This is a genomic window from Rhodococcus sp. IEGM 1370 (assembly GCF_033142325.1).
Taxonomy (GTDB): domain Bacteria; phylum Actinomycetota; class Actinomycetes; order Mycobacteriales; family Mycobacteriaceae; genus Rhodococcoides.
Window position 1 is genome coordinate 1 of the sequence record NZ_JAWLRY010000007.1, and the last position, 115343, is coordinate 115343.

The 115343-nt window shown below is 64.5% G+C and carries 97 protein-coding genes and 3 tRNA genes (1 of these 100 running past the window's edge); 40 read left to right on the top strand and 60 right to left on the bottom strand.

From position 1 onward, the window contains the following. The 6 genes from R4P47_RS11720 to R4P47_RS11745 form a co-directional block, all read right to left on the bottom strand. On the bottom strand, positions 1–803 hold an 803-nt coding region (locus R4P47_RS11720; protein WP_317784801.1), incomplete at its 3' end, for a DUF222 domain-containing protein. 139 nt (positions 804–942) lie between these two features. Next, a complete protein-coding gene (locus tag R4P47_RS11725; protein WP_317784802.1) occupies positions 943–1518 on the bottom strand; it encodes a DinB family protein in 576 nt (191 codons plus the stop codon). A gap of 5 nt (positions 1519–1523) precedes the next feature. Beyond that, on the bottom strand, positions 1524–2267 hold the full coding sequence (locus tag R4P47_RS11730; protein ID WP_317532912.1) for a CPBP family intramembrane glutamic endopeptidase: 744 nt from the start codon (positions 2265–2267) through the stop codon (positions 1524–1526). A gap of 19 nt (positions 2268–2286) precedes the next feature. After that, positions 2287–3585 carry a YhgE/Pip domain-containing protein gene (locus R4P47_RS11735; RefSeq protein WP_411567328.1) on the bottom strand — a complete coding sequence of 433 codons (1299 nt, stop codon included), beginning with the start codon at positions 3583–3585 and terminating at the stop codon, positions 2287–2289. 198 nt (positions 3586–3783) lie between these two features. Continuing rightward, positions 3784–4296, bottom strand: a complete 513-nt coding sequence (gene msrA, locus R4P47_RS11740) for a peptide-methionine (S)-S-oxide reductase MsrA (RefSeq protein ID WP_068054290.1) — start codon at positions 4294–4296, stop codon at positions 3784–3786. Between the two features lie 57 nt (positions 4297–4353). Further along, positions 4354–5385: an NADP-dependent oxidoreductase gene (locus R4P47_RS11745; protein WP_269596075.1), complete on the bottom strand. Its 1032-nt coding sequence runs from the start codon at positions 5383–5385 to the stop codon at positions 4354–4356. 75 nt (positions 5386–5460) lie between these two features. On the opposite strand from R4P47_RS11745, the gene R4P47_RS11750 reads away from it, so the two are divergent. Further along, a complete protein-coding gene (locus R4P47_RS11750; protein WP_068054295.1) occupies positions 5461–6297 on the top strand; it encodes a Cof-type HAD-IIB family hydrolase in 837 nt (278 codons plus the stop codon). A gap of 81 nt (positions 6298–6378) precedes the next feature. Here R4P47_RS11750 and R4P47_RS11755 read toward each other — a convergent pair whose 3' ends face one another. Further along, a complete protein-coding gene (locus R4P47_RS11755; protein ID WP_317784803.1) occupies positions 6379–8613 on the bottom strand; it encodes an N-acetylmuramoyl-L-alanine amidase in 2235 nt (744 codons plus the stop codon). Between the two features lie 180 nt (positions 8614–8793). On the opposite strand from R4P47_RS11755, the gene cobM reads away from it, so the two are divergent. The 16 genes from cobM (at position 8794) to R4P47_RS11835 (ending at position 33010) form a co-directional block, all read left to right on the top strand. After that, entirely contained in the window at positions 8794–9537 is a 744-nt protein-coding gene (gene cobM / locus R4P47_RS11760; RefSeq protein ID WP_317784804.1) for a precorrin-4 C(11)-methyltransferase, read from the top strand. After that, positions 9534–10283, top strand: coding sequence for a precorrin-6A synthase (deacetylating) (gene cobF, locus R4P47_RS11765; RefSeq protein WP_317784805.1), 750 nt, complete (start codon positions 9534–9536; stop codon positions 10281–10283). The genes cobM and cobF overlap by 4 nt, the downstream gene beginning before the upstream one ends. Positions 10284–10350: 67 nt before the next feature. Next, positions 10351–11580: a UDP-galactopyranose mutase gene (gene glf, locus R4P47_RS11770; protein ID WP_188078827.1), complete on the top strand. Its 1230-nt coding sequence runs from the start codon at positions 10351–10353 to the stop codon at positions 11578–11580. Next, positions 11577–13484 carry a glycosyltransferase gene (locus R4P47_RS11775; RefSeq protein WP_317784806.1) on the top strand — a complete coding sequence of 636 codons (1908 nt, stop codon included), beginning with the start codon at positions 11577–11579 and terminating at the stop codon, positions 13482–13484. Before glf ends, R4P47_RS11775 begins: the two co-directional genes overlap by 4 nt. Then, complete coding sequence (locus tag R4P47_RS11780) at positions 13462–13998, top strand: phosphatase PAP2 family protein (RefSeq protein ID WP_052047296.1); 537 nt, start codon at positions 13462–13464, stop codon at positions 13996–13998. Before R4P47_RS11775 ends, R4P47_RS11780 begins: the two co-directional genes overlap by 23 nt. Beyond that, positions 13995–14900, top strand: a complete 906-nt coding sequence (locus R4P47_RS11785) for a decaprenyl-phosphate phosphoribosyltransferase (RefSeq protein ID WP_068054311.1) — start codon at positions 13995–13997, stop codon at positions 14898–14900. The genes R4P47_RS11780 and R4P47_RS11785 overlap by 4 nt, the downstream gene beginning before the upstream one ends. After that, positions 14878–16740 carry a flagellar motor control protein ZomB gene (zomB, locus tag R4P47_RS11790; RefSeq protein WP_317784807.1) on the top strand — a complete coding sequence of 621 codons (1863 nt, stop codon included), beginning with the start codon at positions 14878–14880 and terminating at the stop codon, positions 16738–16740. Before R4P47_RS11785 ends, zomB begins: the two co-directional genes overlap by 23 nt. Before the next feature lie 219 nt (positions 16741–16959). Further along, a complete protein-coding gene (locus R4P47_RS11795) occupies positions 16960–17970 on the top strand; it encodes an alpha/beta hydrolase (RefSeq protein WP_176460222.1) in 1011 nt (336 codons plus the stop codon). A 327-nt stretch (positions 17971–18297) separates the two neighbouring features. Next, on the top strand, positions 18298–19311 hold the full coding sequence (locus R4P47_RS11800) for an alpha/beta hydrolase (protein WP_068054320.1): 1014 nt from the start codon (positions 18298–18300) through the stop codon (positions 19309–19311). A gap of 216 nt (positions 19312–19527) precedes the next feature. After that, the gene (locus R4P47_RS11805; RefSeq protein ID WP_149407722.1) at positions 19528–21429 is read left to right on the top strand and encodes an alpha/beta hydrolase-fold protein; all 1902 of its coding nucleotides are present in this window, start codon (positions 19528–19530) and stop codon (positions 21427–21429) included. A gap of 83 nt (positions 21430–21512) precedes the next feature. Continuing rightward, positions 21513–22058, top strand: coding sequence for a DUF732 domain-containing protein (locus R4P47_RS11810; protein WP_317784808.1), 546 nt, complete (start codon positions 21513–21515; stop codon positions 22056–22058). Between the two features lie 12 nt (positions 22059–22070). Next, positions 22071–23024 carry a cutinase family protein gene (locus tag R4P47_RS11815; protein ID WP_094638929.1) on the top strand — a complete coding sequence of 318 codons (954 nt, stop codon included), beginning with the start codon at positions 22071–22073 and terminating at the stop codon, positions 23022–23024. A gap of 207 nt (positions 23025–23231) precedes the next feature. Continuing rightward, on the top strand, positions 23232–24230 hold the full coding sequence (locus R4P47_RS11820; protein ID WP_317784809.1) for an LLM class F420-dependent oxidoreductase: 999 nt from the start codon (positions 23232–23234) through the stop codon (positions 24228–24230). Positions 24231–24411: 181 nt separating this feature from the next. After that, on the top strand, positions 24412–26310 hold the full coding sequence (gene fadD32, locus R4P47_RS11825) for a long-chain-fatty-acid--AMP ligase FadD32 (protein WP_149407724.1): 1899 nt from the start codon (positions 24412–24414) through the stop codon (positions 26308–26310). 43 nt (positions 26311–26353) lie between these two features. Next, entirely contained in the window at positions 26354–31462 is a 5109-nt protein-coding gene (gene pks13, locus R4P47_RS11830; RefSeq protein ID WP_317784810.1) for a polyketide synthase Pks13, read from the top strand. A gap of 3 nt (positions 31463–31465) precedes the next feature. After that, on the top strand, positions 31466–33010 hold the full coding sequence (locus R4P47_RS11835) for an acyl-CoA carboxylase subunit beta (protein ID WP_149407726.1): 1545 nt from the start codon (positions 31466–31468) through the stop codon (positions 33008–33010). Between the two features lie 96 nt (positions 33011–33106). Here the strand turns inward: R4P47_RS11835 and R4P47_RS11840 are convergent, their stop codons facing one another. The 7 genes from R4P47_RS11840 to R4P47_RS11870 all read right to left on the bottom strand — a co-directional run bounded on the left by R4P47_RS11840 (position 33107) and on the right by R4P47_RS11870 (position 45765). Then, positions 33107–34078 (bottom strand): hypothetical protein, encoded by a 972-nt coding sequence (locus R4P47_RS11840; protein ID WP_317784811.1) that lies wholly within the window; start codon positions 34076–34078, stop codon positions 33107–33109. Positions 34079–34403: 325 nt separating this feature from the next. Beyond that, a complete protein-coding gene (locus R4P47_RS11845) occupies positions 34404–37721 on the bottom strand; it encodes an arabinosyltransferase domain-containing protein (protein ID WP_411567329.1) in 3318 nt (1105 codons plus the stop codon). Between the two features lie 76 nt (positions 37722–37797). After that, a complete protein-coding gene (locus tag R4P47_RS11850) occupies positions 37798–40968 on the bottom strand; it encodes an arabinosyltransferase domain-containing protein (protein WP_317784812.1) in 3171 nt (1056 codons plus the stop codon). 10 nt (positions 40969–40978) lie between these two features. Continuing rightward, positions 40979–42748, bottom strand: a complete 1770-nt coding sequence (locus tag R4P47_RS11855; protein WP_317784813.1) for a glycosyl transferase — start codon at positions 42746–42748, stop codon at positions 40979–40981. Between the two features lie 93 nt (positions 42749–42841). Beyond that, positions 42842–44032, bottom strand: a complete 1191-nt coding sequence (locus tag R4P47_RS11860; RefSeq protein ID WP_317784814.1) for an NAD(P)/FAD-dependent oxidoreductase — start codon at positions 44030–44032, stop codon at positions 42842–42844. Further along, entirely contained in the window at positions 44033–45421 is a 1389-nt protein-coding gene (locus tag R4P47_RS11865) for a cytochrome P450 (RefSeq protein ID WP_317784816.1), read from the bottom strand. 23 nt (positions 45422–45444) lie between these two features. Then, the gene (locus R4P47_RS11870; protein ID WP_149407732.1) at positions 45445–45765 is read right to left on the bottom strand and encodes a 2Fe-2S iron-sulfur cluster-binding protein; all 321 of its coding nucleotides are present in this window, start codon (positions 45763–45765) and stop codon (positions 45445–45447) included. Between the two features lie 118 nt (positions 45766–45883). On the opposite strand from R4P47_RS11870, the gene R4P47_RS11875 reads away from it, so the two are divergent. Next, positions 45884–46873: a helix-turn-helix domain-containing protein gene (locus tag R4P47_RS11875; RefSeq protein ID WP_411567332.1), complete on the top strand. Its 990-nt coding sequence runs from the start codon at positions 45884–45886 to the stop codon at positions 46871–46873. A gap of 22 nt (positions 46874–46895) precedes the next feature. Here R4P47_RS11875 and R4P47_RS11880 read toward each other — a convergent pair whose 3' ends face one another. Genes R4P47_RS11880 through R4P47_RS11890 form a run of 3 tightly spaced genes read right to left on the bottom strand, consistent with a single transcriptional unit; the run spans position 46896 to position 51003 of the window. Continuing rightward, complete coding sequence (locus R4P47_RS11880) at positions 46896–48785, bottom strand: galactan 5-O-arabinofuranosyltransferase (protein WP_317784818.1); 1890 nt, start codon at positions 48783–48785, stop codon at positions 46896–46898. Positions 48786–48790: 5 nt separating this feature from the next. Beyond that, complete coding sequence (locus R4P47_RS11885) at positions 48791–49555, bottom strand: decaprenylphospho-beta-D-erythro-pentofuranosid-2-ulose 2-reductase (RefSeq protein WP_317784819.1); 765 nt, start codon at positions 49553–49555, stop codon at positions 48791–48793. Then, entirely contained in the window at positions 49552–51003 is a 1452-nt protein-coding gene (locus R4P47_RS11890) for an FAD-binding oxidoreductase (RefSeq protein WP_037187223.1), read from the bottom strand. Before R4P47_RS11890 ends, R4P47_RS11885 begins: the two co-directional genes overlap by 4 nt. 47 nt (positions 51004–51050) lie before the next feature. Here R4P47_RS11890 and R4P47_RS11895 point away from each other — a divergent pair, with 47 nt between their 5' ends. Further along, positions 51051–51569 (top strand): GtrA family protein, encoded by a 519-nt coding sequence (locus R4P47_RS11895; RefSeq protein WP_082899055.1) that lies wholly within the window; start codon positions 51051–51053, stop codon positions 51567–51569. A gap of 406 nt (positions 51570–51975) precedes the next feature. On the opposite strand, the gene R4P47_RS11900 is transcribed toward R4P47_RS11895, so the two are convergent. Both R4P47_RS11900 and rfbA read right to left on the bottom strand, forming a co-directional pair. Next, positions 51976–52560 (bottom strand): dTDP-4-dehydrorhamnose 3,5-epimerase family protein, encoded by a 585-nt coding sequence (locus R4P47_RS11900; RefSeq protein WP_149407112.1) that lies wholly within the window; start codon positions 52558–52560, stop codon positions 51976–51978. After that, a complete protein-coding gene (gene rfbA / locus R4P47_RS11905) occupies positions 52557–53429 on the bottom strand; it encodes a glucose-1-phosphate thymidylyltransferase RfbA (protein WP_317548914.1) in 873 nt (290 codons plus the stop codon). Before rfbA ends, R4P47_RS11900 begins: the two co-directional genes overlap by 4 nt. Before the next feature lie 129 nt (positions 53430–53558). Here rfbA and R4P47_RS11910 point away from each other — a divergent pair, with 129 nt between their 5' ends. Next, positions 53559–54077, top strand: coding sequence for a maleylpyruvate isomerase family mycothiol-dependent enzyme (locus R4P47_RS11910; RefSeq protein ID WP_317784820.1), 519 nt, complete (start codon positions 53559–53561; stop codon positions 54075–54077). Positions 54078–54093: 16 nt separating this feature from the next. Here the strand turns inward: R4P47_RS11910 and R4P47_RS11915 are convergent, their stop codons facing one another. From R4P47_RS11915 to R4P47_RS11925, 3 genes are read right to left on the bottom strand one after another with little or no spacing between them, the layout of a single operon-like run. Then, positions 54094–54462 (bottom strand): hypothetical protein, encoded by a 369-nt coding sequence (locus R4P47_RS11915; RefSeq protein ID WP_317784821.1) that lies wholly within the window; start codon positions 54460–54462, stop codon positions 54094–54096. After that, the gene (locus tag R4P47_RS11920; RefSeq protein WP_317784822.1) at positions 54459–55667 is read right to left on the bottom strand and encodes a WXG100 family type VII secretion target; all 1209 of its coding nucleotides are present in this window, start codon (positions 55665–55667) and stop codon (positions 54459–54461) included. Before R4P47_RS11920 ends, R4P47_RS11915 begins: the two co-directional genes overlap by 4 nt. After that, positions 55664–56440 (bottom strand): hypothetical protein, encoded by a 777-nt coding sequence (locus R4P47_RS11925; RefSeq protein WP_317784823.1) that lies wholly within the window; start codon positions 56438–56440, stop codon positions 55664–55666. The genes R4P47_RS11920 and R4P47_RS11925 overlap by 4 nt, the downstream gene beginning before the upstream one ends. 225 nt (positions 56441–56665) lie before the next feature. Between R4P47_RS11925 and rfbB the strand changes: the two genes are divergently transcribed. Continuing rightward, positions 56666–57670, top strand: a complete 1005-nt coding sequence (gene rfbB, locus R4P47_RS11930) for a dTDP-glucose 4,6-dehydratase (protein WP_094681701.1) — start codon at positions 56666–56668, stop codon at positions 57668–57670. Between the two features lie 8 nt (positions 57671–57678). Here the strand turns inward: rfbB and R4P47_RS11935 are convergent, their stop codons facing one another. The 5 genes from R4P47_RS11935 to R4P47_RS11955 are packed head-to-tail and all read right to left on the bottom strand — an operon-like array spanning position 57679 to position 63209. Beyond that, positions 57679–58515 (bottom strand): glycosyltransferase family 2 protein, encoded by an 837-nt coding sequence (locus tag R4P47_RS11935; protein WP_094638916.1) that lies wholly within the window; start codon positions 58513–58515, stop codon positions 57679–57681. Beyond that, positions 58512–58979 (bottom strand): GtrA family protein, encoded by a 468-nt coding sequence (locus tag R4P47_RS11940; protein ID WP_068054828.1) that lies wholly within the window; start codon positions 58977–58979, stop codon positions 58512–58514. Before R4P47_RS11940 ends, R4P47_RS11935 begins: the two co-directional genes overlap by 4 nt. Then, positions 58976–59917: an NAD(P)-dependent oxidoreductase gene (locus R4P47_RS11945; protein ID WP_317784824.1), complete on the bottom strand. Its 942-nt coding sequence runs from the start codon at positions 59915–59917 to the stop codon at positions 58976–58978. Before R4P47_RS11945 ends, R4P47_RS11940 begins: the two co-directional genes overlap by 4 nt. Further along, on the bottom strand, positions 59914–60942 hold the full coding sequence (locus R4P47_RS11950) for a glycosyltransferase (protein WP_317549078.1): 1029 nt from the start codon (positions 60940–60942) through the stop codon (positions 59914–59916). The genes R4P47_RS11945 and R4P47_RS11950 overlap by 4 nt, the downstream gene beginning before the upstream one ends. 14 nt (positions 60943–60956) lie before the next feature. Next, complete coding sequence (locus R4P47_RS11955) at positions 60957–63209, bottom strand: hypothetical protein (RefSeq protein ID WP_317784825.1); 2253 nt, start codon at positions 63207–63209, stop codon at positions 60957–60959. 174 nt (positions 63210–63383) lie between these two features. Here R4P47_RS11955 and R4P47_RS11960 point away from each other — a divergent pair, with 174 nt between their 5' ends. The 4 genes from R4P47_RS11960 to R4P47_RS11975 all read left to right on the top strand — a co-directional run bounded on the left by R4P47_RS11960 (position 63384) and on the right by R4P47_RS11975 (position 68607). Next, complete coding sequence (locus R4P47_RS11960; protein ID WP_317784826.1) at positions 63384–65171, top strand: N-acyl-D-amino-acid deacylase family protein; 1788 nt, start codon at positions 63384–63386, stop codon at positions 65169–65171. Next, positions 65168–65773: a TetR/AcrR family transcriptional regulator gene (locus tag R4P47_RS11965; protein ID WP_317784827.1), complete on the top strand. Its 606-nt coding sequence runs from the start codon at positions 65168–65170 to the stop codon at positions 65771–65773. Before R4P47_RS11960 ends, R4P47_RS11965 begins: the two co-directional genes overlap by 4 nt. Beyond that, entirely contained in the window at positions 65770–66603 is an 834-nt protein-coding gene (locus R4P47_RS11970) for an alpha/beta fold hydrolase (RefSeq protein WP_317784828.1), read from the top strand. The genes R4P47_RS11965 and R4P47_RS11970 overlap by 4 nt, the downstream gene beginning before the upstream one ends. A gap of 111 nt (positions 66604–66714) precedes the next feature. Further along, complete coding sequence (locus tag R4P47_RS11975) at positions 66715–68607, top strand: glycosyltransferase (RefSeq protein ID WP_317784829.1); 1893 nt, start codon at positions 66715–66717, stop codon at positions 68605–68607. On the opposite strand, the gene R4P47_RS11980 is transcribed toward R4P47_RS11975, so the two are convergent. The 5 genes from R4P47_RS11980 to R4P47_RS12000 form a co-directional block, all read right to left on the bottom strand. Further along, positions 68608–69471 (bottom strand): TylF/MycF/NovP-related O-methyltransferase, encoded by an 864-nt coding sequence (locus tag R4P47_RS11980; protein WP_317784830.1) that lies wholly within the window; start codon positions 69469–69471, stop codon positions 68608–68610. It lies immediately after the preceding gene. A 51-nt stretch (positions 69472–69522) separates the two neighbouring features. Next, entirely contained in the window at positions 69523–70434 is a 912-nt protein-coding gene (locus R4P47_RS11985) for a glycosyltransferase family 2 protein (protein ID WP_317784831.1), read from the bottom strand. Continuing rightward, entirely contained in the window at positions 70418–71230 is an 813-nt protein-coding gene (locus tag R4P47_RS11990) for an ABC transporter ATP-binding protein (protein ID WP_317784832.1), read from the bottom strand. The genes R4P47_RS11985 and R4P47_RS11990 overlap by 17 nt, the downstream gene beginning before the upstream one ends. 11 nt (positions 71231–71241) lie before the next feature. Continuing rightward, on the bottom strand, positions 71242–72078 hold the full coding sequence (locus tag R4P47_RS11995; RefSeq protein WP_187298386.1) for an ABC transporter permease: 837 nt from the start codon (positions 72076–72078) through the stop codon (positions 71242–71244). A gap of 93 nt (positions 72079–72171) precedes the next feature. Continuing rightward, a complete protein-coding gene (locus R4P47_RS12000) occupies positions 72172–72756 on the bottom strand; it encodes a bacterial proteasome activator family protein (protein ID WP_317784833.1) in 585 nt (194 codons plus the stop codon). Between the two features lie 175 nt (positions 72757–72931). On the opposite strand from R4P47_RS12000, the gene R4P47_RS12005 reads away from it, so the two are divergent. Continuing rightward, the gene (locus R4P47_RS12005; protein ID WP_317784834.1) at positions 72932–74137 is read left to right on the top strand and encodes a cysteine desulfurase-like protein; all 1206 of its coding nucleotides are present in this window, start codon (positions 72932–72934) and stop codon (positions 74135–74137) included. A 107-nt stretch (positions 74138–74244) separates the two neighbouring features. Here the strand turns inward: R4P47_RS12005 and R4P47_RS12010 are convergent, their stop codons facing one another. Both R4P47_RS12010 and mgrA read right to left on the bottom strand, forming a co-directional pair. Then, positions 74245–75234 carry an NAD(P)H-quinone oxidoreductase gene (locus R4P47_RS12010; RefSeq protein ID WP_094638907.1) on the bottom strand — a complete coding sequence of 330 codons (990 nt, stop codon included), beginning with the start codon at positions 75232–75234 and terminating at the stop codon, positions 74245–74247. An 81-nt stretch (positions 75235–75315) separates the two neighbouring features. Further along, the gene (mgrA, locus tag R4P47_RS12015; RefSeq protein ID WP_317784835.1) at positions 75316–76350 is read right to left on the bottom strand and encodes an L-glyceraldehyde 3-phosphate reductase; all 1035 of its coding nucleotides are present in this window, start codon (positions 76348–76350) and stop codon (positions 75316–75318) included. A gap of 77 nt (positions 76351–76427) precedes the next feature. On the opposite strand from mgrA, the gene R4P47_RS12020 reads away from it, so the two are divergent. The 3 genes from R4P47_RS12020 to R4P47_RS12030 all read left to right on the top strand — a co-directional run bounded on the left by R4P47_RS12020 (position 76428) and on the right by R4P47_RS12030 (position 78008). After that, positions 76428–76940 (top strand): MarR family winged helix-turn-helix transcriptional regulator, encoded by a 513-nt coding sequence (locus R4P47_RS12020; RefSeq protein ID WP_068054875.1) that lies wholly within the window; start codon positions 76428–76430, stop codon positions 76938–76940. A gap of 45 nt (positions 76941–76985) precedes the next feature. Then, positions 76986–77075 (top strand) — tRNA-Ser (locus tag R4P47_RS12025). Between the two features lie 120 nt (positions 77076–77195). Then, entirely contained in the window at positions 77196–78008 is an 813-nt protein-coding gene (locus R4P47_RS12030; protein WP_068054878.1) for a formate/nitrite transporter family protein, read from the top strand. 17 nt (positions 78009–78025) lie between these two features. Here R4P47_RS12030 and R4P47_RS12035 read toward each other — a convergent pair whose 3' ends face one another. Together R4P47_RS12035 and R4P47_RS12040 are read right to left on the bottom strand one after the other, a co-directional pair. Beyond that, positions 78026–78949, bottom strand: coding sequence for a pseudouridine synthase (locus R4P47_RS12035; protein ID WP_317784836.1), 924 nt, complete (start codon positions 78947–78949; stop codon positions 78026–78028). Between the two features lie 78 nt (positions 78950–79027). Beyond that, the gene (locus R4P47_RS12040) at positions 79028–79351 is read right to left on the bottom strand and encodes an excalibur calcium-binding domain-containing protein (RefSeq protein ID WP_317784837.1); all 324 of its coding nucleotides are present in this window, start codon (positions 79349–79351) and stop codon (positions 79028–79030) included. 141 nt (positions 79352–79492) lie between these two features. Here R4P47_RS12040 and R4P47_RS12045 point away from each other — a divergent pair, with 141 nt between their 5' ends. Both R4P47_RS12045 and R4P47_RS12050 read left to right on the top strand, forming a co-directional pair. Then, a complete protein-coding gene (locus R4P47_RS12045) occupies positions 79493–79696 on the top strand; it encodes a DUF3072 domain-containing protein (protein WP_032395510.1) in 204 nt (67 codons plus the stop codon). Between the two features lie 288 nt (positions 79697–79984). Further along, on the top strand, positions 79985–81031 hold the full coding sequence (locus R4P47_RS12050; RefSeq protein ID WP_128646485.1) for an alpha/beta hydrolase: 1047 nt from the start codon (positions 79985–79987) through the stop codon (positions 81029–81031). Here R4P47_RS12050 and hisC read toward each other — a convergent pair. Beyond that, positions 81020–82072 (bottom strand): histidinol-phosphate transaminase, encoded by a 1053-nt coding sequence (gene hisC / locus R4P47_RS12055; RefSeq protein ID WP_317784838.1) that lies wholly within the window; start codon positions 82070–82072, stop codon positions 81020–81022. The genes R4P47_RS12050 and hisC overlap by 12 nt on opposite strands. Before the next feature lie 93 nt (positions 82073–82165). On the opposite strand from hisC, the gene R4P47_RS12060 reads away from it, so the two are divergent. From R4P47_RS12060 to R4P47_RS12070, 3 genes are all read left to right on the top strand, one after another. Further along, positions 82166–82930, top strand: a complete 765-nt coding sequence (locus R4P47_RS12060) for a dienelactone hydrolase family protein (RefSeq protein ID WP_068054886.1) — start codon at positions 82166–82168, stop codon at positions 82928–82930. A 123-nt stretch (positions 82931–83053) separates the two neighbouring features. Then, positions 83054–83143: transfer RNA gene (locus R4P47_RS12065), tRNA-Ser, on the top strand. A gap of 50 nt (positions 83144–83193) precedes the next feature. Beyond that, positions 83194–83266 (top strand) — tRNA-Arg (locus R4P47_RS12070). Between the two features lie 184 nt (positions 83267–83450). Here R4P47_RS12070 and R4P47_RS12075 read toward each other — a convergent pair. From R4P47_RS12075 to R4P47_RS12105, 7 genes are all read right to left on the bottom strand, one after another. After that, positions 83451–84470 (bottom strand): hypothetical protein, encoded by a 1020-nt coding sequence (locus R4P47_RS12075; protein WP_317784839.1) that lies wholly within the window; start codon positions 84468–84470, stop codon positions 83451–83453. Beyond that, on the bottom strand, positions 84467–85783 hold the full coding sequence (locus R4P47_RS12080) for a hypothetical protein (protein WP_317784840.1): 1317 nt from the start codon (positions 85781–85783) through the stop codon (positions 84467–84469). The genes R4P47_RS12075 and R4P47_RS12080 overlap by 4 nt, the downstream gene beginning before the upstream one ends. A 348-nt stretch (positions 85784–86131) precedes the next feature. Next, positions 86132–88033 (bottom strand): hypothetical protein, encoded by a 1902-nt coding sequence (locus R4P47_RS12085; RefSeq protein WP_317784841.1) that lies wholly within the window; start codon positions 88031–88033, stop codon positions 86132–86134. Further along, on the bottom strand, positions 88030–89187 hold the full coding sequence (locus R4P47_RS12090; RefSeq protein ID WP_317784842.1) for a VWA domain-containing protein: 1158 nt from the start codon (positions 89185–89187) through the stop codon (positions 88030–88032). The genes R4P47_RS12085 and R4P47_RS12090 overlap by 4 nt, the downstream gene beginning before the upstream one ends. After that, positions 89184–91412, bottom strand: coding sequence for a DUF5682 family protein (locus tag R4P47_RS12095; RefSeq protein ID WP_317784843.1), 2229 nt, complete (start codon positions 91410–91412; stop codon positions 89184–89186). The genes R4P47_RS12090 and R4P47_RS12095 overlap by 4 nt, the downstream gene beginning before the upstream one ends. Continuing rightward, positions 91409–92497, bottom strand: a complete 1089-nt coding sequence (locus R4P47_RS12100) for an AAA family ATPase (RefSeq protein WP_317784844.1) — start codon at positions 92495–92497, stop codon at positions 91409–91411. The genes R4P47_RS12095 and R4P47_RS12100 overlap by 4 nt, the downstream gene beginning before the upstream one ends. Further along, on the bottom strand, positions 92494–95838 hold the full coding sequence (locus R4P47_RS12105) for a DUF4132 domain-containing protein (protein WP_317784845.1): 3345 nt from the start codon (positions 95836–95838) through the stop codon (positions 92494–92496). Before R4P47_RS12105 ends, R4P47_RS12100 begins: the two co-directional genes overlap by 4 nt. Positions 95839–96121: 283 nt before the next feature. Between R4P47_RS12105 and R4P47_RS12110 the strand changes: the two genes are divergently transcribed. After that, on the top strand, positions 96122–96766 hold the full coding sequence (locus tag R4P47_RS12110) for a hypothetical protein (protein WP_317784846.1): 645 nt from the start codon (positions 96122–96124) through the stop codon (positions 96764–96766). Between the two features lie 34 nt (positions 96767–96800). Here the strand turns inward: R4P47_RS12110 and R4P47_RS12115 are convergent, their stop codons facing one another. From R4P47_RS12115 to R4P47_RS12135, 5 genes are all read right to left on the bottom strand, one after another. After that, entirely contained in the window at positions 96801–97031 is a 231-nt protein-coding gene (locus R4P47_RS12115; protein ID WP_317784847.1) for a hypothetical protein, read from the bottom strand. 95 nt (positions 97032–97126) lie between these two features. Next, positions 97127–97906 carry an SDR family NAD(P)-dependent oxidoreductase gene (locus tag R4P47_RS12120; RefSeq protein WP_317784848.1) on the bottom strand — a complete coding sequence of 260 codons (780 nt, stop codon included), beginning with the start codon at positions 97904–97906 and terminating at the stop codon, positions 97127–97129. A 13-nt stretch (positions 97907–97919) separates the two neighbouring features. Further along, complete coding sequence (locus R4P47_RS12125; RefSeq protein ID WP_317548967.1) at positions 97920–99251, bottom strand: MFS transporter; 1332 nt, start codon at positions 99249–99251, stop codon at positions 97920–97922. Positions 99252–99275: 24 nt separating this feature from the next. Then, positions 99276–100715 carry an FAD-dependent oxidoreductase gene (locus R4P47_RS12130; RefSeq protein WP_317784849.1) on the bottom strand — a complete coding sequence of 480 codons (1440 nt, stop codon included), beginning with the start codon at positions 100713–100715 and terminating at the stop codon, positions 99276–99278. Further along, a complete protein-coding gene (locus R4P47_RS12135; protein ID WP_317533864.1) occupies positions 100708–101532 on the bottom strand; it encodes an SDR family oxidoreductase in 825 nt (274 codons plus the stop codon). Before R4P47_RS12135 ends, R4P47_RS12130 begins: the two co-directional genes overlap by 8 nt. A 217-nt stretch (positions 101533–101749) precedes the next feature. Between R4P47_RS12135 and R4P47_RS12140 the strand changes: the two genes are divergently transcribed. Next, on the top strand, positions 101750–102412 hold the full coding sequence (locus tag R4P47_RS12140; RefSeq protein WP_179272235.1) for an IclR family transcriptional regulator: 663 nt from the start codon (positions 101750–101752) through the stop codon (positions 102410–102412). A gap of 18 nt (positions 102413–102430) precedes the next feature. Here the strand turns inward: R4P47_RS12140 and R4P47_RS12145 are convergent, their stop codons facing one another. Beyond that, positions 102431–102850 carry a nuclear transport factor 2 family protein gene (locus tag R4P47_RS12145; RefSeq protein ID WP_094671256.1) on the bottom strand — a complete coding sequence of 140 codons (420 nt, stop codon included), beginning with the start codon at positions 102848–102850 and terminating at the stop codon, positions 102431–102433. Positions 102851–102938: 88 nt separating this feature from the next. Here R4P47_RS12145 and R4P47_RS12150 point away from each other — a divergent pair, with 88 nt between their 5' ends. The 3 genes from R4P47_RS12150 (at position 102939) to R4P47_RS12160 (ending at position 106253) form a co-directional block, all read left to right on the top strand. Beyond that, a complete protein-coding gene (locus tag R4P47_RS12150) occupies positions 102939–103784 on the top strand; it encodes an endonuclease/exonuclease/phosphatase family protein (RefSeq protein ID WP_317784851.1) in 846 nt (281 codons plus the stop codon). Positions 103785–103963: 179 nt separating this feature from the next. Beyond that, positions 103964–105616, top strand: a complete 1653-nt coding sequence (locus R4P47_RS12155) for a BCCT family transporter (protein WP_317784852.1) — start codon at positions 103964–103966, stop codon at positions 105614–105616. 43 nt (positions 105617–105659) lie between these two features. Next, positions 105660–106253: a hypothetical protein gene (locus R4P47_RS12160; RefSeq protein ID WP_317784853.1), complete on the top strand. Its 594-nt coding sequence runs from the start codon at positions 105660–105662 to the stop codon at positions 106251–106253. Here the strand turns inward: R4P47_RS12160 and R4P47_RS12165 are convergent. From R4P47_RS12165 to R4P47_RS12180, 4 genes are all read right to left on the bottom strand, one after another. Continuing rightward, positions 106247–106573, bottom strand: coding sequence for a helix-turn-helix domain-containing protein (locus R4P47_RS12165; RefSeq protein WP_317784854.1), 327 nt, complete (start codon positions 106571–106573; stop codon positions 106247–106249). The genes R4P47_RS12160 and R4P47_RS12165 overlap by 7 nt on opposite strands. Before the next feature lie 58 nt (positions 106574–106631). Then, positions 106632–107093, bottom strand: a complete 462-nt coding sequence (locus R4P47_RS12170) for a hypothetical protein (protein WP_317784855.1) — start codon at positions 107091–107093, stop codon at positions 106632–106634. Positions 107094–107225: 132 nt separating this feature from the next. Then, positions 107226–108113: a serine hydrolase gene (locus tag R4P47_RS12175; RefSeq protein WP_317784856.1), complete on the bottom strand. Its 888-nt coding sequence runs from the start codon at positions 108111–108113 to the stop codon at positions 107226–107228. Next, positions 108110–108964, bottom strand: coding sequence for a LysR family transcriptional regulator (locus tag R4P47_RS12180; protein WP_317784857.1), 855 nt, complete (start codon positions 108962–108964; stop codon positions 108110–108112). The genes R4P47_RS12175 and R4P47_RS12180 overlap by 4 nt, the downstream gene beginning before the upstream one ends. A gap of 103 nt (positions 108965–109067) precedes the next feature. On the opposite strand from R4P47_RS12180, the gene bla reads away from it, so the two are divergent. Next, positions 109068–110006 carry a class A beta-lactamase gene (gene bla / locus R4P47_RS12185; RefSeq protein ID WP_317784858.1) on the top strand — a complete coding sequence of 313 codons (939 nt, stop codon included), beginning with the start codon at positions 109068–109070 and terminating at the stop codon, positions 110004–110006. A 3-nt stretch (positions 110007–110009) separates the two neighbouring features. Here the strand turns inward: bla and R4P47_RS12190 are convergent, their stop codons facing one another. From R4P47_RS12190 to R4P47_RS12215, 6 genes are all read right to left on the bottom strand, one after another. Then, positions 110010–110462, bottom strand: a complete 453-nt coding sequence (locus tag R4P47_RS12190; protein WP_149407136.1) for a MarR family winged helix-turn-helix transcriptional regulator — start codon at positions 110460–110462, stop codon at positions 110010–110012. Between the two features lie 78 nt (positions 110463–110540). Next, on the bottom strand, positions 110541–111350 hold the full coding sequence (locus R4P47_RS12195; protein ID WP_317784859.1) for an HpcH/HpaI aldolase/citrate lyase family protein: 810 nt from the start codon (positions 111348–111350) through the stop codon (positions 110541–110543). After that, positions 111347–111832, bottom strand: coding sequence for a MaoC family dehydratase (locus tag R4P47_RS12200; RefSeq protein WP_411567330.1), 486 nt, complete (start codon positions 111830–111832; stop codon positions 111347–111349). The genes R4P47_RS12195 and R4P47_RS12200 overlap by 4 nt, the downstream gene beginning before the upstream one ends. Further along, positions 111829–112995, bottom strand: coding sequence for an acyl-CoA dehydrogenase family protein (locus R4P47_RS12205; RefSeq protein WP_317784860.1), 1167 nt, complete (start codon positions 112993–112995; stop codon positions 111829–111831). The genes R4P47_RS12200 and R4P47_RS12205 overlap by 4 nt, the downstream gene beginning before the upstream one ends. Next, a complete protein-coding gene (locus R4P47_RS12210) occupies positions 112992–114989 on the bottom strand; it encodes an acetyl/propionyl/methylcrotonyl-CoA carboxylase subunit alpha (RefSeq protein ID WP_317784861.1) in 1998 nt (665 codons plus the stop codon). Before R4P47_RS12210 ends, R4P47_RS12205 begins: the two co-directional genes overlap by 4 nt. A gap of 5 nt (positions 114990–114994) precedes the next feature. After that, on the bottom strand, positions 114995–115343 hold the final stretch of the coding sequence (locus tag R4P47_RS12215) for a carboxyl transferase domain-containing protein (protein ID WP_317784862.1). The gene runs 1229 nt beyond the window's last position; only the last 349 of its 1578 coding nucleotides appear in the window; the start codon falls outside the window, past its right edge; it ends in the stop codon at positions 114995–114997.

Sequence of the window (115343 nt, forward strand, 5' to 3'; positions counted from 1 at the left end):
GTGATGTCGTCGTCGCCGCCGCAGTTCTGGAGGTCGGTGAGGTCCTGCAACCGGATGTGCAGGTTCAGGTGCGGGCGCTCTCCGCCTTCGATGGGGCGATCGCTCGAGGCGAGGTACTGGTCGAGGATGTGTCCGAAGGCGTCGGCTCTGCGCTTGGCGGGGCTGCGATCGTCTGTGATTTTGAGTGTCCCGGTGCCGTCGGCGGCGGGGTGGGGTTCGGTCAACGGGGAGAGTGCGGTGAGCAGTTTCTCGCCGGTGACAGCATCGAAGTCTCCTTTCAACACCAACCGCCCGTTGAGGGTTGTGGAGGCGAAGAGTTCGTTGCGGTCGGTGTTCTCGGCGGGTGGTTTCCTGGTGCCGAAGCTGTCTTCGAGTCTGGTGATCGCTGCTCGGATCCGGCCGGTGCGCGCGTCGGGTCCTGTCGCAGATTTGATCAAGGCGGCGCGGGCCATAACGCGACCCTCTTCCGGGAGGTTCTCCGGTGGTGTTTCGGCGAAGGTGAGGATCAGCGCGGCGTGGTCGATGGTCATGACGCCGGTGTTCACGGCGTCGGCGATGTCGGGGAACGCGGCCATGCCGCGGGCGAGGGCGACGATCTTGGTGGCTTTGGACGGTGAGAGCAGGGTGGTGGAGGTCAGCCAGCCGGCGGGTCCGGGGAAGCCGAGTTTCTCTCGGCTCACGCGGGTGTCGATCTCGCCGACGAGAGAGATCCGGCGGGCCTCCAACAACTGGATTCGGTGGGAGACCGCGGCGGCGTCGGCGAGCAGTTCGCTCTCGCTCAGTTGCCAGATCTCCGTGGTCATGGACTAAGTGTATCGAACGCGCGTTCGACTGGCAACCATAGTGCAATCGAAAACTATTGTTCTGCATAAGGATTCGAGAATCGGAACCTGTCGGTGGCGTGTGATAGGCGTTGGTGGAACCTGACGTCAGGTGATGTGCTCAGTCAGCTTCTCTGGCAACGGTTTCCAGCTCGGCTCGATATGCGGCCCACCAGGCTTCGTTGCCGTCGGTCATGTTCTCGTTGCCGAGTCGTAGGCCTACGGAGTTGTCGATGAGTTCGCGCACGATGTCCGCATGCCCAGCGTGCCGGTTGGTTTCGGCCACGAGGTGCACGAGCACGCGGTGCAGGGTTACTTCCTGCTTCTCGACGGGCCAGTGCAGGACGCGTCCGACAGCGTCGAGGTCGTTCGTTTCGATGGTCCTGTCTGCGTGCTTCCAGGCCTCGCGGTACAGGGCGACAATGGATTCGGTCGATTCGTCGGCAGCGGCCCACATGTCGGAGTTCAGGCGGGCCATGGCCGCTGCCTCCAATTCCGCGAACCGAGCTGGAAACTCACGTCCGAAGGTGGGGCCGAAATAGCCGTATTCGACGATCGACAGGTGCTTGATCAAACCCAACAGGTTCGTACCGGTCGGCGTCATCGGCCGCCGTTTCTGGTATTCGGTGAGGCCGTCGAGCTTCCACAGCATGTTCTCGCGGGCGATCCGCAGGTACTGGTGCAGCTCGTCCTTCATGCCGTTCAGCTCACCGACGCGTGCCAGACGAGAGCGGCAGCCAGCGCACCGAGTCCGTTCAACGACCAGTGCAGGGCGATGGGCGCGATCAAACTGCCGCTACGACTACGCAGCCACGTGAACACGACACCCGCCGCCGCAGTGGCCACCACGGCCAGCGCTATGCCGACGATCTGCCCGAACAGCCCGCCGCCGAGAAAACCGCTCAGCCCGACGTTGCCCGCCGTCAGTCCCAGCGAGGACGCGATGTGCCACAGACCGAACAGCAGAGACCCTGCAGCGAACACACCCCGAGCCCCATAGATGCGGCCCAAGGTACCGTGCAGCACCCCGCGGAACGCCAGTTCTTCCGGGATGACGGTCTGCAGGGGGATGACGATCATCGATGCGACGATGGCGGCGGAGACGGTTGCGTATCGGTCGGCCATGAAGAACGGGCGAGTCAGTGGCAGCAACGCGCCGATCGCGACGACGGTGAGGACGACCCCGACGGCTCCGAGTGCGTACAGGGATCCGGTCTTCCACTGCTTCGGAGACAGTCCCAGCTCGGCCCATCCCAGACCGCGTCGGTTCGCCAAGACGACGAGCAGAACAGCGGCGATCGGGACCGTCGCGATACTGGCCCACACCGTGGTGAAGTGCGCGATGAGGTTGGTGCCCACGAGCACGAGGACGACGATGGCGACGTCGAGGTAAGCGTGGAAGGTGCGTCGGGGTGCCACGCTCCCGGCTGGATTCACAGCAAGCATTGGATCGAGTGTACTGGCGTCAGCTGTGAGTGACCGATGAATCGAGGCTTCGGTCGAGGCCTTTGCCGTCGTAGATGCGGGTGAACACCACGCCGAACACGAGTCCGATGAGCAGCCCGAGAGACGTCATGCCCACCGAGTGCTGCAGGCCTGCGTCGAGCGAGGCGTTGAAATACAGGATCGAGCGGGTGCCGAGGAAGATCTGATGCATCGGCTCGAACTGCGCGAGCCAGGTGAAGATCGGCGGACTCGCTTCGAGGGGGATGGTGCCGCCCGATGACGGCAACGCCAGGATGATGAACACGATCAGATTGATCAGCAATCCGGCCGTGCCGAACGCAGACATCACCGCCAACGCCGTGATGCCCACCGCGGTGATCGCGAACGCGCCGTACGTCCACAGGGTCCATGCATGGGTGATCGGCATGCCGAGCAGATGGCTGATCAGCAGATACAGGGCAGACACCAGCATGGCGAGAACCACCATCACGAGCCATTTCACGAGCAGCGTCTGGAAGCGGTTGATCAGGGTCGGTCCGCGGTGGATGTACTTGGGACCGATCTCTGTGGGTGTGAACCCGAGTAGTCCGTCGACGAGTGCGCTGACGATGGTCGCTCCGGTGAAGCCGGCCAGGACGAGCAAGAGCGCGTAGTAGAAGGCGGACAAGCCACCGCCGGTGCCGTCGGGCAGAGGATCGTATTGGGCAACGATCACATCGATCGGTTGTGCGAGGGTGAGGGCACTCGCACCGGAGAGCTGAGTATCGCCGAGCTGCTGGCGCACCTGTTCGGTGATCTGTTGTCCTACAGTTTCATTGACCGACTCGAATGCCGGTGACGCCACTCCGGTCACGAGCGACATCCCGAAACTGCCGGCACGTGGGTTGGTGTAGACCGTGATGATCGGCTTCTCGACGTCCCCGGGAATCACACTCGCCTGAGCGAGGATTCCCATCCTCTTGGTGAAATCGCTCGGGATGACGATGGAGCCGTAGGCCTCTGCCGTCGACAGCAGTGATTGCGCCTGTGCCGGACCGACTTCCCGGAAGTCGACCTTCTCCGAATCGACGTTCTGCAGCAGACCGTCGACGATGTCGTTGCCGATGTTGCGCTGCTCGCCTGCGAGGGTGTCGCCCTCGTCCTGGTTCACGATCGCGATGGGGAGGTCGTGCAGATTGTTCCTGGGGTCGAGCACACCGCCCAGGTACAGCGCGGCGAGGAACGACATCAGTGCCGACACCACCAGGATGGGCGCGAGCCAGAAACGCGGCGAACGAAGGACGTCGGCCATCGACCGAGGAGTTCTGTCGGAGGTCACCGGATCAGTGTCGCAACTTCGGCTCCCATATGCGCGGCAGTTCGACCTATGGAATGTCGACCGGCCGGAAGGGATTCGGCCTCGGCTGGTGGTACGCCAACCAATGTGAGTGGAACCTCGTATCAGGCTACGAGACCGGAGTGGAGCCTGCGGAACGACCGCAGGCTCCACGCTTCACATGCGGCGCAGCCGCTCAGGTCAGGCGTTGGCCCGACGCGGCAGCTTCCATTCCGGACGCACCCAGTGGCAGGTGTATCCCTCGGGGTACTTCTGCAGGTAGTCCTGGTGCTCGGGCTCGGCCTCCCAGAAATCTCCGGCCGGGGTCACCTCGGTGACGACCTTGCCGGGCCACAGTCCCGACGCGTCGACGTCGGCGATGGTGTCCTCGGCGACGCGCTTCTGCTCGTCGTTCAGGTAGAAGATCGCCGAGCGGTAGCTGGCTCCGATGTCGTTACCCTGACGGTTCTTGGTGGTGGGGTCGTGGATCTGGAAGAAGAACTCCAGCAGATCGCGGTATGTCGTCTGGGTGGGGTCGTAGACGACCTCGAGGCCCTCGGCGTGATTGCCGTGGTTGCGGTACGTGGCGTTGGGGACCTCGCCGCCGGTGTAGCCGACGCGGGTCGAGATCACTCCCGGGAGCTTGCGGACGAGCTCTTCGGCTCCCCAGAAGCATCCTCCGGCGAGAATGGCGGTTTCGGTGGCTGCAGACATCGTTGCTCTCCTAGTTCTTTATCGGTCGATACGTGGGGTTCAACGAACGAGGCGGCGTCATAATTCCGAGTCGTGGGTGCGTTCGCCGACCTCGAGAACCAGCTTGCCGGTGTTCGCCCCGTCGAACAGCAGGTTCAGGGTCGATCCGAAAGCGGGGACGCCGCCGATCTCGATCTGCTCGCGTGCGGTCATCTTGCCGCTGGTGAGCAGTTCGGACAGCGCGTCGATGCCCTCCTGGTAGCGATCGAGGTAGTCGAAGATGATGAACCCCGTCATCGATGCCCGATTGATCAGTAGCGATAGGTAATGCGCCGGGCCGGGCTGCGGGTCCGTCGCGTTGTAGCCGGAGATGGCTCCGCACAACACCACTCGCGCTCCCTTGCGCAGTCGGGAGAGTGCCGCGTCGAGAATTTCGCCGCCGACGTTGTCGAAATACACGTCGATGCCCTTGGGCGCAGCCGCCTTCAGGCCCTTGTACACCGACTCGTTCTTGTAATCGATCGCCGCGTCGAAGCCCAGTTCTTCGGTGAGCCACGCGCACTTCTCGGGTCCACCGGCAATGCCGATCACAGTGGCTCCCTTGGCTTTCGCGATCTGCCCCGCGATACTGCCCACGGCACCGGCGGCTCCGGAGATCACCACGGTATCGCCTTCGGTGAGCTTGCCGACGTCCATCAGACCGAAATAGGCCGTGAGACCCGGGAATCCGAGTGCCCCGAGCCAGGTGGGTGCAGGCGCGATGGATTCGTCGACTTTCTGTACCCCCGTGCCGTCCGACAGTGCATGCTCGGTGACGCCGAACGAACCCGAAACGATCTCTCCGACTGCATAATCGGGATGGCGAGATTCCAGCACCCGGCCCACGGCGTGCGCCCGCATCACCTCGCCGATGCCGACGGGCGGCACGTACGAGCGCGCATCGTTGAGCCAGCCGCGCATCGCCGGGTCGAGAGAGACGTAGTCGACGGTGACGACGAATTCGCCGTCACCAGGAGTGGGAATCGGTTCCTCGGTGAGGTTCCACGTCGATTCGTCGGGACGTCCCACCGGGCGCTGGGCCAGCCGGATCTGACGGTTCACAGATGTCATCTACCGTTCCTTCCACATCGAAGACGTGCATGTCGAAAACAGGGCACTTCGACACTAGGGCAGAATGACGTCACGATGACCAACGCGCCGAACACCACCCGCCTCGCCCCCCGACTCGTCGCAAGCGACGTCGACGGCACCCTGCTCGACCAGCACGAACGTGTCACCGAGCGCACCAAGCGCGCCGTCTCGGCCGTCGTGGCCGACGGAGTTCCCTTCGTGCTGTCCACCGGCAGGCCGCCGCGGTGGATCCACCCCGTCGTCGATCAGCTGGGATACGCGCCGATGTCGGTGTGCGCCAACGGTGCGGTGATCTACGACGCCGCCAACGATCGCGTGCTCAGCGCCGAGACGCTGTCGGTCGAGACGCTGCAGTGGTTGGCCGACGTCGCGTATCGCGCGCTCCCCGGCTGCGGACTTGCCGCCGAGCGAGTCGGCCGAACGGCACACGACTCGGCCACACCGCAGTTCGTCAGCTCCCCGGGATACGAGCACGCCTGGCTGAACCCGGACAACGTCGAGATGACCGAGGACGACGTGGTCGACGTTCCGGCCGTCAAGCTGCTGATCCGGTTGTCCGGCTCCACCAGCGGACACATGGCCGACATCCTGTCCCCGCTGATCTCCGGTCGAGCCGACCTGACGTTCTCCACCGACAACGGACTCATCGAGCTGTCGGCACCGGGCATCACCAAGGCGTCGGGCCTGGCCAAGGTCGCCGAGACGCTGTCGGTGGACGTGCAGGACATCGTGGCCTTCGGCGATATGCCCAACGACGTGCCGATGCTGTCGATGGTGGGCCTGGGCGTCGCGATGGGCAACGCGCATCCCGCTGCCGTCGCGGCGGCGAACGAAGTGACCGTCACCAACGCAGAGGACGGAGTGGCACAGGTTCTCGAACGTTGGTGGTGACCCTCAGGTCTCCCGGCATATCCGAACACGAAACAAGGGCCGAGTCACCACGGTGACTCGGCCCTTGTCGACTGTCGGAACTCAGCCCACGGGTGCGGGCTCCGGTGCGGGAGCAGGCTCAGGTGCAGGAGCCGGTTCCACCGGTGCTGCGACGGGGTTCTGCATCTCCGCGTTGTAGGTGTCGTTGTACGTCTTGATCACCGTGGTGACGATTCCGGTGAGCTCGTTGAAGATCAGCGAACCGTTCTCGAAGTCGGTACGGAAGCCCTCCGGCACCCGGAACTCGTCCGTGATCGGCAGGCCGAGGATGCCGTCGACGCCACCCTGCTGCACGTACTGCTGGAAGATCTTGCCGATCACGGCCACGGCCTGACCGGCCATGTTGGTGATGATCTCGCCGTTGGCGAACTGCGCCTTCTCACGGCCGCCGCTCACCTGCACCAGACCGCTCACCGGAACGCCGAGCGAGCCGGTTTCTCCGCCCGACGCCAACCACTTCTGTGCGACGGGACTGGTCGCCGCCAGCCGCTGCAGCTCGGCGACCAGGGCCGGGATGTTTTCGCCCAGAGTGGAACTGGCGTCCGTGCCCGGTCGTGACGGTGCCGGGTCGGTCACTGCGGTGTCGGGTGCGGTATCGGGAGCGTCGGGTGATGCCGGAGTGGCATCTCCGCCGCCGCCGAGATTTGCCGCAGCGATGTCGCGGATCTCTCCGAGCCGTGCGTATCCGGCGTCACCGGGGCATTCGGTGTTGCCGACGTCGCGGTGACCGAAGATCACCGGCAGGTCGACGCTCTGGCCGCGGCCGACGAACGTGAAATCCGTTCCCTCCGAGGTCATCGTGGTGGTGCCCTTCGGGTCGAGACCGGCCTTGCCGAGTCGCCATCCGAGGAACTTGCCGACCGAATCGATGGTCTCCTGCGAGGGATCCTCGTTGGAGTAGTCGCCCATCATGGCGATGCCCATCGTGTTCTCGTTGAACCCGCCCGAGTGTGCGCCCTGGACCGGCTTGTCCAAGCCGCCCGCGCGGCCCTCGAAGATCTGGCCGTACTTGTCGACGAGGACGTTGTAGCCGATGTCGCACCAGCCGAGTGTCTGCGCGTGGTACGCGTAGATGGCGCGGACGATCTCGGCCGATTCGGACTTGGAGTAGTCGTTGCTGCCTGCGGTGTGGTGCACGGTGGCACCGCCGAGGAAGTCGTCGACAGTCGGTGTGGCGCAACGGATCGACTCGTCTGCACCCCACTGAGCGCGGGTGATGACCTTGGGACCTGCGTCACCGGCGACGGGCGTGGCGATGTCGTTCAATGCGGAGTCGACCGGCGACGTGCCGGGGGTGATGAGCACGGCACTGATGTCATTGACCGCAGCAGCCAACTGGTCCGCCGTGCCTTCCGGCGCGGCCTCGGGCTGGGCGGGATCTGCTGCAGGTGCCGGGGCCGCAGGTGCCGGCGCCGCGGGATCGACCGGTGCCGGATCCTGTTGACGCAGAGGCGTGCTCGACGACGCCGGGGTGTAACCCAACGGCTGTTCCGCAGCAGCGGGTGCCTCGGCCGGAGCGTCCGCAGCAGGCAGCTCGACGACCGGAACCTCGGGAACCGGTGCAGTCGCGAAGCTTTCGGGAGCTGCACTGCTCGTCAGCGGCGTCAGCAGCACCTGCACTGCATTGGTCAGTCCGACGAAGATCGGTTCGGTGCCCTGCTTTTCCGCAGCGGGAACGGCGTCGCTCGCAGTGGTATCCACCGGCGCAGTCTCGAGCCACGGGCCCCAGGATCCGTCCTCTAGCTGGCGGCGAACCTGAGCGGTCGCACCGTCGAGCTGCTCGGAGGTCAGGGCCACCATGCTGAAGGGAGTGTCCTGCTTGATCTCCTTGACGGCGGCACCGAGCGGCGGGCCGGTCGGATCGGCAGCTTCCGGATTCACGGGCAGGGGACTGACCGGCGCGGATGCGTCGACCCGGGGAACGGGTGCCTGTGCTGTCGCGTTGCCCGGCGCGGGCGTGGTCAGACCCGGGATGTCGGGGATCTCGATCGGCGGGATCACGATGGAATCCGGCAGCGGTAGGTACTTCAGATCGGAGAGCCGCAGATCCGGCAACGGCAGTCCGGTGAGTTCCTGCAACGGAATGACGATGTCCGGTGCGGAACTCAGCGCGGTCTCGACGATCTTGGTCGGCACGGTGACCGGGGTTGTCTCGTTGGCCGGTCGAACTCCGGTTGTCGTGCTGTCGGTGAGGCCTGCGACCGCAAAGGGGGTTGCGACGGCCAGTAGTGCGACAGCACCGAGAACGATCGACGGCTTCGTTCGACGGTTCGGCAAGGCGGTACTCCCTGGTTGTTGGTAGGTACGCGTCGTAGGATCCAGCTACTGAACAACATGAATCACATCAGCAACATGAGTCCCATCAGACACAAGGCTAAACCTTAGCTTGACAGTTAGCCATCGGCGGGAAGTTCGAGCGGCGCGGCGCGTCGGACGTGTCCTCTACGCTTTCGAGCTGTGACTGTGCACTTCATCGGAGCCGGACCAGGTGCTGCCGACCTGCTCACGCTGCGGGCCGTCGAGTTTCTGCGGTCGAGCCCGGTCTGCGTCTACGCCGGTACCTACATCGACGACGCCATCCTCGAACACTGCTCTGCAGGCACCCGGCTGGTCGACACCGCGAAACTCGACCTCGACGCCATCACCGAAGAGTTGGTCGCTGCCCACGAGCGTGGCGAAGACGTCGCGCGCCTGTGCTCGGGCGACCCGTCCCTCTACTCCGCGTTGGCGGAGATGTCCGCTCGACTCGACGCCGCAGGCGTGCCCTGGGACGTTACCCCTGGCGTTCCGGCCTACGCCGCCGCAGCCGCCGCATTGGGCGTCGAGCTGACGGTTCCGGAAGTGACGCAGTCGGTGGTGCTCACGCGCGCACAGGCCCGCTCGACGGCGATGCCCGATACCGAGGCGCTGAAGAACTTCGCCGCCACCAGGGCGACGCTCGCGCTGCACCTGGCGATCACCCGCACCCGCATCATCGCCGACGAACTGAAGGAGTTCTACGGTCCCGAGTGCCCCGCCACGGTCGTCTTCCATGCCAGCAAGCCGGACGAGCTGATCCTGCGCGGTACTTTGGCCGACATCGCCGACCAGGTCGAGGCCGCCGACCTGCGACAGGCGGCGGTGATTCTGGTGGGGCCAGCCCTGGCTCGACGCGTCGTCACCGAATCCCACCTGTACGACGCGTGCCGGGACCGCTCGTGAGAATCCATCTGATCGGCATCGGCAGTGGCCACCCGGATCAGGTGACCGTCCAGGCTGTCGAGAAACTGCGGGCCGTGGACGTGTTCGTCGTCGCGGACAAGGGTGCATCCGTCGGCGACCTCGCAACAGCCAGGCAGGAGATCCTCGAGCGCCACCACGGCGGCAGCTACCGGGTGATCGAGGTGCCCGACCCGCCACGCGACCGATCGCCCCGGCAGTACGAGACCGCTGTCCTCGATTGGCACGACGCCCGCGCCCGCGCCTACGCCGATGTGCTCGACGGCCTCGCCGACAGCACCGTCGTCGGATTCCTCGTCTGGGGAGACCCCGCGCTCTACGACAGCACGATCCGCGTCGTCGAGCGGCTGGCCGCGTTGCGCGGCGACATCGAGTTCGATGTCACACCCGGCATCTCCAGCGTGTCGATGCTGGCGGCGAGTCACCGCCTCGTGCTCAACCGCATCGGCGGGCCGATCGTCATCACCACCGGCCGCAACCTGGCAGGCGACGTCGCCGCCGGTCTCGACAACCTCGTGGTCATGCTCGACGGCAATTTGGCCTGCAGCGCGCTGACCGGCGCAGGGTGGGGTATCCACTGGGGTGCCAACCTGGGGACGGCGGACGAGAAGCTGGTGGCGGGCCCGCTCGACGACGTGCTGGGCGAGATCCGCCGCGCCCGCGAGGAGGTCAAGTCCCGGCACGGCTGGGTGATGGACACCTACCTGCTTCGACGCCTGCCCGGTTGACCTCCGACCGGCCGACCGACGCCTGGCGGGGCAGAGCGGTCACGATCGTCGGATACCCTGGTTGCCCGTGACTGCTGTAAGCCCCGAGACCACCTCTTCCGACGCCTCCGTGACCGGCCGATACGACCTCATCGTCGTCGGATCCGGGTTCTTCGGACTGACCGTGGCGGAGCGGGCGGCGTCCCAGTTGGGCAAGCGTGTCCTCGTGCTGGATCGGCGGCACCACCTGGGCGGCAACGCGTACTCCGAGGCCGAGCCCGAGACGGGTATCGAGATCCACAAGTACGGCGCGCATCTGTTCCACACCTCGAACAAGCGGGTCTGGGACTACGTCAACCAGTTCACCGACTTCACCAGCTACCAGCACCGTGTCTTCGCCCTGCACAAGGGCCAGTCGTATCAGTTCCCGATGGGCCTGGGCCTGATCTCGCAGTTCTTCGGCAAGTACTTCTCGCCGGCCGAGGCGCGGGCACTCATCGAAGAGCAGTCCGACGAGTTCGACTCGAAGGATGCGCAGAACTTCGAGGAGAAGGCGATCTCGTTGATCGGGCGCCCGCTGTACGAGGCGTTCATCAAGGATTACACCGCCAAGCAGTGGCAGACCGATCCGAAGAATCTGCCCGCGGGCAACATCACCCGGTTGCCGGTGCGGTACACGTTCGACAACCGCTACTTCAACGACACCTACGAGGGACTGCCGGTCGACGGCTACACCGCGTGGCTCGAGAAGATGGCCGCCGACGAGAAGATCGAGGTCCGGTTGAACACGGACTGGTTCGACGTCAAGGCCGAGCTCGTGGACGAGAGCCCCGACGCTCCCATCGTCTACACCGGCCCACTGGACCGTTACTTCGACTACTCCGAGGGCGAACTGGGTTGGCGCACAATCGATTTCGAGACCGAGGTACTCCCGACGGGTGACTTCCAGGGCACCCCGGTGATGAACTACAACGACGGCGACGTGCCGTTCATCCGGATCCACGAGTTCCGTCACTTCCACCCCGAGCGCCAGTACCCGACCGACAAGACGGTCATCATGCGCGAGTTCTCCCGCTTCGCCAAGAGCGGCGACGAGCCGTACTACCCGATCAACACTCCCGACGATCGGCAGAAGCTCGAGGCCTACCGCGACCGCGCCAAGGCCGAAGCGGCCGCGAGCGGAGTGCTGTTCGGTGGCCGACTCGGCACCTACCAGTACCTGGACATGCACATGGCCATCGCGAGCGCGCTGAACATGTACGAGAACACCCTGGCCCCGCACTTCGAGACCGGTGCACCCCTGGCGGGCGACAAGTGACCGCCAAGCACCTCCTCGAGGACGGCATCGCCGACGCCGCGCCGGTTCTCGGCAAGTCACTGTTGCAGCGAGTATTGCTGCCGCGCTCGGGTGAACCGCTCGACGTACGCACGCTGTACCTCGAAGAAGCGCTCACCAACGCCAAACGGGCACACTCGCTCTCGCGGACCTCGGTCACGATCGGCTCCGAGTCCGAGGTGTCGTTCTGTACCTACTTCAACGCATTCCCGGCCAGCTACTGGCGGCGCTACAGCGTCCTGAAGTCCGTGGTGCTGCGCGTCGAGGTCTCCGGACACTGCCGAATCGACGTCTACCGGTCCAAGGCCGATGCGTCGCGCATCCACGTCGAGGGCCGCGAGGCCGTGGACGGCGATGCAGCACAGGAGTTCCTGATCGACCTCGGTCCGTTCGAGGACGGCGGCTGGATCTGGTTCGACATCACCTCCGATTCCGAGGTGGTGCTCGAGAGCGCGGGTTGGTACGCCCCGATCGAGGCTCCCGGTGAGGCCACCGTCGCGGTCGGCATCCCCACGTTCAATCGCCCGACCGACGCCGTCAAAGCCCTTGTGGCTCTTGGCTCGGATCCGTTGGTTCTCGACGTGATCCAGGCCGTCATCATGCCCGATCAGGGCACCCGCAAGGCCAAGGACGAGCCCGGATTCGACGAGGCCGCAGCTGCCCTCGGCGGCCGACTCGCCATCCACGATCAGGCCAACCTCGGCGGGTCCGGCGGATACAGCCGCATCATGTACGAGGCACTGAACAACACCTCTTGCCAACACATCCTGTTCATGGACGACGACATCGAGATCGAGCCCGACTCGATCCTGCGGGCGCTGGCCATGTCGCGATTCGCCAAGGTCCCCACGCTCGTCGGTGGCCAGATGCTCAACCTGCAGGCGCGCAGCCACCTGCACGTCATGGGCGAAGTGATCGATCGCGGCAACTTCATGTGGACCGGCGCACAGAACGTGGAGTACGACCACGACTTCTCCGAGGACCCGCTGCGCACCAGCAAGCTGCTGCACCGCCGCATCGACGTCGACTACAACGGCTGGTGGATGTGCATGATTCCGCGCGTCGTCGCCGAGGAACTGGGGCAGCCACTGCCGCTGTTCATCAAGTGGGACGACGCCGAATACGGCTTGCGCGCACGGGAAGCCGGCTACCCGACGGTGACACTGCCGGGTGCGGCCATCTGGCACATGGCGTGGAGCGACAAGGACGACGCCATCGACTGGCAGGCGTACTTCCATCTGCGCAATCGCCTCGTGGTCGCATCGCTGCACATGCCGGGCGACGGCAAGGGCCTGGTGCTCGACACGATCAAGGCCACGGTCAAGCATCTGCTGTGTCTCGAATACTCGACGGTCGCCATTCAGAACCTCGCGATCCGCGACTTCCTGGCCGGCCCCGAGCACATCCTCGAGATCCTGCCCACCGCGCTGCCGACCGTGCACGCGCTGCGCAAGGAATTTCCCGACGCCGTCGTCGTCGGCAGTTCCACGGAGCTGCCCCTCGCGTCCGGTGAGGAAGTGGGATCCGTCGGGCTGCCGACCAACCCGCTCGCCAAGATCAACCGGTTGGCAAAAGGCTTGCTGCACAACGCAAAGCCTGCGCACACCCAGCATCACGACCGCCCACAGCTCAACGTCCCGACTCTCGACGCGCGCTGGTTCCTGCTCTCTCAGGTCGACGGCGTCACCGTCACCACCGCCGACGGCCGGGGCGTCGTCTACCGCAAGCGAGACCGCGCTCAGGCCGCGGCGTTGCTCAAGGAAGCACTGTCGCTGCGCAAGCAGTTGGCGGCCGAATTCCCCGCCCTCAAGGCTCGGTATCGCGATGCCGTGCCGCACCTGACCAGTAAGGAAACGTGGGAACGTGTCTTTCGTTACCAGGCGTAAGGGCCAGACCGAGGCCCCGACGGAAGTTCGGATCCTCGAGAAGGTGCAGAGCACCGTCGGCAGTGCACCGGGCGCGATCACCGTCGCCCGCGGCATGTCGCACTTCGGCGAACACGCACTCGGCTGGGTCGCGATCGCCGGTATCGGTGCTGCGCTGGACAAGCCGCGTCGGCGTCAGTGGGCCTCGGTGGCAGTCGGGGCAGTGGGCTCCCACGCTGCGTCGATCGTCATCAAGCGAATCGTGCGCCGGCCACGTCCCCACGATCCGGCCGTGCGCATCAACGTCTCGACGCCCAGCAAGCTGAGCTTTCCGTCCTCGCATGCGACATCCACCACAGCCGCCGCGGTTCTCCTCGGCCGGGTGACCGGGCTACCGTTACCGGCGGTCCTCGTGCCACCCATGCTGCTCTCGCGCTTGGTGCTCGGAGTCCACTACCCCACCGATGTGCTGGCAGGATCTGCACTCGGCGCGTTGACGGCTGCGGCCGTCGTGAAGTTCGAAGGAGACAAATGAGCGAGGATGCCGCACCCGTAGGCGCGCCGCCGAAGAACCTGGCGGACGGCATCGTCAAGGCGCTTCGTCCGCGTCAGTGGGTCAAGAACGTCCTGGTGCTCGCTGCACCGCTGGCGGCGGGCTCGGTCACCGACCCCGACGTGCTGCTGTCCGTCGCGCTCGCATTCGTCGTGTTCTGCTTCGCCGCGTCCGGGGTCTACCTCGTCAACGACGCCCTCGATGTCGAGGCCGACCGCGCACACCCCACCAAGCGGTTCCGGCCGATCGCCGCGGGCGTGCTGCCCGTCAACATCGCCTACGCGATGGCCGTGGTGTCCTTCGCCCTCGCCATCGGTCTGTCGTTCCTCGCGAACTGGAAGCTGGCGCTGGTCATCGGCGTCTACATCGTGATCCAGCTGGCCTACTGCTTCGGTCTCAAGCACCAGGCCGTGCTCGACATCTGCATCGTGTCCTCGGGCTTCCTGTTGCGCGCGATCGCCGGTGGCGTCGCCGCGTCGATCCCGCTGTCGCAGTGGTTCCTGCTGATCATGGCGTTCGGATCGCTGTTCATGGCTGCCGGTAAGCGCTACGCCGAGCTGCAGCTCGCCGAACGCACCGGAGCGAAGATCCGCAAATCGCTCGAGAACTACACCACCACGTACCTGCGATTCGTCTGGACGCTGTCGGCAACGGCCGTCGTCATCTGTTATGGCCTGTGGGCGTTCCAGGAAGACGCGGGCACGGACGCCAACTGGTTCGCGATCTCGATGATTCCGTTTACCATCGCAATCCTGCGATACGCAGTGGATGTCGATGGCGGCGAGGCAGGCGAACCCGAAGAGATCGCGTTGGGAGACAGGGTTCTCCAGCTACTCGCCATAGCGTGGATCGGAGTGGTTGGTGTCGCTGTCTACCTCGCCTGACCAGCGAGACGCGCGAGAAGAGAACTCCGCTCGGGCATCGATCACCCGGCCCGTCTTCTGGATCGGGACCGTGGTCACCGGGGCGTTGTTCCTCTGGGGTGCGTGGGAGCGCCGCTGGATCGCCGACGACGGGCTGATCGTGCTGCGCACCGTCCGCAACCTGCTGGCCGGCAACGGACCGGTGTTCAACGCGGGCGAACGAGTCGAGACCAACACCAGCACCATCTGGACGTACCTCGTCTACGCAGGCAGTTGGCTGAGCGAGGGACGCCTCGAGTACGTCGTCCTGACGATCGCGCTCGTGCTGTCCACGGCTGCCGTCGTCATCGCGATGATCGGCACGTTCGCGCTGCGAGGGCGTACTGCATCGAAGACCCTGTTCCTGCCCGCAGGCGTCCTGGTCTACATCGCGGTTCCTCCTGCCCGCGACTTCGCGACGTCCGGCCTCGAGACCTGCCTGGTCATCTTCTGGCTGGCGATGCTGTGGCTGCTGATGGTTCGCTGGGGCCAGCGCCGGAGCGGTGGCGCCGAGCTGCTGCTGGCGTTCTTCGCCGGCCTCGGCCCGCTGGTGCGTCCGGAACTGTCCATCGTGGCGGTGCTGGCCCTGGCGATGATCTTCCTGGCCCCGCAGAGTTGGTTGTCCAGGCTTCGAGTGTTCGTTTTCGCCGGAGCCGTGCCGGTGCTCTACCAGATCTGGCGCATGGGCTACTACGGCCTGCCGTACCCCAACACCGCGGTGTCGAAGGATGCAGGCGGAGCCAAGTGGTCGCAGGGGTTCGAGTACCTGTCCAACCTCGTGGGCCCGTACCTGCTGTGGTTGCCACTCGCACTGCTCGTCGTCGGTGCCGTTCTGTCGGCCTCCCGAGTGCGGTTGTCCCTGCCCCGCACTGTCGGCGGCTGGCTCGCAGCGCTACGGACGCCGACCGCCGTGGTCGTCTTCGTGTTGATCAGTGGCCTTCTGCTGGCTTTGTACGCGATTCGCGTCGGCGGCGATTTCATGCACGGCCGAACATTGTTGCCGGCATTGTTCACACTTTTGTTGCCGATTTCGGTGCTGCCGGTCGCCCTTCCGAAACGATGGTCTGCAGACCGCGCCACCGCGATATTTTTCGCCGATCTTTTCGTCTGGGGCGGCATCGTGGTCTGGGCCGTCGTGGCCGCCAATACGACGGGTATGCCGCAGGGTTCGATCGTCGGCCGCAGTGGCATCGTCGACGAGCGGGCGTTCTATTCACTCAACACCGGGCACGCCCACCCGATCCTGGCCTCGGACTACCTCGACTACCCGCGGATGCGTGGGATGGTCGAGGCGATCGAGGACACTCCGGACGGAGGCCTGCTGTTGCCGTCGGCGCAGTTCACGTACTGGGATGTCGTTCCCCCACCGCTTCCCATCCCGGAAGGTGGCTTCGGTCACACCGTCTTCTTCCTGAACCTCGGAATGACCAGCATGAACGTCGGCCTCGACGTGCGGGTCATCGACCAGATGGGGCTGGCGTACCCGTTGGCGTCGCACACCGAGCGGCTCGAGAACGGCCGGATCGGACACGACAAGAACCTGTATCCGGACTGGGTGGTGGCCGATCTCGGCCTCGTCGCCGTCCATCCGTACCTGCCCTGGTACATGGACGAGGACTGGGTCACCGAGGCTCAGGTTGCGTTGACCTGCCCCGACACCCAGGAACTGCTCACCTCGTATCGAGCTCCGTTGACGAAGGAATTGTTCGTCCGGAATGTCAAGCGTTCGCTCTTCTACGCCGGATATCGGTTCGATCGGGTGCCGAAGTACGAAATACAACGATGTGATCTTCCGGCCCCGATATTGAAGGCGGACAATTAGGTGTCCGAACACGAAAAGGTCACCGGGTTGCGCCGAATTGGTGTCGACGCCAAGATGAGCTATCTCGATCATGTAACGGGGGTCGTCCTTCGCGCGATAAGTGCGGAGGATGTGTATGCGTCCGACCTGTGTGGTCGGGCGGCAGACATGATGGACTTGCGAGATCAAGCGTTGATTGCGTAACCGATGTGACGACGAAGCAGCTGAGAGGTCGAGTGCATGCTGGGTAGAAGGAAGAGCCGGTCCGAGGACAAGCGGGGTGGGTCCTGGGGACGCCGCGCCGCCACGTCCATGCTGATGGCAGTGGTCCTACCACTGGGATTGGCTGTAGCCGGCGGTGGCGCGACTGCAAACGCGGCCTTCGACGGCAATGCCATCGACGTATGGACGGACTCGTCGATGGGTCCGATCAAGAGTCGCGTCTGGCGCGCCGCGGACGGTAACACCGACCGCGTCGTCTACCTCCTCGACGGGCTGCGGGCCACCACCGACATCTCCGGTTGGGAGCACGAGACCGACGCCGGTGCCGTACTGGCCGGGTACAACATCAACGTCGTCCAGCCGGTCGGCGGACAGTCGAGCTTCTACTCCGACTGGTACGCACCGTCGAACTTCAACGGCCAGCAGACCACGTACAAGTGGGAGACCTTCCTGACGCAGAACCTGCGTGAGAACCTGCGCGCCAACTGGGGCTTCAACCCCAACCGCAACGGTGTCATCGGTATCTCCATGGGTGGATCGGCCGCTCTGACGCTCGCCGCCTACCACCCGGACCAGTTCAGCTACGCGGGCTCGCTGTCCGGCTACCTGAACATCTCTGCTCCCGGCATGCGTGAAGCGATGCGTCTGGCGTTGCTCGACTCCGGCCGCTACAACATCGACGCGATGTGGGGACCGCCGTGGGATCCGGCGTGGCTGCGCAACGACCCGTTCGTCTTCGCGCCTCGTCTGCGCGACAACGGAACCCGTGTGTGGGTGTTCGCAGGTAGCGGTCTGCCCGGCGGACTCGATCGCCCGCAGAGCTTCATCGACTACTACAACACCGCCAACGGCATGGGCCTCGAGGCCATCGCGTTGGCGAACAGCCGGGCGTTCCAGATCCGGATGGCGAGCATCGGCGCCAACAACGTCACGTATGCGTTCCCGGCCGTCGGTACCCACCAGTGGGGTTACTGGGGCGAGCAGATCCGCATCATGGCACCGGACCTGAGCGCCAACATCGGTGGCTGACCGGTCACACTTCGTTTCGGTCGTTTCTCCCGCTTTTCGGCCCTTCGTGAAACTTCACGACTTTTCAGGCCTGTTCAGCGGGGGCCGAGCAGGATAGTCTCCTGTTTCAAGGAAACGTCGAGGTGAAACTGGGACGCTGATCACAGTTTTGCCTTGGAACCGCTCGATGGAATAACCTCCATCGAGCGGTTCGCCTGTTTTCACAGCAGAACCTCAGTTTTTCGGGACCACATCGTCCCTGGCCTCGAGGGGCCACCCAGAAAGCCCTGTTCGATTGCCGGGGGCCGCATGTCGCGGAGACCGCGTAGATGAGAGAGAGCACGATTCATGCGATTTGCCGGCCTCAGCAGAACCCCGAAGGCGTCTTCACGCTGGCGTCAGCGCCTGCTCGGCGTCGGTGCTGCCGCGCTCGTCCTTCCCATCGCAGCCGGTGTCGTCGGTGGAGCGGTAGCTGTTGCAGCGCCTGCTCCCGTCGTGCACCAGACGCCTGCCGGTGGCCGTGAGGACCTGATCGTTCCGTCCGAGATGGGCCCCATCAAGGTTCAGGTCCAGTGGGCGGCCCGCGGCGGCAACGCTGCTCTCTACCTGCTGGACGGACTGCGCGCCCGCGACGACCGCAACGCCTGGACGTTCGAGACCAACGCGCAGGATCAGTTCGCCAACGACAACGTGACCCTGGTCATGCCCGTCGGCGGTCAGTCGAGCTTCTACAGCGACTGGTACACCTCGTCGAACTTCAACGGCCAGGAAGTCACCTACAAGTGGGAGACGTTCCTGACCCAGGAGCTGCCCGCGTTCCTCGAGAACTACGGCGTCTCGCGCAGCAACAACGGTGTACTCGGACTGTCCATGGGTGGTTCGGCCGCTCTGACGCTCGCCGCGTACCACCGCGATCAGTTCAAGTTCGCCGGTTCGCTCTCGGGCTACCTCAACATCTCCGCGCCCGGCATGCGTGAGGCCATCCGCGTCGCCATGCTCGATGCCGGACGCTTCAACGTCGACTCCATGTGGGGACCGCCCTGGAACCCGGCGTGGCTGCGTAACGACCCGTTCGTCTTCGCACCGAGGCTCGAGGGCATGTCCCTGTACATCTCGGCCGCCAGTGGTCTGCCCGGCGAGTTCGATCGACCGGCCGCGCCGATCGATTTCTACAACACCGCCAACGGCATGGCGCTCGAGGCCCTCTCGCTCGCCAACACCCGTGCATTCCAGATCCGCATGAACACCCTCGGCATTCCGGCCACCTACAGCTTCCCGTCCAACGGCATTCACGCATGGCCGTACTGGGGAGCCGAGCTGTGGAAGGCTCGCGGCCAGATCCTGGAAGCACTGAACGCCTGACGTTCACCATCTTCATGTTCTCCGGAAGTGCCGCCCGCGTCCCTACGCCGGGCGGCATTTCTGTTCCACCGGATCGTTAGCGGTACCTCTGTTCACAATTGCACCACCAGTCACAGCGCGTCTGCTTCTCGTCGGCAGCGGGCACGTGTAGAAAGACATACGAAGCATGTCTCGATAGGAGACCTTCGAATGTCACGTCGAAAGAGAGTCACCATCATGCGCACTGAGCTTGTTCGGTTCGGTCGGACTACATCGGCCGGTACACGGGCTCGGCGAGCGGCAGCAGCATTGACCGTCGCTTCCGCGCTGATGATCCCCTTCGCGACGACGACCGTTGCCTCCGCTGCCCCCGTCGCCAGGACGGCCCCTGTTGCACTGGCCGGCCCCGCCTACACGCAGACATCCGGTGCCACCGTCACTTCGGTGGACTGGCTCTCCGACCGTCGCGTCGCGCTGTGGATCCAGTCGCCCTCGATGGGAACGCCCATCCAGGTTCAGCTGCTGCTCGCGCGTGACTGGAACATCAACCCTCAGGCGACGTTCCCACAGGTGTACATGCTCGACGGCCTGCGCGCGACCGACCAGGAGAACGGCTGGACGGCCGAGACCGACGCCGAGTCGTACTTCGCCGACAAGAACGTCAACGTGGTCCTGCCCATCGGCGGCCAGTCCAGCTTCTACTCCGACTGGGTCGATCAGGACAACGGCAAGAACTACCAGTGGGAGACGTTCCTGACAGAGGAGCTCCCGCCGATTCTCGAGCGCGACTGGCGCAGCACCGACAACCGCGGCGTCGTCGGACTGTCGATGGGCGGCACGTCCGCGATGTTCCTTGCCGCGCGCAACCCCGGCTTCTTCAAGTTCGCCGGATCGCTCTCGGGCATCCTGAGCACCACCTCGCTCGGCATGCCGCAGGCCATTCAGTACGCGATGACCGACGCCGGTGGGTTCAACTCCAGCGCCATGTGGGGACCGCCGTCGAATTCGCTGTGGGCTCAGCACGATCCGTACGTGCTGGCCGACAAGCTCGAAGGTGTCAGTCTCTACATCTCGAGCGGCAACGGCTCGGCCGGACCCTACGATCAGCCGTCGCCCATTCCTGGTGTGAGCACCAACTACGCAGGTATGGGACTGGAGATTCTGTCGCGACTGACCTCGCAGACGTTCGCCACCAAGCTCAACCAGCTCGGCATTCCCGCTCAGGTCAACTACCGGCCGTCGGGCACGCACTCGTGGCCGTACTGGCAGTTCGAGTTGCATCAGCTGTGGCCGCAGCTCGCCACCGCGCTCGGCGTCGAGGTGGACAAGCCCGCGTGCAGCGCCGCCGGTCTGATCGGAAACGCGAGCGGTGCCAACTCGTGGCTCGGCCCGTGCTTGACCGCCGAATACAACGTGGCAGGCGGACGCGCACAGGACTTCACCTTCGGCCGGGTCTTCTTCACCCCCGACACCGGTGCTCAGGTCGTCGCCGGTGCCATCGGTGGCATCTACCAGGGCAACAGGGGCCCCGAGGGTGCTCTCGGTTTCCCGACGACCGGCGAGATCGGAACTCCCGACGGTCGCGGACGGTTCAACGCTTTCCAGAACGGCATGGTCTACTTCACGCCGCAGACCGGCGCGCACGCGGTCAAGGGCGCTGTGCTCGACGAGTGGGCCGCCCAGGGTTACGAGGGCGGACCGCTCGGCTACCCGGTGCTCGACGAGGTCGAAACCCCGACCAAGCCCGGATCGGTGCAGGGCTTCGAGATCGGTGCCATCTACACCTCGCCCGAGGCCGGTGTGCACTCGGTGCAGGGCATGATTCTGGGCAAGTACGGCGAATTGGGTTGGGAGGGTGGACCTCTCGGGTTCCCCAAGTCCAACGAGCTCGGTCCGATCAGGGACGGCGGACGCTTCAACCAGTTCGAGACGGGCAACATCTACTGGAGCCCTCTGAGCGGTGCCTGGTCCACTCCGTACGGTCCGATCTTCGACGCGTGGGGATCGGTCGGCTACGAGGGCGGCCGGCTCGGCTACCCCACCAGCGATCAGTTCGACATCGACGGTGGCGGCAAGCAGCAGAACTTCCAGTTCGGCATCATCACGCTGAAGGACGGCGTCGCCACGATCGCGCCGTAGAACCTGCCGATAGCAGCTCAGAGTTCTCACAGAGCGCGGCGGTACTCTCGCCTGCGAACCCGACGACCGAAGGATTTCGATCGATGACGCGTAATTCCCTCACCAGGACTCTGTCGCTCGGTGTGTTCGCCGTTGCGGCGAGTTCGATGCTGGTGGCCTGCGGGAGTGACGACTCGACGGCGACCGGAGCTCCGACGAGCACCACCTCGGCCGTCGAGACGACGACCGAGGCGAGTTCGACGACGTCGGCTGCAGAGAGCACCACCGCTGCGCCGACCACGAGTCCGGGGGAGGCGGCCACTGCGCCGCCCGAGCAGCCTCAGCCCGTGCCGGACGATTTCCCGGGGCCGACGGAAAGTCAGATCGACGACCGCGGTCAGAGTTTCCTGGACGAGTTGAGGAAGCAGGGCATCACCCCGGCCGGCAACGGCGACATCGCGGTCTCGACGGCCAACTACATCTGTGCCGCGCAGGCGCAGGGCGTCACGGCCGAGGAGATCTCGACCTTCGTCACGGCGAACGTCGGCGTCGAGGCCAGCGCTTCCGGAACCCAGATGAGCGAGACGCAGGCTCAGCAGGCGGCTCAGACCTACATCGCCGCCGCGCAGGCGACCTACTGCAGGCCGTAGAGATCCACGGTGATGGCCAAGCGTAAGCGCAGAATCCTTCCGGTGATCGCCGTTGCGGCGATCATCGGTTTGATCATCGTCGCCCTCTGGTACCTGCTTGCCGGAAGGCTGCCGAAGGAACCGGGAATTCCGGTGCCTCCGGGCCCCGAGGAGCCGACGTCGCAGCCGGCCGATTGCCCCGACGTTCAGGTCATCGCCATCCCCGGTACCTGGGAGTCGTCTGCCACCGACGACCCGTACAACCCGACGGCCAACCCGGTGTCGTTGATGCTCAACGTCACTCGTCCGTTGCAGGAGCAGTTCCCCGGCTCGCGAGCGGACGTCTACACCGTGCCGTACGTGGCACAGTTCTCGAATCCCATCGCGCTGCCGCCGGACGGCCAGGAGTCCTACAACAACAGCCGCACCCAGGGCAAAGCCGTCGCCGTGCAGAAGATGACCGATGTCAGCGCGCGTTGCCCGTTGACCAATTTCGTCCTCGCAGGCTTCTCTCAGGGCGCGGTCATCTCCGGCGACATCGCAGCGGACATCGGAGCGGGCAACGGTCCCATTTCGGCCGATCGTGTTCTGGGCGTCACCCTCATCGCCGACGGTCGACGCGACGGCGTCTCCGGCACCGATGTTCCGGCCCCGCTCGACGGCGTCGGTGCCGAGGTAGCGCTCGGCGGACTCGACCTGCCCGGTATCACGATGACGGGGCGTCGGGAAGGTGGCTTCGGTGCTCTCGACGACCGGACCAATCAGATCTGTGCTCCCGGCGATCTGATCTGCTCGTCGCCGTCGGATGGATTGTCGCTCCGCAACATTCCGCAGAGCATCCAGATTCTGATCGGTGCTGCAGGCAACCCCGTTCATGCGTCGTACAACAGTTTCGTCGTCGACGAATCCGGTACGACGGCTACTCAGTGGACCGCTTCGTGGGCCGCCGGACTGATCGAGAACGCCCCGACGCCCCCGCATTCGTGAGCGCTGACGCTTTTATAACGGAAACGTCACAACGCGACGTGTGGCGATCTATTGCCGGGCACAAACCTGGGTCGTGAAACCCCCAGCCGGTGTGATCGCGTCGGGCCAGCGGCTAGAGTGGCGCCTTGGACCTGCGCAGATCGGCCCCGGCCGGGCTGCTCTCGCCACCCGAAACAAGACCGCTCCACACTCCGAGGAGAGCAATAGATGAGTTCCGCCGAGGCCGCGACCGCAGGGCCGCGTAAATTCCGATTCGCTGCGGGCGGAGAGGGAAACGCCGAGGAGGGCGGGGCTCGGAAGTTCATCAAGCTGGCGCAGCAGGCCGAGGAACTGGGCTACGACAGCTTCATGATTCCCGATCACCTGGGCAACCAGGTCGGTCCCATCGCAGCACTCGGCGCGCTCGCCGTCGCCACCGACAAGATTCGGCTCGGCACCGCTGTGTTGGCCAACGGCTTCCGGCATCCGGCGGTGCTGGCCAAGGACGCGACCACCATCGATGTGCTGTCGGGCGGGCGGCTCGAACTCGGTCTCGGTGCCGGTTGGATGCGTGAGGAGTACGACAAGGCGGGCATCACGTACGACCGCCCGGGCGTGCGCATCGAGAAGTTGGAAGAGACGCTCGAAATCCTCGACGTGCTGTTGCGCGGTCAGGAATGCAATTTCGAGGGCAAGCACTACACGATCACCGGTCTCAAGGGCAGTCCTCGGCCGCGGCAGGGACCGCGTCCTCCGATCTGCATCGGCGGTGGCGGTCCGAAGATGCTCGCGTTGGCGGCCAAGCACGCCGACATCATCTCCGTGGTGCCGAGCACCTCGAAGGAGGGCAAGCTGTTGCTCTCGGGCATGACCATCGAGAAGACCCTCGAGCGAGTCGAGCTCATTCGCGCGGCCGCGGGCGATCGGTTCGACGACATCGAACTGAACTGGGCCATCACCACGATCGTGGTCACCGACGACCGTGAACAGATGGCCGAGATGGCGCTGGCGGCACTCGACAACGGCTACCCGCCGAACGTGGACGTCGACGTCAAGCTCACCGTCGAGGACATCCTGTCGTCTCCGTACCTCGCATTCGGGACATACGAGGAAATTGCCGATCAGATCCGTAACGTTCGCGCGCGGACGACGATGTCCTATGTCGGGGTTTTCCCTACTCAAATGGAAGCATTCGCGCCGGTTGTCGACTTGCTGAAAGGCGAGTGACGCAGGCGCGTGTCGGTACCATGTAGCTGGCCTTTCAAACCAGGTGCCAAACCGACACCGTAAGAGCTACTAGTCAGTAACATAAAACGCTGTTCGGTGTCTGCATGCACGCAGCCGGTGGTGCGGGCCCAGGTCACGCAGGCTGTGTGGCAGCGGATTCGTGTCGGAGGAGATTGAAGTAATGAGCCACACGTTCGATGATTTCATCGATGAGAACGGCCACATCACCATCGGTGAAGGGCAGACGCTCGTCCGTCACGTCGAGGTGAACGTGCAGGAGAATTCCGACACGCTCGCGTACCGGTTCGTCGACTACTCCCGGGAACGTGACGGCGAGGCTCACGAGCTGACCTGGGCCGAGTTCGGTACTCGTCTCAAAGCGGTCGCGGCTCGCCTGCAGCAGGTCACCCAGCCCGGTGATCGAGTGGCGATCCTGGCACCGCAGGGCCTCGAGTACGTCATCGCCTTCTTCGGTGCGATCTACGCGGGCACCATCGCGGTGCCGCTGTTCGATCCCGACGAGCCCGGTCACACCGACCGCCTGCACGCGGTCCTCGGTGACTGCAAGCCGAGCGCCATCCTCACCGCGAGCAACTCGGCCGCAGGCGTGCGCGCGTTCTTCCGCGCCCTGCCCGCAGCGGAGCGTCCCCGGATCATCGCCGTCGACGCCGTCCCGGACAGCGTCGGCGAGACGTGGGTCGAGCCCAAGGCCGGGCTCGACGACATCGCCTACCTGCAGTACACCTCCGGTTCGACGCGGACGCCGGCCGGCGTCGAGATCACGCACCGCGCAGTGGGCGTCAACGCGCTGCAGATGGTCGACAGCATGGAGATCAACCACGACTCCCGCGGCGTCACCTGGCTGCCGATGTTCCACGACATGGGCCTGCTGACCGTCATCCTCCCGGCGCTCGGCGGCAAGTACATCACCATCATGAGCCCGCGCGCCTTCGTGCAGCGGCCCTGGCGCTGGATCAAGGAACTCGCAGCTGTCTCCGACGGCGCAGGCACCTTCGCGGCAGCACCGAACTTCGCGTTCGAGCACGCCGCGCAGCGTGGATTGCCGAAGAACGGCGAGCCCCTCGACCTGTCCAACGTCATCGGCCTGATCAACGGCAGTGAGCCCGTCACCACGTCATCGATGAAGAAGTTCAACGAGGCGTTCGGCCCCTACGGACTGCCCAAGTCCGCGATCAAGCCGTCCTACGGCATGGCGGAGGCGACCCTGTTCGTCTCGACCAGCAAGCACGCCGACGAGGCCAAGGTCGTCTACGTCGACCGCGTAGAGCTCAACGCAGGCAACTTCGTCGTCGTCGCCCCCGACGCCCCCGGTGCCATCCCGCAGGTGTCCACCGGAACCGTCGCACGCAGCCAGTGGGCTGCCATCGTCGACTCCGAGACCGCCACCGAGGTTGCCGACGAGCACGTCGGCGAGATCTGGTTGCACGGCGAGAACATCGGCAAGGGCTACTGGGGCCGCGAGACCGAGACCACGGAGACCTTCCACAACAAGCTCGTCCACCGCAACTCCGAGGGCTCGCACGCAGAGGGCGCTCCCGAGGGTGGCAACTGGATGCGTACCGGCGACTTCGGCGTCTACCACGACGGCGAGCTCTACATCACCGGTCGCGTCAAGGACCTCGTCATCGTCGACGGTCGCAATCACTACCCGCAGGACCTCGAGTTCTCGGCCCAGGAAGCCAGCAAGGCACTGCGTCCCGGCTTCGTCGCGGCGTTCGCCGTTCCGCTCAACCAGCTACCGGACATCGTGTTCGAGTTCAGCGGCGCAGCCCTGACCAAGGACTCCGACGACAGCTCCGAGCAGCTCGTGATCGTCGCCGAGCGTGCACCCGGCTCGGGCAAGGCAGACCCGGCTCCGATCGCCGACGAGGTGCGTACCGCAGTATCGGCACGGCACGGGGTCACCGTTCGCGATGTCTTGCTCGTCCCGGCCGGTTCCATTCCGCGTACGTCCAGCGGCAAGATCGCTCGACGCGCCTGCAAGGCCGCGTACATCGAGGGCACGCTGCGTGGCGGTTACCAGCAGACGGCCTTCCCGGATGCAGAACTGCCCGACTGACGGACGCATCCTCCGTTCTTCCTCCGATACGACTTGGTGAGTAATGGCTGAACAAGAGACAGACAAAATCGAGCGCGTGGACGGCGGAGACCTCACGGTTGCGCAGCTGCGGGACTGGCTGCGCAACTGGGTTGCGGACGCGACCGGGCAGCCGGCGTCGGCCATCTCCGACGACCGCCCGATGGAGGAATTCGGTCTGTCCTCTCGCGATGCCGTCGCACTGAGCGGCGAGATCGAGGAACTGGTGGGGGTCACGCTGACCGCCACCGTCGTCTATCAGCACCCCACCATCGCCTCGCTGGCCAAGATCATCATCGAAGGCGAGCCGGACGAGCCTGTCGGCACCGTGGACGACGCGTTCTACACCAGCGGCGGGCAGTCGGGCGATGCGCACGACGTCGCGATCGTGGGCCTGTCCTCCCGGTTCCCGGGTACCGGACAGACTCCCGAAGAGATGTGGTCGCTGCTGATCGAGGGCCGCGACGGCATCACCGATCTGCCCGACGGCCGCTGGCAGGAATTCACCTCCGATCCCGTCATCGCTGCCGCGGTGGCCGCGACGGTGACCAAGGGCGGTTACCTCGACGACGTCAAGACCTTCGACGCCGAGTTCTTCGCGATGTCGCCCAACGAGGTCGTCAACGTCGATCCGCAGCAGCGGCTCGCGCTGGAATTGACCTGGGAAGCGTTGGAGCACGCGCACATTCCGGCCAGCTCGATCAAGGGCAGTCAGGTGGGCGTCTTCATCGGCAGCTCCTCCAACGACTACCAGCTCATCGCCGTCAGCGACCCGGCCGTGCACCCGTATGCCCTCACCGGCACGTCCACCGCCATCGTCGCCAACCGAGTGTCGTACTTCTACGACTTTCGCGGGCCGTCGATCGCCGTCGACACCGCGTGCTCGTCGTCGCTCGTCGCCGTGCACCAGGCGGTGCGCAGTCTGCGTACCGGCGAATCCGATCTGGCCGTCGCCGGTGGCGTCAACATGCTGCTCGCACCGCCCATCACCGTCGGATTCGGTCAGACGGGTGTGCTCGCGCCCGACGGCCGAATCAAGGCCTTCTCCTCCGACGCGAACGGCATGATCCGCTCCGAAGGCGGCGGACTCGTCGTCCTCAAGCGACTCGAGGACGCCGAGCGCGACGGTGACCAGGTGCTTGCCGTCATCGCCGGCTCCGCGATCAACCAGGACGGCCGGTCCAACGGTCTGCTGGCACCGAACCCGGACGCACAGGCCGACGCGTTGCGGTTCGCCTACCGCGACGCCGGTATCAACCCGTCGGGCGTGGACTACATCGAAGCGCACGGCACCGGAACCATTCTGGGCGATCCCATCGAGGCCGACGCTCTCGGTCGTGTGGTCGGCCGTGGCCGCGACGCCGACAAGCCTGCCCTGCTGGGATCGGCGAAGACCAACTTCGGACACCTCGAATCTGCCGCAGGCGCAGCAGGTTTGATCAAGGTCGTCCTGGCGATGCAGCAGAACAAGCTCCCCGCCTCGCTCAACTACGTGGGCCCCAACCCGTACATCGACTTCGACAAGGCGCACCTGAAGGTGATCCCGGAGGCCACCGACTGGCCGCGGTACACCGGCAAGGCCGTCGCAGGCGTCTCCGGCTTCGGATTCGGTGGCACCAACGCGCACGTCGTCGTCCGCGAGTACGTCCCGGGTGAGACCGCAGACGCATTCGATTCAGCGGCGGTGGATCCGGAAGCCGTTCTCGTCGAGGGTGTCACCGATGTGGCCGGTGAGGAACTGCCGATCGTCGCCGACCCCGAGCCCGAGCCCGTCTTGTCGGAGGTCGAGACCACCGATCCGGTGGCCGAGGCCGAGACCATACTGTCCGACGCTGAAACAGGTTCGGAGACAGTGATTCTCGCTGTGTCCGCGGCCCTGCCCTCGCGTCGCAAGCGGGCCGCATCGGAACTGGCCGACTGGCTCGAAACCGAAGAGGGCAGCACGACGCCTCTCGTCGACGTGGGCCGCACCTTGGCCCGCCGCAACCACGGGCGTTCGCGTGCAGTGGTTCTGGCATCCACCACAGCAGAGGCCATCGCCGGACTGCGCGCCATCGCGGCAGGCAAGCCGGGCCCCGGTGTGTTCTCGGCAGATTCGCCCGCGTCCAACGGGGCGGTGTGGGTGTTCTCCGGCTTCGGTTCGCAGCACCGCAAGATGGCATCGCGGCTCTACCGCACCAACGCGGTGTTCGCCGCCGAGGTCGACAAGATCGACGACCTGGTCGTCGACGAGGCCGGCTACTCCATCCGCGAGATCATCCTCGACGACTCGCAGACCTACGAGTTCGAGAACTCCCAGGTCGCCATCTTCGTCATCCAGATCGCCTTGGCGGCAACGCTTCGCGCGCACGGTGCCGAGCCGGCGGCCGTCATCGGACACTCGATGGGCGAGGTCGCGGCCGCATACGTTGCCGGTGGCCTGAACCTCGAAGACGCAGTGCGCATCATCTACGCCCGTTCGCGACTGCTGGCCGAGGGCCAGGACGGACTCGGAGCCGCATCGCAGGGTGCCATGGCTCTCGTCGAGTACACCCCGGACGAGGTCAAGACCCTCACCGATCAATTCCCCAACGTCGAACCGTGCGTCTATGCAGCACCGACGCACACCACCGTCGGAGGACCACGCGCCGAGGTCGAGGCTCTCGTCGAGATGGCCGAGGCCGCAGGCAAGATGGCTCGCCTGCTCGACGTCAAGGGCGCCGGACACACCGCGGCAGTGGATGTCCTGCTCGGTGAGCTGGCCGCCGAACTCGCCGGAATCGAACCCGGCAAACTCACTGCCGGGGTCTACTCGTCGGTCGATCGCGAGGCGCACTATCGCGTCGGGCATGCGGCTATTCACGGCGTCGAGTACTGGACCAAGGGAATGCGTCATCCGGTCTGGTTCACGCAGGCCGTCAATGTCGCTGTGGGAGACGGTCACACGACGTTCGTCGAGCTCGCCCCCAACCCGGTTGCGTTGATGTCGGTCGCCGCCACGGCGTGGGCTGCAGGCGTTGCCGATTCGACTCTGATTCCGACGCTCAAGCGCAAGGAGGACGAGTCCGAGACCTTCCTCTCCGCTCTGGCGCAGCTCTACGTCCACGGGCACGCCCTGGAACTGGCCACGCTGTTCGAGTCCGGCCCGTACGCAGCCATCCCGCGTACCGCGTACCTGCGCAAGGAGTTCTGGCTGAACTCGCAGGTCAGCTCCAGCGGCAACGCGCGAGTTCCCGGTGCGCGCGTCGCCTTGCCTGATGGCCGCCACGTCTGGGAAGTTCAGGCCTCGGCCGTCACCTCATTCGATGCATTGGTCACGGCCGCTGCATCGCAGGTGTTCTCCGATGTGGCCCTGGGTGTTTCGGTCTCCCATGCTGCGGTACCGAAGGCGGGCACGGTCGTCACCACGTTGACCTCGCACCTCGGTGGCGCGTCGGTCCAGGTGCACGCACACGAGGGCTCGGCGTTCACCCTGCTGCACGAGGCCGTCGTCACCTCCGGTGATGCGCGTCCGGAACCCGTTGTGGCGGTGGAGGAGCGATCCTCGTCCCCCATGGAGGAGTTGCCGGAGGTCGTCGAGACGTTCGGTGACCGTTGGGATCCCAACGGCAATCAGAAGCTCGAAGACCGATTGGCCATCATCGTCGCGGAGTCCATGGGCTATGCGCCCGAGGATCTGCCGCCCGAGGTTCCGCTGATCGAGCTCGGCCTCGATTCACTCAGCGCCGTGCGGATCAAGAACCGGGTGGAGTACGAATTCGACATTCCCACAGTGCAATTGCAGGCCGTGCGTGATGCGAACCTGCGTGAGGTGGAGAAGTACCTGCGCTACGCGATCGAGAACCGCGACGAGGTGCAGGCACTGGCCGACAAGCAGGCGGCGGAGAAGGCAGCCGAACAGGCTGCCGAGAGCGGTGCGGCAGCTCGCGAGGAAGCGCTGGACACCGCTGTTGCGGCACCCGACGCTGCGGTACCGAGCGCCGAGTACCAGCCTGCGCCTGCTGTTGCTGCCCCGGCGGTTGTTGCTCCGGCGCAGACCGACCTCGGCGGCAAGGAAGCGTTCGCCGAGGCTGCTGGGTCCGACGTGCCTCCGCGCGACAATGCCGAGCGGATGACCTTCGCGACATGGGCTGTGGTGACGAAGGAATCGGCCAAGGGCATCTTCAACACCCTGCCGATCCTCGACGACGAGACGGCCGAGAAGCTGGCTGCTCGTCTGACCGAGCGGGCCGGCGGCGAGATCACCTTCGACGACGTCCTGGACTCGGAGACCATCGAGCAGCTCGCAGACAAGGTTCGCCCGCACCTCGAGGACGGTGAGATCGACGGCGTCGTACGCAATCTGCGTGCCCGCCCCGAAGGTTCAACCGCCACACCGGTGTTCGCGTTTCACTCGGCCGGTAGCTCCACCGTCGCCTACGAGCCCTTGCTGAGGAAGCTGCCCGCGGGCACTCCGATGTACGGACTCGAGCGCGTCGAAGGACCCATCGCCGTACGAGCCGCGGAGTACGTGCCGCTGATCAAGGCGATCCAGCCCGAAGGGCCGTACGTGTTCGTCGGCTGGTCGCTCGGCGGCATCCTCGCCTACGAGGTGGCGCGGCAGATGGAGGAAGAGGGGATCGAGGTCGCCTACGTCGGGCTGCTCGACACCGTCATGCCCGGCACGCAGATCCCGGACACCAAGGACGAGGTGCGTAAGCGCTGGGAGCGGTACGCGGCGTTCGCGAAGAAGACGTACAACGTCGATTACCCGATTCCGTACGACAAGTTGGTGGAGTCGGACGACGAGGGGCAGATCCGCATCATCACCGATCTGGTGAAGCTCAGCGGCGCGAAGATCCCCGGCGGCATCATCGAGCACCAGCGCACGTCGTGGCTCGACAATCGGGCGATCCAGACGGCCGAGCTCAAGAAGTACGGCGGGCACGTGACGCTGTACATGGCCGACAAGTACCACGACGACGCGATCGCCCTCGAGCCCGCGTACGCCACCCGCGAAGAGCACGGTGGCTGGGGACCGGTGGTCGAGGACCTCGAGATCGTGTACGTCGGAGGCGATCACCTCGCCGTCGTCGACGAGCCGTACATTGGAAAAATTGCGGCCCATTTGTCGAAGACGCTCGAGAACATCGAGTCTGCAAGAACCGGAGCGTAGATCTTGAGTGGCACCACTGCGGAGAAGCTGGCCGAACTACGGACGAAGCTCGAACAGGCCAAGGAGCCGGCCGGCGACATCGGCGTAGCGAAGCGCGCGAAGAAGGGCATCCCCAGTGCCCGCGATCGCGTCAACTCGTTGCTCGATCCCGGCAGCTTCGTCGAGATCGGCGCACTGGTGAAGGCCCCGAACGATCCCGGCGCGCTCTACAGTGACGGCGTCGTCACCGGCCACGGAACCGTCGACGGCCGCCCGATCGCGGTGTTCTCGCACGATCAGACCGTGTTCGGCGGAACCGTCGGCGAGATGTTCGGTCGTAAGGTCGCCGGCATCATGGACTTCGCGATCAAGATGGGCTGCCCGGTCGTCGGCATCAACGACTCCGGTGGAGCTCGTGTGCAGGACGCGGTGACGTCCCTGGCCTGGTACGCCGAGCTGGGTCGACGCCACGAGGCGTTGTCCGGTCTGTGCCCACAGATCTCCCTGATCCTCGGCAAGTGTGCCGGCGGGGCCGTGTACGCGCCGATCAACACCGACATCGTGGTCGCCACCGAAGAGGCGTACATGTTCGTCACCGGCCCGGAGGTCATCAAGTCCGTCACCGGTGAGGATGTCAGCCTCGACGAACTGGGTGGTGCGCGCGTCCAGGCCGTCAACGGCAACGTGCACCACGTGGCAGTGGACGAGAAGGCTGCGTTCGAGTGGATTCGGAACTACCTGAGCTACATGCCGTCGAGCTGCCAGGAAGAGTCGCCGGTGATCAACCCGGGGCTCGAGCCGGAGATCACCGAATCCGATCGCAAGCTCGACTCGTTCATGCCCGACGCCGACAACGCCGGTTACGACATGCACGACATCATCCTGCGCATCTTCGACGACGGTGAATTCCACGAGCTCTCGGGCCAGACGGCACCGAACGTCATCACCGGATTCGCCCGCGTCGACGGCCGGCCGGTGGGAATCGTCGCCAATCAGCCGATGCACCTGTCCGGGGCACTCGACGCCAAGGCAGCGGACAAATGCGCCCGGTTCATCCGGCTCAGCGATGCCTACAACATTCCGATCATCTTCCTCGTCGACACACCCGGCTTCCTGCCCGGCGTCGACCAGGAGACCCTCGGCGTCATCCATCGTGGTGGCCGTTTCATCTTCTCGTTCGTCGAAGCGACGGTGCCGAAACTGACTGTGGTGATTCGTAAGTCGTACGGCGGTGGATACGCGGTGATGGGCTCCAAGCAGCTCGGATCCGACATCAACCTCGCCTGGCCGACCGCCCGCATCGCCGTCATGGGCGCCGAAGGTGCCATCAACATCATGAGTCGCAAACAACTCGCCGAGGCCGGAGAAAATGCACCGGCACTGCGCAAGCAGCTCATCAATTTCTACAACGAACACGTGGCAACGCCCTGGATCGCCGCCGAGCGTGGCTACATCGACGCGGTCATCGAGCCCTCGCAAACGCGCCTCGAAATTCGTAAGGCCCTGCACATCCTGAAAGACAAGGAAGTGCACAAGAGTCCGCGGAAACACTCGTTGCTTCCGATCTAGCCGGACTGAAGTGGTGCCCCAGCCCTCGCGGGGGTCGCTTCGCTCCCGTTCGCGTCAATGGACCATTGCACTGCCGAGACGCATGCGATGGTTCATTCACGCGCGGGCACCGGTAGATTCACGCGGCACCATCACCACATCCGGTCGTGGTCTGGCGAGAGCGTGCTGGAAGTTCCTCCGTAAGTCTTCGAGCACCTGTGTCGGCCGATCGCGGATGTCTTGCGGTGAATGGGACACGACGATCAGTCCGTGCGCCTGCATTCGGTTGCGTCGGGCTTGTGTGCGCTGGTAGTCGGCTGGTGACAGATGGTGGGTCACGGAATCGATTTCACGTGCCAGCGCCACGGCGTCGATCCAGCCGTCCGTGTTGGCGATGAACTCTCCGCTTCGAGCGTAAATATCGCAGTTGTGCGTCATCGCTGGCAGCCCGCTGGTTCGGTACAGGCGTTGGTCCTCGAGTTCTGCCACCGAGTGCGCGTTGTCCCGTAACTCCAGAAGTACGCGGCGGGTGAGCGCGCTGTAGCGGCGCGGCCCTTCGGCCAATTCGGTGGCGATCTCGTCGATGGACACGCCTCCTCGTTGGAGTACTTCGGTCAGCAAGGCGACGCACCGTGCCTCGGACTTCGCGGCCCGTGTGGCGTCGACCAATGAACGCACCAGAGGAGCAACTCGTGTGCTGCCCTTGGTGATCGGCTCGGGAAGCCGCCACGTCCGCTCTGCTCGGACGAAAGACACCGATGCCCGACGCATCTCTGCGGGTAGCAGCAGATGAACCTCCCCGGCGGATCCGTTGGTCCCGTATCCGAACGAATCGAGTCCGACGCAGCCGGTGATCATGCTCGTCGGTCCGCCGTATGCGAGCGCCGCCGCTGAGCGTTCGAGCGTCGACGGATTACCGTTGCGCAGCAGTACGACACCCGGCAGCAATCGCTGCCACGGACCGCCGGCCGCGCATCTGCTGTCGATCGCTGCGTCACTCACGCCCGCCTCGCGAAGCTGCCGACGCGTCACGACGCCGGTCGAGCTGAGGTCGAACAATGAACCTGTGTTCCACAATCGTCTTTTCATGCCCGAAGAGTGGAATCCGGCACCGACACGTTTGTCGCGTTCGGGCGCTGTCGCAGCTTCTCTGTGGATGGTCGACCAGTCTGTGGATGGATTGGCCTTCACCAGTCGCGAGTTGCCAAACATTGTCGGGCTCGGATGTTAGGGCCGGCAGATGGAGTCCTATGAAGCCCGCGGTCCTTGCCCCCCACCGGAGGGTGAATGGACCACCTACGCGCTCAGACGTATGCAACGGTCCATTGACCCACTACGGGCCGAAATGTGAATGGACCCTTGCACGGTCGAGACGTGTGCAAGGGTCCATTGACGCGGAGCGGGGGGCGGGTGGTCAGTCCTCGAATACGCGCAGTTGTCCGTCTTGGTACCAACCTGATCGGGTGACGTCGGCGGTGTCGAGTTCAGCGGGCACGGCGCTCGGGTAGTACTGCTCGTAGCGTTCCAACGAACCCCAGTCCCTGGCCCAGTCGTTTTCGAGGTAGGTGGGGACGGTGACGGGCTTGGCGAGTAGTTCGGACCAGCCCAGTGGGCCGCCGTTTTCGCCGGATTGCCAGGTGTCGGTGGAGCTGACGGCGAGTGGGCGGTCGGGGAGGATGCGATATCCGGGCACCTCGGCGACGCCGTTTCGGTGGTCGAAGGGGCGTTGGCACGGGAATTGCAGTCCGACGGCCCAGTCGAGCAGCACGGGTTGTTCGCCGCCGATCATGGTGTTGAGGTTTTCCATCACGGGCACCCGCGGCGGGGTGAATGCGAGCCATTGGTCGCCGGTGAGGTTGGGGTCGTTGGCGACGATGCGGACGGCGTCGGCGTCGGGTGCGATGTCCGCCAACGGGATTCGGAGGTTGCGCCACGAGGGTGCGGGTCCGATGTCGCGTGGCAGGTAGGTGCCCTGGGCCTGGACGCTTCCGTCGGGCTGACGCTTACCGTATTCGAGCAGTAGCGACTGTCCGTAGGTAAGGGCTCCGGTGTCGTCGTAGGACCAGATGCGTCCGGCGGCGGAGAAGACGACGAGAGGTGCGTCGTCGCTGCGGGCGGGTAGTTCGTACCAGCTCGATGTCGCCTCCGCGGGCTCCTGGACGCCTTCCTGGTAGGAGCCGAGGACGGGGGTGGTGGCCGGGTCGAGGCCGAAGGGCAGGGCGGCGGAGGAGCCGTTGACGCCCACTTCGCCGGTGCCGCCTGCGGTTCCGGAACTCTGGCCCTCCTCGAAGGCTGGCCCGACGGACTGCTGATCGGTATTGCCTTGTCCTGGTTTGACTTCCACGGCGTCGGCGCTGAGGTCGCTGGGCACGCCGTTGGCGGTGAAGTTGCGTAGGGTGCTGCTCGATCCGCCGAGGGGGCCTGCGACGGGGTCGAATTCTTCCGGCAGTGGGCTCAGTACACCTGCGTTGGGGTTCGACTCGACGAGGACGTCGTTTGCGAGTCCGCACGAATTGCCCAGCACCGATTGCACGTTCGAGCGGGCCAGCGAGTAGGCGGGGTACTGAGAGACGGCTCCCTTGACGAGCGAGAGCACCTCGAACAGAACCATGATTCCGGCGATGACGGTCAGCGGCGCGGCGGCGAACTTACGGATGCGTTGACCGCGCGCAGACGTCGGTTTCGGTTGCGGCGGAGCGTATCCCTCGCGCAAGTACTGGAAAGCTGCAATGGCGAGGACCAGTCCGAACAGGATGAGGAACAGGGTGCCCGATTCGTTGCCGCCCAGCGAGACCGTCTTGTCGAACCACGGCACGCCGTAGCTCGAGACGTACCAGTAGCCGTTGATACCCGAGAACGACAGTGCCAGAACGAACATCAGCCCGGCAGTGAACAGCGATCGGTTGCGTCGCGAGCGCAGGGCACTGGCCGAGACGGCGACGGCCGTCAGTGCCGCCAGTCCACCGGCGATTCCGGCGTAGGAACCGAAGTGGTGAGTCCACTTGGTGGGGTTGAACATCATGAAGAAGATGGTGCCGAGGACGACGCCGAGCAGACGCCACGCCGGTCCGTTCGCAATGCCGGGGATGCGTCGTCGACGAAGCAGCACGAACAGTGTGGTGAACAGGCACAGGATCATCGTCAGGAACGCGAAGCGGCGTGCGACCGAGCCGTCGACGGTTTGGACGAAGAGGTAGTAGTACCGCAGGAAGTCCTGGTACCAGGCCTCGTTGGGGCCGATGATGGTGCGGACTCGGGTGGACTCGATCACCGTCGCGTACGTTTGGTCGGCGAAGACGACGACGAGTACCAGCACGCCTGCTGCCGCCAGCGGGGCCAGCATCGCGAGGGTGCCGACCTGACGGTGGCGTCGGACGACGATGCGCGCGATGGGCCGGGCCCCGGCGAGAAGTGCTGCCACACACATCAATCCGGTCGGTGCTGCGGCGAGGGTGAAGGCTCCGATGAGGCAGGCTGCGGCGGCGGGGAGCAGTCGGCCGGTGGCGATGGATCGTTCCACCGAGCACCAGGTCAGGAGTGCTCCGAGCGCGACGATCGGTTCGGGACGCAGACCGTTGTTGTACGGCAGCCAGAAGGCGAGGAACACCAGTCCGCCGGTCCACAGGGCGACGTTGGATTTGCGCACGGCGCGGCCGAGGCGCGGGACCACCTCACGGCTGATCACCATCCAGCACAGGACGCCGGCGATGAGGGCGGGCAGTCGCATCCACGGGCTGGCGGTCGAGATCTTGGCGAACACGGCGAGTACGTCGTAGTACCAGCCGAACGGGGCTTCGGGGACGCCGAACCAGCGGAAGTAGTTCGCCATGTAGCCGGAGTGGTCGGCGGCGCGGGCCATCGTGAGGAGATAGCCGTCGTCCGAGGTGTTCGCGCCGACGAAATGCCAACCGACCAGAACGCCGAGGACGGTGACGTCGACGCCGGTGAACCTCCACCAGTGGGAGGGGAAGAAGCGGCGGTGCGCTCGACCGTCGGTGCCGTCGAGCCGTCCGAGTGCGCCGATAGCCAAGAGCGTGCAGGCGATCGCGAGGATCATGATCAGAGATTTGAGCAGCGTCGGCGACGACGAGAAGCGGGAGTCGACGTCGACGGTGACGGACATGTCGGCCGGGGCCGCGCCGCTGAGATCGCTGAAGATGCCGACGACCTGGGGGCGTAGATCGCCGTCGAGCCTGCCTTGCAGAGGCTGGCCGTCGTCGTCGGTCAGTCCGGTGAAGGCCGCGGAGGTGTACTCGTCGTTCGAGGTGATCTCGATGGCCGCGCAGCGGGTGCTCTCGACGTCGGCGCGCGGTGCCGTCGCGACCACTACGTTGCGGTCGAGAACGTCCACGTTCGATTCGCCGACGCGCACGAACAGACTGTTCAGTGCCGCGCCTTCGCCCTGAGGGGGCGCAGTCGCCAGCAGCAACCCGCCCGACGCGGGGAGTGCTGCGACGGCAGAGCACGGGAGGGTCGCGGTGAGGCTCAGGGGTGCCTGGGACACCAGCGGGGCGTCCACGTCCTGCAGGAGGCCGTTCTGCGGCCATTCGATGGTGGCCGTTGTCTGCGTGACGGGTGCGAACGGAGTGATCAGCGCGAACAGCACACCGAGCACGCCGGCCACCATGGCGATCAGCCGGGGAACTCGTACCTGAGCACGAAGTTCGTCCGAGGCTCGCAGTGGAGCGGGGACGGGTGGACCAGCTGATGAATCTGTCACGACGTCGGGCACGAGAGTCGATGTTATGCGAGCGTGACGAAGAGGTCACACAGGCACCGTCCCCGGGAATAAATGCAAAACCAGGGAATCAGTCTGTTTTCATCGGTCCGTCGCTGGCCAATCCGGACCGAGACTGCTGCTCGACGGCGATCTCGGCCGTAGTCGCGTCAGGATCGAGTGGCGTGTATCTCTCGATGGATCCCCAGTCTCGGGCGTAGTCGTCGGCGAGGTACGACGGCAGTGTCTCCGCACCGAGGAGCAGTTCGGTCCAGCCGAGCGGGCCGCCGCCGATCGAGTCCTGCCAGGCATTGGTGGATTCGGCACCGGTGCGGTCGGGCAGGATGCGGTACTTCGGTACCTCGGCGACGCCGTCGCGATGATCGAACGGACGCTGGCACGGAAACGCGAGTCCGACGGCCCAGTCCAGCATCACCGGATCGGTCGATCCGACCAGTGAGTTCAGCGTCTGCGTCTTCGGGACGCGCGGCGGGGTGACGGCGAGCCATTGATCGCCGGCCAGGTCGTTGTCCTCGGCGACGATGCGCACGACGTCCGCGTCGGCGGGAAGGTCGTTCATCGGCACGCGCAGGTTGCGCCACGACGGCGACGGACCGATGTCGAGCGGGGTGATGCGTCCCAGCGCGATCACGTCACCGCCGTCGCGGCGTCCGTATTCCAGTTCGACGCGTTGGCCTTCGGTGACGATGCCGTCCTCGTCCACCGATCGGATGCGGCCGGCGGCGGCGATGGCGATCAGGTCGCCTTCCCCCGGCAATGCGTACCAACCGGAGGTCAGGGATGCGGGCTCGGTGGCTCCGAAGCTGCCGAGTACCGGTGTGGTGCTCGGATCGAGGCCGAACGGCAGTGCGACTGTGCTGCCGTTGATTCCGACGTTCTCGGTGGTTCCGCCGGAGGTGCCCGCGGAGTTCGACGAGGTGGCCGCAGCGCTCTGTTCGGAGTCCTCGGGGCGGATGGAGTTCGCGCTGCCCTGCGCGGTGTCCTCGGAATCGGCCGTCAGGTCCTGGGCGACGCCGTCGGGGGTGAATCCGGTACTCCCACCGGCACCGAGGGCGTCGGCTGCGGGATCGATCGGTTGCAGGACCGAGCCGTTGACGTCGGTCTCCACCTGTACGTCACCGGCGAGTCCGCACGAGTTTCCGGCGAGGGCAGAGAAGTTCGAGCGGGCGATGGAGTACGCCGGGTATTGCGCCACAGCACCTTTGACGAACGAGAGCACCTCGAAGGCCACGACCCCGCCGGCGACGATGGTCAGCGCGGACGGCGCGAAGCGTCGACGCGTGGTCGGTTCTTCTCTGCGATAAGGCAATCGGACGTGCTGATAGGCCGCGTAGAGCAGCGTCAGCACCGTCAGGCCCAGCAGGATCGTCGAAAAGCCCTTGCCGGCAATGGACGGCGGCTTGTCGAACCACGGTATGCCGTAGCTCGAGACGTACCACCACCCGTTCGAGCTGGTGAACGCCACCGCCGTCAGGAACAGGACAGCGGCGGTGAACAGTGTTCTGTTGCGCGGAGATCGGACGGTCGCAGCGGTGACGGCAACGGCAGCCAGCGCGGCCAACGACGCCGCGAGACCGGCGTACACACCGAAGTGGTGGGTCCATTTGGTGGGCGTGAACATCATCAGAGCCAGTGCGCCCAGAATGATTCCGAGTATCCGACGCGACGGCCCGGTGGCCGTCCCGGGGATGCGTCCGTTCTTGCGGAGCATCACCGCGATGCACACGACGATGCACAGCAGCATCGCGAACATGCCGAATCGTCGGGCGAGCGAGCCGTCGGGAGAAATGGTCATCAGCGCGTCCCAGCGCACGCGTTCTTCGAACCACGGCACGTTCGGACCGATGGCCGAGCGCACTCGGGTCGCTTCGAGGACCGTGGCAAGAGTCTGGTCGGCGAAGATCGCGATCAACACCGCCAGTCCCGACGCGACCAGCGGCGCGAGAACGGCGAGCAGTCCCACCTGGCGAGCTCGCTTGACCACGATCATCACCAGCGGGCGCAGGCCGGCGAGCAGGGCTGCGACGGCGATCAGTCCGGTCGGTCCGGCGGCGAGGGAGAACGCAGCGATCAGGGTGCCGATGGCGGCGGGCAGGAGTCGTCCGGTGGCGATGGCGCGTTCGATCGAGCACCACGTGAGCAGTGCGCCGAGGGCGATGATCGGCTCGGGGCGCAGGCCGTTGTCGTAGGGCAGCCAGAAGGCGAGGAACACGAATCCGGCGGTCCACAGCGCGACCCGGTTGGTGAGAACTGCGCGACCGAGGCGGGGGATCACCTCGCGGCTGATGACGAGCCAGCACAGCAGCGCCGCGATGGTGGCGGGCAGGCGCATCCAGATGCTGGCGGTGCTGACCTTGGCGAGGGCGGCGAGCATGTCGTAGTACGGCATGCCGAACGGCGCTTCGGGGACGCCGAACCAGCGGAAGTAGTTGGCCATGTAGCCGGCGTTCTCGGAGACGCGGGCCATGTTGAGCAGGTAACCGTCGTCGGAGGTGTTCGCGCCGATGAAATGCCACAGCACCAGCACGCCCACCACGACGGCGTCGACACCGGTGATGGACTTCCATCGTGACGGGAGGAATCGGCGGTGGCGTCGACCGTCCATGCTGTCGAGGCGATGCAGCGCGAACAGGGACGCGATCACGGCGAGTGCGCCGACGATCATGGCCAGCAACTTGAACGTGGTGGGGCTGGAGGAATAGCGCGAGTCGATGTCGGCGCGCACGTTCAGGCCGTCGACCGGTGCGGTGAGGTCGGTGTAGACGCCGACGACCTGCGGGCGGACGTCGCCGTCCATCGTGCTCGTTTCGCCGTCGAGGTCGACGACAGTGCTGGTGGCGTTCGACGAAACCGTCACGGCACAGTCGGCGGACAGCTCGGACACGGGAGCCTCGGCGAGAACGCGATCACGCAGCAGCACCTGCAGTCGGTCGTCGTCGACCCGCACGATCAGTGCCTTCTGCTCGGTCTTCGCAGCTTCGATGGGGGCGGTGGAGATCAGCGTGCCGCCGTCGGTGAGAGCACTGGCGGCGCTGCACGGAATTGTTGCCTCTAGGTCGACGGGCGAGTAGCTCACCAGCGGAGCGTTGACGCTGCCGAACGAACTCTGCGGCCACGACAGCGTCGCGACGTCCTGCTGAACCGGCAGCAGGGGTGTCGCGATGGCCAGAACCGCACCGATGATGCCGGTGACGATCGCTATCAGCCGGGCGGTCGCGAAGTTCGGAGCGGTCTCGGGCACGCCGACGATGCTAGGGGACGAGCGTCCGCACGTCCCACACCCATACGCCTCCGGTGTACCGAGGCTCGACGCCGACGAGGTCGGTGACGGTGCTCCGCAGAGCGAGAGTGTTCTTGCCCGGCGGCAGGACGACGACGTCGGCCTCCCAGAAAGCCATGTCCTCGGCGGCGTCGCTGCGCTGATCGGCGGTGATCTCGGGGACGGTGCCCGAGTCGTAGACCGAGCCGAGCAGCAGCGCCGTCGGACGGTCGACGGCCCCGTACTTGGCGACCTTCTCTTCCTTGTCGCTCGGTCCGACGAAGTATCCGGCGGCCAGTTTGAAGCCCATGTCGGCGTCCATCTGCCAGCGCAGCGGGCGCGCGTCCTCGGGCCGCGGAAGGGGCACGGTGACGACGGAACCGTCGTCGACGAAGTTCTCCCACTCGCCGTCGGCGAAGAACTCCGGCGTCGGGGACTTGTCGACGGTCACCAGCGGCGTCGGGATCAGGGGTACGAGTGCGAGCGTGAGTCCGGCGATCCAGAACGCAGGCAATGGGCGAAGTCCGTTGCGGAACGTGCGATCGGTGGCCAGGACGACCAGCAGTGCCAGTGCAGGCACCGCGCCCAACGCGAAGCGGGTTTCGAGCACGGATTCGACGAGTGGGTACTCGGCCAGCTTCGTCCACGGCAGCGTGATGCCGGTGTCGTCCTTGCCGATCACCAATGTCGCGCCGAGTGACAGCACGCTCATGACGATCGCGGTCGCAGCGGCCGCACGGGCGCAGGCGACGCGCCACATCCACACCGCTGCCACCAGGGACAGCACCAGCAGCGGCCAGCCGAAGTACGCGTTCTCCTCGGTGGCGTTGATGCGGACGTTCTGCCCCGGAGTCGCTTCGCCGCCGAGCGATTGCGTCGGGAATTGGAACAGTGCTTTGGCGTCGTTGCCCATGGCACCGTGTTCGAGGAACGAGTACGACTGCGGGCCGAAGAACTGCCACCACAGCGGAAACGCCACGAGCGTCAACGCGATGCCGGCCGAGACCGCGAGTCGGGGCACGGCATTGCGGACGGCAGGCCACAGCGACCGCGGCCTGGACACGTAGTAGACGACGGCGAAAATGGCGAACGACATCGCGAAGATGAGCAGCGGCTCTTCGCCGAGCAGGATCTGCAGCGCGACGATCAGCCCGAGTCCGACGGTGTTCTTCTTGGTCCCACCGCCGCGTGCGATGCGGGTGACCAGCATGGCGATCACCGGAAGCAGGAACAGCACCACGAAGTTGGGGTGACCGTTGGCGTGGGAAATCGCGCCGGGCGCAAAGCCGCACAGCGCGCCGCCCACTGCAGCGGCACCCTTGGACGCGTTGAGCTGGCGGGAGAACAGCCAGAACCACGCGAACGCGGTGCCGGCCAGGCCGACGGTGAGGGCAATCGCCCAGGTCACGGTAGGTCCGAAGAGCAACGTGATCGGCGCAAGGGGGATCGAGACTCCGAACATCGCCGTGTTCGCCATGAGATTTACCCCGAGCGGGTAATTCTGCAGGTCACTCCACAGTGGATTGTCCAGATGCGCGACCGAATTGGCGGCGACGGAGAAGAACCACTCCCACATCGTCTGATCCTGGCCGCTGTTGTAGAGGTAGCCGCCGCTCAGATTGCGCCACTGACCTTGCAGGACGTAGACGGCAGCGACCAGAAATCCGACCGCCGCAACGACGTCACCACGCCCGACGCCGGAGTGTCGAGCCGGTGCCGTTGTCGGCTGCCGCTCGAGAACACTCTGGTCGTGGGTGGTCATCGCGTCGAGGTTACAGAAAGATCACGATGGGCGAAAACTCGAACGACCTGCGTCACACGGTGACCGAGGTGGTGGTGCAGGGTCGTGAAGTTCCTATCCGATCAATTCCGAGAGTTCGACTGTGGAGTGCTCGGCGATTTTCTTCTTGCTGGTCATGAAATCGCGCGGACGGTTGACGCAGTCTGCGGCGATGAGTTGGCCGCCGCGGAGGTAGTAGCAGGTGAAGTCGCGATCGCGCTCCGGGTCGCCGTTGACGACGACCTCGTCGTATCCGGTGCCCAGTCCGGCGATCTGAAGCTTGAGGTCGTACTGGTCGGACCAGAACCACGGCAGCGCGGTGATGGCGGCGGACCCTCCGGTCAAAGTCGATGCCGCCACCTTCGCGTGTTCGTTTGCAGCGCAGACTCCTTCGAGGCGGACGCGCCGCGAGTAGCGGGCAACGTGGTAGGTGGCGCAGTCGCCGGCAGCGACGATATCGGGATCGTCGGTGCGGGTCCGATCGTCGATGACGATTCCGTTGTCGACGGTGATCCCGGCCGCTTCGGCGAGTTCGGTGTTGGGGACGATGCCCACCCCGATGACCACCAGATCTGCCGGGAGCGTGTCTCCGCCGGCCAGCACGACCTCCCGCACACGGCTGTCTCCGCGGAACTCCTCCACGAGCGCACCCGTCCGGATCTCCACGCCCGCTTCGCGGTGGATTCGGGTGAAGAACGTCGAGACCACCGGTGCGGTCACGCGTTCCAGAACACGCTCCGCGGCCTCGACGACGGTGACGTCGAGACCGGATGCCCGGAGGGACGCTGCCGTCTCCAAACCGATGTAACCGCCACCGACGACGACTACCCGTGTGCCCGGCGTCGCGGCCGAGCGTAGCGATGCGGAGTCGGCGGCGGTGCGCAGGTAGTGGATGCCCGCCAAATCTGCTCCGGGAGTTGCCAGTCGGCGAGTTCGCGCGCCGGTGCAGAGGGCGAGCTTGCTGTACGACTGCGTGACGCCGGAATCGAACGTGACTGTGCGAGCCTCACGATCGATGCTGCTCACCGAACCATCGACCAGCTCGATGTTCTGCTTGTCGTAGAAGTCCGCTCCGCGGATGGCCATGGCCTCGAGGGTCGAGGTGCCGGCCAGATAGGCCTTCGACAACGGGGGACGCTGGTAGGGCAGCGTCCCCTCGTCACCGATGAGAACTATCTCCCCGGCCCACTTCTCGCGTCGCAGATGTGCGGCGAGCTGAGCGCCGGCGTGGCTGGCGCCGATGATCACCGCGCGTTCGGCACTCACTCAGGCCTGCTGCTTCGGGGTGAGGGTGACCATCATCTTGGATATGCCTCTCACGAAGTTGGACTGCACGTACTCGGGCTTCCCGACCACCTCGATGTTCTCGAACCTGGTCAGCAACTCCTCCCACAGGATTCGCAGTTGCATCTCCGCGAGCCTGTTGCCCATGCACCGGTGCACGCCGAACCCGAACGCGATGTGGTTGCGTGCGTTCTTGCGGTCGATGATGAAGTCGTCGGGCCGATCGAACACGCGCTCGTCCCGGTTGCCGGAGGCGTACCACATGACCACCTTGTCGCCCTTGCGGATGAACTGGCCGTTCAGGATCGTGTCTTCCTTCGCGATCCTGCGCATGTAGGCCAGCGGCGTCTGCCAGCGGATGATCTCCGACACCATCCCGGGCACGAGATCGGGATTCGCCTTCAGCTTCTCGAACTGATCGGGAAACTCGTTGAGCGCCAACACTCCACCGCTCATCGAGTTACGCGTGGTGTCGTTGCCGCCGACGATGAGCAGGGTGAGATTTCCCAGGAACTCCAGCGGCCGGTCGATGAGATCCTTCGTGTCGTCATTGGCCTGCAGCAGCGAGATCAGGTCGAAGCCGGGCTCTTCCCCTGCTGCTTTTCGAGCGGCCTTGTCGTGCCAGAGAGCGCTCAGGCCCTTGGCTGCGTCGACCATGGCTCCGAACACCTCGTCGTTGTCCGAGGGGCCACCGTTGGTCTGTTCCATTGCCGTCGCCAGGTCCGACCACTCGACGAGCTTGTGTCGCTGCTCGTACGGGAAATCGAGCAACGTCGCCAGCATCCGTGCCGTGAGTTCGACGGACACCGTGCGAACCCAGTCGAACGGCTGGTTCACGGGAAGGTCGTCGAGAACCTCCTGAACCCTGGACCGGATCAGGTCCTCCATCTCGCGGAGATTCTTCGGGGCCACCACCCCTTGGACCGCGGCGCGCTGAGCGTCGTGACGCGGGGGGTCCATCGCGATGAACATCGCGATGTCCATGAAACGCGGCGGCTTGCCGATGATGATGAACGGCTCCGCCGAGAACACCTTGTGGTTCTTGTCGACGGCGATGATGTCCGCATGCCGGGTGACCGACCAGAACGGCCCGAACGGGCTGTTCGGCTGGAAGTGCACCGGCGCCTCGTTGCGGACGCGCTCGAAGTACGACTTCCAGAGGCCCTGGCGGTAGAGGAACGGGTTGCTCAGATCGATGTCGGCGAGATCGACCTCGTCGACCGGCGGAATCGGTGTCTCGGTGAACATGACCTGGCCGTCGGTGCGGGTCACGATCCGACGCGTCTTGTCGTAGAGGTGCGCGCCGCGGATCTGCAGTTCCATCGGGATGACGGATCTCGCGGTGGTCGCGACGGTGTCGGCGATACTCATGGCTCTCTCCTCCGGTCCGCAGGTCAGATCTGGAATTCGGGAACGCGGACCGTCAAGCCGTCCCACGACTCGCGCGCGGTCATCTGGCACGACAGCCGAGATGTCGGTTCACGCTCGGGGTTCATGGCGAGCATGTCCTCCTCGACCTCGTCGTTGGTGCCGACGACGTCGCTCCATGCGTTGTCGACGACGACGTGACAGGTTCCGCAGGCTGCTTCGCCGCCGCAGTCTCCGTCGATACCCGGGATGGCGTTGTCGACGGCAATCTGCATCAGGGATGTGCCCTCGGTCAGCGGTGCCTCGTGCTTCTCGCCGTCGTGCGTGACAAAGGTGACGTTGGCCATGGTGTTCTCCTCGCTGAGTAACTGTGTTCCAAGTCTCACTGCGATGGACTTTCCGAACCAGGCTCGAAAGCGTCGATTTGTTGTTAATTTGGCTCACGTGGGATCAACGGAGTCCGGAGTGCCCCCGCTTGCCTTCGCGCAGCTGCTCGGTAGCGGCGCGCTGGGCGAGCGGGCGGAGGCTGCGTTCCGACGCATCCTGGTGCGTGAGGGCGTCAGCATGACGGAGCTGGTCACCCGCGACGGACAGGTGCCGCTGCGGTGGTTTCGGGAGGTGTATCCGGACCTCGACCGTCAACAGGGTTTCCGGCTCGGCGCGACGTTCGCGCAATACGTGCAGCCCACGTCGTTCGGCCCTCTCAGTCTTCCGCTGATCAGTGCCGGATCGGTGGCAGAGATGGTCGAGTTGCTGGAGTTCCTCCCGCTGGTCTCGACGGCTCTCGCCGTGCACATCCACCACACCGATCGAGGGTTGACCATCGGACTCGCCGGGCGCACGGGGGACGACGGGCTCGACAGCATTGCTGTCGCGTACGGCGGTTCGTGCCTTCTTCGTCTGATCGACATGCTCGCCGGCTTCGCGGACGCGGTCGAACTTCACCTCGATATCCCGGCCCCGGAGCGCGATACGCTCGACGACGACGAGATCCGGCGCATCGTGTTCGATGCGCCGTCACCGTTCGTCTTCGTGCCGGCGGCCATCCTCGACGAGGCATGCCGGTTCTCCGATTCGTTGTCGTATCAACTGGGGATCGCGGAACTGAAGAAGGCCGTCGACGGCCGTCGTACGAAGTCGTACACGGAGACCGTGCGCGCGCTGTTCGACACCGACCGCGAGTGCACCAACAGTGCGCACTGTGCCCGGAGAATGGCGGTCTCCACCAGCACCCTCAAACGAAAACTCGGCAACGAGGGAGCCACGTTCCGTGCGCTACGTCAGGCGTTCCTTCAGGAGCGCGCGACCATGCGTCTGCTCGACGGTTCGGTGACGGTGGGGGAGATCGCCGCCGAACTCGGCTACAGCGACGTCGCCAGCTTCTCGCATGCGTTCACGCGATGGACCGGACGCTCACCGAGGGAATTTCGATCTCGCACCGCAGCACCGAGGTAGTGCGTTCGCGGTCGACGACCGTTCAATTCGCGCGCACGACCAGCGCGAAGGGTCCGATGTCGGTGACGGTGAAGCGCGGATCCTCGAACAGTGACTGCGGGAAGGTGACGGTGTAGCGGCGCACGTTCGGGTCGTTCGGGTAGACGTCCTCGGCCAGGCGCAGGGTGTAACCATCGGCACCGCGGCGGAACAGGAACGCATCCGGCGCGCGCCACTGGCTGGTGTCGAGCGCGTCGACCAGCTGATCGGGCGTCTCGAGCTCGGTCCACTGCTCGATGGCGTCGGCTCGCTGATCGAACTGCGCCAGTGGGTTGGCGTAGTGCGAGGTCAGTCCTTGGAAGCCGAAGTACGGGTAGTAGCTGAGGAACGACGTGTCCGCCGTCAGTACGACGGTTTCGTCGCGCGGACGCTGGGTCTGCTCGGTCAGGGCGGCGTCGACCTCGCGGTAGTACGAGACCGCGCTCGGCGGACGCATGTCGGCGCGGTTGCCGTCACCGTCGGTATCGGAGTACGCGACGGTGATCTCGGTCTGCAGTACCTGGGGAATGTTCTGCGCGTAGGTCATCGCACCGATGGCTGCTACGACGACAGCGGCGATACGGAACTTCGGTGGCTCGTTGATGGCCTGGTAGATCGCGTGGCTTCCTTCGAGGAAGCCGAAAACGCCTGCGCTGCCGAGCAATACGATCAGCACCGCTTCGAGGCGGAACGAGAGCAGGGTGGTGCCCGCGGCCGTGGCGGCCATGGAGAGCAGCGTCCACAGATAGATGGAGACGACGCCGACGCCCAGTGCCTGCGCTCGGCGTGAGGACGAGAACCGCACCGCCACCCACACCGTGCCGATGAGGCACAGCACGCCCATCAGGGAGAACTCGAACATCGGGAAGGGCAGTGTCGCACCGGCTTCGGGCAGATAGTGCAACGCTGTGCCCGACGTGGACGGCGCACCGCGCAGGAATTCGATCAGGTACGGCAGCCACACGGTCGCGGCGATGAGGCCCGACATCGCGGCGATCGCGGCGACCTTGATCGCGATGGGAACCAGTACGTTCCAGGACTTCTTCTCGCGATAGGCGAGGACGGCGGCGAAGAGCGCCATCAGTACGACGGTGAATGCAGCCAGGCCGAGATACAGCGTGTAGAACGTCGCGGCCAGGCCGAGGAAGAGTCCGGTGCCGACCACCGCTCCCCACCCGCCCGATGCGGTGCGGTGCAGCGCTCCCCAGGCGAGGACCAGCGCGGGTGCGAAGAGCATCACGATCACGGCGCTGTATGCCTCGGGGGAGGCGTGGGCGACGACGAGCGCGGTGGTGACGGCGCTGACGGCGACGGCCCAGTCGGCTCGGATCAGTGCCTTCCACAGCACGAACGACACGACGGCGGTGACGGCGAGCAGCCCGATTGCGTAGGGCTTGAACACTTCCCAGCCGTCCATGCCCAGCAGGTTGCCGACGCGTCCGCCGAGCCAGAACCAGCCGGCCGGATAGAAGGGCGGAATGTCGGCGTACGTCATGTCGCGCAACGACGCCGAATCCGTCAGTCGCGTCAGGTATTCGGTACGGAACTCCTGGTCGACGGAGATGCCGAACAGGTAGAGCTTGGTTGCAGCCAGCGGCATCCCGAGGGTGACGGTGACGAATCCGCTCAGCCCGATCCACGCCGCGAGCCGAGCGATCCACGGCCACTTGTGAATCCGGTACAGGTAGATCGACGCGGCGAACAGTGCTGCAGCGGTCACCTGCCCCAGCGTCGTGATGGCGCGGGTGACATTGGACGAGTTGAACGCCGGCCACTGAACCAGTGAGAAGGCGTACAACCCGACCGTCGCCACGACCACTGCGACGAGCACACCGAGAGCGATTTCCCCGACGGCAGAGGCGGTTCTGCGAGCCGGTGCAACCCCGATTGTCATCGAGATCAGATGGGCAGCTTGCGGAAGATCGGCCGCGGCACGTGCCGCAGCACCATCATCACCAGACGCCAGGGCGCGGGAGTCCAGATCAAGGGGGTGCCCTTGCGTGACGCGTTCACCGCGAGCTTCGCGATGACCTCCTTGTCGACGGTCATCGGTGCTTCCTTGACGTGCGCGCTGAACTTGGTGCGCACCATGCCCGGGCGAACGACGGTGACCCGAGGTCCGAACTCGCGCAACGCTTCTCCGAGTCCGAGGTAGAACCCGTCGAGTCCGGCCTTGGTGGAGCCGTAGACGAAGTTGGAACGACGAACCCGCTCGCCTGCCACCGAGGACATGACGATGATGCGGCCGTAGGCCTGCGCCTTCATCTTCTCGCCCAGCAGCACGCCGACCGAGACGGAGGCGGTGTAGTTGATGTTCGCGGCGAGGACGGCCTTGCGCTGATCCTGCCAGAGCTGCTCGGCATCGAAGTCGACGGCGAAGGCGACGATGGCGACGTCGACGTCACCCTTGGCCCAGGCCGCGTCGATCACCTTGGGATGCGAGGCGGTGTCGAGTGCATCGAAGTCGATGATGTCGACGGACTTCGCGCCCTTGGCCGTCAGCTGTGCGACGGCGCTGTCACGGAGAGGATCGTTCGGCAGCGCAGCGAGGATGACACGTGCCGGAGACTTCGACAGGTACTCCTCGGTGATCGCGAGACCGATCTCGCTGGTGCCACCCAGAACGAGAATCGTCTGGGGGTTGCCTACGGCGTCTATCGTCACAGCAGTTCCAGCCTTCTAGCCATATCGGAGGCGAAAACGCCTGTGGGGTCAACGGATCGGCGGACCTTGATCCACTCGTCGATCCGCGGGTACATCGAGTGGAAGGTCTCGGCGTCGGTGCGCGAATCCTTCGCGGTGTACAGACGACCACCGAACTCGAGCACCCGCTTGTCGAGCTCGCGAACGAACTCGTTCAAGCCCGGCTTGATCGGGAAATCGACGCAGATGTTCCAACCCGGAATCGGAAAGCTCAGCGGCGCTTTGTTTCCGGGCCCGAACAGCTTGAAGACGTTGAGGAACGAGTAGTGCCCGGACTTCTGGATGTCGACGATGATCTTCTTGAACTCGTCGACGGCCTCCGGCGGCACAACGAACTGGTACTGGAGAAAGCCCTTGGAGCCGTAGGCGCGGTTCCACTCACCGAACATGTCCAGCGGGTGGTAGAACGCCGTCAGGGACTGGACCTTGTTCCGGTAGTTGCCGGCCTTGCGGTACCAGACCTCGCCGACGGCGGAGAACGTGTACTTGTTGGCCAGGCCGTTGGGGAAGACGTCCGGGAACGTCACCAGCGGCTTGGCGTTGAACCGCAGCGGGTCCTTCTGGAGTTTGGCCGGCAACTGGTCCAACGTCGCGAGCGATCCGCGGGAGAGGGCCGCGCGGCCGAGCTTGGGCGGCGGGGCAACCGCGTCGAACCAGGCGCTCGAGTAGTCGTAGTTGTTCTCGCTGCCGTCGCTGTGCAGGGCGATGGTCTCGTCGAGGGTGGTGGTGACGTCGCCGTCGGCGATGAAGTAAGCCGTCTCCGTCGGCGTCATCTCGATCGTCGCGCGCAGGATGATGCCGGTCAGGCCGTTGCCGCCGACCGTCGCCCAGAAGAGCTTGGCGTTCTTGCCCGACGGCGTCAGGTGGCGGACCTGACCGTCCGCGGTCAGCAGTTCCATCGAGCGGACGTGGTTGCCGAAGCTACCCGCGCTGTGATGGTTCTTGCCGTGAATGTCGGTGCCGATGGCCCCGCCGATCGTGACCTGGCGGGTACCCGGCAGCACCGGTACCCAGAGGCCGAACGGCAGCGCGGCACGCATCAGCTGGTCGAGGTTGACGCCACCGTCGACGTCGACGATCCGCGTCGACGCGTCGATGCTGTGGATGCCGTTCAAGGCATTCATGTCGATGACCAGGCCGCCGGAGTTCTGCGCGTTGTCACCGTAGGAGCGGCCGAGGCCGCGGGCGATGACGCCGCGTCGGAGGTGGGCCGGCTTGGAGTCGTTCTGCTCGGCGACCTGCTTGACCGCGTTCGCGATGAGCTCGGGGTCGGAGGTCGAGAGCACCTCTCCGGTGGAGGGAGCGGTGCGGCCCCAACCGGTGAGTGTGCGGGTCTGCGTGGGTAGCGGCGCAGTGTTCCCGGCCTGTGGTTCCAGGGGGAAGAGTGCGTCGTCGGCTGTCGTGGACATCGCTCAAGAGGGTACCCGCACCGCAGCAGCGGCTAGTGTCAGTCCTCGTGTCCACCCCCGACCGCTCCGCAGAAGAAGGCTCCACGGGCGACGACTGGTCGCCCGAGAACGACGAGTTGCAGCATCACGTCCCGCTACCCGTCGAGTTGCCGCTGACCGAGAACATCGCAGACGCGGCCCTCGATCTCAAGACGCAGGTGGTGCGTTTCTTGGCGACCGGTGTGCTGTCGGCCATCGTCGACCAGGGTGTCAACCTGATCCTGCACTTCGTGTTCGGCGTCGGTGTGACCCTCGCCAAGGCCATCGGCTTCGTACTCGGAACGACGACGGCCTACCTGATCAACCGCCGCTGGACGTTCAACGCGGCCCCGTCACGGGCCCGGTTCTTCGCCGTCGTCGCGCTGTACGGAGTCACCTTCGCCGTCCAGGTCGGCATCTACACCTGGCTCTACCAGGCTCTTCCCGACGGCTTCTGGTACGCCAACGTGGCCTTCGTCATCGCGCAGGGCACGGCGACGGTCATCAACTTCCTCGTCCAGCGATTCGTGATCTTCAAAATCCGCTGAGTCGCGGGGTTGCCGCCGGGGGTTCGCAGGCGCGGATTCGCCTCCGTGAGGTTCGCCCCGGGGGTTCGCCAGCGCGGGTTCGCCCCGTGAGGTTCGCAAACGCGCGCGCACTTGCCAAATGCGCGCATTCTCGTCAGCGGTCAGGGGCGATTCTGCGCGCGTCTGACGAATGCGAGCGCGTTTGCCCGGATCTGGTGGTGCCGCCTCGTCCCGCCGCTCACGAGAAGTTCGGCAGGTCTCCGCGTTCGAGGGCTTGGGCGAGGGTGGGGCCGGCCTTGTCCTTGCCGGGGGTTCGCAAACGCGCGCGCACTTGCCAAACGCGCGCATTTTCGTCAGCGGTCAGGGGCGATTCTGCGCGCGTCTGGCGAATACGAGCGCGTTTGCCTGGATCTGGCGTCGTCGCCGCTCACGAGAAGTTCGGCAGGTCTCCGTTTTCGAGGGCTTCGGCGAGGGTGGGGGCGGCTTTGTCCTTGTCGGAGAGTTCGTAGGTCAGGGGTGTGCCGTCGCGGGCGGTGGTGGGCCAGTCGATGCCCAGGGCGGGGTCGAGCGGGTTGATGTCGCGGTCCAAGGCCGGGGTGTATTCGAGGGAGCACAGGTACATGACGGTCGAGTTGTCTTCCAACGACAGGATGGCGTGGCCGAGTCCTTCGGAGAGGAACACTGCTTTGCGGTCGACGTCGTCGATCAGCACGCTGTCCCACTGCCCGAACGTCGGTGATCCGACGCGCAGGTCGACGATGACATCCAGGAACGCTCCGCGGGCGCAGGTGACGTATTTCGCCTGCCCGGGCGGATTGGTGGTGAAGTGGATCCCGCGCAGGACCCCGGCGGCGGAGACCGAGCAGTTCGCCTGCAGCAGCTCCAACGACCGCCCGGTGGTGGCCTCGAACGCCGACGCTTTGAACCATTCGAAGAACACTCCGCGGTCGTCGCCGAACTGACGTGGGGTGTACTCGTAGGCACCGGATATTTTCAGTTCACGAAAGGTCATCGGTTCCCTCGGTCGATCAATTCCAGCAGGTAGCGGCCGTACCCGGACTTGACGAGTGTCTCGGCGCGCACGCGCAGTTCGTCGTCGGTGATGAATCCTCGTCGCCAGGCCACTTCTTCGGGGGATCCGATCTTGAGGCCTTGGCGTTGTTCGATGGTGCGCACGTAGTTCGAGGCGTCGAGCAGGGAGTCGAACGTGCCGGTGTCGAGCCAAGCTGTCCCGCGAGGGAGAACTTCGACGTGGAGGCGGCCGGCCTCCAGATAGTGGCGGTTGACGTCGGTGATCTCGTATTCCCCGCGGGCGGACGGTTCGAGGTCGCGGGCGATGGCGATGACGTCGTTGTCGTAGAAGTACAGGCCGGGGACGGCGTAGTTCGATTTCGGGGCGGCGGGTTTTTCTTCGAGGGAGATGGCTTTGCGGTTGTCGTCGAATTCGATGACGCCGTAGGCGGTGGGGTCGGAGACCTCGTAGGCGAACACGGCTCCGCCGTCGATGTGATCGAACCGCGACAGTTGGGTGCCCAGGCCGGGGCCGTAGAAGATGTTGTCGCCCAACACCAATGCCGCGGAGTCGGTGCCGATGTGCTCGGCACCCAATACGAACGCTTGGGCGAGACCGTTCGGCTCGTGTTGGACCTTGTAGGTCAAGTCGATGCCGAACTGGGAGCCGTCACCGAGGAGGCGCGTGAATTGGTCGGCGTCCTGCGGGGTGGTGATGATGAGGATCTCGCGGATCCCGGCCAGGATCAGTGTCGAGAGCGGGTAGTAGATCATCGGTTTGTCGTAGACCGGGACCAGCTGCTTGCTGACGCCCATCGTGATCGGATGAAGACGCGAGCCCGTGCCGCCCGCCAGAATGATTCCCCGCATGACCGCGAAGTCTTCCAGACCCTCCGATCACCCGCTCGCTTGTGCCTGTCCCGTTTCTGCTGCGTGAGCTCCGAGGTGCACCTACGCTCGCCGCATACCCAGCTTCCGAGAGAACCGAGGACAAGCCACGTGACGACAACGAACCAGATCTCCACCGGTATCGATCAGGTCACCGCTCTGCTCTCCACAGTGACCGAAGCCGAACGCGCATCGGCCACGCCCTGCACCGAGTGGACCGTCGCCGAGCTGACGGACCACCTGGTGAACACCGCGGCCAACTTGGTGACCATGGCTCGGGGTGGCGAGATCGATTGGTCGGCGTCGCCCGAACCGTCGTCGGATCCGATTCCGCTGTGGACGGAGCGGACTCGCGAACTGCTGGCCGAGATCGATGCAGGTTCACCATTGCCGCTCGGCATGGTGGCTGCGGAACTCTCGGTGCACGCGTGGGATCTCGCGACCGCACTCGGGCGCGGCACGGACGATCTCGACCAGACGGTGGCGGAGGAGGGGATGGTGTTCATGTCGGCCAACATGACCGACGAACGACGAGGCGGTGCTTTCGATCCTGAGCAGCCTGCACCCGACAGCGCAAACGCGTACGAGCGGTTGGCGGCCTTCGCCGGACGCACTGTCCGAGGGTCCTGACAGTTCCAGCGGCCGATCACTCCCACGGGATTCGGTACGGCGAAGTTCCGGTCTCGGTGATCGGAGTCGGCCATTCGGCCGGCCACAGGATCTGCGGATCGGCCTTGAGCTCTTCGACTTCCGGTGGCACCGGAGTTGCGTCCACCTCGACACGTTCCCAACTGCATTCACCCGACGCGACGCGGGTCGCGTAGTGGATCAGGTCGGCCGATGCCCGGCGTGAGGACGCCAGGCGGGCCAGCAGTTCCGCTGTGACGTATCGGGTTCCCGCCGGAGCTTTCAGATCGGTGTTCAGGGCCCGCGTGCGCGCGGCCTCGAGCTCACCGCAGGATGTCATCAGACGGTCGTACGCGGCTCGGGCGTGTGGAGGCAGTGACTGGATCATGCGTCCCGCCAGGGTTCGTCGCCGGTGCCAACGGAGAAGTCCTCGTCCGGAGTGTCGAGGACCGGTCGGATATCCGCGGTCTTTCCCGCTTCGACGGACTGCTTGCCGTGGTCGAGGAAGTCGTTCAATGGGCGTAACGTGTCGTCGATCTTCTTGCCCACCTGGCTCTCGGGATCGCCGAGCGCGTCGAGGAACGCGCCGAAGTCGTCGACCACCTGCTCGATCTTCGCAATGAGTTCCTTGGTCAGATCCATTGCTGTCCAGCAGATTTCGATGATACTTTCGACCTGCCAGGCCGTGCCCACCATCGGTACCTTCTTGATCATGACCTTCAACGCACCGCGGGCGTTGTCGACGGCGACCTCCGATTCGAGAAGTTCGACGACTTTCCGAACCACTGCCAGCGCAGCGTCACGGAGTTGTTCGGATATCACTGCACAGACCGCGGAAATCGTGCGGCCTGCGGGCCCCTCCCATCGCATTGCGGCCAGTTGTCGGTCGGCGTAATCGGTGAATGCCTGTGCGGCAGCGCCGTGCCAGTAGGCGTCCACGCGCCCCACACCTGCCGCGAACGACTCCGACGCAGCTTCCATGGCGTCGCCTGCGATCTGATATGCCTGGCCGATTCTCCTGATTTCGTTCCAGTTGCCGGTGATCGGCATTGTCGCTTCGTTCAGGGGGCTCCACCCGCAGAGTTCGAAAATCGTTGTGTCGATCTCTCCGAGCCAGCCCGCGGCATCGTCGAGCAATTCTCGGACTTCGTCGACGACGGGATTCGGCGCGGGATAGTCGATCCCGTGGGGCCGTCCGTAGTCGGCCGCTCCGTCGAATTCATCCACGTGGCCGACGGCGGCACGATCCGAGCTGCCTCGATCGATGCCCGGTAGTGGCGTCGCGCTTGTGTGAGCGTTCAGCAGGTCATAGTTTCGCTGATCCTGATCGGCATACAGCCATGCCGCTCTGTTGAGTTCTGCACCCATTTCCCCGCAGTTGGCGGACAGGTGAACCTGCCGAGTGCGTGTCATCTCCTGAAACCGTGCGAGGTACGGCTGAAGTCGTTTCAGAATCTGCCCAACCACGTTCTCGCTCAGGCCCGCATGATCGAGCAGATAACGATGACTGGCCAGAGTGTCGCCGCCGATGCGATCGAGAAGATGTCCGAGGCCGGCTATTTCCGAGGATCTGGCGATCAGCGGTTCGGTCATTGCGTCGCGGTCCTTCTCAGTGACGAGATGAGGCCGTCGACGTCCTCATCGGAGAGTGCGTTCTCGACATCACGGTCGGCAAGTACGACGAAGACCGCGACCTCTGCCGTGGCGAAACCGGTAGTGGTGACAACGTCGAATGTGGCGCGGGGAGGAGGGCAGTACGGCGAATCCGGTATCTCTTCCACCAGGGCTGTGTAGCGGACAGCCGGGACTCCGTCGACCTGTAGATACTCGGGGTCGCTGATCTGAACAGTGGGTGCCAGTGAACCATCTCCGTTGGTGAAGATCATCGACGCCTTCTGCGCTTCTTGATAGGCGAGGACAGTCAAGTCCCCGGCACGTCGACCGGTCATTCCGCTGATCGCCGAAGACTCGAACTCACCACCCTCGCAATCGAATCGACCGTGGAGGCCCATTGCGCCGTACGTTGCGGTCGACCCGTCCTCGCCGACCCACTCCGAGAAACCGTCGTTCCAATTTTCCCAGTCCGCAGGAATATCGTAGGTCCAGCCGAATTTGGTGGCGATGGGCTGCGGTTGGCCGTCGGGCACCTCGATCTTCGGTGGCGGCCGGTTCATGGACGGAAACCCCGGCGGCATTGGTGGCGGGGCTGTCGTCGAGCCCCTGGGTTCTGGCGACACCGGCGGAAGGACCTGTACCCCCTCGTACGGCTCGGGCACCTCAGGTGCCAGCTGCGGGATTGCCCACATGATTCCGAACAGCAGTGCCACCGATGCCGCGAGACGCAGCAGAATGTATCGAAGACGCATCGTCACTCCCCCCGAAGTCGAAGAGAAGCTAGCACGCGCGCCCGACATGCTTGGTCGACCTCCGGACGCGGTGCAACTATCGCTCCACTCGACGGTCCGATCGCCGGGAACCTACCCACCGAGGCGTCGAGTGGAGCATCCCGTGCAGCGACACCTGCGCTGGAATGGCCTGCGGACCCAGACAAGAACGGCCCGCAGGAGCATCCCCCGGTAAAGTGCCGGTACATGAGAATTCTCGTCACGGGTGGGGCCGGGTTCATCGGCGCGAACTTCGTACATCAGACCCTCGCGCAGCGTCCCGACTCCCAGGTCACCGTGCTCGACAAGCTCACCTACGCCGGCAACAAAGCCTCCCTCGACCCGGTGGCGGATCGCATCGAGTTCGTCCACGGCGACATCGCCGACGCCGATCTCGTGGACCGCCTCGTCCGCGAGACCGATCTGGTCGTCCACTTCGCCGCCGAATCCCACAACGACAACTCGTTGACCGATCCGTGGCCGTTCGTGCACACCAACGTCATCGGTACCACCACGTTGCTCAACGCGGTACGCGAACACGACGTCCGCTACCACCACATCTCCACCGACGAGGTCTACGGCGACCTCGAACTCGACGACCCGGCACGGTTCACCGAATCGACCCCGTACAACCCGTCGAGCCCGTACTCCTCCACCAAGGCCTCGAGCGACCTGTTGGTGCGTGCCTGGACCCGCTCGTTCGGGGTCCGCTCCACCATCTCCAACTGCTCCAACAACTACGGCCCGTACCAGCACGTGGAGAAGTTCATCCCCCGTCAGATCACCAACATCCTCAGTGGCTCACGGCCGAAGCTCTACGGGGCAGGGCAGAACGTGCGCGACTGGATCCACGTCGACGACCACAACAGTGCCGTCTGGGCCATCATCGACGGCGGCCGCATCGGCGAGACCTACCTCATCGGAGCCGACGGCGAAGCGAACAACCGCACCGTCCTCGAAGCGATCCTCGAAGAAACAGGCAACGCACCCGACGCCTTCGATTTCGTCACCGACCGCCCCGGCCACGATCTGCGCTATGCCATCGACTCGACCAAATTGCGTACCGAATTGGGTTGGACACCAACCTATGTCGACTTCCGCGCCGGCTTGAAAGCGACCATCGACTGGTACCGCGAGAACGAGCAGTGGTGGCGGCCGCAGAAGGACGCCACCGAGGCGGTCTACGCGGCGAAAGAATCCGTACTGCCCTGAAGCCGGAACTAACTACTGCGTGACATCCGATGGCGCAGCAGCAGATACACCGCGCGACGCATGAACGAGGTCATCAGGGCCTTGGCGTTGCCGATGCGAACATCGTTGTCGGACAACAATGTCGGGTCGCTGGCCTGCAGCGAGCGGTGGAAGTCCGCGGCCTGACGTGCCTGCTGTGTCGCCAGTTCCACGCTCCACTGTCCCGAGTTGATACGGAACGACGCCAGCGGTTGCGGAATTGCCACGATGTCGCCGCGTAGGGCTACTGCGATGAAGGTGGCCTGGTCGATCAGGTAGGGATGACTGTTGTCCCACAGTCCGATCTCGCGGAGTTCCGACAGCTTCATCATGACGCCGCCTGGTTCGCCGAAGATGTTGGCACCGGCCCGAACTGCGGTTCTGGCGGCGACTCGGCCCGAGACCGTTCCGTGCAGTCCACCGAGCCCGCGGGCGGCGATGACCGTCTTGCCGTAGGCGTCGATCAGCGTCCGCTGTGCGGCGACCAGAACGGCGGACGGGTTGTCGTCGAAAGCCCGCACCTGGGTGTCCAGCGCGGTGGGCGCGATGGTGTCGTCACCGCAGACGAGCTTGATCAGCTCGCCCGTGGCTTCCTCGGTGACGCGGTTCCAGTTGGCTTGTGCTCCGCCGCCGGCCGGGGTTGTCAGCAGGCGGATCCGTGGGTCGTCGAACTTCTGCGCGACGGCGAGGGTTCCGTCGGTCGACGAGTGATCGGCGATGACCAGTTCGAAGTCCGTGAACGTCTGGGCGAGAATCGAATCGATGGTCTCGGCCAGGTACTCGGCGTTGTTGTACGCCGGGACGACTACGGAAACACGGGGCGTCATGATGTGGGGGCCTGGCTCTTTCTGCGGAACGAGAAGTCGCGGTAGCCGAAGAAGCTGACGACTGCCATCACGGCTGTGACGACCAATTGTGAAGGGATGGGTGGGAAGTGGAAGACGGACACGGCGATCGTCATCAGGGAGATGTTGGCGACGAACGCGCCGAAGTTCACGACGAAGAACCGCAGCAGATCACGTAGGAAGTGACCTCGCACGCGGAACACCAGGTAGCGGTACATCGCGAACGCGCACAGCACGTTGCAGAGATAGCCGAGCACGATCGCGGCGTGGTATCCGTACTGCTCGCCGATCAGCAACTGCCACAGGATGAACCACGCGGTACCCAATGCGGTGTTGACGCCGCCGACGAGCAGGAACGCGATTTTCTGATTCTTGACGATGCGCATCAGCGGCCCCGGCGCGCCGTTCATGCCCGCCGGGGGAGCAGGAGTCTGTGGTTCGGTCATCGACCCACCGCCAGTGCCTGACGCGTCGCGAACAGGGTGGACGCAATACCTGCCGGCAATGTTCGGTGCGTTCGGCGATCGATCTGCGGCCAGACCGTCGACCGCAGCCGTAGATCGCGACCCTGGAACACCGCCAATGGGGACGCCGCCAACACCACGTTCGGTCGACGGCGAAACACCGTCCGGCAGGCTCCGAGAATCGAGCCGATGGTCACGGCCTCACCGGAGGCGAAGATCTTGATCGTCGGCGATATTCGTTGCGTGGCTGACATGGCAAGGGTGTCGGCGACCATCTCGGCCGCGTCGGACACGTAGAGGTAGTCGCGCAACGTGTCCATCGGGACGTAGATGGATACGGGGGAGGCCATGAGGTATCCCCGGCACAGGTGCGAGATCAGGCCCTGCGGTTTCGCGAGGTTCTGCCCCGGCCCGTAGAGGTTCGCGAACCGGCCGATGGCCACGTTGATGCCGGTGCGTGCACCGAACTCGGTCGCGATGGCCTCGGACTGCAGCTTGGCGAAACCGTAGTCACCCAACGGAACCGGGTTCGTTCCCTCGTGATGTGGGGCACCCGTCGCGCCGGCGTAGACGCCTCCGGCGGACGAGGCGAGGAACACGGTTCCGGTGCCCGCGCGGTCGGCGGCGACAGCCTCGATGTGCGCCAGGACGGTGCGGATCAGGCCGTTCTCTTCGGCGAATTGTGCTGCACTGGTTCCGTTCACGCCCGCGCCCGCGGCCCAGATCACGTTCCAGGTACCGTCGGCGAAGGAATCGAAGAACTCCGAACAGCGCTGCAGCAGAGCCTGTTCGGCGGACGCCGTGTCCGACCACGGGATGGTGCTGGTGTGCACTCGATGCCCGCGACGACCGGCCTCCCGGGTCACCGCAGCGCCGAGCAGCCCGCCGCTGCCGACGATCCACGTGTGCGTCGCGGTCACGCCGGCGGTGCAGGTTCGGTCGATGGCGCGGTGCGTCCGAGCGGGCCGTTTCCGGGATCGGTGACGATCAGGTACGGCGGTTTGCCCATGGCCGTCTTGACGTTCACGCCCACGTACTCGGCCACCACACCGAGGGAGAACAGTGTTGCTCCGAAGCCGAACAACAGGATCACCATCGTCGATGCCCAGCCTCGTACCTCGGCGCCCGAATCGAAGACGAAGTACGACACGAGTACGTACGCCACCAGAATGAGGCCGAGTACCGCGAAGGCGATGCCGATGAAGCTGACCAGTCGCAGGCCCTTCGTGCCGCTCGAGAGCACCATCCGCCAGAAGTGCGAGAGCAAGGTACGCAGTCGGTAGCCCGATCGACGGTCCACCTCTTCACGCAACGCCACCGGGCTGGTCGTGACGTCGCCTGCGATCCAGCCGAGTGCGATGTCCAGGTATGCCTCGGAACCGGCGTAGGCGGCGACGGAGCGACCGACTTCACCGAGCACCAGGCGGTAGCTCTGGTAGTCGATGGTGTTGTCCCCGGCCAGCGCCTTGGCGATCAGCCACTTCGAACCCTTGGAGGCTGCGTTGCGCCACATCCCATGCGGTGCGACGTTGGTGGGCTTGGCGTAGACGACGGTGGACTGCTGGTCGAGGGCCGTATCCAGCATGCCGCCGATCGCCGCCGGATCGTGCTGCCCGTCCTCGTCCATCGTGACGATCCACTCGCCGCCGCTCGAGGCCATGCCGGCGAGGGTGGCGGGGTGCTGACCGAAATTGCGGCTCAGCCACACCCCGCGAACGAACGTGTGCGCGGCCGTGAGCTGGCGAATCACCGCGGCAGAGTTGTCGGGGCCGTGATCGAAGACGAGCAGAACTTCCTCGACGATCATCGGCCGCCCGAGGGGAGTATGTGTCACCTGCGTCAGCGGAAGGATCTCGTCCATCAACGCGCTGAGCGTCCGTTCGCCCTGGTAGACCGGTACCACGATGGAGATGCGGTGCGGATCAGCAGCAGAGTCGTCGGACATCACGAGGTCTGAGCCTATCTGCTCGACGTCCCAGCGCCGAACTCCCGAGAACTCGAATTTCTGCGCCGTCGCACATCGAGCACCACCAGGCCGACCAGCAACAGCGTCCCGCCGGCCATCGCGGCCAGTCCGAGTCGTTCGCCGGGCGGTCGGAAGGTGATGTGCAGGTCCGCGTTCTCGGTGCCGGGCGGCAGGTCGACGTACAGGAAGATGTCGGCCAGCCCCTTCGTCTGCAGCTCCTCACCGTTCAGCGTCGCGGTGTAACCGGGCCAGGCCAGACGCGAGAACACGACGCTGCCACCGTTGGGTGCGCTGACGTCGACGTGCTCCGAGTCCGCATCGGACGATCGGGGTTCGGCCGTGGCGTTCACGGTCGCGACGACGCGTCCCGACGACGCGGGAATCAACCCGTCGACGCGTTCGAGGACGTAGATCTGGCGAGCGGACTCGGGTGTGGGAGCGGTCACCCACATCCAGCCTGCGGGTGCGGGCCGGGAGTTCGCGAGCGGATACTGGTTCTTCTGCAGCACGATTCGATCGAGTTGCATCAGGTCGGCGTACGTCTTGCCGGTGTACGGCTCGATCTCGAACACGCGCCGGAAGGCGTCCGTGCAGGTCGATCCCTCGTGCTCGAAGCACAGCAGGTTGGCGAAGTCCAGGTAGCCGACGGGGGTGTACGCGTTGACGTAGTCCAGGCCCATGATCTTGGCGGAGTTGCCGTACACCTGGGAGTGCCAGGGCAGCCGGGGGTCGTCGGGTCCGTCGGCTGCGGTCTCGGTGAGCGCCCGGCTACCGAGTTGCAGAGTCGCGCCCTGCCACTGTGGGAACTCGGCCTTGGCCTCGGATTGGGAGGTGGGCAGCCACCACTTGGCGAAGGGCGGTTCGTAGGTGGCCACCTGGTACATCGCGACCGGCGCGATGGTGACCAGGAGCAGCGCCGCAGTGGCCCGGGTGGAGAAGCGGTGGGCCAGCAGCAGAGCGAGCGCGCCGACGAGCAGGATCACCAGCGCAGCGAGGACGTGGCGACCGAAGAATTCCGGGCCCGACGAGCCGGCGCGAAGCAGCAGTACCAGCGTCAGCAGGCCGGCCGCGAGCAGCCGAGGCCGCAGCTTGTCGAGCGTTCCGTACCGGCTGATCAGGGTCACCACGAGAATAAGTGCGACGAGGGCGACGAACGGCAGAATGCGGGCGGGCCAGCGGATCGGTCCGATGTCGCTGGGACCTGCGGTGAAGATCAAGGCGAACGCCAGCATGATCAGTGGTGCCGCCAGCTCGCGCAGAGCCGCGGGTACCCGACGCCAGGCGATGAACGCCAGCGCGGGCACCACGAACCAGGCGATGTAGGTGACCGGCGATTCGGTGGTCTCGCCCGCCCAGGATTCGATGCTCGTCACCGCGGTCGGGATGCTCGCGGTGAGCGATTCCGACCACGGTGCCGTCAGGAAGTTGTCGTTGAACGTGCCCTCGTCCCCGCTGCGCCAGGTGACCGCGGACGTGAGCACTCCGGGCAGGAAGGTGACGGCCCCGCAGGCCGCGGCAGCGATACCTACCGCGCACACCTTCAATGCCGGCCGCCACAGCCGCTGGAACAGTCGTTCGCCGATGGCGACGGATCCGATCATCACTCCGGCCATCACCGCGGCGTGGACGTATCCCACGCTGATGGCGAGGTAGAGAAAGACGAACGGCACGATCGGACCGCTGCGACCGCGGGCGTAGGACACCGAACTCGCCCAGGCGTTCATGATCCACGCCGTGCCCATCAGCGCGGTCACCCACGAGGTGTTCTCGAAGAACAGCGTGAACCCGACGAACGGTGCGCTCGCGCCCGCTACCGCAGCCCAGTTGGCTCGCGCTCCGTAGGCCAGAGCGACTCGAAACACGCCCCAGGCCAACAGAATCGAGAAGCCCAGTTTGACGACCGTTGCCAGCAGTACCAGGTTGTCGATCGACGGCGAGATGTAGTTGATCGCCATCTGAACGGGATTCCACAGGCCGCCCTGGCCCTCGACCGGGTAGTTACCGGCCATCCACTGATCGAGCACCAGCGAGGGGAATTGCCCGTCGCGCATGATGCGTCCGAGTTGGAGCCAGTTGGGTACGGCACCCGATTCGGTGTCGTCGATGTAGAAGAAGCGGGGATCGACGCTGAGCACCAGGAGATAGCCGAGGACCACCACTGCAGCGACCGCTGCTCCCCACGCGAGGCGCTCTCTCCTGCTGTCGGGCAGGGCGGCGCGCGCGATGTGGGTATCCGTGGGGGTCAAGGGTCAACTCCGTGAGTTCGGGCAAAGACACTCGACTGTATCTCTCGAGGTGTCCAGGAACCGAAACGTCGACGCGCGAAACACGCAGGTGATCGCGAGACGGCCGACTCGGTACGGCTATTGCGAGTGACCACTCTCTAAGTTAGATTGACCTCATCCTATGACGGAGGTCACATGAACTCGAACATCTCTTTCGACGTTGTCATCACCGGCGGCACTGTCTACGACGGATCCGGCGGTCCGGGAGTTCGAGCCGATGTGGGCATCGTCGACGGCGTCGTGCGGGCCGTGTCCTCCACCCCGCTCGAGGCGGGCCCGGCGACCGAGGTGGTCGACGCCACCGGTAAGTGGGTCACCCCGGGCTTCGTGGACGTACACACCCATTACGACGCGGAAGTGCTCGTCGGGCCCGGTCTCGAAGAATCCGTTCGGCACGGGGTCACCACGGTTCTGCTGGGGAATTGTTCGTTGTCGACGCTCTACTCCACTCCGGTCGACATCGCGGACCTGTTCAGTCGGGTCGAGGCGCTGCCGCGCGATCATGTGCTCAAGGCCGTCGATACGCACAAGACGTGGACCAGCCCCGGCGAGTACATCGCAGCGCTCGAGCGTCTGCCTCTGGGCCCCAACATCGCAGCCTTGGTCGGTCATTCGGATCTGCGTGCCCACGTGATGGGCTTGGACCGATCGACCGATCGCAGCCAGAGACCCACCCGCGAGGAATGGCGCGCCATGTCGGACGCGCTCGAGAAAGCGCTCGATGCCGGGCTGCTCGGAATGTCGACGATGACGAACCCATGGGACAAGCTGGACGGAGATCGGTACCGGTCTCGTTCGCTGCCGTCCTCGTACGCACGGTGGAGCGAATTCCGTGCTCTGCACAAGATCCTGCGTAAGCGCGGCCGTCTGTTGCAGAGCATTCCGAATCTGAACACCAAGTACGACATGCTGTTCTTCCTCGCCTCGGCCACCGGCATCGGCCGCACTCCGCTCAAGATCTCGCTGCTGGCAGCGGCCGACGCGAAGGCGTCGCCGTGGATTCATCGCGTCTTCGGTCCGCTCGCTCGCATCGTCAACGGTCCGGGCAAGGGCCAGTTCCGCTGGCAGCACCTGCCCACCACGTTCGACGTGTATTCCGACGGCATCGACCTCGTGGTGTTCGAGGAGTTCGGGTCGGGCCGCGCAGCTCTGCATCTACGAGAAGAGTTGGGCCGCAACGAGTTGCTGTCGGACGAGGCCTACCGCCGCTGGTTCCGCGCCGATTTCGAGAAGAAGTTCAGCTCGCGCGTCTGGCATCGAGACTTCGCCGACGCCGAGATCACCGAATGTCCCGACGCGTCGGTCGTCGGCAAGAACGTCGCGGAGGTCGCAGAAGAACGCGGGGTACACGTGGTGGACGCGTTCCTCGATCTGGTGGTCGAGCACGGCCGAAAGCTGCGCTGGCACACGACGGTTGCCAATCACCGCAAGCGTCAGATGGACAAGCTGATCAATCAGCCCGGGGTGACCGTCGGCTTCTCCGACGCCGGTGCTCATCTGCGCAACATGGCGTTCTACAACTTCGGCATCCGGTTACTGCACCGTGTGCACGACGCGCGAAACGATCGCCGACCCTTCATGGCCGTGGAGAAGGCCGTGCACAAGCTCAGTGGCGAGTTGGCCGACTTCTACGGTCTCGACGCCGGACACGTGCGGGTGGGTGATCGCGCCGACATCGTGGTGATCGATCCGGCGGGCCTGGACGAGGAGGTCCTGGCCTACCGGGAGGAGACCATGCCGGAGTTCGGTGGCCTGAGTCGAATGGTCAACCGCAACGACCGGGCCGTGGCCGCCACCCTGGTCGCGGGCCGAGTGGTGTTCTCCGCTGGCACCTTTGCACCCTGGTTCGGTGTGTCGGAGCGCGCAGGTAGCTTCCTACGGGCCGGCACACCCACGGCTCCGCGTCGCCGGGAGCGTGTGTGAGCCCGAGTCAACAACAGCGTCGGACCGAGACGATCGGAAAGTTGCTCGACGCGACCATCGAGTCGTTGTGCGAGAAGGGCTATGCCGCAACCAGTGTCAGTGAGATCGTCAGCCGTGCAGGAGTGTCGTCCGGTGCCATGTTTCGGCATTTCGACACCAGGCTCGACCTGATCGTTGCCGCAGCGGACGAGGTTCGGCGACGTCAGTTCGTGGAGTTTCGCCGTGGCCTGTCCGGTTTCGGGAGCGCGTCGATCGAGCACTGCCTCGAATTGCTCAGGGCTGCGTGCCGCGCTCCGATCAACGGTGCCTGGTACGAGCTGTTGACCGCGGCCCGTAGCGACGACGAGCTGCGAGAGAGGCTGCAGCCGTTCACAGTTCGGTATCACGAGCAGATCGCCGAACTCGCTCGCACGCTACCGGTCGCCGGCGCGATCGATCCACGCCATCTGGAGACGGTGGTCTTCAGCGTGGTGCATCTGCTCGACGGCGAGGCGTTGGCCGCGGTGGTGCATCCGCAACCCGAGCAGGAGGCCATGCGGCTGAGGATGATCGCCCACTTGCTACGCGGCGGCACTCTGTACGCACTGAGCGACGCGGGATGACCCACTGGACGGTGCGCACTCCGGGTGCCGAGCTTCCCGTCTACGAATACGGGGACCCGGCGGCGAAGTCCACAGTGCTGCTGGTGCACGGATATCCCGACAACCGTCACGTGTTCGATCCGCTGATCGCCGAGCTCGGCGACCGGGTTCGGGTGATCGCCTACGACACACGAGGAAGCGGAGCGTCCACGCTCGAGCACGAGGCGGACGTGTCCATCGAGCAGCTGGCGCGCGACGCCTACGCGGTGGTCGAGTCGATTCCTGACCTCACCGGGAAGGTGCACGTCTTCGCCCACGACTGGGGGTCGGTCCAGATGTGGGAGGCGATGGCCTCGCCTCGCGCATCGACCGTGTTCGCGTCGTACACATCGGTGTCCGGGCCGAGTCTGGATCACCTGAGGCAGGTGGCACGGGCGCGGCTGGTGCGGCCGCATCGATGGCCGTCACTGATCGGGCAGTTGGCCCGGTCCTGGTACGTCTTCGGGTTTCATGTACCCGTTCTGGGCACACGGGTACCGGACTTGTTGGCACGGCTGAATGTCGAGGGTGAGCCGACCCCGACGGTGGCCGACCAGCAGCGCGGCATCGCCCTCTACCGGGCGAACGTGTTGCGGCGTGTGCTCCGCGGGCCTGCTCCACGGTGCGCGGTCCCGACCACCGTGGTCGTACCGTCACACGACCGCATGCTGTCGACCAACCTCACCGACGGTCTCGATCGATGGATCCCCGATCTGCGCGTCGATCGAGTCGATGCCGGCCATTGGTGGCCGTACACGCACCCAGCCGACGCCGCCCGCGTGCTGATGGCGAGGGTGCAGGAAGCGGAGTAGACGGCGAGCGTCGAACAGATCGGTCGGGGCCTGTGCAACCATGGTCAGTGGTCTTCTTCTCTCCACGACCGCACAGAGCCACTACTCGAACTGGATGGGGTACTTCTCGGTATGGACGGCACTGCTCTCGATCGTCTCGGCTCGCCATCGGATGTGTCGGCTGTTGCCGGCGGTGGCGGCGAGCCCGAACTGACAGTTCAGAGATTGCTGTTCGACGGCCCGTCGCCCCTGGTCAGTGCCGATATGTACAGCTCTGTCGGTAAGGGAAATGTCGAGCGCACCCGCACCGGCGTTCGTATCGCCAAGCGCAGCGTGCTGCACACCAACAGCTACTTCGGACGGTTCCCGGCCAGCTACTGGCAGCGGTGGACCACCGTCACCGAGGTGGTGTTCCGTGCGACGGTCGCCGGTGCAGGTCGGATCGATCTGGTGGGCACGGACTACAAGGGTCACGAGCGCACGATGGCCAGTACAACGGTCGATTCCGCGAACTCGTCGACTCAGTTGGCCGTTCCCGTCGCCACCACGCAGTTCCTCGACGGCGGTGCGCTGTACGTACGCTTCACCACCACGTCGAGCGAGTTGTCGGTACAGGACGCCGAGTGGACCGTCGCCGCGCCGGAGAAGCTGCGCCCCACCTCGGTGGTGATCTGCACGTTCAACCGCGCGGACGACTGCGCCAACACCGTCGCTGCCATGGCCGACGATCCCATCGCCCTGCTCGGGGTCGACAACGTCTACGTCGTAGATCAGGGCACCGATCAGGTGCAGACGCGCGAGAAGTTCCAGCGCGTGGCGGCCGAGCTCGGCGACAAGCTCGTCTACATCACCCAGCCCAACCTCGGCGGTGCCGGCGGGTTCACTCGTGGGCTCTACGAGGTGCAGGGCAAGGGCGGCGATCCGGCCAACGTGATCTTCATGGACGACGACGTGCTGTGCGAGCCCGAGGCGATCGTGCGGATGAACTCGTTCGCCAACATGACCGTCGAGCCCGCGATCATCGGCGCGCAGATGCTCTACCTCTTGCACCCCGATCGCGTGCATGTCGGTGCCGAGGTGGCGAACCTGCAGAAGCTCGAAGCCGGGGTGCATGTCAAGAACGCAATCTCGGACAAGAGCGCGTTCAAGCGCAAGCGGCAGCAGGACGTCCGCGTCGACGCCGGCTACAACGGCTGGTGGTCGTGCCTCATCCCGTCCGAGATCGTCGGTCAGGTCGGCTACCCGTTGCCGCTGTTCTTCCAGTGGGACGACATCGAGTACGGATACCGCTCTCGTGCAAACGGTTTCGCTACCGTGACGCTGCCCGGTGCAGCTGTATGGCATGCCGACTTCGCGTGGAAGGACTGGGACGAGTGGCACCGCTACTTCAACCTGCGCAACGGCATGATCACCGCGGCCCTGCACATCGAGCTCGACGGTAGGACGCTCGCCAAGCAGCTGTTCACCGATCTGCTGCGGTACCTGGTGTCGATGCAGTACGGCATGGCATACACGCTGATCAAGGCCGTCGAGGACTTCCTGGCCGGTCCGGAGAATCTGCTCGACGGCGGCATGGACGCTGCCGGTTCCATCCGGCGTGAACGTGCTGCGTACGGAGAAACCAAGCGGCACAACGCCAACGACGTTCCCGGGGTGCGTCCGGCGGATATGTTCATCACCCCCGCGGGACCGCACCCGAAGAAGAGCATGGAATTCGCCGTGTTGGCCAAGCGGATGCTCAATCAGTGGCGCGGCACGGTGAACCCGGGTCCGGTCGCCATCTCGGCCGACGACGCCCACTGGTGGCACGTCTCGCTGTTCTCCCACGCGATCGTCACCGATCGCTCGCAGGAGGGCGTCCGAGTTCGCAAGCGCAACAAGCAACATGCAGTAGAGCTGCTCAAGCGCGGCGTGACCGCACTCAAGCGTCTGCGCACCGAAACCCCGACAGTCGCTGCGTCGTACCGCGCAGCGGTGCCCGAGCTGACGAGCCGAGAGAACTGGGCTCGCCTCTACGGCCAGTAGCTATTTCGCGCGAACTGTCGGGGCCGTGCGAATGCGTACGACGACCTGTTCGTTGTCGGCGGTGTAGCCGAGGTAGTCGAACTCGGTACCGGTGCTTGCGACGAATTCCGTCCACGCCCGGTACTCGTGGTTGCGCCAGCCGGGGAAGTTGAAGTACTCGTCGAACACGATCACCGTGCCCACCGCGAGTCGATCGGCCACCAGATCCAGCACGGTGACCGTCGACGAGTACAGGTCGGCGTCCAGGTGCAAGAACGCCAGCTTCTCGTGATGGCCCTTCAGGAAGCCCGGCAGCGAGTCCTCGAACAACCCGGGGACGATCTGTGCGCCCGGCACTTCGGGGATGGTGTCCTGCTCGAAGAGCCCTTTCGGGAAACCGGTGCGCCAGGTTTCGGGGAGGCCGGAGAACACGTCGAATCCGGCGACGACGGTGATGTCCTTGCGTGAGCTCAATTCCTCGGCGATGATCTCGAGCGTCGTTCCGCTGGCGACGCCGAACTCGAGTGCCATGCCGCGGATGGAGACCTCGCCGAGGGCGAACCGCAGCGTCGCGTGCGGCCGCAGGAACGTGGGGGCCTGCGGCATCATCTCTTCGGCGAATTCGGCACTCTGGGCGGCTGCTTCGACGTCGGAGGCGTACGGAATGTCGCGACGCATCCGCATCTCGAGGCCGCGGATGAACGCGTGCAGATCGTCGATCTCATGCCGCTGGCGTTCGAGGACGTCGAGCAATTTCGCCTGCTGATCGCTGGTCTGCTCGGCCAGCTGGGCGGTCTGCTGAGCCAGAACCTCGCCGATCGCTCGTTGAAGCTTCTCCCGTGCCGACGACTTGATGCGATCAGCGAGCTTCCGAGGTTCCGTCATGGGCACACGGTAGCGGTATCACGCGGGTCCGCGCACCCCATGGCGGCAGCATCAGGGCCTGCGAAAGTGTTCCCGACGCCCCAGCCCGCGCAACCGGAACCATTCGGCCAGACCCTTCGGGTTGCGGGTGGTGATCAGGAAGAACCAGGTGAACCGAATCCACTCCTGCGGCAACAGCTTTCGCATACCGGGCTGCGACATGAGGTAGCCGCGATTGCGGTACGTGAAGTAGCGCTTGGTCGCGTCCTCCGGGTACTGCGTGTGCATCCGGCCGCCGAGGATCGGCTTGAACTCCTCGGCCCCGTTGGGATGGACGTAGGCGGTCGTCAGGCACGTGCCGAACTTCAGGCCCGATCGCTGCAATCGGCGGTGTACTTCCACCTCGTCGCCGCGCACGAACAGCCGTAGATCGGGCACGCCCACCGCGTCGATCGTCGACGCCTTGAACAGTGCTCCGTTGAACAGCGAGGCGATGCCTTCGAGAAGGTCGTCGTCCGGGTTCGCCGGGTCGATCAATTCGGACCGCAGCCGACGCCATTCGACGCCGCGGCGCAGCGGAAAGGCCAGCCGGTCCGGATCGTCGATGTCGCAGACGACGGGGGAGACCTCGTCGAGGCCGTGGGTGAGAGCGCAGTCGTAGAGGGTCTCGAGCACCTTCGGGCCCTCGGGGCGGCCGTCGTCGTCGGCGAGGAACACCCAATCCGCACCGAGCGAGAGCGCATACAGAATCCCGAGTGCGAACCCGCCCGCACCACCCAGATTGTGCTGCGAACCGAGATACGTCGTCGGCAGGTCGATCGACTCGACCAGTTCGCGTACGGCGGGCTCGTCGGCATTGTCGACGACGACCAAATGATCGAGCGGACGTGTCTGCGCATCGATGACCTCAAGGGAGAGAGCCAACAACTCACGCCGCTTGTGCGTGACGATGACCCCGATGATCCGGTCAGGCACCGGCTGCATCTTCCCGCTCGATCTCCTTCAAGATCTGTGCGACGTGGTCTCCCGCGTCGTCACCGTCGTACGCCCGCACCACGTCCTCGATGCCGCCCTGTTGGCGAATCTGGCCGTGATCGATCCACATGGCGGTGTCGCACAGCTGAGCCAGGAATTCGTTGGAGTGGCTGGCGAACACCAGGATTCCCGAGCGCTTCACCAACTCCTGCAGGCGATGGCGGGCCTTCTTCATGAACTCCGCGTCCACGGCTCCGATGCCCTCATCGAGCAGTAGGATCTCCGGGTCGATGCTGGTGACCACGCCCATCGCGACGCGCACGCGCATGCCCGTGGAGTAGGTCCGCAGCGGCATGTCGAGGTAGTCGCCGAGTTCGGTGAAGTCGGCGATCTCGTCCATCTTCGCGAGCATCTGCTTGCGCGTCTGGCCGAGGAACAGGCCGCGAATGATGATGTTCTCGTAGCCGGAGATCTCGGGGTCCATACCGACGCCCAGATCGAACACCGGCGCGACGCGGCCGCGGATGGTGGCGCTGCCTCGCGTCGGCTCGTAGATGCCCGAGAGCAGCCGCAGCAGCGTCGACTTGCCCGCACCGTTGTGACCCACCAGTCCGACGCGATCGCCGTCCTTCAGGTTCATCGTGATGTTCTTGAGAGCTTCGACGACGACGACGTCGGACGAGTTGCGGTCGATCGCACCACCGGCCTTGCCGAGGAACGCCTTCTTCAGTGACCGCGTCTTGGCGTCGAAGATCGGGAAGTCGACGCACGCGTCGTGAGTGCTGATGCTGATGCTGATGGACAACTCGAATACCCCTAAACCCAGTAGGGCACGCGGGCCCGGTACTTCTTGAGTGCGACGATGGCCAGCGCCCAGCCGACGACGGTGAACCCGAGCACGATGTACCAGTGGTACGCCTGCTGATCCTCGCCGATCAGGGGGGCCCGGATGATGTCGAGGTAGTGGAAGAGCGGGTTGATCTCGACGAGCTTGGCGCGGTTCGCGGCCTCGCCGCCCATGGACTGCAGGCCTGAGGTGGTCCACACGATCGGCGTCATGAAGAACATCAGCGTCACGAAGCTGCCGAGGATCGGGGCGATGTCGCGGTAGCGGGTGGCGACGATGCCGAACAGAATGGACACCCACACGGCATTGAGCAGAATCAGCACCAGCGCGGGGATCGCGAAGATCACGGTCCAGTGCAGCCCGCCCTCGGGCCAGAAGATCGCGATGATGATCACGTAGATCAGCATGTTGTGACCGAACAGCAGCAGCTGACGCCACACCAGGCGATAGACGTGCACGCTCAGCGCACTGGGCAGCTGTTTGATCAAGCCCTCGTTCGCGACGAAGACGTCTCCGCCTTCGAGGATTGCGGCGCTGATCAGTCCCCAGACGATCAGGCCGACGGTGACGTGTGGCAGGAACTCGCGCAGATCGATGTTGAGCAGGACCGAATACAGCAGACCCATCGCGATGGCCTGCACGCCGGTGGCGATGGTGATCCAGAACGGACCGATCACCGACCGGCGGTACCGCTGCTTGATGTCCTGCCAACCGAGATGCAGCCACAGCTCGCGCTGGTTGAAACCGGTTTTCAGGTCGCCGAAAGCGCGCCGATAAGTCTGTGAGTCCGAAACCGGAGCAGGCATCTGATCTCCTGCCTCGCTCTCGGGATCCTTCGCTGGTGCCGACACGACGGTCGACACTACCTCTCTTCGGAGACTGCGCTCATTCCGAGCTTGCTACAGATACTGGCCGGTACCGCCGCCGCCGTGGCCCCCGCCACCCTGGCCGCCACCCGGAGCGCCCATCACACCGGGAGGCAACGCGCCCTGCCGCATCTGTTCGAGTTGAGCCCGCGCGGCCATCTGCTGAGCGAACAGGGCCGTCTGGATGCCGTGGAACAGACCTTCGAGCCAGCCGACGAGCTGAGCCTGCGCGATGCGCAGTTCCGCGTCGGTGGGGACCACGTCGTCGCCGAAGGGCAGGACCAGGCGCTCGAGTTCGTCGCGCAGTTCCGGGGCGAGGCCCTGTTCGAGTTCGTGGATGGACGACTTGTGGATTTCCTTCAGTCGCGTCCGGCTCGCGTCGTCGAGCGGTGCAGCGCGCACTTCCTCGAGCAGCTGCTTGATCATCGTGCCGATGCGCATCACCTTTGCAGGCTGCTCGACCATCTCCGACAGGCCCGATCCATCGTTCGCGGAGGATCCGGCGGCGCGGGCCGCGGCGGCCGTCGCTTCCTCGCGGCTCAGGGCGAGCGGTTCCCCGTTGGGGCCGATCACAACGACATGGTCATCGGGCGCGCTGTTCGGCTCGGATTGAGTCATATATCCATCATTACGCCTCGCTCGCCGTTGCGCGATCGTCAGGGGCGATTATCCTGGTTCGGTCGTCGGGAACAGTGGAGGCCGGGAGGATCGAGCGTGCGAGGTGGGCAACCGTTCCCTGGGGAAACAGGACGTGGAACACATGCTTCACCGGTCGGCGCTTAGAGTGTCCGGCATGGGTTACGACGTCGCGCGAGTGAGAGGTTCCATCCCCTCGCTCGGTGACGGGTGGATTCATCTCGACCCTCAGCTGGGGATGCTGATCCCGGACCGCGTGTCGACCGCTGTGTCCACCGCATTTCGGCACAGTGCCTCCAATCATTCGGCCGGCAACACCTCGGCCAAGCGCAGTGCAGCTCTGCTGGAATCCGCCCGCGTCGCGATCGCCGATCTGGTCGGTGCCTATCCGTCCGGTGTCGTCATCGGCCCGGACCGCGCGACGCTGCTGTCCTGGCTCGCGGACTCGATGAGCTCGCGGCTGGGCCTGGGAACCGGTCTGGTGCTCTCACGTCTGGACGAGGAAGCAAACGTCGCACCGTGGCTGCGGGTGGCCAGCCGGTCGGGCGCGCATGTCCGATGGGCCGAGGTCGAGATCGATACGTGCGAATTGCCCACCTGGCAGTTCGACGATCTGATCACCTCCACCACTCGGCTCGTCGCCGTCACTGCTGCGTCGCCGATCGTCGGTAGTGCGCCCGATGTTCGGGTCGCGGCGGATCTGGTGCACGAGGTCGGTGGGCTGATCGTGGTCGACGCGGCCGGAGCTGCCCCCTACGCCCACGTCGACATCAAGGAACTCGGGGCCGACATCGTCGCGATCGACACCGCCGCGTGGGGTGGGCCGTCGGTCGGTGCGTTGATCTTCCGCGATCCGACGCTGCTGGAACAGTTGCCGTCGATGTCGCTCAATCCGTCGGCCAAGGGGCCGGCGCGGCTCGAGGTCAGCAGTCACCAGTACGCGTTGTTGGCGGGCGTGGTCTCGTCCATCGACTACTTGGCCAATCTCGACGACACAGCGACCGGGACGCGTCGCGAGCGCCTCGAGCTGTCGATCGGATCGTTGCAGCACTACCACGACGGCCTGTTCGATTACCTGATGAAGGCACTCGGTTCCCTGGACCACGTGATGGTGCTCGGCAATGCACCGACGCGCATCCCCACTCTGAGCTTCACCGTCGAGGGCATGCCAGCGGTGAAGGTGTCCGAGCAACTCGCGCAGGCCAGAATCGGCAGTGTCAGCGGAGTCCACGGCGGTAGTCGGTTGCTCGACGCGTTGGGCGTCAACGACGAGGGTGGTGCCGTCACCATCGGTCTGGCTCCGTACACCACCCGCTACGAGATCGATCAGCTCGTCAAAGCGCTCACCGCCCTCGCCCTCTAGGAGCGGCTGCGCCGCACGTGCACGAGGAGCCTCCGGGTCGTTCCGCAGGCTCCACTCCGGCCTCGTAGCTCACTACGGGGTTCCGCCCACGACCGCCGACCTGCGCGCTACTGGATTCGCAGAATCACTTTTCCGATGGTCTCGGCCTCATCGAGCATTCGATGTCCTTGCGCCGCTTCGGTTATCGGAATCTCGGCGTGCACGACGGCGGTGACGCGGCCCTCGGAGATCATCGGCCACAGGTGTGCCGTCATGTCCGCGACGATGTTCGCTTTGCTCGACGGCCCGGTTTCGGGTCGGCCGCGCAATCCGGCTGCGTGTACCGAGCCGCGCTTGGCGAGGAGTTTGCCGAAGTTCAGCTCGCCCTTCACTCCGCCCTGCATTCCGATGGTGACGACGGTGCCGTCCATGGCCAATGCGTCGAGGTTGCGGTCGAGGTACTTCGCACCCATGTTGTCCAGGATCAGGTCTGCTCCGTGATCCTCTGTCTGTGAACGGATCTCGGTGACGAAGTCCTGGTTCTTGTAGTCGATCAGGATGTCGGCTCCGAGGTCTGCGCACATGTCCAGCTTGTACTTCGATCCGGCGGTGACGGCGACGGTGACACCCATCTGCTTGGCCAGTTGAATTGCGTGAGTGCCGATTCCGCTGCCGCCGCCGTGAACGAGCAGTACCTGCCCCGAACGCATGTGCGCGTCCATCACCAGGTTGGACCACACCGTCGAGGCGACTTCCGGAAGTGCCGCTGCGACATGCAGATCGAGGCCCTGCGGAATGGGGAAGAGTTGGGTGGCGGGTACGGCGACCTGCTCGGCGTAGCCGCCGCCGGCCAGCAGCGCACAGACCCTGTCTCCGACGTTCCAGCCGCTGACGCCCTCACCGAGTTCGGAGATGATGCCCGAGCACTCGAGTCCGAGGATGTCGCTGGCCCCCGGAGGCGGTGGGTAATTGCCCTGACGCTGCATCAGGTCGGCGCGGTTGACGGCGGTGGCCGAGACATCGATGATCACCTGTCCGCGGCCGGGACGTGGGTCGGGGACCTCGGTCCATTCCATGACGTCGGGATCGCCGAATTCTTTCAGTGTGATGGCACGCATGTCTCCATAGTGCGCCTCCGGCGCAGTGGTGCGGTTAGGTGCCCTCTGGAGCGCTTAACTACACCACTGCCGCAGGCATTCTTACAGGTCCCAGAGATTGATTCCGAAGTCCTCGGCATGCGTGTCGATCTCGGCGAGTTCGGCGTCGGTGAAGTCCAGATTCTTCAAAGCCGCCACGTTGTTCTCGAGCTGTTCGACGCTCGATGCGCCGATCAGTACCGAGGTCACGCGTGGGTCGCGCAGGGCCCAGCTCAGCGCGAGTTGTGCGAGGGATTGGCCGCGGGTGGCGGCAATGTGGTTCAACGCCCGGAGATGCTCGATGTGGTCGTCGGTGAGCCAGTCCGGATTCAGCGATTTGCCCTGCGCTGCTCGCGAATTCGAGGGAACACCGTCGAGGTACTTGTCGGTGAGCATGCCCTGGGCCAGAGGCGAGAAGGCGATGACGCCCGCGCCCACCGCGTCGAGGGTAGTGAGCAGTTCGGGTTCGATCCACCGATTGACCATCGAGTAGCTGGGCTGATGGATCAGCAGGGGAACACCCGCATCGGCGAGCAGGTCTGCCATCTTCTGCGTGCCCTCGGGCTTGTACGAGCTGATGCCCGCGTACAGGGCTTTGCCCTGCTGCACAGCGCTGATCAGTGCGCCTGCTGTTTCTTCGATCGGGGTGTCGTGGTCGGGCCGATGGCTGTAGAAGATGTCGACGTGGTCGAGTCGCATTCGGGTCAACGATTGTTCGAGCGAGGACAGCAGGTATTTGCGAGAGCCACCGAAGCCGTAGGGGCCGGGCCACATGTCCCAGCCGGCCTTGCTCGAGATGATCAGCTCATCGCGATATCCGGCGAAATCCTCGGAGAAGATGCGGCCGAAGTTCTTCTCCGCGCTGCCGTACGGCGGGCCGTAATTGTTGGCCAGATCGAAATGCGTGATGCCGAGATCGAATGCGCGACGCAGGATCGCGCGCTGGTTCATCAGCGGTACGTCGTCGCCGAAGTTGTGCCACAGTCCCAACGACACCGCAGGAAGTCGGGGGCCCCGTGAGCCCACTCGGCGGAACAGCATGGACTCGTAGCGATCGTCGGCGGCAACGTACGGCGGGTCGATGTAGGGATCGGTCATACCTCGACCATAGGGCGCTGCGCCGAACGGGGCCTCGAACCGCGTCAACCTACTCGTGGGTAGATTTCCCGCCTAAGATGACACGCGTGACGGCCGAATTAGCCATTGGTCCCGGGGGGGACCCGCAGTGGCTCGACACTGCGGAAATGAAAGCATGGCGCGCCTATATGGACGGCGGGCAACGATTGATGGGGGTATTGAACAAGGATCTGCAGGATCGCCACGATCTGTCGATGGCCGAGTACCGCATCCTGGTGATGTTGTCGGAATCGGTCGACGGCTCCATCCGAATGAGTGAGCTCGCCGACGGTGTCCTGTCCTCGAGAAGTCGCCTGACGCATCAGATCAGGCGAATGGAACTGCAGGACATGGTGTCTCGCAGTACCTGCGTCAACGACGGCAGAGGCGTGCTGGCGGTGATCACCGAGGAAGGGCGTCGGCGATTGTCGGAGGCGGCACCCACGCACGTCCGCGGCGTCCGGCAGCACCTCGTCGACATCCTCTCGCCCCACGAACTCGAGGTGCTGGGCGACATCTTCGAGAAGGTCGACGCCGCGATGGACGCGTCCGGCTCGACACCGCGACGATGAGGGGCGATTGGGCCTCGGGCCGCTCGGCCGTTTAAGATCGCACACGGAAGCGTGGCAGAGCGGCCCAATGCACTCGCCTTGAAAGCGAGAGACGTGTAAAAGCGTCCGGGGGTTCAAATCCCTCCGCTTCCGCCACAAGTTCTACCCCGGTCCACCCGCGAGGGTGGGCCGGTTTTGTTTGCCCCGTTCGAAACTCGAAATGCAGGATTCCCGACGAGCTGGTATCGATACCAGCTCAGTGGGTACTACCTGCGAATGAGTGAAGAAGCGCGGCGCAACGATGGCGACAACGAGGGACCTCTGGAAGAGGAACTCGAGGAAAGTTTCGACGCTGTCGTCTCCGAAGGTGCAGAGCGATTGCACCGGACCGTGCGCACAGTGCTGATCACCGGATTCTTCGGCGGGCTCGAAGTTGCTCTGGGTGTGATGGCCTATCTCGCGGTGCTGGACGAGACCGGAAGTCATCTGCTGGCGGGCCTTGCGTTCGGCATTGGCCTGGTGGCCATCTATCTCGCGCATGGTGAGCTGTTCACCGAGGACTTCCTGATGCCGATCGCGGCGGTGGTTGCCCGCGACGGAACACCTCTGCAGCTGGCGAGGCTGTGGGTCGGAACGTTGCTGGCGAATCTGCTGGGCGGTTGGTTCGTTATGTGGTTGATTGCACACGCGTTTCCGCAGTGGCTCGAGGTGCTGTCCGAGGCGGCACATCATTTCGTCGACGCACCGCTGAATCTCCAATCGATCTGCCTCGCCGTTCTCGGCGGCAGCACGATGACGTTGCTGACTCGCATGCAGCAAGGAACAACCTCTGATGTCGCGCGGATCATTGCTGCCATGGCGGCAGGGTTCCTGCTGGCCGGATTGCAGTTGTTCCACTCGATTCTCGATTCCTTGCTGATTTTCGGAGCCATCCACGCGGGTGCGGACGTGAGTTACCGAGACTGGATCGATTGGTTCGGCTACACAGTGCTCTTCAACATCATCGGGGGCGTCGTGTTGGTCACTGCGCTGCGCTTGGTGCGCACCAAGGAACTCGTGAAGTCCGAGCGTGATCGACATCCCGAGTAGCCGAGCGGAGCCGGAAGTCACGAGCCGACATCTGGTACCCACCGCTCCAGGCCTAATCCGGTCTCGAAGCGTCGCAGGGCTTTCGAGATCGGGTCCGTGAATTCGAGTGCACTGGCGAGTAATTGGAGCGGGTCGGTGAAGTCGTCGACGGCTCGGCCGGATGCCGTCGGGTAGAGATCGTCGCCGAGGATGGGTACGCCGAGCGAATTCATATGCAGACGTAGTTGATGGGTGCGGCCGGTCAACGGTGTCAATCGATAGCGGCCGAGTCCGTCTCGATGCTCCAGGAGTTCGACGGTGGTGTGCGCGTTGGGTTCTCCGTCGACCTTATGGGCAGTAAATTGTCCCTTCTCCGAGACGATTCGACTGCGAACGACGGTCGGCAGTGTGAGCGACGGGTCGTAGCGCGCGATTGCCTCGTACTCCTTGCGGACCTTGCGATCCTGGAAGAGCGTTTGATACGCACCGCGCAGCGTCGGATCGACGACGAACAGGACCAGGCCTGCGGTCACACGATCGAGCCGGTGAGCGGGCACCAGTTGCGGCAGTTCGAGTTCGAGACGCAATCGCACGAGCGCGGTCTCCAGAATATGTCCGCCGCGGGGGATGGTCGACAGAAAGTGAGGCTTGTCGATCACCAGCAACGCGTCGTCCCGGTGCACGATCGAGATATCGAACGGCACAACGGTTTCCGGCGGTAGGTCGCGGTGGAACCAGACCGCCTCACCGGGAACGTACGGTGCGTCGAAGGAGATGGGGCCGGCCATGTCGACGATGTCACCGGCGGCGAGCATGGCGTCGATCCGGTGCGAAGGAATCCGGAACTCGGTTGCGGCGAGGAAGTCGCGAACAGTGAGCCATATGCCGTCCTCGGGCATCCGTATTCGCGCGGGATCGAGACCGTGCCGCTTCGCCAGGGGCGGTTGCTGGCGTCGTCTCACCGGATGAGCGTATCCGCCCGCCGAGATCGCACTTGTGCAGACAAATCAGTGCCATCTGCCTGCACAAGTGCGAGTTCGCTACTCGCAGCCGATGCCGTCGTTGTCGCGGTCGAGATGAGGTCCGTAGCCGTACTCGTCCCGATAGACCGGGTCGGCTCCGGCGTCGCGCGCCGCGTCGCAGTTCTCGTACTGGAATGTGCTGCCCTGACGGGGTGCGGGCGCAGGAGCCGCCAGTGGGGCCGGGGGTGGGGGCAGGAGCACCGGGCAGAACTGGGCCGAACCACTGCTGCAGAGGAAATCGGTGATCGGATCGGCCGAGGCGACGGCCGGAGCGGTGACGAGCGCGGCCGCAGCGATCGCGCCGCTGATACTGATCTTGACCAGCAGATTCTTCGTTTTCATGGAACTCCAATCGAGGGGATGTGATGTGGAGCATCCTCGGCTGATTGTTGAACTGTCAATCAAGTCATTCGAGTGACCTACGCTCGAGCGCACACGGGCAAACGTGTTTGGAACCCATCGATTCGGCGTATTTACGAACGTATGAGCGAAAACGAGCAGGTCAACCAGAACCCCGAGAAGGATCCCGACGATTGGGTCACCGGCGACGAGCCGATGACCGGCCCGCAAAAGAGCTACCTGAGCACTCTTGCGCAGGAAGCGGGCGAGGAAGTTCCCGAGGGTCTCAACAAGGCGCAGGCGTCGGAAATGATCGACAAGCTGCAGGGCGAAACCGGCCGCGGCTGAGACTCCCAGAGGTCCACTCGATGTGACATCGACCCCCGAAAAGTCCACCGAATGTCACATCGAGTGCCCTCGCGGTAGCGGTGTCCGCGAGGACATCCGACCAGGTGGACCGTTATGTCTCGAGTACATGTAACAAAGGATCACGCGGACTTTTGTACCCGTGTATCCGCGGCTATTGTGAGCGAACCCACAGCTTTAGCGTGCGCGCATATCGGTGGGTACGTTGAGTGACGGATGTTGTTTGTGTTGCGCCCCGTGAGGGTGCGCCGGGGGAGGATGGGCAATCTGATGCACCGTCGAGTGTTGGCAGTAGCGGGAGCTGCTCTGGCAGTGTCGCTGCTGGGGTCGGGTCTCGCCGGGGCGCAGCCGCTCCCCGATACCGGCAGTTCCGATGGCGCCGGTGCGGCTCCTGGCATCGCCGCTCAGTCCCAGCCATTGCCCTCGGCGCGCATCGATCGGGTGGACATGCTGACCGACCGCCGCGCTGCCGTGTGGGTGGAGTCGCCGGCCATGGGCCGCGCCATCCAGGTTCAGGTTCTTCTTCCGGCCGCGCAGGCGGTGTCTCGTCCGACGCTGTACATGCTCGACGGTGTGAGCGCGGGCAAAGAATCCGATTACAAGGAAAGCACCTGGACGCAGAAGACCGACATCGTCGACTTCTTCGCCGACAAGCAGGTCAACGTCGTGCTCCCGGTCGGTGGATCGAGCAGCTACTACACGGACTGGAACGTGCCGGACCCGGTGCTGGGCGTGAACAAGTGGGAGACGTTCCTGACGTCGGAGTTGCCGCCGCTGATCGATGCGCGCTTCTCCGGTAACGGCACCAACGCGATCTCGGGTGTCTCGATGGGTGCCCAGGCCGCGATGGACCTGATGACACGTCACCCCAGCCTCTACACCGGCGTCGCCGGCCTGAGCGGTTGCTACGACAATTCGCAGACCAACTTCAAGGACGCGGTGCGCGCCACCGTCGCCACCAACGGCGGAAACGCAACCAACATGTGGGGCGAGAACACCGATCCCAAGTGGGTCGAGCACGATCCGTCGCGTAATGCCGAGGCGCTCCGCGGCAAGGACGTCTACCTGTCCGTCGGCACCGGCCTACCTGGTCCGTACGAGCTAGGCCCCGGTGGCAGCGGAGTCGAGAGCGCCCTGATGGGTGGACCGCTCGAGGCTGCCGCGCTCTACTGCACAACGGTGTTCGATACTCGGCTCCGGTCGCTGGACATCCCCGCGACAGTCGTCTACCGCCCGTACGGCATCCATCAGTGGCCGTACTGGCAGGACGACCTGCGTGAATCCTGGCCGACGCTCGAGCGCGCGCTAGGTCTGTAGAGCGAACTTCAGAAACGCGTCGTTCTCGTGCGGGTCGCCGATGGTGACCCGCACTCCGTCGTTTCCGTAGGCGCGCAGCAGCACGCCCTGTTCGGCTGCAGAAGCGGCGAACTCACCCGAGCGTTCGGCCAGCGGCAGCCAGACGAAGTTGGACTGCGATGCGCCGACGTCGTAGCCGCCCGCAACGAGCGCGTCGCGCACACGATCCCGTTCCGCGATGAGGGCATCGGTGCGGGCCAGCAGCTCTGCCGACGCCTCGAGCGACGCCACCGCAGCCTGCTGGGCAACGGTGCTGACTGCGAAGGCGATCCGCACCTTCGACAGTGCCGTGATCACCTCGGGATCGGCCACCGCGTAGCCCACCCGCAAGCCGGCGAGTCCGTAGGCCTTCGAGAACGTCCGCAGCACGATCACATTGCGTCGTCCGCGTGCCAGCTCCACTCCGTCGGTGTGGTTGCCTGCGTCGGAGCGGGTGTACTCGAAGTAGGCCTCGTCGAGGACCACGAGAATGTTCGACGGCACCGCATCGAGAAACGCCTCGAGCTTGTCGCGCTGAACGACGGTTCCGGTCGGGTTGTTCGGGTTGCAGACGAAGATCAGCCGGGTGCGGTCGGTGATGGCCGCAAGCATCGCGTCGAGGTCGTGCACGTGGTCGGCGGTCAACGGAACCAGCACAGGTGTCGCGCCGGCGACGCTGGTGACGATGGGATATGCCTCGAACGAGCGCCAGGCGAACAGCACTTCGTCGCCGGGACCGCAGGTGATCTGTACGACCTCCTGGCACAGCGAGACCGAACCACTGCCGACGGCCACGTTCTCCGCGGCGACTCCGAGCTTCTTCGCCAGTGACTCGACGAGCGCGGTCGCTCGATTGTCGGGGTAGCGGTTGACGCCACCGACGGCCTCCGCGATCGCGTCGCGCACGCTCGGCAGCGGCCCCTGCGTCGTTTCGTTGCTCGCCAGTTTGATCGCACCCGGAAAGGTGCGTCCGGGAACGTAGGCGGGGATGGCGTCGAGGTCGGGGCGGATGCGCGCGGTCACGGCTGCCATTATGCGCCCAGGTTCGGGGTTGACTTCTGCGCGTCCGTGATATTGCTGTGCACGACCGGACCGATCGTCCTATCTTCGATAAGTATGTCGGGAATATTGAGCGACGTCGCAGTTCTTCGGTCCGCCTCCGCGCCCACGGTCGGTGCGGACGACGTGGTGGACACGACCGCGCACGAATCACCCCCGCGCGAGAAAGTGCCGTTGACGGCCGTCGAACCCGATGGTCCACCTCGCGGTGGAATCGTCGTGCTGCACGAGGCACGTGAAGTGCCCGAGTCTCTGCTCGACCTGCTGCGCGCACTCGCGCTTGAAGGCTGGCTCGCCGTCGCGCCGAACCTGTTCCACCGAGGCCACGGCGACGACAAGGAAGTCTTCGGCGACGACCTCTTCGCGGACTTCGATGCCACCTCCGACTGGCTCGTCCAGCGCGGTGTCTATCCCGATTGTGTCGGGGTGATCGGGTTCGACGACGCAGGCACAGCAGCGTTGATCGTGGCCACCAGCCGTCCGGTCGGGGCGGCGGTCAGTGTTGCTGCCGCCGGCATCGTCGAACCGCTCAACTCCGACGCTGTCGCGTTGGTCGAGGCCGCACCCAAGCTGCAGGCCCCCTGGCTCGGTCTCTACGGCGAGGACGACCCGCACACCCCACCGGAACACATCGAAGCCCTTCGCGACGCCGCCACGCGCGCCTCAGTGGCCACGAACGTCGTCAGCTATTCGGGGCTGAAGCATCGAGCCGACCATCCCCGCGAACAACCCGGCAGCTCCGATCACAGCGACCCCGCAGCGGCCGCGCTCGTGGACGCGCAGACGAGAATCTTCGACTGGTTCGACAGCTTCATGCGCTGAAGAGCAACAAGCATCTTTGACGCGAACGACGCGCGAACCACAGGCGTCGACCAGCCGTTTTGCCTTCTGGCCTCCGCTGTGGGTAATCTCTTTCCTCGGCGGTCCGAGAGGGCCGGCAGCCTAGGAGGCGTGCCAGAGCGGCCGAATGGGAGTCACTGCTAATGACTTGTCCTTTCACCGGGACCGGAGGTTCAAATCCTCTCGCCTCCGCCACGAACGGTAGATCGTTGCCGTTCAGCTGGACCAGTTGAATAACTGAACATGCGCCCGTAGCTCAACGGATAGAGCACTTGACTACGGATCAAGAGGTTAGGGGTTCGAATCCCTTCGGGCGCACGAAAAACAGGCCCTGATCTGCGAATACTCGCGGATCAGGGCCTGTTTTGATGAGCTGGATGTGTCAGGGACGCTGACGGGTAACTCGACGTCGAAGCGTACGAGTTGATTACCGCTTTCGGCCCGTCCGAACACGCCCGGCTCGGCTCCGTGCGGGCATGCCTCAGCCTTGTGGCAGCTGCGGTCAGCGAGGTCTCGGATTCAGTGGCGGTGTGCCGAGTACTTCGTGACCTGGATGCAGCGCGTGCTGCAGTTGTATCAATGTCGCGTCGGTCAAACTGTCCGGGCCCAAATCCAGTGCGCACGCCCAGTCGAACTTCTGTGTAGACCATGCTCGGATAGGTGTCGGGTAGTTCCTGCCCGTCCAATTCACGGGGAGGAGCCAGTCTTCGGTGGACCGTGCGCGCCTCCACAGCCGGCCGGCGCCCTTCTCGAAGCGGGCCTCGAAGTCGTCTGGGTGTGCGGGGTCTCGTCGCACCTCGGTCGGGGTGAAATCGACCGAGACATGTGCCTGAATGCGGTCCGCGCTGACGTGGTCGTGGAACCACTGCATGTTGCGTTTCGATTGTTCGGCCCACCTCGCACGGTCTTCGGCGAACACGTTTCGAGGCATTCTGACGGGGCCGGTCCACGCGAACGTCGAGTCCGGCAGTTCGTCCACCACAGCACAGTCGACAAACGCAGCACGGCCCCTCTCACAGTCCTGCTTCAACACGGTGCCGGTCTCGGTGTCGATCGTCAGTATCATCGCCGAGCCCCTGCTGCCGGTCGTCAACTCCACGTTCCAGCAGAGCCGTCCGATGAATTCGACCTCTTCGATGGCGCGTGTGGGTCGGGTGAGGCCCGGCCGCGCCCAGTGTTCGACCGGACGGGACACGATCAGATCGCGGCCAGGGTCATGTATCCGTGTGTTGAGCTCGTTCGTTTCGATCGGATCGTCATGACCGGCCTGAAACACCCAACACGTCTGGCCGTCGGCAATGAACAACGGTTTACCGTCGAGTGATTCCATGCGCGTCTTGCGACCGAAACGGAACAGGCGAACCTCGCCGAGCCCGAAACCCACATGCGACGGAACGACGCCGTAGTGCCCGTCGTAGACGACTCCGGGCCCGATGTCGGCGTGAACTGCGCCGGCGACACCGATGACCGGCCGCTGCGGCCCGTCGACGATCTTCAGCAGCACCTCGACCCAATGCGTCATACGTACAACACCCCTCCGACGGAGTGCGACCGATCAGGGTAGGCGCGAGTGTCTGCCTGCTCCATCAATTCTGTCGGGGCATAGCGAGTTATGTCGTCGAGACGCTGTCCCTGTTCGTCGTACAGGTTGAGTCGAGCCACCAAAGTAAGCCCCTCGTAGTAGTCGTGCGTGAAACTGATGTGCAGTCGACCGTGCGGCCAGTCTCCGATGAATTCGGCTCGCACGTCGTGCATTCGCTTCGAGAACCGCCGCCCGTCGAGTCGGCGAACGCAGTACCGAACGTACGACGCATGATCAGGCGGCTCGGGAGCGACGGGACGGCAGTAAGCCGTGATGTCGAGATCGTCTATAGCTGTTTCGCGTTCGCGCTCCGCTGTGTCGATCGACAGCCGAACGAGCTGGCGGCCAGGACTGCCTCTGTCTGCAGATCTGACCAGAAGCGATAGCCGCTGACCGCGTGCGGTGCCCTCGTAGACTTGGACGCCGGGCAGTGCGATCTCACGTACGGGCGTAGACGAGCCGTCGCGGAAGGCCTTCACGAGAAGAACGCCGCTGCGTTTGCTCGGCGTGCCCCAGTGCCATCGGATGCCGTCTCCGAGCGCGCGCTTGCGGCGGTGCTGCTCGTTGTAGGTAGTGTCTGCGTACTCGCTGGTGTGCCAGACGCCGTCAGCTCTCGACCGTGGGTAGTCGTCGAGTTCGATATGGGTTGTCTCTGCGTTCAGTGGTAGGTGAATCCACGACTTGGATTGTCGGAGAACGTATCCTGTCGGTGTCGGGTTGTCGCGATAGGTGCGCGACCAGGGGGCATGCTCGACGCCGAGATGGACCGAATATTCATCGAAGTCCGCTGTGACGAGAACCCCGGCGACACCGATCGGCGACGTGCCTCCGCCTGTGTGGGCCAGGATAAGAGGCGGACCAGGTTGCGGTCGGAGCAGCGGAGGCGCGGCCGCGGTACGGGCGACGTCGTCACGCATCCGGGTGGGTCGAAAACACCATGCGCCCGACGGTCCAGCCGTCAGCAGGTGCGTGCCCTCGAGGTACTCGGCGTGATGTACCCCATCCGCAGTGACACAGGCCAGAACATCCGTTCCGCTGTATTGGAGCCAGACATGATCTCCGTGGGATGCAACGGTGAGCGTGGGCGACGGTGATGGTATCTCCGGCCACGACACAATCCGGTCGATCTGTCCGGATCCCGGATCGAGAAGTACTGCAACAGGCTGGGTTTCATCGATCACCCACAGCCGGTCGGCAGCGGAAAGAATGTACCGTGGGCGCAAGAATCTGCGCTCGGACGACGGGGCGCTCATGCGCCTTTCTGCAGTGTCATGACGGCGACAGTACCCCACCTCGTTCGACTGAGTGGTCCGAATGCGCATGGCGCAACTCGGCCCGGCCTTCTGTGGCGTGGATTGCGAAGTAGAACCATGAGACGCTCGTATAGTTCCAAAAGCGTTGCTTTGAAGCGTCTTTCGTGATCAGAGGATTCGACGACGAGCCTAGCGCTCATGACCCCGCCCCACGGCCACGCCGTGCCTCGGTTATCGCGTTCTGAACCAGATCTGCCATCGACGGCAACGCACTGTCTCAACGGCGTCGATCGAGGCGTAGCGCTTTCGTGTACCGAGTGGTGGAATCGTGCCGATCCTGTTGCGGGGTCAACATTCCTGCGCGACCGCGAGCCTGAGCAGGGCGTGGAGCCACGCGTCCAAGAGATCACCGATGTCCCCCGAGACGGAGTCCGCGACGCGAGTGAGTGCTGACGCCGTGGTGGTCATGCCTGAACCGGCGAGTTGTACAGCGGAACGTCGAAGGTACGTCGTGTCTGTTGCCGATGCGTGGCGTAAACCCTTGTGCGCAAGGTCGGCGAGCAGCTCCAGTGCAGTGTTCGGTGCATTCTGCAGCAGGTCGGTGCGGGTGGGAAGTGTGGAGGTTGCGGTGTCCGGCGCTTCGAGATCCGGTACGACCACGCCACCCACACCGGCGATGGCAAAGGGGCTTATCTGCAACAGGCCGTTTCGAATGCTCAGTCGCCCTGCGACGGCGGCCGGACCGGTCGACAGGCAGGAGTCGACGGCGTCCATTGCGCGCGGCGCGTACGACCGATAGTCGACGACTACCTCTGCCGCGGTTTGTCGTTCGTCACGTACTCGAATCGTCAGTTGCTGGCTTGCTGAGGAATATTCCTTGGAAAGAACGGATTCGACATGGACTACACCGACCCCTCTGGTCAGGATCCGCTCGCTCACGACCGACGGCGTGCGTCCGGCCAGCCGCGTGTGCTCGGCACCGTAGTCGTTGACCACCGTCAGAGACTTGGTCCATGTGTCGGTGCTCAGGGGCATGATCGCTGTGCGGCCGATCCCTCTGCGACCGAGCCTGATTCGGTGGTTGGCCTGCCGCACAGCAGATTCGGTGACCACAGTGGACGATGCCAGTGCTTCGATGGTGGTTCCGGCAACACGTCGCTTCGAGAGTGCGTGGCCCGTCGGTATCTCTCCGCTCGGTTCGGTCCATTCGGTTTGCAAGAGATGGACGGTGTCCGAATCAGGTTCCGCGAAGTACAGATCCGCGCGTATGTTCGGTCCCGTTCCGGTCACGTGGGTGCCGAGTGCGATGAGTCGGGTTTTACGAAGTGGGGTTTCGCTCGGAGTATTTGTGCCCAAAGCTGTTGCTGCGATCGACGAATCCTGAGATCGTCCGACACGTACTCGCGCATCGATTTCCGCGATGACGGTCGCGGCGCGGATGCGGCTGTGTCCGGCATGTCGGGAGCGGTAGGCCTCGACTTGATCGAGCAGTTCCGCGCACGCATCGGCCAGCCACACAGCAGTTCCCGCCTGTATCGAGCGCACCGTCCGCCGCAGGGCGACGTACTGTACTTCGGTCAGATGAGCGACACCGTCGACGAGAACTGTTCGTGCGAGCAACAACGCTGCGCCCGCGGTGGTGCTCTCCGGCATCACGCTTCCGCCCACGTGGACGGTGTCGTTGTGGCGTGCGTCGGCCTCGCGTACGGCCCAGACTGCGAGGGCGATGGACTCTGGGGTGGCCTCATCGGAAGCGGACGACCGTGCGAGCGTGAGCTCGTGGGGCACGAGGAACCGTACTGTGCTGTGCGGTAATTCGACCCGTACCGAAGGGTCGTCGCCTCGGGAACGGTGCACTGTTGCCGAATACCCTGTGCGGCGGATTTTCTCGGCTCGCCGGAGTGCCGACGCGCCGAGGTGTGCGATCAGTGCCCCGTCGTCGAATTCAGCTGGCGACCAGGTTGTGCTCGGAGCCGCTGGATGCAGAAGTCGATACGCCACGACCAGCCCTACAAGGTGGCGGCAGATCCCGGTCGCTTCGCACGTACACGAGGCGTCGGTGAACGCACTCTCGGCGAGAAGAATGGTCTCGACGCCGTCGGCGTAGTGAGCGACGACGGCGTCTTCGGAAACCGACAGTGTGGGAGGTTCGGTCGACTGCATGCGAAGCGCTCTCTTGAGGAGCCCTCGGTTGGCGACTGCGGCGAGTGCGTCGTCGGTCAGTGCAGCCAGGTCGGGTCTTGCCGTCATCGGATGCATTCGGCTACGAACTCGGCGAGACCCGCCGGTGTCATCGCTCCGACGTGCACACCTGCGCGGCTCAGTCGGCGGCCGATTTCACGGTCGTAATTCGGTTCACCGGACTCGTCGAGTGCGGCAAGAGCCAGTACACGAACTCCGTCGTCGGTCAGCCGGGTGATGGACCGAACGAATCTGTCCGCGTTGCCTCCTTCGTAGAGGTCCGAGATCACGGCGACGATCGTGCGTCGGGGTGTGTCGATCAGCTGTGCCGCGTAGTCGACAGCGCGAGTGCCATCGGTCCCACCTCCGAGCTGTACGCCCATCAGGAGCTCCACCGGGTCCAGTACCTCCGACGTCAGGTCGACGACTTCGGTGTCATAGGCAACCAGGTGTGTCCTCAGCCCCGGGATGTTCCAGAAACAAGCTGCTGTGACAGCGGAATGGATGACCGAGTCCACCATCGACCCGGACTGATCGACCAAAAGGATCAACGTCCACACGTCCAGGTGCCGACGAGTTCGAAACGTGAACAGAGGTCTCTGGATCGTGATCCGTTCGGTTTCCGAGGACCAGTGCTTCAGATTGGCACGCACCGTTGCGGCGAAGTCGAAATTGCTGGCCGTTCGGTGAACGGTTCGGCGGCGACTCCGGGTGCCGTGAAAGGACTGTCGCACATCGACGGAGAGCTTTTCGATGAGCGCCCGCACGACCTTGTCGACAGCGTTCTTCGCCAGCTCGAGTACATGTGGTTCCATGAGGTGCTTGGTCCGAAGCACCGCGCGAAGCAGGCTCGCGCTGGGCTCGATCCGCGCGAGCGCGACCGGGTCGGTGATCACCTCGGTGATTTCGTACCTCTCCACGGCGTCCCGTTCCAGACGTTGAACCGTCTCCTTGGGGAAGAGTCGGTGGATGTCATCGAGCCAGTCCACTGCCGTGACCGGGGAACTGCCCTTGCCTGTCTCGCGTCGCACCGTGACCTCGGGACGCGATCGAGGCGGTACCGCGGAGGACTGGCCTTCGCGAATACCGTGCGCGCGTCGCGACGGATCGCGGTGATACAGCCACTCCAACGCAGCGTTCTGTTCCGCGGCAGCGCCGTCGAGTTCCCCGAGGGCACCCGCGGATGCATCTCCGAGCACGAGCCGCCACCGTTCGCGGTTCATTGAAGGCCCACCCGCGACAGAGCAACATCCACGCGGGCGTCCAGACGTCGCCCGTCATCGACCGACAGTTCCGGCCCGCCGAGCTCGGACTCACCGGGAGCCGGGGCGGTGCCCACTCGGCGCGCAATGGATGCACGTTCGCGTGGTGGAAAGAACTCGAATGCTTGTCGAAGCGCCGGCAGCGCCAGCAGGAAATCGTGCTCGGTGGAGCTGCTGACGACATCGTCGACGACATCGAGGACGCGATCACTCGATTCGCTGTCCGAGAACTGCTCGCGTGCCACCCCGAACAGCCCGGACAGCCAGTCTCCCAGTTGTTCCGGCCGGACGGATGAGACCACGGAAAGGGCATCCGACGACGTCGTGGTGTCCCAGATTGCACCGAGGGCAGCACCACGAACATCGACTGCACCACCGGGATCGCGCGCTGTGGCGGCCAGCTCTCGGCTCGGATCGGCTGACAGTACCTCGGGTGCGTGACGCATCGCATCGGACAGCGCAGCCACAGCTGCAATGCGCGAAAGGTCTGCCCCTGCAGGGGATGCGCGGAGACGCCCTGCCAGAACGGTGGTGCGCGCCGACGCCGAATCGACCACAGCGGCAAGCGCAGTCGATCCGCGGCTTCCGAACAAAGAATCGTGACGCCACAGATCGAGCGATGCTCGAAGCAGCAGGCCGACGTCACCGAGCTCGAATGCACTCTCGATCGCCGAGACAGCGGCGCGGCCAGTGCGCCGCGATTGAGTATCGAGCCCGCAGAGGATGGCGTCGAACAGTATTCGGGTGACCGCGGGAATGTCGGAACCGCAATTCGCCAACGCGGCGTCGAGTGCGACACCCGCGGCATTCGAGAGGGTGTGACCCTGGGCTGCAGCCTCGATGAGTGCCGGTATGCGGCCAGGGGAGTCGACCAGCGTCCACTGCTCGACCGAGACCGGATCGACCCCGCTCTCCGGCCCCGAATCGCGCTCGAAGCCCGGCACCGCCAGCACCCGAAGCTGATGCAGTATCCGGCTTCGGGTCCTGGCCGCCGGGTCGATGAGGTCGAGGACGATCGTCGTTCCGAATGCGAGTGATTCTGCGTCGAGGAGATTCACGACATGATGAACGAGTCCGGGAACCGGTGAAGCTGGGTGCAGAGAACCACGTCGAGTTCCCCGCAGGGTAGCGAGGCACAATTCGATCACTGGATGCTTTTGTCCCCGAGCGCAATCGGCATTCGTGGTCCACGGCAATCGAGTCGGTAGCGCTTCGTCGATCAGCGTCGAGGCTGCAGCGTCCAGCACGTCGGTTCGGGTGGGGACCGCATGTCCACGCAGACTCGCCAAACCGTACATCTGCTGTCTCAGACCGATGAAATCGACGGTCGACGCCGGGTGTCCGTGAGATCGAACGTTGCGGACGATGGCGGCGATCGCTGTGTCGGCGACCGTAACCGGATCGCGCCATGCGGACTCGCACCACCACGGATACACCGTCGACATTCGTTCGTAGGAGTACGGCACGAGGTAGCTGCCGACGTCGAGTTCGGGGTCAGGCGTCGGAACAGAAGGCCGGGTGAAGCTGTCGGACAACGAGGTTCGGACCAATTCCGCCATGATCGCAGGACGGTGCAATCCGCCGCACACGACAACGACGGCTCCCCGTGACGGACTGTCTCGGACCGTGTGTATCCACGAGGCCATGTACCGTTCGCGCTCGGACACCGTGAGGTCGTCGGCTCGGACTGCGTCGAAGTACTCGTTGAGCAGGTCGGTCATCGCATCTGTGGTCAGCTCGGTTGAGCGCGATTCGATCACGCTCTCCCACAGTGCATCTTCCGTGTCGACGGCCAGTCGCGCGAGCATCGACGACACAGCCGGCCCGTGCGGCGGAGAGGTGTCGTCGAATTCGGGGTGCCAGGTCGGTAGGTCGATGAAAGAGGGTCTTGCACCCATCTTCGACGCGCTGCGAAGTGCGACCCATTCCGGGGACCACTCGGTGAAGGGCGTCCAGGTCACACGTGACCGGTGTTCTCGCCTCACGTGCGAGAACAGGGCTATCGGCAGCGTGTGGTCGAGGAGCAGCTCGTCGAGCCGGCCGTTGAAATCGACCGGACCTTCGATCAGAACATGACTCGGCTCGAGCTGGGCGATGGTGTCGGCCACGACTCGTGCGCACACCGGGCTGTTGTGTCGTATACCGATGACCACCAGGGGTTTCTGAGCGCCCGAAGGGATGTTCACGGTCCGACCAGGCGCGCGTGCGCTCTGCGAAGTTCCTGCCACCCGCTCTCTGCTCTGTGTGAGGTCCGCTGCTCGATGTATCGGCGAAGGCGTGCTGCGTCCTCGCTGTTGTCCTTGGTCGCAGTTCCAGCGAGTGACTCCGCCAGATCACCGATCGTTCCGCTGTCGCCCCGGAGATACCACCCTCGTACGCCGGTCGCGTGTGCCAGGGACACTGCTTCCGCAGTGCTCATCACCGACGACAATCGCTCGACCGGAGCGCCTCCCTCGGTGAAGCCTGTTCTGAGCTCCCGGAACAACGTCACCAGAATGTCGGTCACCGCGGGATCTTGCTCGACTGTGACGCCCGAAGCCCGCAGCAGCGCCGACGATTCCGCGCGCACCAGCGCCCGCTCGGTCTCGAAATCAGCGATGGGGTGCACTGTCTCGAAGTTGAATCGGCGCCTGAGCGCTGCGCTCATTTCGTTGACACCCCGGTCCCTGGTGTTCGCCGTCGCGATGACGTTGAACCCTTCCCGGGCGAAGACCATCGCGTCGGTGCCGCCGAGTTCGGGCACTGCGAGGACTCGCTCGGACAGAAGGGAGAGCAACGTGTCCTGAACTTCCAACGGACATCGGGTCAACTCCTCGAACCGAACGATTCGTCCCTCCGACATACCGCGCAGCATCGGAGCCGGCACCAACGATCGAGCCGACGGGCCCTCGGCGACGAGCAGTGCATAGTTCCACGAGTACCGAATCTGGTCTTCTGTTGTGGCTGCGCCACCCTGAATCGTCAGCGTCGAGTCTCCGCTCACGGCGGCGGCGATCAATTCGGACAGTAAAGATTTCGCTGTTCCGGGCTCACCGACGAGCATCAACCCGCGCGTGGTGGCGAGAGTGACCAGTGACCTCTCGACGAGAGAGGGGTTGCCGACGTATTTCGCGACCACATCGAGCGAGGCATCTCCCATCACGAATGCGCGTGCCGCGGTCATTGTCAGCCGCCATCCGGGAGGACGTGGTCCGGAATGGCTCTCGGCCAGACGTGCCAGTTCGTCGGCGTAGCGCTCCTCGGCGGGAGGGCGCTGCACGCGTGTGGTCACGAGGCGAATCCGGCCAGATCGGCGATGAGCTCCGATACCGTTGCGCGATCGACGTCGCCGAGCGTTCCGCCTCGGAGGTCGACGGACACGAGCTTCTGGTCGGGGTATCCGTTGTAGGGATCCCCGGTCCCCATACCTGGTTCGAGTCCCAGTAGTACGGAGACGTCGTCGCTCAATCGGTACAACAGGCCTTGCCCCCATGAAGCCGGGTTCTCCCACACCGGCTCCCAGCCGCGGTAGGTCAATCGCAGCGCCTGACTCGGGGTTGCGGTGACGCCGGTGAATCGAGCCAGGCCGCTACCGTCGACATCGCCGGGAAGCGGGTCGTGGACTGGACGCCCGAGTTGCGGAAATGGCTGCAGGATCTCGTAATCGGCGAACACGTCGGACCATGCTCCGACGGTGTCGGGAATGTGTGCCGGGTGGACGAGACCGATGGTGCCGTCGCCGAGGGTGACGGCGTTGTCGTCGACGTCAGCTGGACTGTTGTCTTCCGAGATCCGGAACACGGTCGTCGGGTGCGGGCCGGTGCCGAACTCCCCCCACAGCAGGCGGCGGGCGATGTGAATGAGCAGGGGATTGCCGAGCACGAACCGAGTGAACTCATCGTTCGTCCAGCGTCGTCCGGTCACCATCGATCTGTTGAAACGCTTTATCTGCTCTGCAGCAACACTTTTGACCTCACTCTTCAAGTTCGCGAACCGCTTTTTCGCGTCCTCGGCAGCTATTGGGTCGTCTCGTGTTGTCGACTTCGGAAGTCCGGCAGTCTTCTTGCCGTTTTCGTCGAGTACGAATGGAACCAAGGCCTCGGTGAATCCGACTGTGAACGAGCGTGGCCCGTAGCTCAGGGACATCGTTCCTTCAGGTGTCAGATCGAGATCCGGGACGATGCGGTCGGCCAACTGCTCGTGATCGAGTCCCAGACTCTCCGCGAGTTCGGCTACGCGTTCCTTGGCTCCGTTCTTGAGCGACTTGAACTTCATCTTGCGCGAGATGTGGTCGAGCTCGGTGAGCGCGCGCGTCGATCCGTGCGCGGCCAAGGCGTCGAGACCGAGTTGCGCACGAGCGGTTCCGTTTTCGCCGGGCCACTGGCGGATGAGGGGTGCCAGTCGTGTTACGGCGGTGTCGTCGCCCAGCCATCCCAATGCCAGGATCGACCAGTTCTCCTTGGACGGTGCGCCGTTGCCCCACCACCGCTCGAATACGGCCCATACGGCGGTGCCCAGAGACCTGCGGTCGCAGTGGGCCGCGGCGAGGTCGAGTCCCGCGTACGGGGCGTCCACGGTGCTGATTGCGCACATGGTCAGCATGTGGTTCATCGCCGAAACCGGAAGCTTCGCTGATCGATCTGCAGTCAACACCGTTGGAAGAGTAGGCGTGTCCACCCATTCGGGAATCTTGGGAATGCGTTTGGGGAGTACTTCCAGAGGATCGAGATCCACAATCGCGGCAATCGCGTCGACCTCGTCCTGTCCGTACTTCGTGGTTGCACCTAGGACGGTCTCGCGCGACGTCGCTCGTGCCAGGGCACGCAGGGCGGTCGTCGCGTGATCTCGCTGTTTACCTGGCTTGCCCAGAGCGTCGGGAACGAGCAGAGCGGCTGCGTCGTCAGCGTGTCGAACGAGCCACGCCAGAGCGGGTTTCCGAAGATTCTTCCGGGTCGCGAACGCGGTCGCCTGAAGGCGCGCAACGTCGATATCGACGTAGGGCATGAGGTACGGGGCAGCTGCGCCCGGGTGTGCGCGGGCGAAACGCAACATCATCGGCAGGGCGTCGAGTTCGAAGCGCGCCACAACCCGCAACGGTTCTTTGAGTGTTGTGCCGGGCCAGTCGGTCAGAAGCGGGCGGGCCACATCGTCGGGCGCGAGGACGAAGATGTACTGGGCAACGAAGTCGCGGACCGTCGCCGGGTTCGTGTCGGGGACGTAGCTTCTCTTGAATGTTTCCCAGGTGTAGTACTCGCGGCGGGAGTTCTGAAGTTCCTCGCGCTCGCCGGGGAGCCACTCGATCTTTCGAATGTCCGGTGTCGCGATGCCGGGAAACACGTTCGGAGGGTTTGCTTTGTGCTTGCGCGTCCACGGCGGGTTCACGAGTATCTCGGGCAGGTCGGTCGCCTCAGGGACTTCAGCTGTCAGTTCGGTGATTTGCCGCTGCTCTGTCTCCGGCAGCGTCGGTGCCATTTCGATAGCGAGCTCTGGATTCTGGCGGACATGACGATCGAACAGCGATGAATTCTGGCCGGCGAGAAGCCGCATTGCGCGACGCGGATAGTGCCGCATGGCGTGCACCACAGCAGGTAGTGCGCCCTTCATGCTGCTTCGTGCGGCGAGAGCCGAGAATGCGTCGTCGCTGGGGATCGCGGACAAGGCCTGGAGCAGTCGCATCGGAATCGCGTCGTCCTGAACGTACCGATACCGTTCGGGAGCGTCGAGCAACTCTGTGAGCATCGGTGTGAGTTCGGTACCGACTCCCTCGACGACGGCAGCAACCGTCGCGTCGTCGCGAATCCACGACTCTTGCCCGTAGGGCGCTGCGATCCGTTTCAGCTCCGCCGCGGAGTTCGACGAAGTGATCAACTGTGAGATCCAGTGGTAATGGGGCGCGTCGGCACCCGAAATGAGTTGTCGGGACCAGTCCTTTTCGGTCGGAAAGAGGTACGACGCTGTCAGTTGTCGGACAGTGTTGGTTCGGAGCGGTGCGACCGCATCGCGGGCCGCTGCGTATTCCTGGTCGGAGGCGACCGCGAGGAGTCCTCGCATGCGATCGAGCACTTCCTCCCGAGCCGAGTATCGGATCTGCTCGTCGGTTGAATCCGACTGCGCGAGTCGTTCCTGCTGAACGTAGCGAGGTAGCTCGACGGGCACCGAATCGTCGGTGTGGCCGATTCGCGACACCATGATCATCGTGTCGGGCGGGAGCTCGGAGACCGGAACCGTGACGTAGACGAACTTCGTGTCGGAATACTCCATTAATGCTTCGGTGGCGAAGACAAGACCGTGACGAGCGACCCAGCCGTCGACGAACACCGTGTGCGGAACTTCGTGATGGTTCAAGAAGCGTCCGAGGAGAAATGCGAGGACGGCCGCACCGACCGGGGTGTGCGTCCCAGCTCGGTAGTCCCGAGCCGCCAGCGCAAGTGGCGACGGGTCCGGATCGGCGTCCAAATACCTTGTGGTCCAGCGAACGTACTCGTCGTTGGTTTCGACGGCCTCGCGAAGCACGGTACCGGCATCGGGCGATACGGGCTCGACGTGCGTCCTGAACCCGCCGTGGCGCGGATACTTCATCGGGAGCCAAGTCGCATGCGGAGCGAACGCTGATTCGTTTGTGCTCTCGTCCACGCAGCTCCTTGGTACTCGCAAATATGGCGCTCTGTTGTCTGGAGGATGATAGCGGTCCGAACTATCTGCGGCAGTCTGTTTCAGACTGCTGGGTCTGTCGCTGTCGTTCAACTCGTGGATGCCACGATCCGACTTCTCGCTCGTATTGCTTTCGCTGTTGTCATCCCGAAGCGCTCTTGGTCTTGAACATGCACGGTTTCTGCGCCGTGTAGTCGATGCAGCGCTTCTGGACAATCAGAACAAACCGGGCATAAGGTTTGATGACGTCGTAGAGGGAGTTCACGTGAGCGATCAACCGGGCAGAATCTCGCGCGAACACGCTCGGCCGGATGCGCCGTTGTCCCTGCCGCTGTTGCTCATCGCGGCTGTGTTCATCGGCGCGCTGCCGTTCTACGTTCGGCAGCCGCTCGGTTCCGGGGAGTCGGTATCGAGTCCGATGTGGTTCGGCGGATCTGCCTATCTCGCATCACCGGTAGCGGGTCTCTACTGGCTGATCGCACTGCCGGTGTGCATCGGGGCAGTTGCTCTCTACTGCACGTGGCGTGAACGTAGATCAGGTGCCGAATTGCACGTTCGTCTGTGGCTCGCGGTCAGTGTTGGATTGTGTGTTGCCACGGTCGTTGCCGTGTGGAGCGGACTGCTGTTCTTCCTGGGCAACTTGACCATTCGTGGACTGCTACCGCTGTTGTCTATGTCGGTTGCGGTGTTGATCTGGGGTGTTGCTCTGCGGTCGCGCGTAGTGATCGGGGTGGGAGTCGTGGCCGTCGCGGCGAGCCTGGTGTCGAACCTCTACAACGTGGAGAACCTTGTACCGCAACAATTCACGTTCGACTCTCGCTTCAGTCTGTGGTCGAACATCATGCTGACGGCGTTCGTCTTCGTAGTCGGCGCGGCGATGGCCGTGTTCGCCAAAAGATCCAAGCGCTGAATTCCTGCAACTCGATCTGCCGCGTGAGGCGGCGTCAGCCGCTGAGAGAGTTAACGCGATTGAGCCCGGCCCACAGGAGTTCGTACATTCCGCACAGGGCGGCACTCGCCAGGGCCACCGGCCAGAACCCGATGTCGTACACAAGTACGGCAGTGAACTGGCCGATCACCAGGCAAGCAAAGAACACGTGCCACGAACACCGCTTGCGCTCCTCGAATTTCGAAGTCGACTGTTCTGCGTAGTCGACCGGGCGCATGGGTTCCATCCATCTACGGTCTCATGCGTCGGCCGGTGGCGCGAGGGCATGGACGAGCCGACCGCAGAGAACTGATGCAGTGGCGGGCCCGCCCATCCCGGACATCAGCGTCCGGTTTTCAACTCATTGGTGATGCGGTGGTAGATCCCGCCGGACGTCAGTCCGCCGTCGACGACTATTTCCGTCCCGGTGATGTACCGCGATGAATCCGACAGCAGGAACGCAACGGATTCTGCGATCTCTTCGGCGTCGGCGACGCGTCCTGCAGGTACCGATTGCAAGCTTGTCTCCACGAAAGCTTTTGAGCCGGAATGCAGTAGCGGTGTGTCGACCAGGCCGGGATGGATCGAATTGACTCGTACTCCGTATTCGGCGAATTCGAGGGCACCTACTTTCGACAGACCCCGCACTCCCCATTTGCTTGCGCCGTATCCTGCCGCGAAGTAGCCAAGCATTCCGGCGATGGATGACACGTTGACGATCGAACCACCACTCCGCTTGAGAAGTGGCGCACAAGCTTTCATTCCATAGAACACCGAGCTCAGATTGATGTTCATGACGCGGTGCCAGTCGTCGACAGTCGTCTCCTCGATGCCCGCTCGGTGACTGACGCCGGCGTTGTTCACCAGTCCGTCGAGGTTACCGACTGATGACTCGATGGATTCAGCCAGTGCCGTCCACGATTGCGGTGCGGTGACATCGAGTTGGAAGAACTCCGCCCGGCCACCGGCATCGAGGATGCTCTTGACGACGGCTTCACCTGTGGCCGCCGAGATGTCGGTGACCCAGACTTTTGCTCCCCGGCCTGCCAGCATCTCCGATTCGACTCGGCCCATGCCACTTCCTGCACCGGTGACGACGATGGTCTTGTTCTCGAAGTTCATGCGAGGGGGCCTCTCACTCTGTTTTCAGTTCGGTACCTTTCGTCTCGGTCACGAAGAAGACCGTGGCGAAGGTGATGACGGCGCAGAAGACGAAGTAGCCAGCGGGTGCGAGCGGATTTCCGGTGAGCGAGATCAGGTACGTCGCGATGAAAGGTGCAGTGCCACCGAGCAACATGTTGGTGGTGTTGTTGCCCAGGGCCAAGCCGGTGTACCGCACCGAGGTCTTGAGCATCTCCACGTATGTCACGTACGAGGCACCGTTGACGACGGACACCGCGATGAACAACACCGACTGCCCGACGACGGCCTGCCACAGGGTGCCGCCGGCCATCATCATGAACATCGGCACACCGAGAACAATGGCTGCGAAGCTGCCTGCGAACAGCACGGGCTTGCGCCCGTACCTGTCTGCCATGTAGCCCGAGATGGGCAGGGTGATCACCCCGAGAACCAAGGCGAGCGAGGTCGACAGGAATGCTGCCTGCGAGGTCTGACCGCCCTCGGTCCTGAGGTAAGTGGCGGCGTAGACCGAAGCGATGTAGTAGCCGCCGGTGATGAGCGCACCGAGCAGGATGATCTTCACGACACTGCCGCCGGAGGTGCTCAGCAGCTCCGAGATGGGGAGCTTCTTGGTTTCTCCCTTGTTCTCGAGCTCCTTGAACTCCGGGGTGTCGTCGAGACGGTTCCTGATCCAGATGCCGACGCCGCCGATCACGAGGCTGAGCAGGAACGGGATTCGCCATGCCCAGGAGAGGATCTGTTCGTCGGTGAACACGGAGTTCAGTGCCAGTGCGCACAGCGAGGCGAGCAACGATCCGATGTAGGTGCCGGTGTTGACCATCGACGTCTGGGTTGCACGCCACCGCGTCGGCGCGGACTCGGAGACGAACGCGTTCGCCCCTCCGAGCTCACCACCGGCAGCGAATCCCTGTAGGCATCTGCACAGGACGAGAACCGAAGTGGCCCACACTCCCAGAGTGACGTATGTCGGGAGCAATCCGATTCCGGCGGTGGCGACCACCATCAGCAGGATGGTCCAGGACAGCGCGTTCTTGCGGCCGTACTTGTCGCCTATGTGTCCGAAGAAGATTCCGCCCGGAACACGCAGGAAGAAGGCGACGGCGAACGCCGCGAACGTGCCGAGAAGGGCGGCCGTCGGATCGTCGGACACGAAGAACAACGCGGCGATGGTGGTGGCCATGTAGCCGTAGATGCCGAAGTCGTAGTACTCGACGACGGTTCCGACGACAGCGGCGCGGATCACTGTCAGGGGAGATTGTTTCGGGTTCGTGCTCGGTGCTCGTGCGTCCGACTCGGGCTGCACGGCGCGATCGTTCGTAGTCATCGGTGTCCTCGAGGTCTGGGGTGGTCAGGCCGTCAGTGGCTGTGCATCGACGGTGTGAAGGGCGGCGTTTCGACCGGCAATCCGGCCCATGGTGAGTGCATTGGCGACAGCATTACCGCCACCGACGTACCGTTGCCCGAGAACTCCCGCTCCTGCCTCACCTGCGGCGAACAGGCCGGGTACGCGGGTGCCGCGTGTTGTCAGTACGGCGGAATCGGAATCGATCTCCAAACCTGCATGTGTGCAGACCAATTCGGCGGGGAGGATACGTGCGGCATAGAAGGGGGCGGTCTCGATGGGTTCGGGATTCGACGTACTGCCTTTGTTGGCGAGTGTCCGATGGCGCAGAAAGTCGGGATCCTCGCCGTGGGGCAGATGCGCGTTCCATCGCTCGACCGTGGAATCGAGGGTCGCGGCGGGCACCGTCATGAGTTCGGCCAGCTCCGCAAGAGATGATGCGCGAAGTGTCCGGCCGGAGTCTGCCTCGTCCTCGACGCGATCGGATGCCCAATCAGCATATCCCGCAGGCAGATTCATTCGAGCGTTGTCGTCGAAGATCATCCAGGCAGAGCCACCCTGTGCATCGATGATTCCGGTCGAGACCGCATACGAGGCGTCCTCGTCCATGAATCGACGTCCCGCGGCGTTGACGTGAATACGTGATTTCGGTGGGAATCCCGACTGCCAGTGGTGGTAGCGCTGAAAGTAGACGGTGGGCAGCATGAGTCCCCACCCATGACCTGCAACGGACGCGTTCACCGACGGCGCGTACCGAAGGTGGTCACCGCGACTGCCCTCGGCGGCAACGACGAAGAGTGCCGAGCCGGCCCGGTTGGCAGCAGGAAAATGAATATCGACCAGCTCGGGATCCTGGGCGAAACCACCCGAGGCCACGACGACTGCCGCAGAACGGAGTTCGACGTCATCGGCAACGACGCCCACCACCCGGTCGTTCTCGGTGAGCAATGCTTGCACCCGTGTGTCGAGAACGACCTCGATTCCGTGCCGTCGGCGTGCGGCGTCCAGAACTTGGACGAGGCCGTATCCCTGGTCCCTCGGAACGTGCCCCCTCCAGATGTCCTCGACGCCCGCCTGGCTCAGTCCCGGTTGGTGCGCGTTGCCGGAAATCCGAGCGGGGATGTCCAACCCGAGTTCGAGAAGCCACTCCAGAGTCGGGCCGGCCTGCTCGCAGAAGGTCCTGATCAGCCCGGGCTTGAGTATCCACTGATTGAGATCCATGTAGTGCTGGAAGTACTTCTCTGTGCTGTCGTCGATTCCGAGGGCGCGCTGAACGCTTGTCGCTGCGGCGGTGAACAATCCGGCCGACAGGGCCGTCGAGCCGCCCAGTTCCTTGAGGGCCTCGAAAAGAATGACGGATGCACCGTTCTCGGCCGCAGTGACCGCCGCTGCGAGCCCCGCGCCGCCGCCGCCGACGACGATGACGTCGTAGTCGGTGTCAGACATGACGCGACCCGCCATCCACCGCAATGCTGTGTCCGGTCACGTAGCGAGCACTGTCCGACAGCAGGAACAGGAGCGGACCGAAGACCTCCTCCGGTGCACCTAGTCGATGTAGTGGAACGGAATCGAGCGCTCGAGCAAGCGCTTCGGGATCTTCCTGCACCCACCGAGTCATCTCGGTGTCGATGTAGCCGGGTGCAATCGAGTTGACGCGAATGCCCACATCTCCGAACTCGACGGCAAGGGATTCCGTCAGGTGGGCGACGGCCGCTTTGGACGTGCAGTAGGCACCACGCCCCTTACGGACACGAAGCGCGGATACCGAGGACATATTGACGATCGCGCCCCCTTCGGACATATGACGACCTGCTGCTTGCGAACCGAACAGAACGCCTTCGACGTTCACGCTGAGCGTGGCACCGATCTGCTCTGGGGTGATGTCCGCGGCATATGCGAACGGGAAGATGCCGGCGTTGTTGATCCAGAAGTCGATTCGCCCGAATTCGGCCAGCGCAGTTCGGGCGAGCGCTTCGTGGTCATCGGCGACGGTGACGTCGACTCGAGCACCGATGATCGTTCCAGGCTGCTCGACCAGCGATTCGGTTGCCAGCTCCGTGTTGAGTTGCTCCGCTGTCTCTTTCATCCGAGCGTCGTTGATGTCGGCACCGACGACGTGCACGCCGCGCGCCGCAAGTCCCTTGGCGAACACCGCTCCCATTCCCTGAGCGGCCCCGGTGACGACGGCAACCTTGCCCGACAGTTCGGGGTAGACCGCGGTCATCATGCGATCGACGACGCGACCGGGATTGGGGTTGTTCATAGCGTTCTCCTCATGCCGAAGATGTTGAGCGGGCACCCGAATCGGGCTGAAACGAAAGCTTGCGGTGCGCTCAATTGCGTGCGATAATCGCACGCAGTGTGCGATTCACTCCGAACTGTAGGTGGTCCACCTCACACTCGTCAATAGGGGGTCCTTCATGTCCGATGCCGACTCGGGCCGTATGGACGGCAAGGGAGCCGTGACCATCGATTCGGGAATGTCCAAAACGCTGCACCACGGACTCGCCGTGCTCGAGCTTCTAGCCGAACATCCGAACGGCTTGTCGATCACCGAGATCGGCGACGGAGTCGGTGTGCACCGCACCGTCGCTCACCGCTTGGTTCGGACTCTCGAGGCCCATCATCTGTGCAGGCGAGACGAGTTCAAGCGAATAGCGCTCGGAGCTGGTCTGGTGGCACTTGCGGAACCCGTCGAGCAAGATCTGCGAACCGTAGCGCGCCCCGTTCTCGAGGAACTGGCGGATCAGTTGGGGGCGACAGTCCATCTCGTCGTTCGCGAGAATTCGACAGAAGTAAGGGCGTTGATGGTTGTCGAGCCACGAGGCGCGAAGGTGCACGTGGCATTCCGTGGAGGGCAGGTCGATCCGATCGACCGGGGATCTGCCGGCCTGGCGATACTCGCGTCACTACCCCCGGTCGACGGCGAGCGCGCAGAAGTGACCAGGGCGCGGAGCGTCGGATACGCGGTCACCCAAGGCGAGGTGATTCCATCGGTCGGCGGCGTGTCCGCCGTGGTGCCAGGTCGCCGCGGGGATGCCATGGCGAGTGTGGGTGCGTCGGTGTTCGAGATCGACGACGAAGCGCAACTCGGCGCGGCCGTCGTCGCTGCTGCGGCACGGTTGGGGCGTTTGCTTCGCTAGCCAGTGGCTGGGGGGGTGTCAGGCGTCGTCGCGGGACACGGTCCTGTGCTGGATACGCCACCGATCATCCACTCGTACAACACGATCACGGACCGACGTGAACCGGACGAGCCGGGTATCGCCGCCACGTGGCGTTGCCATGATTTGGAGATAGCAGTCGACGATCAGTTCATCGACACTCACGAGATCGACGGCAATGTTCGTGATGACATGCCTGCGTTTCTCATTCGATTCGATCGCGCTGTCGAAGAAGCGCTGGGCAAATGCGGTCAACTGGTCGCTGCCGACCTCGGGTTCGGGGTAACTGGGAGAATCGAAGACGCCGTTCGCGGTGAATGTCTCGGCCCACTCCGCCGCGCGTCCGGAATCGATCGCGTGGCTTTGCCTCCCGTAAAGAAGCTGGATATCGGCAACGGTTGTCGAGTCGGGACCGGGCATCGGCGTCTCCTTGGTGCGCTATTCGCACGCGTAGTGCGTATTGATGTCGACGTTACGTTCGGTCCGCCCGATAGTCGAGTCAGGGTCCGTGACCGAAAAGGGACTGCGTGGGTATCACCGCGTCTGCCATCATGACGCCGTGAAGATCGTGTCGATCAATGCGTGGGGTGGTGCCATGTACGACGAGCTCGTCGCCTGGCTGAAAACCGTTGAAGCCGATGTCATTTGTCTTCAGGAGGTCACTCGCACTCCGCATCGATCGGGCTGGGCGACGTTCGCGGACGGTGAGCGCACTCTGCCGCAGCGATTGAACCTGTTCGACGACGTGTCGGCGGTGCTTCCCGGATATACGCCGCATTTCGTCGCGAACGACGCAGGGCCTGTCACCGACGGTGACGGCACCGAGCTGAGGCAGGACTTCGGGATCGCCACCTGGGTGCGTGACGACGTTCCCGTCGTGGGAATCGATGCGAGGTTCGTTCACTCCCGGTTCGTCGATCACGCGGAGTGGAATGTGGAGGACCGACCGCGAGCTGCCCTGACGGTCACCGTTCGCGATCGCGTAGCCGAAAGCTTCATCTCTGTCATCCAAGTGCACGGGCTGCGAGATCCAATAGGCAAGGGCGACAGTCCCGCTAGGTTCGAGCAGGCCCAGAAGCTAGCGGAGATCGTCGAGCATGTACGGGCGGTGAGTGACGAAATCGTCCTGTGCGGAGACCTGAATCTGCTGCCGTCGAGCGAGACGTTCAGGTTGCTGGCCGAGCATGAGATGACCGACATGGTGGGATCGGCAGATACCCGAACGTCGAGGTACACGAAACAAGTGCGCAGTGCCAGCTATCTGCTGGTGTCCTCGCCGTTCGCGGTACGCAGATTCGAGGTCGTCGCCGCGCCGGAGGTGTCCGATCACCGAGCACTTGCGCTCGACATCTGAGGGCCGGGTCCTGGTTCGAGCTCGGCGCATTGCCCGTCTCGGGCAGGTAACAACTCGGCTGCAGCGGTGGACAGGCCGGCTCGAGTAAAGAATTGTCAAAGGTCGGCGACGGCACGCCCCAACGACCGCGCAGGAACCGAATCCGACGAACCGTGCCGCCGAGGATGGTGACGGCAACCGTGGACACACTTGCTCGCAAACTGGGCCTCAGAACCGACAATCACATCTTCTTCGTGTCGGCCGGCCTCACGATCACACTGCTGATTCTGTTCCTCGTCTTCCAGGACTGGGTGGGAAACGCGTTCGGTGTCGGGAGGGAGTGGATCGTCACCAATCTCGGCTGGTTCTTCATCATCGGCGTCACGGTGTGGCTGGTGTTCCTGATCTGGGTTGCCGTCAGTAAGTACGGTCATCTGCGGCTCGGTGAGGACGACGACAGACCCGAGTATTCGAACCTGTCGTGGTTCGCAATGCTCTTCGCCGGCGGAATCGGCACTGTGTTGATGTTCTGGGGTGTGGCAGAACCGATTTCGCATTTCTCCGCGCCGCCGTTCGATGACGTGGAGCCCTACAGTGTCGAAGCATCCCAGGATGCGATGAGTATCTCGCTCTATCACCTCAGCTTGCACACCTGGGCGATCTTCACGTTGCCAGGGTTGGCATTCGGCTTCTTCATCTACCGGTACAAGCTGCCGATGCGCGTGTCGTCGGTGTTCTATCCGATTCTGAAGGAACGCATTTCGGGTCCGATAGGCAAGACGATCGATGTATTCGCAGTATTGGGCACGATCTTCGGACTGGCAGTGTCGTTGGGGCTCGGTACTTCTCAGATCAACGCCGGGCTGAGTGAGCTTGTCGGGCTTCCCGATACCGTGTGGGCGAAGGTGCTGATCATCGGCGTACTCACTGTGGTTGCGACGATTTCGATTGCCGTCGGGTTGGACAAGGGCGTGCGTCGCCTCTCCAACCTGAACATCCTCGTCGCGGTCGGTTTGATGATCTTCGTCCTGATCGCGTCGGACACCGTCTTTCTGCTGCGCCAGGTGTTCGAGAGCTTCGGCAATTACGCACAGGACATCGTTCCGCTGTCCTTCTGGAACGACGCCATGGCCGAGTTCACCTCCGACGGCGGGTGGGGATGGCAGGGTGGCTGGACCGTCTTCTACTGGGCGTGGACCGTCACCTGGGCCCCGTTCATGGGCGTCTTCCTCGCACGGATCTCGCGGGGCCGCACGATCCGCCAGTTCGTCGCCGGAGTTCTGGTCGCACCGTCGCTGTTCACACTGGTGTGGTTCGTCGTATTCGGCTGGTCTGCAATGAGAATCGATGGAATCGGTGGCAGCGGCGGTTCGATCTCGGAAGCAGTGTCCGAGAGCGTTCCGTTGGCGATGTTCACGTTCTTCGAGAACTTCCCGGCCGCGACCCTGGTTCAAGGGATCGCCGTGGTCGTCGTGGCGCTGTTCTTCGCAACCTCGTCCGACTCGGCATCGCTGGTGATCGACATGCTGTGCTCCGGTGACGGTGAAGCGGGCCCCGTGCGGCAGCGGGTGTTTTGGGGCGTCACCGAAGGCGCGGTGGCCGCCACCCTGATCGTGCTCGGCGGTGAGGCAGGACTGCAGGCGCTGCAACAGGTCATCACCGTGATCGGGCTACCGATCTTCATCCTGGTGTCGTTGATGATCATTGCGTTGGTGATGGGACTGCGTGCCGAGAAGGTGACGGTGCAGCCGCTCACGCGAGCACAGTTCCGTGAACACACTGGCGAATCGACGGTCACCGAGTCCGAGAAAGTGCGCACTTCTCCGCTGGCCAGAGACTCCGGCGACGACTGATGTCGACCGCGCCCAATCGGAGCGCTGTGTGAGACTGATCGGTATGAAGCGTGTGATTCGCGGTGCTCTCGTCGTTGCTCTCGCCGCGCCGCTGACTGTCGCGTTGACGTTCGCTCGGCCGGGCGTCGCTCACGCCTGCTCGTGTGCTTACAACACGGACGGAACGCAAGCCGAACAGCAACTCGAGGACTTCGCCTCGGGGGACAACGCGGTGTTCACCGGAACGGCGGTCGCCGAGCGTCGAGATGGCTTCACCGTGTACTACGACTTCGATGTCCGCGAGATATTCAGTGGCGACGTCGGCGCCAAGACGACGTTGTCCACTGCAAATGACAGCGCGGCGTGTGGAACCGGCTTCGAGCTGAAGGAGGAGTACCTCGTCTTCGCCGGCACCTACGACACACAGAACGCACCGTGGTCGGTGACTAAGTGCTCGGCAACAACATTGTCCACCAACGAACTCACCCGGGCCGCGACGCTGCAGCAGTTCGGAGAACCCCGAGCCGTGACAGCTGACGAGCGTGCCGCCGCGGATTACCTGCAGGGCATGTCGATTGTGCAGTGGGTGGGTATCGGGGTCGCCGCTGCCCTGTTCGCCGCCGGAACAGTGTGGATACTCCGAAGGGCACGTCACTGATCGACAATGTGCGCATCGCTCGCCTGTGCGGCGGCAGGGGTTCGTGCTCCGATGCGGTCGCCCCACTCCGCGATGGGACCGAGTAGTGCGTTCAGCTCGGCACCGTCCGCACTGAGTCCGTAGTCCACGCGCAGAGGGAAGCCGTCACCGGCAGTGCGCACGACAAGCCCGTCGCGTACGAGTTGCCGTAACTGTTCCGCGAGAACCTTTTCCGAGATCGGCCCGATCGACCGTCGCAGATCGGCGAACCGTCGGTCGCCTTCGTCCACCCGCCACAGAATCGTTGGCTTCCACTTCGACCAGATGAGGTTGAAGACCACGTTGACGCCACACTTCTGTACGTATCCTTGCGGCTGCCGCCGGTGCTGCGTTTGCCCGTCAGGGATTGGAGAAGATGCTCCTTCGGACGCGATGGTTGTGCCAGGCCTGGGGCGCAACGATCGACCCGATGAAGCAGAAGCCGATGATCGGCAACGAGGTGTGCAACGGAACCGGCACGTTGGTCGCCACGAGCAAAGCGCCGAGAAACGTCATCGGTACCCCGACGCCCTCGAGTAGGTCGTGTTTGCGGGCCATGACCGGACGGAGCCCGATCCATGGAATGCGCCTGTTCGCATTGTCGTGCGATATCCGTCGGGCCGCCGCGATGGAGAGTGCCGCGCCGACCACGAACACACAGCTTCCAGCGACGATGGCCCACCGCTGGCCTCCGTCGACCCACATGGAGATCAGATACAGGGCCGCGAGACCGGCGTAGCTGCCCCACACTTTCCAGAGCGGGGCTTCCTCGCGCTCGTCGTGGTGCACGCTGACCGGGCGCATCGGCTGCAGTGGCTCCATTCCTCGACCCTCCCACATCTCGACTCCGACACCGAACAGGTGTTCTGGGGCGAAAGCTGTCGTACTACTGGGCCATGGTGCGGCGATCGCGAAGTCGAGCACTACCGCACTCGTGGACTCCGGTGGAGCGAACTACCTCTGGCGAACTGCCGTCACTGCAATTCTGGCCGCATTTCCGATGGCCTGATCGACCAGTGGGAGGTACAGATCCATCCGCGCGGCCCGGGTGAAGACCGAGACAGCGACGGGCTCCTCACCCGGAAACGACACGACGGCAACCTCGTTGCGGATGGGTCCGATCGTGCCGGTCTTGCCTGCGACCTCTACATCCGGGTACGGAATCCCACTGCGAATTCTGTGCGGCCACACCTGCTGGGACAGAACTCCTCTCATGTACCTGCACTGTTCCGGTGATGCGGCAGTGCCCAACCAGATCGCACGGAGCACCGCGTTGCTGTCGCGGGGTGTGGTGCAGGAGGTGTAGGCGGGATCGAAACCCGCACTGTCGATCACCGAGTAGTTGCTGGCCAGCAATCCCAACGCCTCGTCCGCGTTCAACCTGCCGGTGTCCCGCACGATCTGGTCACCCAGTGTCTTCGTGCCACCGACGATGCGGGTGTCTTCGAGCCCGAGTGAGTCGATCACCCGCGAGAGTGCATCGAGGCCGAGTGCACCGAGAAGTGCGTCCGCCGCAGCATTGTCGGAGACAGTGATCATCGAACGCGCGACGTCCCGCCAACTCATCGTCACCGGATCGGCGTAGCTCGCTATTCCCGTCGGCCCCGGACTGCACTGCGCCGGGACGAGCCGCACCGAATCGGTTGCAGCCAGGACGCCCTCGTCGAACGCGCGCGCCGTGGCAACCAGCAGCACGATCTTCCACACCGACGCGGCGACAACAGGATCGTCGCCCTCGAAGTCGACGACCGTGCCGGTACCGTCGACCCGCTCGGCGCGTACCCAACCGCGGCAGCCGGCATCGGCGAATACTGCGCGAAGCTCTTCGTCGGTCGTGTTCATCTACAGGCCTGCAACAGGATTCGATCGATGAGATCCACCAGAGGTTTCACCGAGTCGTCGCGACGCACGATCCGAACCCGAAGCGCGACATCGTCGGCAGCGAGGTCGAGGTGCTCGGTTCCAGGCAGTACCGGGCTCGCGGCCGGAACGAGTCCGAAGCAGCGACCCGACGCGACGCCGATAGCGGCATCGCGAACGGTGTTCGCGATGAACACCTCTGGGTCGAGAGCATGGCGTCTGAACGCGTCGAGAATCAGATCGTGTGCGGGTGGATTCGCAGTCCTCGGTGCAGTCGCGAAGGCGAGGTCCGACAACATGGTCAGTCGTGGCCGCTCTGCCCGAGCCGAGCGATGTCCCGCAGGAACTCTGACTCGCCGGGGGAGTGCGATGACCGGTCCGGCCGACAGTCGGTCGAGTACCATCGGATGGTCGATCACTGCAACGTCGAGGTCGTGTGAGCGCACCCCGTCGAGCAACGACACTGCACCGGCGGTCTCCACACGTACCTGAACGCCCACGGATGCGGCGATCCGCGCGGCGATCCCATCGTCCAGTTGAGGGATAAGTCCGATGCGAACCGTCCCGGACATAGTGAGTGATTCTGCGGTGGTGGTCAATCGGCGCGCGTCGTCGACGATCAACCGGGCTCGAGGCAACAGCGCAGCGCCGTGCTCGGTGATGGCGGCGCCGTCCGGCGTTCGCTCCACGAGTGTGAGTCCGAGGTGCTTCTCCAATGCCTTGATCGCCCGCGACACCGGTGGCTGCGTCACGCCGAGAGTTGCCGCCGCGCGGCCGAAGTGACGTTCTTCTGCGACGGCGACGAAATACTCGAGATGGCGAACCAGGTCCACCGAGCTATTGAAACACGCTCAGCTGCCCCGATACCGAAGAGGAATGATCCGGCTGCGTCCCGGGACTTGGCCCCAGGGTGCCCGTATGTGATCGGGTGACCCCATGCGTACCTCGACCTCCACCCGACTGATCACCGCTATCGCAGCGGTGACTTTGACACTGTCCACAGGCGTCGCGTGTTCGACGACGACCACCGTAGAACCACCGCAGACCGCTGCAACCACCACCGAACAGTCCGTCGATGAGCAGTCCAGTACCGAACAGGTCTATCTCGACCTCGAGGCCAGGGATACTGCTCGACTCGGCGTCAGTGCTGTCGATCTCGCCTCGGATTCCACCGAAAGCCATCGAGGCGACGAACGTTTCGCGTTCTGTTCGACGTTCAAGGTGTATGCCGTCGGTGCCGTTCTTGCCGCCGTCGATGCAGGTGCACTGCAGCTGAGCGACACTAGAACGATCACCGCAGCGGATAAGGTGCCCGAGTCCGCAGTCGACTGGGAACCAGGATCCGTCGTCACGATCGCAGACCTGGCGGCGGCCGCATTGACCGAGAGCGACAACACCTCCGGCAATCTGTTGATTCGCGAGGCCGGTGGAACTGCGGCTCTCACCGAGTTCGCGAGGTCGCTGGGCGACACCGAGTTCCGGCTCGACCGCACTGAGCCTGAACTCAATACCGCTATCCCCGGAGATCCACGCGACACCACGACACCGAACTCGATGGCCGCCGGCTACCGAACCTTGCTCGACGGCGATGTACTGACCGCGGCCTCACGCGAACAGCTGTTGGCCTGGATGGCCGATACCCAGACCTCCGACGCTCGGTTCCGCGCCGCGCTCCCGGCAGGGTGGACTTCGGCCGACAAGACCGGCACGGGCAGTTACGGCGTCTCGAACGATGCAGGGCTGTTGCTGGGACCGGACGGGCAACGAATTCTCGTGGTCGTCTTCAGTGCTACGACGTCAGACACCGAAGATTCACCGGCCATGAATTCCCTCGTTGCCGATGCGACGCGTCAGGTCGTCGAACAACTGCAGTGATTCTCAACCCTCCGCGCGGCGGACGGCGTCGACCAGTGGGATCAGATCCGGCTCGGTCGACGCCTCGTCGAGTGCCTCGCGCAGCGCCGCATCGTTGGTCGGTCGCGCGGCCTCGAGCAGGGCCAGGCCCTCTTCACTGACGTCGGTGTAGATGCCTCGGCGATCGGTGGGGCACAGGTACCGAGTGAGTAGTCCGCGGTCTTCGAGTCGGGTGACCAGTCGCGTCGTCGCACTCTGGCTCAGCACGACGGCGTCGGCCACCTGCTTCATTTGCAGATGCCCGCCCTCCCCGTCGTGCTGCCTGCCCAGGACGTCGAGCAGCCAGTACTCACGAGCACTGAGGTTGTGCTCGGCCTGTAGTGCGCGTTCGATCCGACCCTCGATCCGGCCGTGCAGCACCGCCAGCGCCAGCCAGTTCTGCGCCAGCGCCGTCAGCGCGGGGTCGTGTGCGGTCATTGCCGTGCCTTTCGATACCGGTACTCCTGACCACCCACCGTACCGCGCCGGCAATTAACGGCGTCTGCAATTACCGGTCTACGACGGCCTGCGGGCGACGATGCGTCGAGCATGCGCGAGTACCGGAGCATCGACCATCTGGCCACGAAAGGTGAAGACGCCGCGGTTCTGGGCAACGGCGTCGAGCACGTCGGTGGCCCAGTCGAGTTCCTCGGCGGTGGGCGCATAGGCCTGGCGAACGACGGGGATGTGGCTTGGATGAATGGCCACTTTTCCGTCGAAGCCGATCGCCACGGCATCCTCGGACTCCGCGCGGACACCGTCGAGATCGGGGATGTCGAGGAACACCGAGTCCAACGCGAACACCCCACGTGCCTTGGCTGCGAGCAGCGTCTGCGACCGAACATGCTGCGCCACAGCACGATACTGTCCATTGGAATGCCTGCTCGAGTTGCCACCCATGGCGGCCACCAGATCCTCGGCACCCCACATGGCACCGATCGCATTGTCCGCGGCGAGGGCGTCGAACACCGTCATCGCGCCGAGCGGAGACTCGATCAGCGCGACGACATTCAGTGGAGCCAGCGCCGCAATCTGTTCGGCCGATTCACATTTGGGGAGCATCACGGTCGTGTACTCGGTCTGCTGCAACGCCGCGAGGTCCGCAGCCTGATCGTCCGTGCTGTGCGCGTTGACACGGACGATGGTGCGCGCCGGATCCAGTGGGGTCGACAGGACGGACTCACGAGCACCCGCCTTGTCCGCCGCCCCGACCGCATCCTCCAGGTCGAGGATGACGACATCTGCTCGTGCCGCTGCCTTCTCGTACCGCTCGGGGCGGTCTGCCGGGCAGAACAACCACGCGGGCCCCGGCGGAACCCAGGTCACGACGCCTCCTCCGGTGGTTGCATCCGGACGAGCGTCTTGCGGACGGCAATCGCGACGACGTCCCCGTGTTGGTTTCGACCGGTGTGCGTGAACGTCACGATGCCTTCGCCTGGGCGGGATTTCGATTCGCGCTTGGCCGAGATCACGGTCTCGGCGTAGAGGGTGTCTCCGTGGAACAGCGGCTTGGGGAACGACACCTCCGAGAAACCCAGGTTCGCCACGATGGTGCCCTGGGTCAACTGCGTCACCGACAGTCCGACGAGGGTGGAGACGGTGAACATCGAATTCACCAATCTCTGGCCGAACGCCGTTGTCTCGCTGTAGGCCGCGTCGAGGTGCAGGGCCTGCGTGTTCATCGTCTGCGTGGTGAACAGCGTGTTGTCGGCCTCGGTGATGGTGCGGCCGGGTCGGTGCTCGTAGACGGTGCCGAGTTCCATCTCCTCGAACCACAGGCCACGTTGGCGAATTCGCTTGTCGCTCACAGCCCCAGGCTCCGCGCGATCAGCATCAGCTGAACCTCGGTTGTACCCTCACCGATCTCGAGGATCTTGCTGTCGCGGTAGTGACGAGCGACCACATATTCGTTCATGAAGCCGTACCCGCCATGGATCTGCGTCGCATCGCGCGCATTGTCCATCGCGGCCTCGGAGGCGACGAGCTTGGCGATGGACGCAGCCTTCTTGAACGGCTTGCCCGCCAACATCAATGCCGCCGCGTCGTAGTACGCGGTTCGCGCGGTGTGAGCGCGGGCCTCCATGCGAGCGATCTTGAACGAGATCGCCTGATTGCGTGCGATCGGAGCCCCGAAGGCCTCACGCTCCTTGGCGTACTTCACGCTCTCGTCCACGCACCCCTGCGCCGCACCGACCGATACTGCCGCGATCGCGATCCGGCCCTCGTCGAGGATGTGCAGGAAGTTCGCGTACCCGCGGCCTTCCTCGCCGAGCAGATTCTCCTGCGGCACGCGCACATCGGTGAAACTGAGCGGGTGGGTGTCCGACGCGTTCCAGCCGACCTTGTTGTAGGCAGCCTCTGCGACGAATCCCGGGGTATCGGTCGGCACCAGGATCGACGAGATCTGCTTGCGCCCCGTCGCTTCGTCGACCCCCGTCACCGCGGTGACGGTAACGAGCTCGGTGATGTCGGTGCCCGAGTTGGTGATGAACTGCTTGCTGCCGTTGATGATCCAGTCACCACCGTCGCGCTTGGCGGTGGTCTTGGTGCCACCCGCGTCGCTGCCGGCACCGGGCTCGGTGAGACCGAACGCGGCCAGGGCCTTGCCTGCGGTGAGCTTGGGCAGCCACTGCTGCTTCTGCTCGTCGTTGCCGAATCGGTAGACGGGCATTGCGCCGAGCGAGACACCGGCTTCGAGGGTCATCGCAACGCTCTGGTCGACCTTACCGAGCTCCTCGAGGGCCAGGCACAGCGCGAAGTAATCGCCGCCCATGCCGCCGAACTCCTCGGGAAACGGCAGGCCGAACAGGCCCATCTCCGCCATGCCGGCAACTACCTCGTACGGAAAGGAATGCTCGGCATCGTGTTTCGCCGATACCGGTGCCACGACGGTGCGGGTGAAGTCGGCAACGGATTTGACCAGCTGCTGGTACTCGTCGGGCAGATTCGCGGACGACAGATGATCGGTCATGATGGGTCCTGTTCGGTGTGGTTGGGGACGATTCGGGCGAGGACCTGGTCGACGCGGACCTGATCCCCCACTGCAACAGTCAGTTCGACCGTGCCGTCGATCGGGGTGGTGAGCGTGTGTTCCATCTTCATCGCCTCGACGACGACGATGGCCGTGCCCGCGCTGACGGCGCTGCCGGTGGTTGTTCCGATCGCGATGATCGAGCCCGGCATGGGCGAGAGGATCTCGGCATCGCCGGAGTGCGCGTCGTCCTCGCGGACGCTCGCCTCGGCGATCCGGTCGACTCGCCAGGTGCCTCGAGAGCTGGAAATCCATGTTGCCGAGCCGCTTCGAGCGAAGGTCATCGATTCGCGTAGACCGTCGAGCACCAGATCCACCGAATTCTCGGTGGCGGTTGCCCGCAAGGTGCGCGGCGATCCGTCGTCGACGACGACCGTTGCCGCGGCTGTCGTGCCGGTGATCGCTACGTGCGCCGTCCGACCTCCGGACGCGAGGCGACGATGGAACGACGCGTGCGCGCCGACTCGCCAACCCGACGGTGCTGCCCAGATGTCCTGATCCGCGGTCTGCCACGCGTCGAGCCACTGCACTGCGGCGGCGGCGATCAGCGCCTCGTCGGTGGCCTCGGCGGCCACGAAATCCTCGACACGGCGGTCGAGCAGCCCGGTGTCGAGATTACCGGCACGAACATCGTTGTCGGCGAGCAGGAACCGAGCGAACTCGATGTTGGTGACGACCCCGAGTACTGCGGTGTCGGCCAGTGCACGATCGAGGCTGCGCAATGCGGTCGCGCGATCGGGGCCGTGCGCGATGACCTTGGACAGCATGGGGTCGTAGTTGCTGCCCACCTCCGTTCCGACGGCGAGACCGGAGTCGACGCGAATCCCCGGCGCAGAGGGCTCGCGCAATCCGACGACGGCACCGCCGGTGGGGAGGAATCCGCGGCCGGGGTCCTCGGCGTAGACGCGGGCCTCGATGGCGTGTCCGGTGAGCGTGATGTCGTCCTGCGCGAGAGTGAGGGGCTCGCCCGATGCCACCCGAACCTGCCACTCGACGAGGTCGAGATCGGTGACCATCTCGGTGACCGGGTGCTCGACCTGAAGACGAGTGTTCATCTCCATGAAGAAGAACTCGTCGGGGCGATCGGCCGAGACGATGAATTCGACTGTGCCGGCACCGGAGTAGTCGACACTGCGGGCAGTGTTGCAGGCGGCCTCGCCGATGCGTGCGCGGGTTGCTTCGTCGAGCAGGGGAGACGGAGCCTCCTCGATGACCTTCTGGTGCCTGCGCTGCAGACTGCATTCGCGTTCGCCGAGGTGGATGACATTGCCGTGTCCGTCGGCGAGGATCTGTACCTCGATGTGCCGGGGCCGCAACACGAATCGCTCGAGGAAGAGGGTGTCGTCTCCGAAGGACGAGGCCGCCTCCCGGCGAGCGCTGGTCAACGCTGCAGGCAGATCCTCGGCGCGCTCGACCAGACGCATACCCTTGCCGCCGCCACCGGCGGAGGGTTTGACGAGCACTGGGAATCCGACGTCCGGCGCGCCGGCGACGAGGTCGGCGTCGGTGAGGCCGGGGCGGGAGATTCCCGGAACGACGGGTACTCCGAATGCGCTGACGGCAGCCTTCGCGGCGATCTTGTCGCCCATCACTTCGATGGCTTTCGCCGGGGGCCCGAGGAATGCGATTCCGGCTTCGGCACAGGCGGTCGCGAACTCGGAGTTCTCGGAGAGAAATCCGTATCCGGGGTGAATGCCCTGAGCCCCTGTGGTTTTCGCGGCCGCGATCACCTTGGCGATGTCGAGGTAACTCTCGCGAGCGTTCGCGGGTCCGAGTCGGACGGCGGTGTCGGCCTCACGAACGTGCCGGGCATCGGCGTCGGCATCGCTGTACACGGCGACGGTGCGAATTCCCATGCGGCGCAGTGTTCGTGCCACCCGCACGGCGATCTCGCCGCGGTTGGCGATCAGTACTGTGTCGATCATCGTGGTCATATCTCTCACATCCTGAAAACGCCGTAGGAGACCGGCTCGAGCGGCGCGTTGGCGCACGCCGAGAGGGCCAGTCCGAGAACCTGCCTGGTATCGGCCGGGTCGATGATGCCGTCGTCCCACAGGCGGGCCGTCGAATAGTAAGGGTTGCCCTGACTTTCGTACTGGTCACGGATGGGAGCCTTGAACGATTCCTGGTCCTCGTCACTCCACGGCCGACCGGCAGCGTCGAGTTGTTCGCTGCGCACCGTGGCGAGCACCGACGCCGCTTGCTCGCCGCCCATCACCGAGATTCGCGCGTTGGGCCACATGAACAGAAAGCGTGGTGAATACGCTCTGCCGCACATCGAGTAGTTG

Excerpts from the sequence above, each read along its gene's own strand:
- R4P47_RS11975 (WP_317784829.1), top strand. The coding sequence starts at position 66,715 with ATGGACGGCACTGCTCTCGATCGTCTCGGCTCGCCATCGGATGTGTCG.
- R4P47_RS11900 (WP_149407112.1), bottom strand. The coding sequence starts at position 52,560 with ATGACCTTTCGTGAACTGAAAATATCCGGTGCCTACGAGTACACCCCA.
- R4P47_RS11865 (WP_317784816.1), bottom strand. The coding sequence starts at position 45,421 with ATGAGTATCGCCGACACCGTCGCGACCACCGCGAGATCCGTCATCCCG.
- R4P47_RS12145 (WP_094671256.1), bottom strand. The coding sequence starts at position 102,850 with ATGCCCGGTCCCGACTCGACAACCGTTGCCGATATCCAGCTTCTTTAC.
- R4P47_RS12115 (WP_317784847.1), bottom strand. The coding sequence starts at position 97,031 with ATGGAACCCATGCGCCCGGTCGACTACGCAGAACAGTCGACTTCGAAA.
- R4P47_RS12135 (WP_317533864.1), bottom strand. The coding sequence starts at position 101,532 with ATGAACAACCCCAATCCCGGTCGCGTCGTCGATCGCATGATGACCGCG.
- R4P47_RS11745 (WP_269596075.1), bottom strand. The coding sequence starts at position 5,385 with ATGACATCTGTGAACCGTCAGATCCGGCTGGCCCAGCGCCCGGTGGGA.
- R4P47_RS11950 (WP_317549078.1), bottom strand. The coding sequence starts at position 60,942 with ATGTCCGACGACTCTGCTGCTGATCCGCACCGCATCTCCATCGTGGTA.
- R4P47_RS11800 (WP_068054320.1), top strand. The coding sequence starts at position 18,298 with ATGCGATTTGCCGGCCTCAGCAGAACCCCGAAGGCGTCTTCACGCTGG.
- R4P47_RS11925 (WP_317784823.1), bottom strand. The coding sequence starts at position 56,440 with ATGCGTCTTCGATACATTCTGCTGCGTCTCGCGGCATCGGTGGCACTG.
- R4P47_RS11890 (WP_037187223.1), bottom strand. The coding sequence starts at position 51,003 with ATGTCCACGACAGCCGACGACGCACTCTTCCCCCTGGAACCACAGGCC.
- R4P47_RS12000 (WP_317784833.1), bottom strand. The coding sequence starts at position 72,756 with ATGACTCAATCCGAGCCGAACAGCGCGCCCGATGACCATGTCGTTGTG.
- R4P47_RS11730 (WP_317532912.1), bottom strand. The coding sequence starts at position 2,267 with ATGCTTGCTGTGAATCCAGCCGGGAGCGTGGCACCCCGACGCACCTTC.
- fadD32 (WP_149407724.1), top strand. The coding sequence starts at position 24,412 with ATGAGCCACACGTTCGATGATTTCATCGATGAGAACGGCCACATCACC.
- R4P47_RS11810 (WP_317784808.1), top strand. The coding sequence starts at position 21,513 with ATGACGCGTAATTCCCTCACCAGGACTCTGTCGCTCGGTGTGTTCGCC.
- R4P47_RS12040 (WP_317784837.1), bottom strand. The coding sequence starts at position 79,351 with ATGAAAACGAAGAATCTGCTGGTCAAGATCAGTATCAGCGGCGCGATC.
- R4P47_RS11855 (WP_317784813.1), bottom strand. The coding sequence starts at position 42,748 with ATGACCACCCACGACCAGAGTGTTCTCGAGCGGCAGCCGACAACGGCA.
- R4P47_RS11920 (WP_317784822.1), bottom strand. The coding sequence starts at position 55,667 with ATGACCGAACCGCTGATCGCCAGATCCTCGGAAATAGCCGGCCTCGGA.
- mgrA (WP_317784835.1), bottom strand. The coding sequence starts at position 76,350 with ATGACCGATCCCTACATCGACCCGCCGTACGTTGCCGCCGACGATCGC.
- R4P47_RS12160 (WP_317784853.1), top strand. The coding sequence starts at position 105,660 with ATGAAGCGTGTGATTCGCGGTGCTCTCGTCGTTGCTCTCGCCGCGCCG.
- pks13 (WP_317784810.1), top strand. The coding sequence starts at position 26,354 with ATGGCTGAACAAGAGACAGACAAAATCGAGCGCGTGGACGGCGGAGAC.
- R4P47_RS11805 (WP_149407722.1), top strand. The coding sequence starts at position 19,528 with ATGCGCACTGAGCTTGTTCGGTTCGGTCGGACTACATCGGCCGGTACA.
- R4P47_RS11820 (WP_317784809.1), top strand. The coding sequence starts at position 23,232 with ATGAGTTCCGCCGAGGCCGCGACCGCAGGGCCGCGTAAATTCCGATTC.
- rfbB (WP_094681701.1), top strand. The coding sequence starts at position 56,666 with ATGAGAATTCTCGTCACGGGTGGGGCCGGGTTCATCGGCGCGAACTTC.
- R4P47_RS11935 (WP_094638916.1), bottom strand. The coding sequence starts at position 58,515 with ATGACGCCCCGTGTTTCCGTAGTCGTCCCGGCGTACAACAACGCCGAG.
- R4P47_RS11870 (WP_149407732.1), bottom strand. The coding sequence starts at position 45,765 with ATGGCCAACGTCACCTTTGTCACGCACGACGGCGAGAAGCACGAGGCA.
- bla (WP_317784858.1), top strand. The coding sequence starts at position 109,068 with ATGCGTACCTCGACCTCCACCCGACTGATCACCGCTATCGCAGCGGTG.
- R4P47_RS12090 (WP_317784842.1), bottom strand. The coding sequence starts at position 89,187 with ATGAACCGCGAACGGTGGCGGCTCGTGCTCGGAGATGCATCCGCGGGT.
- R4P47_RS11795 (WP_176460222.1), top strand. The coding sequence starts at position 16,960 with ATGCTGGGTAGAAGGAAGAGCCGGTCCGAGGACAAGCGGGGTGGGTCC.
- R4P47_RS12120 (WP_317784848.1), bottom strand. The coding sequence starts at position 97,906 with ATGAACTTCGAGAACAAGACCATCGTCGTCACCGGTGCAGGAAGTGGC.
- R4P47_RS12130 (WP_317784849.1), bottom strand. The coding sequence starts at position 100,715 with ATGTCTGACACCGACTACGACGTCATCGTCGTCGGCGGCGGCGGCGCG.
- R4P47_RS12205 (WP_317784860.1), bottom strand. The coding sequence starts at position 112,995 with ATGACCGATCATCTGTCGTCCGCGAATCTGCCCGACGAGTACCAGCAG.
- R4P47_RS12030 (WP_068054878.1), top strand. The coding sequence starts at position 77,196 with ATGAGTGAAGAAGCGCGGCGCAACGATGGCGACAACGAGGGACCTCTG.
- R4P47_RS12085 (WP_317784841.1), bottom strand. The coding sequence starts at position 88,033 with ATGACGGCAAGACCCGACCTGGCTGCACTGACCGACGACGCACTCGCC.
- R4P47_RS12005 (WP_317784834.1), top strand. The coding sequence starts at position 72,932 with ATGGGTTACGACGTCGCGCGAGTGAGAGGTTCCATCCCCTCGCTCGGT.
- R4P47_RS11785 (WP_068054311.1), top strand. The coding sequence starts at position 13,995 with ATGAGCGAGGATGCCGCACCCGTAGGCGCGCCGCCGAAGAACCTGGCG.
- R4P47_RS12060 (WP_068054886.1), top strand. The coding sequence starts at position 82,166 with ATGTCGGGAATATTGAGCGACGTCGCAGTTCTTCGGTCCGCCTCCGCG.
- R4P47_RS11725 (WP_317784802.1), bottom strand. The coding sequence starts at position 1,518 with ATGAAGGACGAGCTGCACCAGTACCTGCGGATCGCCCGCGAGAACATG.
- R4P47_RS12210 (WP_317784861.1), bottom strand. The coding sequence starts at position 114,989 with ATGACCACGATGATCGACACAGTACTGATCGCCAACCGCGGCGAGATC.
- R4P47_RS12175 (WP_317784856.1), bottom strand. The coding sequence starts at position 108,113 with ATGAACACGACCGACGAAGAGCTTCGCGCAGTATTCGCCGATGCCGGC.
- R4P47_RS12140 (WP_179272235.1), top strand. The coding sequence starts at position 101,750 with ATGTCCAAAACGCTGCACCACGGACTCGCCGTGCTCGAGCTTCTAGCC.
- R4P47_RS11985 (WP_317784831.1), bottom strand. The coding sequence starts at position 70,434 with ATGCAGCCGGTGCCTGACCGGATCATCGGGGTCATCGTCACGCACAAG.
- msrA (WP_068054290.1), bottom strand. The coding sequence starts at position 4,296 with ATGTCTGCAGCCACCGAAACCGCCATTCTCGCCGGAGGATGCTTCTGG.
- R4P47_RS11915 (WP_317784821.1), bottom strand. The coding sequence starts at position 54,462 with ATGATCCAGTCACTGCCTCCACACGCCCGAGCCGCGTACGACCGTCTG.
- R4P47_RS12075 (WP_317784839.1), bottom strand. The coding sequence starts at position 84,470 with ATGACGCATTGGGTCGAGGTGCTGCTGAAGATCGTCGACGGGCCGCAG.
- R4P47_RS12020 (WP_068054875.1), top strand. The coding sequence starts at position 76,428 with ATGACACGCGTGACGGCCGAATTAGCCATTGGTCCCGGGGGGGACCCG.
- R4P47_RS11840 (WP_317784811.1), bottom strand. The coding sequence starts at position 34,078 with ATGAAAAGACGATTGTGGAACACAGGTTCATTGTTCGACCTCAGCTCG.
- R4P47_RS12080 (WP_317784840.1), bottom strand. The coding sequence starts at position 85,783 with ATGAGCGCCCCGTCGTCCGAGCGCAGATTCTTGCGCCCACGGTACATT.
- R4P47_RS12190 (WP_149407136.1), bottom strand. The coding sequence starts at position 110,462 with ATGACCGCACACGACCCCGCGCTGACGGCGCTGGCGCAGAACTGGCTG.
- R4P47_RS11940 (WP_068054828.1), bottom strand. The coding sequence starts at position 58,979 with ATGACCGAACCACAGACTCCTGCTCCCCCGGCGGGCATGAACGGCGCG.
- R4P47_RS11980 (WP_317784830.1), bottom strand. The coding sequence starts at position 69,471 with ATGACGGAACCTCGGAAGCTCGCTGATCGCATCAAGTCGTCGGCACGG.
- R4P47_RS11995 (WP_187298386.1), bottom strand. The coding sequence starts at position 72,078 with ATGCCTGCTCCGGTTTCGGACTCACAGACTTATCGGCGCGCTTTCGGC.
- R4P47_RS12045 (WP_032395510.1), top strand. The coding sequence starts at position 79,493 with ATGAGCGAAAACGAGCAGGTCAACCAGAACCCCGAGAAGGATCCCGAC.
- R4P47_RS11750 (WP_068054295.1), top strand. The coding sequence starts at position 5,461 with ATGACCAACGCGCCGAACACCACCCGCCTCGCCCCCCGACTCGTCGCA.
- rfbA (WP_317548914.1), bottom strand. The coding sequence starts at position 53,429 with ATGCGGGGAATCATTCTGGCGGGCGGCACGGGCTCGCGTCTTCATCCG.
- R4P47_RS12125 (WP_317548967.1), bottom strand. The coding sequence starts at position 99,251 with ATGACTACGAACGATCGCGCCGTGCAGCCCGAGTCGGACGCACGAGCA.
- R4P47_RS11880 (WP_317784818.1), bottom strand. The coding sequence starts at position 48,785 with ATGACAATCGGGGTTGCACCGGCTCGCAGAACCGCCTCTGCCGTCGGG.
- R4P47_RS11970 (WP_317784828.1), top strand. The coding sequence starts at position 65,770 with ATGACCCACTGGACGGTGCGCACTCCGGGTGCCGAGCTTCCCGTCTAC.
- R4P47_RS11815 (WP_094638929.1), top strand. The coding sequence starts at position 22,071 with ATGGCCAAGCGTAAGCGCAGAATCCTTCCGGTGATCGCCGTTGCGGCG.
- R4P47_RS12050 (WP_128646485.1), top strand. The coding sequence starts at position 79,985 with ATGCACCGTCGAGTGTTGGCAGTAGCGGGAGCTGCTCTGGCAGTGTCG.
- R4P47_RS11960 (WP_317784826.1), top strand. The coding sequence starts at position 63,384 with ATGAACTCGAACATCTCTTTCGACGTTGTCATCACCGGCGGCACTGTC.
- R4P47_RS12010 (WP_094638907.1), bottom strand. The coding sequence starts at position 75,234 with ATGCGTGCCATCACACTGAAAGAATTCGGCGATCCCGACGTCATGGAA.
- R4P47_RS12170 (WP_317784855.1), bottom strand. The coding sequence starts at position 107,093 with ATGGAGCCACTGCAGCCGATGCGCCCGGTCAGCGTGCACCACGACGAG.